This is a genomic window from Pseudomonas sp. ZY71, assembly GCF_036542145.1.
GTDB classification, from domain to species: Bacteria; Pseudomonadota; Gammaproteobacteria; order Pseudomonadales; family Pseudomonadaceae; genus Aquipseudomonas; species Aquipseudomonas koreensis_A.
In genome coordinates this window covers 342,659-458,001 of sequence record NZ_CP144274.1, presented here as the reverse complement: position 1 = coordinate 458,001, position 115,343 = coordinate 342,659, and the positions used below count along the sequence as shown (strand labels likewise).

The following is a 115,343-nucleotide window of genomic DNA, read 5'->3' as shown; positions in this document are numbered from 1 at the left end:
TACCAGCTGCCACCAGCAGCCTTGGCGACGGTCACCGGCTTCTCGGCCGGTTTGGCAGCCGCGGCTGGCTTGGCTGGCGCTGGAGCTGGTTTGGCGACTGGCGCCGGAGCAGGCTTGGCGGTGGCAACTTGCGTCGGCGCCGGCGTCGGCTTGGCCGCTGGCAACGGAACCGGTGTCGGCGCAGGGCCGGCCGGAACGCCCGCAGGTGGCGCGGAAGTAGTAACGGTCGGTGGGGTGTCGCTGGAACCTTCCAGCGGCACCCCATCGTCGCCTTCGGTAATGCCACCGGCCGCTTCGGCCAACGGACCGCGCATTACCGGTTGCGAGTTGCCGACCAGCGGCAGCGGCATCGGCTGTGTATTACCGGCGAACTCGACGTTCGGCGCGCCGCCATTGGCTGCGCCCTGGCCCAATGGCAACTGTGCCTGCTCATTGGCCGGTGCACCGGTGGTCGGCGCCTTGTTGCGACCCGGCATCAGCCAGGCGGCAGCGACCGCGACCACAACGACGGCGGAAATCGCCAATACGTGTTTCTTCGGCATGTTGAACCCCATACTTGGACGCTTGACCGCTGAGCGGCTGGCAATCATGACTTCGATCAGAGCATCGCGAGCGACCTGGTTGATGTTGCCCGGCCAACCCTCGGCACTTTCGTGAATATCAGAGATCTGATCTGCGCTGAAAAGTTCGACACCCCGGCCGGCGCCTTCGAGCCGTTGGTCGAGATATTCGCGCGTTTCTTCTTCGGTGTAAGGCTGTAATTCGATGACGTGAAAACGCTCTTCCTCAAGGTGCAAAGCCTCGAGCTGAGCGATCAGCGACGATTCACCGAACAGGAACACGTGCGGGCGACCTTCCGGTGCGCCGGCACCCAGTGCCATCAGCGCTTCGAGGGCGGATTCATCGAGCTGCTCGGCGTCATCCACCAACAGATAGACTTCCTGGCCGGTCAGCGCGAGTTGCACCACTTGATCCAGAATCGCGCCAACTTCGGCCTGAGCGACGTTCAGTGCCTGCGCAACCTGGCGCAGCACGCCAGCGGCATCACCGGCACCACGGGCGGAAACCACCACGCTCTGCACCGACTGTTTGTTGGTGCTGGCGACCAGCGCCTGACGCAACAACGTCTTGCCACTGCCCTGCGGCCCGGTGACCACCAGCAGCAACTGGCTGTAACGCGCCAGATGGTGCAGTTGACCCAGTACCGGTTTGCGCTGGGCCGGGAAGAACTTGAAGCCCGGCACGCGTGGCGCGAACGGGTCGTGACTTAACTGGAAATGGCCGAGGAACGCCTCGTCGGCATGCAAACTAGTCATCGGAATCTTATTAACCTTTAAGCTGAGCCAGGGCGCGGTAATCCGCTCCCAGCGTGGCCTGTAGAACCTCTTTCGGATAATCGTCGGTCACTACCGCTTCGCCCATCCGGCGCAGCAGCACCAGGCGCAGACGACCGTCGATCACTTTTTTATCAATTGCCATGTGTTCCAGGAAATCGGCTTCGGTCATTTCCGTCGGCGGGATCACCGGCAGACCGGCGCGCTGGAACAGACGAATGCCGCGATCACGCTCCTGCTCGCTGATCCAGCCCAGACGCGCAGACATCTCCAGCGCCATCACGGTGCCAGCCGCCACCGCCTCCCCGTGCAACCAGACACCATAGCCCATGTGGGTCTCGATGGCGTGGCCGAAGGTGTGGCCAAGGTTGAGCGTGGCACGTACGCCGGTTTCCTTCTCATCGGCGCCGACCACCGCAGCCTTGGCTGCGCAGGAGCGCTCGATCGCGTAAGTCAGGGCTTTCTGATCCAGCCCACGCAGGGCATCGACGTTTTCTTCGAGCCAGGTCAGGAACGGCTCGTCACAGATCAGACCGTACTTGATGACTTCGGCCAGACCGGCGGACAGCTCGCGCTCTGGCAGGGTTTTCAGGGACGCCGTATCGATCAGCACCACGTTCGGCTGATAGAACGCGCCGACCATGTTCTTGCCCAACGGATGGTTGATGCCGGTCTTGCCGCCCACCGACGAATCGACCTGGGACAGCAACGTCGTAGGGATCTGGATAAAGTCGACACCGCGCTGGTAGCAGGCAGCGGCGAAGCCGGCCATGTCGCCGATCACCCCGCCGCCGAGGGCGATCACGGTGGTGCGGCGGTCATGACGGGCGGTCAGCAGACCGTCGAAGATCAGTTGCAGGGTTTCCCAGTTCTTGAAGGCCTCGCCGTCCGGCAGCACCACGGAGATCACCGAGAACTGCGCCAGGCTGCGAGTCAGACGCTCAAGATAGAGCGGCGCAACGGTCTCGTTGGAGATGATTGCCACCTGCCGCCCATGGATATGCGGTGCCAGCAACTCGGGCTGATCCAACAAACCTTCGCCAATATGAATCGGGTAGCTGCGCTCGCCTAGATCGACCTTGAGTGTCTGCATGTGTCCCCACAGTGAAGATGGAAGCAGGCGTCCTGCCCTGAATTATTGGTTATCTGCGGCCTATAGCGGGTATGACGCCGCTCGTACGCCATCCGCCACAACCTCGACGGGCTGTGACAGGACGCCGAGGATAGCGCATTTCGAGCGCTGCTTTAACGGGGAGGAAGTTGCGCCAGACGATCGAGAATGTCGAGCACCACCATGCGTGGCGGCCGTTCGTCGGTTTCCACCACCAGATCGGCGATTTCCCGATACAGCGGATCACGGATCGCCAGCAGGTCACGCAGGGTTTTCTCCGGATTGGCAGTGCGCAGCAACGGTCGATTGCGGTCACGCGAAGTGCGGCCGACCTGCTGTTCGACGGAGGCGTGCAGATACACCACTCGCCCACCCTCATGCAGGGCCTTGCGATTGGCATCGCGCATGACTGCACCACCGCCGGTCGCCAACACCACGCCATCGAACGCGCACAGCTCGGCAATCATCGCCTGCTCACGGTCGCGAAAGCCGGGTTCGCCTTCCTTGTCGAAGATCCACGGGATATTGGCGCCCGTGCGCAGTTCAATTTCCTTGTCGGAATCTTTGAACGGCAGGCGCAGCTCTTTGGCCAGTAACCGGCCGATGGTGCTTTTGCCAGCACCCATCGGTCCTACAAGAATCAAATTTCGCACAGAATCAACGACTCACAGCAATCGCCTGGTTATTCATGATACGTGGTGTGAGAAATACCAGCAGCTCGGATTTTTTCTCCGAAACCACATCACGCCGGAAAAGGCGGCCAAGATACGGCACATCGCCAAGAAATGGCACCTTATCTACGACCTTGCTTTGAGTATTTGAGAAAACACCGCCAATCACGATGGTTTCGCCGTCGTTGACCAGCACCTTGGCGTTGACCTCGTTTTTCTTGATCGGCGGCACATCCTGCACTTTGTTCAGGTAATCCGGTTCGTCCTTGGTGACCTTGACCTCCATGATGATGCGGTTGTCCGGGGTGATCTGCGGGGTGACTTCCAGCGATAGCGAAGCCTCCTTGAACGACACCGAGGTTGCACCGCTGGAGCTGGCTTCCTGATACGGAATTTCGGTGCCTTTGAGGATTTTTGCGGTTTCCTTGTCGGAGGTGACCACCTTCGGCTGCGAGACGATTTCGCCGTTACCGGTCTTCTCCATCGCGGTCAGTTCGAGATCGAGCAGCACGTTGTCGGTGATGAAGGCGATGCCGATCCCTGAAGTATTGCCCACTGTGCCCATGTCGACGAACGGTGAGTTGGTACTGGTGCTGCCTGGCGTACCGATGGTCGTCGATGAACCGTTGACCCCGGAAGCGTTCCAGTTGCCCTTGTTCTGGATCGAACCGCCCCAGCGCACGCCGAGGCTTTTGTCATAATCGACGTTGGCTTCGACAATTCGCGCCTCGATCATCACCTGACGCACCGGAATATCCAGTTGCGCCACGATCCGCCGCAGTTCGTCGAGACGATCCTGAGTCTGGTAGGCAATGATGTTGTTGGTTCGCTCATCCACTGTAATCGAACCGCGTTCGTCGATTTTCGCCTCGGCACTGGTCACCGACTGAAACAGCTTGGCAATGTCCGCGGCTTTGGCGTAGTTCACCTGCAACAGCTCGCGGCGCAACGGCGCCAGTTCGGCGATCTGCTTCTGCGACTCCAGTTCCTGGCGCTCGCGGGCAGCGATTTCATCGGCGGGAGCCACCAGCAGCACGTTGCCGATCTTGCGTTTATCCAGGCCTTTGGTTTTCAACACCAGATCCAGCGCCTGATCCCACGGCACGTTTTGCAGACGCAAAGTGATGCCACCCTGCACCGTGTCGCTGGCGACCAGGTTGAGGTTGGTGAAATCGGCGATGAGTTGCAGCACCGAGCGCACATCAATGTCCTGGAAATTCAGCGAGAGCTTTTCGCCGACGTAAGCCTGACGGTCAGCGTTACGCTTTTGCAGGTCATCGACGGTCATCGGGCGGATGCTGACAGTCAGCTTGTTGTCGGTCTGGAAGGTCGAGTATTCGTAAGTACCACTGGGCTCAACGGTAATAACCGTGCGATCAGCGGTCACTCCGGCATTGACGAACTGCACCGGGGTGGCGAAATCCTTGACGTCGAGGCGTACCCGCAGCTTGTCCGGCAGCTGCGTGCGGGCAAAGCTGAGGATGATCTTGCCGTCATGTTCCTGAATATCCGGGGCAATGGTCGGGTCGGACAGATCGATGACGACATTGCCTTCACCTGCCGTACCGCGCTGGAAGTCCACACCGCGAATCGCCCGGTTTTTCGGCACAAAGGCCTTGGCGGGTGCAGGCGCTTTAGCGGTAGCACGAGGTGCGACGGCAGCAGGACGCGGCGCCGCTGCCGGTGCGCCCTGACCAACCACCACGAACAGGTTATTGCCTTCGACCCGCGTGGTGTAAGGCGCCAGTTGCGTGAGACTGACAATCAGCCGAGTCCGCTCCTTGGCCTCGACCACCGTGGCCGTGCGCGCATTACCACTGCCCAGATCAAGATTCTTGCTGGCCAACTGACTGGCGACACCGGGCAGATCCAGCGCAATCCGCGCCGGTGATTCAGTGGTGTAGCCCTTGGGTTGCGGCGGCGGGCCGTCGAACGACAACTTCAGTTCAACGCGATCACCCGGCAACGCTGCCACATCCAGCATCTTCAGATTGGCCGCGAGTACCATCGGCGACATCAGCGCTATCCATAGCGAAAAACCGAGGGTGGAGAAAATCCTGTTCATTGTTCGACTTCCACTATGAGTGCTCTTTCAAAGGAATGGTGCGCGGACGCTCCAGCCAGGCGCCTTCGCCGTCGGGAACGATCTCGACCACATCGACCTGGGTGGCACTGATGGCGACGATGCGACCGTCGTTGCGCCCCAGGTAATCGCCGACTTTCAACCGATGCACGCCGCCAGCACCGCGCAGCAGCGCGAAGGAGCCGGAAGCATTGGCAATCGTGCCGACCATCTCGAACTGCTCGATGTTGAAACCTTCGAGGTATTGCTTGACCCGGTTGGGGTCGGGCTTGACGTTGCGTGAGCCATGTTTCTGCCCGGCCAGATCAACGCGCACCTGGCGCGAGAACGGACTGCGCAGGTTGGCCGCGCTGTAAGTGAATGTTGGGTAAGACCGGAATGTCGGGGTTGGTTCAATCTTGCCTGCCGGGCGCAGGCGCACTTCATTCAGGTAGGCGTCGAGATCGCTGAAGTCGTCATTGCCACCACAACCGTTCAACGCGAGCAGCGTCATCGCCAACGCGATACAACGAATCGGGGTCATTTCTGCAGCCCCTTGTCGTTATAGCGGTAGGTCTTGGCAAGGATGCCCATGCGCAGCTTCGGCCCGCCTTCTTTATCGGCAGGAGCGAGTTCGAAATCATGCAGGGTGACGATGCGCGGCAGCCCAGCCACGCCGCTGACGAAGGTCGCGAGATCGTGATAAGCGCCGGTGACGGTGATCTGAATCGGCAGCTCTATGTAGAACTGCTGGGTGACCTCCGGCAGCAGTTTGATCTCTTCAAACTCCAGGCCGCTGCCCAGACCGGTACGCGTGATGTCCTCGAGCAGCCCCGGCACTTCGGTGTCACTGGGCAATTGCCGTAAAAGCACGCCGAAGGTGTTTTCCATCTCCTTCATTTGCTGGGTGTACAACTCAAGGTTGGCTGACAGACGCGCCTTGCTGGCGAACTGTTCTTTGAGGGTGATCTCTTCCTCTCGTTTGAGGTCGAGCTGATTTTCCATATCACTGATGAAAAAGTTATAGCCAAGCGCCAACACCAGCACCGTCAACAGCGCTCCGGCGATAAATTTCACCGCCGCCGGCCAGGAACCGATGTTACTGGTGTCGAGATCGTTGAAGTCGATGTCGCGCAAGCTTTCCAGCCATTCGGACGGTTTCATTGGTCGTCCTCCACGGCTTGCGGCTGGGTCTGCCGTACGGTCAGTTCAAACGTGTTGGTCTGGTCCACTTGGCCGGCGGTCGTCGCCTTGACTTCGTTGAGACTCGGCGCATCGAACCAGTCCGATGCCTCGAGATTGCGCATCAGGTCCGAAACGCGGTTGTTGGATTCTGCGGCGCCACTGATCGACAGGGTTTTGCCGGTCATTTTCACTTCTGTGAAATACACGCCGTCCGGCAGCGTACGCGCCAGCTGATCAAAGATTCGCCCGCTGACCTGCCGGTTGCCCTGCAGGTCCTGGATGATGCGCATGCGCTCGACCAGTTGCTGGCGGTGCGCTTTGAGTTCGCTGATCTGCTTGATCCGCTCGTCGACCACGGCGATCTGCTTGCCGATGTAGTCGTTGCGCGCCACTTGCCGCTCAATGGCCGCGCTGATGACCTGATCAGCAATCAGCACCGCGCCCACCGAGCCGACCACCACGCCGATCAAGGCCAGCAGAAAGCGTTTGCGCCGCTCTTCGCGGCGCTCTTCGCGCCAGGGCAGGAGGTTGATCCGCGCCATCAGTCGAAACTCCTGAGCGCGAGCCCGCAGGCGATCATCAGCGCCGGCGCATCGCTGGCCAGCGCTCCAGCGTTGACTTTGCTGCTCAAGGCCATGTTGGCAAACGGGTTGGCCACTTGCGTTGGCGTCTTCAGGCGTTGCTCGATCAAGCGGTCCAGCCCTGGCACCGACGCCGTGCCGCCGGCCAGCAGAATGTGATCGACCGCGTTGTATTGCCCGGAGGCGAAGAAGAACTGCAATGAGCGCGACACCTGCTGTACCAGCGCCTCGCGAAACGGCTGCAAGACCTCGCTGATGTAATCATCGGGCAGACCACCCTGCTTTTTCGCCAGCCCGGCCTGCTCGAGGGTCAGGCCATAACGCCGCTGGATTTCTTCGGTCAATTGCCGACCGCCGAACAATTGTTCGCGGGTGTAGATGATCTTGCCGTTGTGCAGGACGCTGAGAGTGGTCATGGTCGCGCCGATGTCGACCACCGCGACGGTCAGGCGCTCCTGCGAGGCGGCCAGTTGCGTCGCGAGCAAACCGAATGAGCGCTCCAGTGCATAGGCCTCGACATCGACTACCCGCGCGGTCAGCCCGGCCAGAGCCAACGCCGCTTCACGGACTTCGACGTTTTCCTTGCGACAGGCGGCGAGCAACACGTTGACCCGCTCGGGATTGCGCGGTGATATGCCCTGGACTTCGAAGTCGATGGCGACTTCGTCCAGCGGATAGGGAATGTATTGGTCGGCTTCGATCTTGAGCTGGTTTTCCAGTTCGTCGTCGGACAGCCCGGCGTCCATTTCGATGACTTTGGTGATCACGGCGGAACCGGCCACCGCCACTGCCACGCTCTTGAGCCCGGTGCGCGCCTTGACCAGCACGCGGCTCAGGGCCTGACCGACGCCTTCAAGCTCGGCGATGTTCTTTTCGACCACGGCGTTGACCGGCAATGGCTCTACCGCGTATGCCTCGACCCGGTAGCGATCACCCTGACGGCTCAGTTCCAGCAGCTTCACTGACGTGGAGCTGATGTCGATCCCCAGTAACGGTTTGGCTTTTTTATTGAAGAGTCCCAGCACTACCAATTCCCTATGACTTTCCGTGAGTTACGGACTCTGTAATACGCATTGCGTTCCTTCACCCCGTCTTGACAGAAGCGCAAATGACGCCCCCAACAGAAAAGTGCTTATAATGCCCAGCGTTTTTTTCTGCTTTTTACTGCAAGCGCGGATGGTTCTGTGTGTAGCCGGAGCCCCGTCGCCAAATTCATTCTTTGCCCTGGATGTCCAAACGCCTTGATTCGTCTGCTGAAATTTTTCGGTTGGTCCATCGTCGCCGTTTTCTGCGGACTGCTTTTAGGTCTCAGCGGCGCGTTTCTTTACCTTAGTCCGGGTTTGCCGTCTGTGGAGGCTCTGCGAAGCATTCAGTTGCAGATTCCCCTGCGGGTCTACTCCAGCGACAACAAGTTGATCGCAGAATTTGGCGAAATGCGCCGTACACCGATCCGTTTCGCCGACATTCCGCCCAATTTCATTAATGCGTTACTAAGTGCTGAAGACGACAATTTCGCCAACCACTATGGCGTCGACCCAAGCAGCCTGATGCGCGCCGCGACCCAACTGGTCAAAAGCGGACACATTCAGTCCGGCGGCAGCACCATCACCATGCAGGTGGCGAAGAATTTCTTCCTGACCAGCGAACGCAGCTTCTCGCGCAAAACCACCGAAATTCTGCTGGCCCTGCAGATCGAACGACAGCTGACCAAGGACGAGATCCTTGAGCTGTACGTGAACAAAATCTACCTGGGTAACCGTGCCTACGGCATCGAAGCGGCGGCGCAGGTGTATTACGGCAAGTCGATCCGTGACGTCAGCCTGGCGCAAATGGCGATGATCGCCGGCCTGCCGAAAGCGCCGTCGCGCTTCAACCCGCTGGCCAACCCCGCACGCAGCAAAGAACGCCGCGACTGGATCCTCGGGCGCATGTACAAGCTCGGCAAGATCAGCGAGGCGGATTACACCGCCGCCATCAATGAGCCACTGAACGCCAGCTATCACGTGCCGACCCCGGAAGTGAATGCACCGTACATCGCCGAAATGGCCCGGGCCGAAATGGTCGGCCGTTATGGCAGCGATGCCTACACCGAAGGCTTCCGCGTCACCACCACGGTGCCGAGCAACCTGCAGGAGATGGCCAACACCGCGCTGCACGAAGGTTTGATGACCTACGACCAGCGTCACGGCTACCGCGGCCCCGAGTCGCGCCTGCCAGGCAAGACGCGCGAAGCGTGGGCCAGTGAGCTGACCAAACAACGCACCATCAGCAGCCTCGAACCGGCCATCGTCACTCAGGTCGACAAGAACGGCCTGCAAGTGCTGACCCGCACCGGCGAAGAGCACGTCGCCTGGGACACCATGAAATGGGCGCGTCCGTTCCTCAACACCAACAGCATGGGCGCCAATCCGCGTCAGCCGTCGGATGTCGCGGCGGTAGGCGACTTGGTGCGCGTGCAGCGTCAGAAAGACAACTCGCTGAAGTTCAGCCAGATCCCGCAGGCACAAGGTGCACTGGTATCGCTGGATCCGCAGAACGGTGCGATTCGCTCGCTGGTCGGCGGTTTCGCCTTTGAGCAGAGCAACTACAACCGCGCCATGCAGGCCAAGCGTCAGCCGGGTTCGAGCTTCAAACCGTTTGTCTACAGCGCTGCGCTGGACAGCGGCTACACCGCTGCGACGCTGGTCAACGATGCGCCAATCGTGTTCGTCGACGAATACCTGGACAAGGTCTGGCGCCCGAAGAACGACACCAACACCTTCCTCGGCCCGATCCGCTTGCGTGAGGCGCTGTACAAGTCGCGCAACCTGGTGTCGATCCGCTTGCTGCAGGCGATGGGCGTGGGCAAGACCATCGACTACATCACTCGCTTCGGCTTCAACAAGCAGGATCTGCCGCCAAACCTGTCGCTGGCGCTGGGCACCGCAACGCTGACGCCGATGGAGATTGCCACCGGCTGGAGTACGTTCGCCAACGGCGGCTACAAGATCACCCCGTACATCATCGACAAGATCGAAAGCCGTAATGGCGACACGTTGTTCGTCGCCAATCCACCGACCGTGCCGCAGGGTGGTTCGGCGACGGATGGTATCGCCGCGCCGCACACCGATTCGTTTACGGTCAACGCCACACCGGTTGCAGGTGAAGTACCGGGCAACGCAGCCGTGCCACAAACGCCGGCAGTGGCTGAGCGGATTGTCGATGGTCGCACCACGTACATCCTCAACAGCATGTTGCAGGACGTGATCAAGCTTGGTACTGGCCGTCGCGCGCTGGCCATGGGTCGTAGCGATATCGCCGGTAAAACCGGTACCACCAACGAATCGAAAGATGCCTGGTTCTCCGGTTACAACGCCGACTACGTGACCACGGTGTGGACTGGCTTCGACCAGCCGGAAAGCCTTGGTCGTCGTGAATTCGGCGGTACTGTGGCGCTGCCGATCTGGATGAACTACATGTCGGCTGCGCTGAAGGACAAGCCGCCACATGTTCAGCCTGAGCCGGAAGGCCTGCTGAGCCTGCGTGTGGATCCGGTCAGTGGCCGTGCGGCGACACCGAGCACGCCGGGCGCGTACTTCGAGCTGTTCAAGTCTGAGGACACACCGCCGTCGGTGAATGAGCTGGGCAATGGCACGGCGCCGGGCAGCCCGCTGCCGGCGGATGAACAGGCGCCGATCGATTTGTTCTGATCCAGCGGTATTGAAAAGCCCCGCCTTCGATTGAAGTGCGGGGCTTTTTTATGGCTGAAGATCAAGAGCCCCTCACCCTAACCCTCTCCCGGAGGGAGAGGGGACTGACCGTGGGAAATTCGCGAGATACGTCGACCTGAAAGCGCATCAGCGCCTATAGATTCAACACAACACTTTCAGGTCGGCGTCACTCTCCAGCATCCCCCAATCAGTCCCCTCTCCCCCTGGGAGAGGGGACCGACCGCGGGAGATTCGCGAGTTACACCGACCTGAAAGCGCATCAGCGCCTATGGATTCAACACAACACTTTCAGGTCGGCGTCACTCTCCAGCATCCCCCAATCAGTCCCCTCTCCCCCTGGGAGAGGGTTAGGGTGAGGGCCCTCGTCGAAATGAAATGCGATCCTGAGAATTCCCGAAAACAAAAAAGCCCCGACTCTCACGAGCCGGGGCTTCTGTTTGAAGCGCTACAACGACTTAGCCGTTGAACACGTCATCCACGCTTTTCAGCGGGTAGTTCTTCGGATACGGCAGGGTCGCCACACCGGTCTCGATTGCGGCTTTGGCCACAGCGTCGGAGATCAGGGTGATCAGGCGCTTGTCCATTGGCTTCGGAATGATGTACTCACGGCCGAATTCCAGCGGCGCACCGCCGTAGGCATCGCACACGTCCTGTGGAACAGGCAGCTTGGCCAGTTCACGCAGGGCGTTGGCGGCAGCCACTTTCATTTCTTCGTTGATGCGCTTGGCGCGAACGTCCAGGGCGCCACGGAAGATGAAAGGGAAGCCCAGTACGTTGTTGACCTGGTTCGGGTAGTCCGAACGGCCGGTGGCCATGATCACGTCGCTACGGGTAGCGTGCGCCAGTTCCGGGGAGATTTCCGGATCCGGGTTCGAGCAGGCGAACACGATCGGGTTCGGTGCCATCGACAGCAGGCCTTCAGCGCTCAGCAGGTTCGGGCCGGACAGACCGACGAACACGTCAGCGCCCGCCAGTGCGTCAGCCAGGCTGCGCTTGTCGGTAGCGTGAGCGAATACTGCTTTGTACTGGTTCAGGTCGTCACGGCCGGAGTGGATCACGCCGGTACGGTCAACCATGAAGATGTTTTCGATGCGTGCGCCCATGCTCACCAGCAATTTCATGCAGGAGATGGCAGCAGCGCCGGCGCCCAGGCAGACGATCTTGGCGTCCGGCAGGGTTTTGCCAGCGATTTCCAGAGCGTTGATCATGCCCGCAGCGGTCACGATCGCGGTGCCGTGCTGGTCATCGTGGAACACCGGAATGTCGCACTGCTCGATCAGAGCGCGCTCGATCTCAAAGCACTCTGGCGCCTTGATGTCTTCCAGGTTGATGCCACCGAAGGTGATGGAGATGCGTTTTACGGTGTCGATGAAGGCTTGCGGGCTTTCGGAGTCGACTTCGATGTCGAAAACGTCGATGCCGGCGAAGCGCTTGAACAGTACGCCTTTACCTTCCATCACTGGCTTGGAGGCCAATGGGCCGAGGTTGCCCAGACCGAGAATCGCGGTGCCATCGGAAATGACTGCAACCAGGTTGCCCTTGCCGGTGTATTTGTAGGCCAGTTCAGGATCGCGAGCGATCTCACGCACTGGTTCAGCTACGCCGGGGCTGTAGGCCAGCGACAAGTCGCGAGCGGTAGCAGTGGCCTTGGTGAGCTCGACACTCAGCTTCCCTGGACGAGGATTGGCATGATATTCGAGAGCGGCAGTTTTCAGATCAGACATTTTGGCATTCCGCTTTTTACTGTTGGACAGACTGGTCAGCGAGGATACGCGCCTCGCAAAGTCCCCACAAGACTGAGCGGTCACCCCTGTCAAGCGCCCTGCCCTACGACTTTGGGCCAAGAGCCACGGCGCACAAGGGCTGGACTGTTCACAATCGACAGAAAAAATGTCTACAATTTTTTCTTCAGCGCGGCGTTTGCAACATCGATGGATCGGTCAGCGGAAGTAGCCAGCGTGACTGTCCGGATTGCAATCCACCGCGCCGCGAACGATCAACGATCCAGCCGCGAGCCTCGATCTGCTTGCCTTTCAGCGCCTGCAACCGTGCATTGTCAAATTGTCCGACCAGATTGGGTGCAACGCGCAATACAAGTGCGTCCTTTAACTCGATCCAGATTCCGCCGCGATTGCGCTGAACCTTGCTCACACGGCCACTGATCACGGCGAAACCCGAGCGTTGGATCTGCTCCGCTTTCAGTACAGGCGACTGCCGCCAGAGGCCCAGCCCGGCCAATCGCGCACTGCGTTCGGCGGCTTGCTGACAGGCAACAAGATCGACATTCGGCGCGACCGCGACCTGGAAACCGAGGCCATCGGCGAGCATTTGCGCTTCGAGATTGGCGCCGCTGGCGCTGTAAATATGCGCGAGCGTACGCCCGTAATGGTCTTTGGCTTGCTTGCCGGGACGTAATCCGACACGGCCGCCGCTGGCATCGACCAGCGCTTGCAGGCGTTGGCGTGCCGCCACGGAGAAGGGTTCGTCGCTGCGGCCCTGCCTGCCCAGTTCAGGTGTGTTGAGGCCAATCATCCGTACGCTGCGCCCATCGCTCAGGCGCAGCGTGTCGCCATCGACCACGCGCTGCACCGTGACGCTGGCCAGTCCCGCAGGCGCCGGGCAGAAGGCCTGCGCGCCGGACAGCCAAATCGCAGACACAAAAAAGGCGCCCGCGAGGGACGCCTTTTTCAGCAACGAGGAAAAGCCCACCGGGCCCTTCAACCTTACTCTGCAGCAGCAGGTTTCTTGCCGAAAGCACCGAAACGGTCTGCGAAGCGCTGAACGCGGCCGCCAGTGTCCAGAGTCTTCTGCTTACCGGTGTAGAACGGGTGGCATTCGTTGCAAACGTCGATTGGCAGAGCTTTGCCGAAAGTCGAACGAGTTTCGAACTTGTTGCCACAGCTGCAGGTAACAGCGATGACTGGGTAATTCGGGTGAATATCAGCTTTCATGGTGTCTTCCTCAGCTAGCGTGCCGCCACCCAACACTATTGTTGAATACCGCACGTAATTAGGCCGCGGATTCTACCAGACCTTTTCAAACACGCAAGCTGTCACCGAGACCGACCGTCTGCTAGGCTCCCGGCCCATTGCGCGATTCCCTTGTAGGAGTGAGCCTGATCGCGATAGCGGTGTGTCAGAAGAAATAAATGCTGAATGACACACCGCTATCGCGAGCAGGCTCACTCCTACATTGGATATGTGTCATGTCCTTGTTCTGTTTATAGAGATCCCCCCGCGTGCCCGACGCCATTCTGCGCCTAGCCCTGCCTTCACCCTTGCGCCGCCTGTTCGACTACCGAGCGCCGGCCGGCGTGCTGCGCGAGCAATTGCAGCCGGGTATGCGTTTGCGCGTACCGTTTGGCAGACGCGAGATGATCGGCATTCTGGTCGAGGTCACCGACACCAGCGAAGTGCCGGTGGAGAAACTCAAACCGGCGCTGGCGCTGCTCGACACTACGCCGCCGCTGCCGCCAGCGCTGTTCAAGTTGTGCCTGTGGACGTCGCAGTATTATCAGCACAGCCTCGGCGACACCCTGAGCTGGGCGCTGCCAGTACTGCTGCGCCAAGGCGAACTGGCCGAGGCCCGGCAGGAGCGTTTCTGGTCAGCCACGCCCGGCGCCAGCCTTGAAGACCCGCGCATTGCTCGAGCGCCGCGTCAGCGTGAAGCACTCGCCACGCTGGCCCAGCATCCGCACGGCGTCGCCCATCAGTTGCTGAGCAAACTGATGCTGAGCAAAGACAGCCTTGATCTGCTGCTGGCGAAAAATCTGGTGCAGATGGAAATCCGCCGTCACGCACCCGGTGCGCGCCACGAACATTGGCTGGCGCAACCGGAATTACCGCTCAACACCGAACAACGCGCCGCATACGAGGCGATCCGCGCCGGTTTCGACAGTTATCACGCGTTCCTGCTGGCCGGCGTCACCGGCAGCGGCAAGACCGAAGTCTATTTGCAACTGATCCGCGAAACCCTCGAAGCCGGCAAGCAGGCGCTGGTGCTGATCCCGGAGATCAACCTCGGCCCGCAGACCCTGGCGCGCTTCGAGCAGCGCTTCAACGCGCGGATCGCCCTGCTGCACTCGGCAGTCAATGACCGCGAGCGTCTCGACGCCTGGCTCGCCGCCCGTGATGGCGAGGCCGACATTATTATCGGTACCCGCTCGGCGCTGTTTACGCCGATGAAGAATCCCGGGCTGATCATCATCGATGAAGAGCACGACGGCTCTTATAAACAGCAAGAAGGTTTGCGCTACCACGCCCGCGATCTGGCGTTGGTCCGTGCCCGCCAGGAAAACATCCCGATCGTGCTCGGTTCTGCCACGCCATCGCTGGAAAGCCTGCACAACGCCTACACCGGTCGTTACGGCCTCCTGCGCCTGAACGAGCGCGCCGGTGGCGCCAAGCAACCGCGCTTCCTGCGCCTGGATGTAAAAAGCCGTCCACTGGACAGCGGGATTTCCGGGCCGATGCAGCAAGCCATCGGTCAGACACTGGCGAATGGGCAACAGGTGTTGGTGTTCCTCAATCGTCGCGGTTTTGCGCCGACGCTGCTGTGCCACGATTGCGGCTGGATGTCCGAATGCTCACGCTGCGACGCGCGGATGACCGTGCACCAGCGTTACGGTGAACTGCGCTGCCACCACTGTGGCTACGTCGAGCGCACGCCGCGCCAGTGCCCGAAGTGCAACAAGGTCGATCTGCGCCCGGTCGGCGCGGGTACTGAACGTGCCGAAGAACGGCTGGCGATTCTATTCCCCGATTACCCGGTGCTGCGCGTCGACCGTGACAGCACCTCGCGCAAGGACGCGATGAATCAGCTGTTCGCGACGATTCAGAAAGGTCAGCCGTGCATTCTGGTCGGCACACAGATGTTGGCCAAAGGGCACCACTTTCCGCGGGTGACGCTGGTGTCGATCCTCGATGCCGACGGCGGGTTGTTCTCCGGTGACTTCCGCGCCAGCGAGCGCATGGCCCAATTGATCGTGCAGGTGGCCGGGCGTGCCGGGCGTGCCGAGGAGCCGGGCAAGGTGATCATTCAGACCCACCTCGCCGACCATCCTTTATTGGTGCAGCTCACCGAACAGGGGTATTTCGCCTTTGCCGAACAGGCCTTGAGCGAACGACGGGCTGCCGGACTGCCACCGTTTGCGCATCTGGCGCTGCTGCGTGCCGAAGCGCACAAGCCGGGGCAGGCGGAAGGCTTTCTCGATGAGGCGTGCAGCGAAGCTGAGCGCTTGCTGACCGAGCAGAATCTGAGCGGGATTGAACTGCTTGGGCCAGTGCCGGCGCCGATGGAGCGACGGGCCGGACGCTATCGCGCGCAACTGTTGTTGCAAGCGTCGGCACGGGCGCCATTGCACCGGCTGTTGACCAGTTGGTTGTTGGCGCTGGAGCAGATGCCGAGCGGGCGGGCGGTGCGCTGGTCGCTGGATGTCGACCCTGTAGATTTGTATTGATAGAAAGATCGCCTTCGCGAGCAGGCTCGCTCCCACAAGGACTGCGCAGCACCTGTGGGAGCGAGCCTGCTCGCGAAAATGATCTATTTGTCACCACATATCCATAAGCTGCCTGCTAAGGTTGGCAAGCCCGTCTTCGCAACGGATAATGCCCAGTTTTTCCACCCGCGCATCGATGCGCCCGCCGCGCTTGCGGTCGAAAGAGAAGACCATGAAAGACACCATTCGCCAGCTGATCCAACAAGCCCTCACCCAACTCGTCAACGAAGGTGTGTTGCCTGAAGGCCTGTCGCCGGCGATTCAGGTGGAGAACGCCCGTGACAAGACCCACGGCGATTTCGCCAGCAACATCGCCATGATGCTGGCCAAGCCTGCGGGCATGAAACCGCGCGATCTGGCGGAAAAAATCATTGCCGCACTGCCTGCCGACGAGAACGTCACCAAGGCCGAAATCGCCGGCCCGGGCTTCATCAACTTCTTCCAGAACACCCAGGCACTGGCTTCGCGCCTCGACGCTGCGCTGGCCGACGCTCACATTGGCGTACGCAAGGCTGGCCCGGCGCAGCGCACCGTGGTCGACCTGTCGGCGCCGAACCTGGCCAAAGAGATGCACGTCGGCCACTTGCGCTCGACCATCATTGGCGACGGCGTGGCCCGCGTACTGGAATTCCTCGGCGACGAAGTGATCCGTCAGAACCATGTCGGCGACTGGGGCACCCAGTTCGGCATGCTGATGGCTTATCTGCAGGAAAATCCGATCACCAGCGACGAGCTGTCCGACCTGGAAAACTTCTACCGCGCCGCCAAACAGCGCTTCGACGAATCCGCAGAATTCGCCGACCGCGCCCGTGGTCTGGTGGTCAAGTTGCAGGCCGGCGATGCCGAGTGCCTGGCGCTGTGGACCAAGTTCAAGGACATCTCGCTGTCGCACTGCCAGAAGATCTACGAACTGCTCAACGTCAAACTGACCATGGCCGACGTGATGGGCGAAAGCGCCTACAACGACGACCTGATCAACGTGGTCAACGACTTGAAAGCCGCTGGCATGCTGGTCGAGAGCAACGGCGCACAATGCGTATTCCTCGACGAGTTCAAGAATGCCGACGGCGACCCGTTGCCGGTGATTATCGTCAAGGCTGACGGCGGCTACCTCTATGCCACCACTGACCTGGCGGCCGTGCGCTACCGCAGCGGCAAGCTGAAAGCCGATCGCGCGCTGTACTTTGTCGATCAGCGTCAGGCCCTGCACTTCCAGCAAGTGTTCGCCGTGGCGCGCAAGGCCGGTTTCGTCACCCATCCGATGGAGATGGAACACATGGGCTTCGGCACCATGAACGGCGCCGACGGTCGTCCGTTCAAGACCCGTGACGGCGGCACCGTGAAGCTGATCGATCTGCTGACCGAAGCGCAGGAACGCGCCTACAGCCTGGTGAAAGAGAAGAACCCGGAGCTGGCCGAAGACGAACTGCGCAACATCGCCAAAGTCGTCGGCATCGGCGCGGTGAAATACGCCGACCTGTCGAAGCACCGCACCAGCGACTACAGCTTCAACTTCGACCTGATGCTGAATTTCGAAGGCAACACTGCGCCGTACCTGCTTTACGCTTACACCCGCGTCGCCGGTGTGTTCCGCAAACTGGGCAAGGACTTCAGCGAAGTCGATGGCCAGATCGTGCTGGAAGCCGCACATGAGCAAGAGCTGGCGGCGAAACTGGCGCAGTTCGGCGAAGTGCTGAACAACGTCTCCGACAAAGGCACGCCGCACATTCTCTGCACTTATCTGTACGACGTTGCCGGTCTGTTCTCCAGCTTCTACGAGAACTGCCCGATCCTCGCCGCCGAAACCCCGGCCCAGATGCAGAGCCGTCTGCGCCTGGCCGCGCTGACCGGTCGCACCCTCAAGCAAGGCCTGGAGCTGTTGGGTCTGGAAACTCTGGAGCGTATGTAAGTTGGCTGCCAAGAAAAAACCTGCACCCAAGCGTGGCGCCAGCCGTTACCAAGCTCCTGCGAAGCAACCGATTCCGGGTTGGCTGTGGATGGCCATCGGCCTGACGGTCGGCGCGTTCATCGTGTTTCTGATGAAGCTGGAGCCGGGCAAGGGCAGCGACACGGTCAAGCGTGAGAAGGTCGAACAGGCGCAACAGCAGAAAGCGTCGAAGATCGCCGAGGCCAACAAGACCCCGCCGAGCCCGACGCAACCGGTGAAGCCGAAGTACGACTTCTACACCCTGCTGCCGGAATCGGAAGTGATCGTGCCGCCGGACGCGGTACCGGAGAAGACGTTGCCGACGCCACAAGTGCCGGCCATCCCGACCACGCCGGTGACCCCGGCAGAAGCGGCGAAGATCGACACCGCGCGCGCGCAGGCAGCCTTGGCCGGGATTACCCCGCCGCCAGCGCCACCGGTGAGCAAAGCGGCGCCGGTGACCAAGTTCTTCTTGCAGGCGGGTTCGTTCCGCAAGGAAACCGATGCCGACAAGGTCCGCGCGCAGATCATTCTGCTCGGTCAGGCGGTGGCGGTTGAATCCGGCACGGTGAAGGATGAAACCTGGTACCGCGTACTGGTCGGCCCGTTCAGCAACCGCGAACAACTGACCACCGCACAGAAACAACTGGCCGGCGCCGGCTTCAGCAACCTGTTGTTACAACAACGCCAGAGCCGCTGACTTCGTCAGAGTCACCGCGTCATCGTTCTTCGCGAGCAGGCTCGCTCCCACAGGAATTACGCGGTCCCTGTGGGAGCGAGCCTGCTCGCGAAGGCATTGTTTGCAACACCACATACCCCTGATCAGTCCCCGCCGTTCGTCCCTCCGCACCCTCCCCGGTTGAAATCCTCTCCAGCACCCCCATATGAATGGGCATAAGGCACTTTCGCCCCGCTGTGTGGAGACTCTTCCCTTGACCACCATCGTTTCAGTCCGCCGTCACGGCAAAGTCGTCATGGGCGGCGACGGCCAGGTTTCTCTCGGCAATACCGTGATGAAAGGCAACGCGAAAAAAGTCCGTCGCCTGTACCACGGCCAGGTCATCGCCGGTTTTGCCGGTGCCACCGCTGACGCCTTTACCCTCTTCGAACGTTTCGAAGGCCAGCTGGAAAAACATCAGGGCCACCTGGTGCGCGCCGCTGTCGAACTCGCCAAAGAATGGCGCACCGACCGCTCCCTGAGCCGCCTCGAAGCCATGCTCGCGGTGGCCAACAAAGACGCCTCGCTGATCATCACCGGCAACGGTGACGTGGTCGAACCCGAAGATGGCCTGATTGCCATGGGTTCCGGCGGCGGCTATGCGCAAGCCGCGGCCAGCGCGCTGCTGAAAAAGACCGACCTGTCGGCCCGCGAAATCGTCGAAACCGCCCTTGGCATCGCCGGCGACATCTGTGTATTCACCAACCACACTCAGACCATTGAGGAGCAGGATCTCGCTGAATAAGCCTGACGCGGCCCTGTGCCACGGCTTGTTTCTGCTTGAGGACCGTCAATTACTATGTCCATGACTCCCCGCGAAATCGTCCACGAACTCAACCGCCACATCATCGGCCAGGACGATGCCAAGCGCGCCGTCGCGATTGCCCTGCGCAACCGCTGGCGCCGCATGCAGCTGCCTGAAGAGCTGCGCGTTGAAGTGACCCCGAAAAACATCCTGATGATCGGCCCGACCGGTGTCGGTAAAACCGAGATCGCCCGTCGTCTGGCGAAACTGGCCAACGCGCCGTTCATCAAAGTCGAAGCGACCAAGTTCACCGAAGTCGGCTACGTTGGCCGTGACGTTGAATCGATCATCCGTGATCTGGCCGACGCTGCGATCAAGATGCTCCGCGAGCAGGAAATGACCCGCGTGCGCCACCGCGCCGAAGACGCTGCCGAGGATCGTATCCTCGACGCATTGCTGCCGCCGGCGCGCATGGGCTTCAGCAATGAAGAAACCCCAAGCAGCGATTCCAACACCCGCCAGCTGTTCCGCAAGCGTCTGCGCGAAGGTCAGCTGGACGACAAGGAAATCGAGATCGAAGTCGCTGAAGTCGCCGGCATCGAAATCGCCACGCCGCCCGGCATGGAAGAAATGACCAACCAGTTGCAGTCGCTGTTCGCCAACATGGGCAAGGGCAAGAAGAAGGCGCGCAAGCTCAAGGTCAAAGAAGCGCTGAAGCTGGTGCGCGACGAAGAAGCCGGGCGTCTGGTCAATGAAGAAGAGCTGAAAGCCAAAGCGCTGGAAGCGGTTGAGCAGCACGGTATCGTGTTCATCGACGAGATCGACAAAGTTGCCAAGCGTGGCAATGTCGGCGGCGCCGATGTCTCCCGTGAAGGTGTACAGCGCGACCTGCTACCGCTGATCGAAGGCTGCACCGTCAACACCAAACTGGGCATGGTCAAGACTGACCACATTCTGTTCATCGCATCCGGTGCTTTCCACCTGAGCAAGCCGAGCGATCTGGTGCCGGAGCTGCAAGGTCGTCTGCCGATTCGCGTTGAACTCAAGGCCCTGAGCCCGTCGGACTTCGAGCGCATCCTCAGCGAACCGGACGCTTCGCTCACCGAACAATACTGCGCGCTGCTGAAAACCGAAGGCCTGAACATCCAGTTCCAGCCGGAAGGTATCAAGCGTCTGGCGGAGATCGCCTGGCAGGTCAACGAGAAGACCGAGAACATCGGTGCCCGTCGTCTGCACACGCTGCTTGAGCGCTTGCTCGAAGAGGTGTCGTTCAGTGCCGGCGATCTGGCCAGCACCCACGATGAGCAGCCGATTCTGATCGACGCCGAATACGTCAACAGCCACCTCGGCGAATTGGCGCAGAACGAAGACCTGTCCCGTTATATCCTGTAAGCCATACTTACAGATGTAATGGAACGGTGGGAGCGAGCCTGCTCGCGAAGACGGCAGTACATTCAACCCTTGTGTTGACTGAACCACCGCTTTCGCGAGCAGGCTCGCTCCCACAAGGTTCCGCACCAGACGGATACCTGCTCATGATCCCCACCGACATCAAACTGCACAAAGCCTCGAAAACCCTGACGCTCACCTACGCGTCCGGAGAGGAATACACCCTGCCCGCCGAATTTCTGCGCGTGCACTCCCCCTCCGCCGAGGTCCAGGGCCACGGCAAACCGATCCTGCAATTCGGCAAGATCAACGTCGGTCTGAGCAAGCTGGAACCGGCCGGTCACTACGCACTGAAACTGACCTTCGACGACGGTCACGACAGTGGCTTGTTTACCTGGGATTATCTCTACGAGCTGGGGCGACGTTATGACGCACTCTGGGCCGATTATCTGGCCGAGCTCAAAGCGGCGGGCAAGACCCGCGATCCGAACGAGTCAGTCGTCAAGCTGATGCTCTAGCCCGTGCCTTGCGCTCATTAGAGGGCATTTTCTAAATTCATCTGTTTGAATGCTCCGCTGTGTGGCCGAGGATCGGCCCGCTTGCGAAAAAAATTAAACTCGGGTAACCAATGGAGCTGGCAAGTTCCCTGCAGTGCTCTACGACTGTAAAGCAGCTATGCAGAATTAACGGTCACCCGAGCAGTAGTACCTGGCATTGGCTGTGGAACTGCACAGCAGAAAACCGGGTACTCGTCTCAGGACAATGGAGCGTCGTAGATGAGTAACAAGAATAACGATGACCTGAAGTACCAAGCCTCGGAAAACACCCTGGGGCTTAATCCCGTCGTTGGGCTACGCGGAAAGGATCTGCTGGCCTCTGCTCGTATGGTGCTGAAACAGGCCATCAGACAACCGATCCATAGCGTCAAGCACGTCACCCATTTCGGCCTCGAACTGAAGAACGTGCTGTTCGGCAAATCAGAACTGCAACCGGCTGGCGATGACCGTCGCTTCGCCGATCCTGCGTGGAGCCAGAACCCGCTCTACAAACGCTATCTGCAAACCTACCTGGCGTGGCGCAAGGAACTCCATGCCTGGATCGATGACAGCAGCCTGTCACCCAAGGACATTGCACGCGGCCATTTCGTCATCAACCTGATGACCGAAGCCATGGCCCCGACCAACACTGCTGCCAACCCGGCCGCGGTAAAACGCTTTTTCGAAACCGGCGGAAAAAGCCTGCTCGACGGTCTCTCGCATCTGGCCAAGGATCTGGTACACAACGGCGGCATGCCGAGCCAGGTCAACATGGGCGCGTTCGAGGTCGGCAAGAGCCTCGGTGTCACCGAAGGCGCGGTGGTGTTTCGCAACGACGTGCTGGAGCTGATCCAGTACAAGCCGATCACCGAGCAAGTCCACGAGCGCCCTTTGCTGGTGGTGCCGCCGCAGATCAACAAGTTCTACGTATTCGATTTGAGCCCGGACAAGAGTCTGGCGCGCTTCTGCCTGCGCAATAACGTGCAGACGTTTATCGTCAGCTGGCGCAACCCGACCAAGGCCCAGCGCGAGTGGGGTCTATCGACATACATCGACGCGCTGAAAGAAGCGGTCGACGTGGTCACCGCAATCACCGGCAGCAAAGATGTGAACATGCTCGGTGCCTGCTCCGGTGGCATCACCTGCACCGCCCTTCTCGGCCACTACGCGGCGATCGGCGAGAAGAAGGTCAATGCCCTCACGCTGCTGGTCAGCGTGCTCGACACCACGCTGGACAGCGACGTCGCGCTATTCGTCGACGAGCAGACTCTGGAGACCGCCAAGCGTCATTCGTATCAGGCCGGCGTGCTCCAAGGCAAAGACATGGCCAAGGTCTTTGCCTGGATGCGCCCGAACGACCTGATCTGGAACTACTGGGTCAACAACTACCTGCTCGGCAACGAGCCGCCGGTGTTCGACATCCTGTTCTGGAACAACGACACCACACGGTTGCCAGCGGCGTTCCACGGTGACCTGATCGAGATGTTCAAAAACAACCCACTGATTCGCCCGAATGCACTGGAAGTGTGCGGCACGCCGATCGACCTCAAGCAGGTCACGGCCGACATCTTCTCGCTGGCGGGCACCAACGACCACATCACCCCGTGGAAGTCCTGCTACAAGTCGGCGCAGTTGTTTGGTGGCAAGGTCGAGTTCGTGCTGTCGAGCAGCGGGCATATCCAGAGCATCCTGAACCCGCCGGGCAACCCGAAATCGCGTTACATGACCAGCGAGGAAGTGGCGGCCAATGCCGATGAATGGCAAGAGAACTCGACCAAGCATACCGATTCCTGGTGGCTGTACTGGCAAACGTGGCAGGCCGAGCGCTCGGGCAACCTGAAAAAGGCCCCGCTGAAACTGGGCAACAAGGCGTATCCGGCGGGTGAAGCATCGCCGGGCACTTACGTACATGAGCGGTAACTGACACCCACCTTGTCATTGTGGGAGCGAGCCTGCTCGCGAAAGCGCTCATTCAATCAACATCGATGTTGGCTGACACGACGCCTTCGCGAGCAGGCTCGCTCCCACAGGGGGCGGGGTGTACTTGAAATCCACAGGGCCTGAAGCATGCCGCAACCGTTCATATTCCGTACCGTCGATCTGGATGGCCAGACCCTCCGCACGGCGGTACGCCCCGGCAAGCCTCACTTGACGCCCTTGCTGATTTTCAACGGCATCGGCGCCAACCTGGAGCTGGTGTTTCCGTTTGTCGCGGCGCTGGACCCGGATCTGGAAGTGATCGCCTTCGACGTGCCTGGTGTCGGCGGCTCGTCCACGCCGAACCGGCCATATCGCTTTCCCGGTCTGGCCAAGCTGACCTCGCGCATGCTCGATTACCTCGACTACGGTCAGGTCAACGTCATTGGCGTGTCGTGGGGCGGCGCGCTCGCGCAGCAGTTCGCCTACGACTACCCCGAGCGCTGCAAGAAACTGGTGCTGGCGGCGACCGCGGCCGGTGCGGTGATGGTGCCGGGCAAACCGAAAGTGCTGTGGATGATGGCCAGTCCGCGGCGCTACATTCAGCCTTCCCATGTGATCCGCATCGCGCCGCTGATCTACGGCGGCTCGTTCCGACGCGATCCGACCCTGGCCGCCAGCCACGCCGCGAAAGTGCGTTCGGCCGGCAAGCTCGGTTACTACTGGCAACTGTTCGCCGGCCTCGGCTGGACCAGCATTCACTGGCTACACAAGATCCATCAGCCGACGCTGGTGCTGGCCGGTGACGACGACCCGCTGATCCCGCTGATCAACATGCGCATGCTCGCCTGGCGCATTCCCAACGCCCAACTGCACATCATCGACGACGGTCATCTGTTCCTGATTACCCGCGCTGAAGCGGTGGCGCCGATCATCATGAAATTTCTCCAGGAGGAACGGCAGCGCGCGGTGATGCACCCGCATCCGACACCGCTCGGCGGTTAACCCCAGCGGCAGGCTTTATGCAGGCCTTTGGCAAAGAGTGCGCGGCAGGACGCCGCGCAGGCAGCAACCCGCAACAGCGTCTATGGTGTTCTGGTTCGGTGAGTTTGTTTTTGGCCTGAAGACGAAGGAGTGTTGAGTCATGCGCGACAAACCAGCGACGGGCGTTGTGCCCAGCCCCGCCGTGTTCATCAACGCACAAAGTGCGATCACCGGCCTGCGTGGGCGGGATTTGATTTCGACCTTGCGCAGCGTCGCCGCCCATGGCCTGCGCAACCCAATCCACAGTGCGAAGCACGCGTTGAAACTTGGTGGCCAACTGGGCCGCGTGCTGCTCGGCGAAACCCTGCACCCGACCAACCCGAACGACAACCGCTTCGCCGATCCGGCGTGGAGCCTCAACCCGTTCTACCGGCGTAGCCTGCAGGCCTATCTGGCCTGGCAAAAACAGGTCAAAAGCTGGATCGATGAAAGCAACATGAGCCCGGACGATCGCGCCCGTGCGCACTTCGCCTTCACCCTGCTCAACGACGCCGTGGCGCCGTCCAACACCCTGCTCAACCCGCTGGCAGTCAAGGAGCTGTTCAACTCCGGTGGGCACAGTCTGGTGCGCGGCCTCAGCCATTTGTTCGATGATTTGCTGCACAACGACGGCCTGCCGCGCCAGGTGACCAAACAGGCTTTCGAGGTCGGCAAGACCGTCGCCACCACCACCGGCTCGGTGGTGTTCCGCAACGATCTGCTGGAGTTGATCCAGTACAAGCCGATGAGCGAAAAGCAGTACGCCAAGCCGCTGCTGGTAGTGCCGCCGCAAATCAACAAGTACTACATTTTCGACCTCAGCCCACATAACAGCTTCGTCCAGTACGCCCTGAAGAACGGCTTGCAGACGTTCATGATCAGTTGGCGCAACCCGGATGTACGCCATCGCGAATGGGGCCTGTCGACCTACGTCGAAGCGGTGGAAGAAGCGATGAACATCTGCCGGGCGATCACCGGCGCCCGCGAGGTCAACCTGATGGGCGCCTGCGCTGGCGGGCTGACCATCGCCGCGCTGCAAGGGCATTTGCAGGCCAAACGACAACTGCGGCGGGTTTCCAGCGCAACCTATCTGGTCAGCCTGCTCGACAGTGAAATCGAAACCTCGGCGACGCTGTTCGCCGACGAACAAACCCTCGAAGCCGCCAAGCGCCGCTCGTATCAAAAGGGCGTGCTCGACGGTCGCGACATGGCCAAAGTGTTCGCCTGGATGCGTCCCAACGATCTGATCTGGAGTTACTTCGTCAACAACTACCTGTTGGGCAAAGAGCCGCCGGCCTTCGACATCCTCTACTGGAACAACGACAACACCCGACTGCCGGCGGCATTTCACGGTGACCTGCTGGACTTCTTCAAGCACAACCCGCTGACCCATCCGGGTGGACTGGAAGTTTGTGGCACGCCGATCGATCTGCAGAAAGTCACCGTCGACAGCTTCAGCGTCGCCGGCATGAACGACCACATCACCCCGTGGGATGCGGTGTATCGCTCGACCCTGCTGCTCGGTGGCGAGCGCCGTTTCGTGCTGTCCAACAGCGGCCATGTGCAGAGCATCCTCAACCCGCCGAGCAACCCTAAAGCCGCGTACGTCGAGAACGCCAAGATGAGCAGCGACCCGCGCGCCTGGTACTACGACGGCAAGCACGTTGACGGCAGCTGGTGGCCGCAGTGGCTGGAGTGGATTCAGCAACGCTCGGGGGCGCAGCACGAAACCTCGTTCACCCTCGGCAACCCGAACTATCCACCGATGGAGGCAGCGCCCGGTACTTACGTGCGTGTGCGCTGACGCTTAACCGAACTTTTCTAAGAAGACTGGATGAAAACCCGCGACCGGATTCTCGAATGTGCTTTGCAACTGTTCAACGAAAAGGGCGAGCCGAACGTCTCCACCATGGAGGTGGCCAACGAAATGGGGATCAGCCCCGGCAACCTCTACTACCACTTTCACGGCAAGGAACCGCTGATTCTCGGGTTGTTCGAACGCTTCCAGAATGAACTGGCGCCACTGCTCGATCCGCCCTCGGATGTGGAATTGGCACCGGAGGATTACTGGCTGTTTTTGCATTTGATCGTCGAGCGGCTGGCGCAGTATCGCTTTCTGTTTCAGGACCTGTCGAACCTCGCCGGACGCTTGCCGAAGCTGGCCAAGGGCATTCGACAACTGCTCAATGCGCTGAAGCGCACGCTGGCGTCGTTGCTGGCGCGGTTGAAGGCTTCGGGGCAGTTGGTCAGTGATACGCAGGCGCTGGGGCAGTTGGTGGAGCAGATCACCATGACGTTGCTGTTTTCGCTGGATTATCAGCGGATTCTGGATCGTGAGGGGGAAGTGAGACTGGTTGTTTACCAAATCATGATGCTAGTGGCGCCGCATTTGTTGCCGCCGGTTAAAGTCGCCACGGAGCGGATGGCCCTGCAATACCTTGAAGATCACGACTGAATGAAAAGCCCCTCACCCTAGCCCTCTCCCGGAGGGAGAGGGGACTGATTGGGGGATGCTGTAGAAGTACGCCGACCTGACAGTGCGTTACCGAATCCATAATCGATAAGGCCTTTCAGGTCGGCGTATAGCGTGAGACACCTCGGTCGGCCCCCTCTCCCTCCGGGAGAGGGCTGGGGTGAGGGTAAGCTTTTTAAAAGCACAAACAAAAACGCCCGACCTTTCACAGGCCGGGCGCTTTATTTTGCCCTGAAAAATCAGGACTGACTGGTTGGCGTCGATGGCGTCGATGCAACAGTCGGGGTAGCCACCGGAGTCGGTGCCGCGGCGGAGTTCGACGCGCTCACCGGGGCTGCCGGAGTGACCGGCTTGGCTGCAGCAGGTGCTGCTGGCTTCGGCGCAGCGGCTTTCGGCGCGGCCGGTTTTTTCACCGCTGGTTTCTTCGCTGCTGCCGGCTTGGCCGCAGGCTTGGCAGCCGGTTTGGCGGCAGCGGTTTTCGCGGCTGGCTTGGCAGCAGGTTTTGCTGCGGTTTTGGCCGTTGGTTTAGCTGCCGGTTTGGCAGCGGCTTTGGCGGCAACCGGTTTGGCTGCAGCTTTTGCTGCCGGCTTGGCGGCGGCGGTTTTCGCAGCAGGTTTAGCCGCGGCTTTTGCAGCAGGTTTAGCTGCCGCTTTGGCCAGTGGCTTGGCAGCAGACTTGGCCGCTGGTTTGGCCGCAGCCGTTTTCGCTGCCGGTTTTGCCGCAGCGGTTTTGGCCGCCACAGGCTGGGTTTTCAGACCGGTGAGTTTTTCGATCTGCTTGGTCAAGGTTTCCACCTTGCTATGCAGTGCTTTGACCTCATTGCGGCTCGGTACACCCAGGCGCGAAATCGCGCTGTTCAGGCGCTTGTCGAAAGCACCTTCCAGCTCGTCCCACTTGCCCAGGGCGCGATCTTTCACGCCGCTGATGCGCGACTTGGCCGAAGAAGCAGAGTCCTTGGCGGCATCGACTTTTTTGCCGACTGCGGACTTGGTGAGCTTCTCGGCTTTCTCGCCGTCTTTGACCAATGTATCGAAGAGCTTGCTGCCGTCAGTGTCGATCTTCGAGTACACGCCTAAACCAGCCAGCCAGATTTTGCGGGAGTAGTCTTCGACTTTCCCGATCCACGAGCTGCCTTCTTTATCGGTGTTCTTTTTACCAGCCATCCCGTTCTCCTTAAGATTTACGCGCGACGCGTTCGAGCAATGCCGTCAGCTCATCGAGCTTAGCAGAGAGTGTCTCAACGTCATGTTTAGACGGAATGCCGATACGATTCAAGGCGCTTGCTACGCGGGAGTCGAACGCCTTCTCGACCTTGTCGAGTTGAACTTCGACGCGACCTTTGAAAGAACTCACTTCGCCCTTCGCTTCATCGATCTCGGCGTTGGCCGCTTCGAGTTTTTCGGTGACGGCTTTTTTGCCTTTCTTTTCAACAGTTTGACCAGCCTTGATCAACTCTTGAAAGTACTCGCTGCCCTCTTGGCCGACCTTGGCGTAGGCACCCAGGCCTGCCAGCCAGATCTTGCGGGCATAGGATTTGACGTCGCTCAGAGCAGAAGTCGAAGCGTCGATTTTTTTCTTCAAAATTACTTTGGCCATGGTGCACCTCACGCGCAGAAGGTTTGAGGAACTGCCCGCGAAAGTGTCGGGCTCTGGCACAAAGTAGGCAGAAAAATTAGAAACGGCACCCTAACAACTGACATGAACCTCTGGCCGAACACAAAACAAATGTAGGAGTGAGCCTGCTCGCGATAGCGGTGTATCAGTCAAAAATGATGTCGACTGACAGACCGCTATCGCGAGCAGGCTCACTCCTACAGGGGATCGTATTTCAGGCGGAAATCAGACCAGGGCTTTATCGAGGGCTTTTTCGATCTCGGCTTTGATCATGCCGCTCATGGCCGACATCATGATGCCCAGTTCCACGTCGACCTTGATCGAATCGTCCGCCACATGCACCGCGCCTTTCACGCCCGAGCGCTTGAGGTTCAGAGTGTCGCCGGACCATTGCGGCTCCAGGCCATATTGTTCGGAGAGTTTTTGCGCCAGCTTGTCGGCCTTCTCGCGGGCGGCTTCCTTACCCAGATTGTGGGCACGCTCAACAGTGATTTTGGCCATTGATTGACTCCTGCTTTTTGAATGGGGCGATAAATAGGTATCGGTAAATCTTGACCGCCGCTGCGGCAAATCGTCCCGAGGGTTGCCCATCTTACCTTTAGCCATTCCAAGACAAAGCATGGCTTGGGGATTAGAATGTCGCGCATTCTCTTTTGGTGACAGCGATATGACTGATCAGCGCAAAGGCAGCGATGCCGAACCCACCACTCACTTCGGCTTCAAAAACGTTCCGGAAAGCCAGAAAGCGGAAAAAGTCGCTGAGGTGTTCCACTCGGTAGCCGCCAAGTACGACCTGATGAACGACCTTCTGTCGGGCGGCATGCACCGTTTGTGGAAGCGTTTCGCGATCGAACTGTCGGGCGTGCGCAGCGGTAACCGCGTGCTCGACATCGCCGGCGGTACCGGTGACCTGACCAAAAAATTCTCGCACCTGGTCGGCCCGACCGGTCAGGTGGTGTTGGCCGACATCAACGAATCGATGCTCAAGGTCGGCCGTGATCGCCTGCTCGATCTGGGTGTCGCCGGCAACGTCGAGTTCGTTCAGGCGGACGCGGAAAAACTGCCGTTCCCGGACAACCATTTCGATTGCGTGACCATCGCCTTCGGCCTGCGCAACGTGACGCACAAAGAAGACGCTCTGCGCTCGATGCTGCGCGTGCTCAAGCCTGGCGGTCGTCTGCTGGTGCTGGAATTTTCCAAGCCAACCAACGCGCTGATGTCGAAAGCCTACGACGCCTATTCGTTCGCCTTCATGCCGCTGATGGGCAAGTTGATCACCAACGACTCGGAAAGCTATCGCTATCTGGCCGAATCGATCCGCATGCACCCGAATCAGGAAACCCTGAAGTCGATGATGGTCGACGCCGGTTTCGACCGCGTGACCTATCACAACATGACCGCAGGCATCGTCGCCCTGCACCGCGGCATCAAGCCCTGATGTTGCTCACCGGGCTGCTCGCCAGCGTTGAACTCGGCCTCAACCGGGTGCTGCGTCTCGACAGCACGGCGCTGCCGCGGCTGGCGCATTTGACCGGCAAGGTGATTGCCGTCGACTGCCGCAGCCCGGCGCTGCAACTGTTCATCCTGCCGAGCGACGAAGGTCTGATGCTAGCCTCGCACTGGGAAACCGCAGTCGACTGCACCCTGCGTGCGCCGGCCTCGAGCCTGATCAAACTGGCCGTGAGCAAAGACAAGACCGCGGTGCTGCACGCCCCGGAAGTCGAGCTCGATGGCGACAGCGGCGTGCTGCTGGAGCTGGCCGGCGTGCTGCAGGACCTTGAGCTGGACTGGGAGTACGAACTCTCGCGCTGGCTCGGCCCGGTTGCCACGCAACTGGTCGGTGGCCACCTGCGCAGCCGCGCACGCTGGTATCAACAAGGATTTGCCAGCCTCAACCAGAACCTCGCCGAATACCTCGCCGAAGAATCGCGCACCCTCGTCGGGCAGCGCGAAGCCGAAGCGCGGTTCAGCGAACTGGACCGGATCAAACTTGATCTGGAACGTCTCGAGGCGCGTTTCGAGCGCCTCTCCCGATCCCTCGACCCAAGCGATAACGCATGAAGCTGCTCGCCGTCCGCCGTCTGCTGCGCATCCAGTCTGTCGTGATCCGCTACCGCCTCGATGACCTGCTGTTCGATCTGCCGCTGCCCTGGTTTCTCCTGGCGCTGCGCTATGTGCTGCCATGGCGCTGGTTCCCGCGCAAGCCGCTGGACCTGAGCCGGGGCGCACGTTTGCGTCTGGCGTTGCAGGATCTCGGGCCGATTTTCATCAAGTTCGGGCAGATTCTTTCGACCCGCCGCGACCTGCTGCCGGAAGACATCGCCGATGAGCTGATGCTGCTGCAGGACCGCGTGCCGCCGTTCGATTCGCAGCTGTCGATCAAGCTGATCGAAGAACAGCTGGGCAAGAAAATCAGCGACGTGTTCAGCCGTTTCGACGTCGAACCGCTGGCTTCGGCCTCGGTGGCGCAGGTGCATGCCGCGCAACTGAAAACCGGCGAGGAAGTCGTGGTCAAAGTGATCCGGCCGGGCCTGAAGCCGATCATCGCGCAGGATCTGGCGTGGCTGTTCATCCTTGCTCGCTCCGCCGAAAAACTCTCCGCCGACGCGCGGCTGCTGCACCCGGTCGACGTGGTCCAGGACTACGAAAAAACCATCTACGACGAATTGGATCTGCTGCGCGAAGCGGCCAACGCCAGCCAGTTGAAGCGCAACTTCGAAGGTTCGCCGCTGCTCTACGTGCCGCAGGTCTACTGGGACTGGTGCCGGCCGAAAGTACTGGTGATGGAACGTATCTACGGCATTCAGGTGACCGATCTGGCGACCCTCGCCGACCAGCGCACCGACATGAAAATGCTTGCCGAACGCGGTGTGGAGATCTTCTTCACCCAAGTATTCCGCGACAGTTTCTTCCACGCCGACATGCACCCGGGCAACATCTTCGTCAGCACCGTCAATCCGTGGAGCCCGCAGTACATTGCGATCGATTGCGGCATCGTCGGCAGCCTGACCCCGGAAGATCAGGATTATCTGGCGCGCAACCTGTTCGCCTTCTTCAAGCGTGACTACCGTCGCGTGGCACAACTGCACATTGATTCGGGCTGGGTGCCGGCGGAAACCAAACTCAACGAATTCGAAGCGGCGATCCGTACCGTGTGCGAACCGATCTTCGAAAAACCGTTAAAAGATATTTCATTTGGCCAGGTGCTGATGCGCCTGTTCCAGACTGCGCGGCGCTTCAACATGGAAGTGCAGCCGCAGCTCGTTCTGCTGCAAAAAACCTTGCTGAACATCGAAGGCCTCGGCCGTCAGCTGTACCCGGATCTGGATCTGTGGAACACCGCGCAGCCGTTCCTCGAACGCTGGATGCGCGAGCGCGTCAGCCCGAAAGCCTTGCTCGGCAACGTGCAGAGCCAGTTTGAACAGTTGCCGCATCTGGCGAATATGGCCCGCGATCTGCTCGAACGCATGTCCCAGCCGCACGCCTACGACCCGCCGCCACCGTGGCATAAACGCAAGGACGACTGGTTCCTGCGCCTGCTCGGTTGCGCGCATCTGGCCGGCGGGGTGATCCTCGCCCTCGGTGGCCCGCTGCACGAATTGGGGCATTGGCCGGCGGGAATCATGGTGGCAGTCGGCTTGTATCTGGTCGTTCGCCGATAGCCAGTTTCGTGATCGGCTGGCACACTGTTTCAATGCCTGAACCCGACTATTGAAGTGTGGGGTTCGCTGTCGGAGTCGAAGATGAAAAACTGGCTGGACGAGATCAAATGGGACGCTGATGGCCTGGTGCCGGCGATTGCCCAGGATCACAAGACCGGACGCGTGCTGATGATGGCCTGGATGAACCGCGAGGCGCTCGAACTGACCGCTGCGGAAAACCGTGCAATCTACTGGTCACGTTCCCGTGGCAAGCTGTGGCGCAAGGGCGAAGAGTCCGGCCATGTGCAGACGCTGCATGAAATGCGTCTGGACTGTGACGCCGACGTGATCATCCTGATGGTTGAACAGATCGGCGACATCGCTTGCCATACCGGCCGTCAAAGCTGCTTTTACCGTGTCTTCGAAAACGGCGACTGGAAGACAGTCGACCCGGTTCTGAAAGACCCGCACGCCATTTATTCCGCAGGACACAAACATGAGTGACACCCTGACCCGCCTCGCTCAGGTGCTTGAAGAGCGCAAGGGCGCAGCCGCCGACAGCTCGTATGTGGCTAGTCTGTATCACAAGGGTTTGAACAAGATTCTGGAGAAAGTCGGCGAAGAGTCGGTCGAAACCATTATTGCCGCCAAGGACGCCGCCATCAGCGGTGACTGCAGCGATGTGATCTACGAGACCGCCGACCTGTGGTTCCACAGCATGGTCATGCTCGCCCAACTGGGGCAGCATCCGCAGGCCGTGCTGGATGAACTGGATCGCCGCTTCGGCCTGTCCGGACACGTCGAGAAAGCCTCGCGTCCGTCCGCCTGAACAATTTCTAGAGAGGAACAGCAACATGGGCATTTTTGACTGGAAACACTGGATCGTCATTCTGGTTGTCGTGGTGCTGGTGTTCGGCACCAAGAAACTGAAAAACCTCGGCACCGACGTCGGCGAGTCGATCAAGGGCTTCCGCAAAGCCATGAACGACGATGAAAAACCGGCTGCCGATCCAACCGTGACGCCTGCGCAGCCGGTGCCACCGGTGCAGCCGCAAGCCACCGCTCAGGCCAACCCGCCGCACACCATCGACGTGCAGGCGCAGAAAGTCGAAGAGCCGATCCGCAAAGACGTGTGAGCACTGACTAATGTTTGGTATCAGCTTCTCTGAACTGCTGCTCGTCGGCCTCGTGGCCCTGCTGGTGCTGGGCCCCGAGCGTCTGCCGGGCGCTGCGCGCACTGCCGGCCTGTGGGTCGGACGGTTGAAGCGCAGCTTCAACGCGATCAAACAGGAAGTTGAACGTGAAATCGGTGCCGACGAGATCCGTCGGCAACTGCACAACGAGCACATTCTGTCGCTGGAACAGGAGGCGCGGAAGATTTTCAGCCCGGTTCAGCAAGAGCCGACGCCGGTTGAAGTTGAACATGTCGGGCAGCAGACGATTCATACGCCAGCTGCACCCGTTGCACCTGCACCTGCACCTGCACCTACTGCCGTTGTAGCGCCGACAGAACCGGTGGCCGCAGAAACTTCGGTTGAACACGTGTCCCCAACCGCCGCGCCGATTACACCCGCGCCTCACGACTCCACTCTGCCGCCGCGAGCCCCATGACAAGGGCCTGTCATCGGTCATTTCCTGTGTCGCGTTGTCGCCTGAAAGCGGGCCAGGCAAGGCGTAGTCCGAAGGGAATGTGTTTTACCTTTCCGAGGACTACAACGCAGTCTGGCCCGCTTTCAGGCACAACCCGAAGGGCCGGCCCGTATTTGCGCAGGGCTGCGTTACTCGTTGCTAATTTGAAACGCCAAACTACGCGCCTCGCGCCTTGCCCTGCGCAAATACGGGCTCGGCGCGACACAGGAAATGACCGATGACAGGCCCTAGCCTCCCCGAAAACGACCAGCACATGCCGCTGGTTTCGCACCTCACCGAGTTGCGCACCCGCCTGCTGCGTTGTGTGGCGGCGATCTTCATCATCTTCGCCGGGCTGTTTGCGTTCACCCAGCAGATCTACACCTTCGTCTCGACGCCGCTGCGCCAGTACCTGCCAGTCGGCGCGACGATGATCGCCACCGACGTATCGTCGCCGTTCCTGACGCCGCTGAAGCTGACGATGATGGTTTCGCTGTTCCTCGCGATCCCGGTGATCCTGCATCAGATCTGGGGCTTTATCGCGCCGGGCCTGTACAAGCATGAGAAGCGCATCGCGGTGCCATTGTTGGTGTCGAGCATTCTGCTGTTCTACACCGGCATGGCGTTCGCCTATTACTTCGTGTTCCCGCTGATCTTCAAGTTCTTCGCCGCGGCCACCCCGGCCGGCGTGGAAATGATGACCGACATCGCCAGTTACCTCGATTTCGTCATGACGCTGTTCTTCGCCTTCGGCGTGGCCTTCGAGATCCCGGTGGCCGTGGTACTGCTGGTGTGGATCGGCGTGGTCGACGTCAAATACCTGAAGAAAATCCGCCCGTACGTGATCATCGGCTGCTTCGTGGTCGGCATGATCCTGACGCCGCCGGACATCTTCTCGCAGACCCTGCTGGCCGTGCCGATGTGGATGTTGTTTGAAATCGGCATTCTGTTCGGTGGTTTGATCAGTAAGCGCGAACGCCCGGAAGAAACCCCGGCCGACGACCACAACGACCAGCCGCCAGCGACCCAGGCATGAACCTGCTGCTGCTCGAAGAGGCCGATTTCATTGCGGCCGACCGCGTGGTGCTGCGTGATCGGCGCCTGACGCACATGCAGGAGGTTCACCGCTCGGAAGTCGGTGACAGCCTGCGCGTCGGGCGCATCGATGGGTTGATGGGTTCGGCCGAGTTGCTGCGCCTGGAAGCGGGTGAAGCCGAACTGCGCGTCAGCCTCGATCAGCCGCCACCGGCCAAATTACCGTTGACTCTGGTACTCGCCCTACCGCGTCCGAAAATGCTCCGCCGGGTGTTTCAGACCGTGGCGACCATGGGCGTGTCGAAGGTGATTCTGGTCAACAGCTATCGGGTCGAGAAGAGTTTCTGGCAGACGCCGTTTCTTGAGCCCGAGGCGATTCGCGAAAACTTGATCCTCGGCCTCGAACAGGCGCGCGACACCGTCCTGCCAGAGATCATCATCGAGAAGCGCTTCAAGCCGTTCGTTGAAGATCGGCTGCCGGCGATTACCGAAGGCACCCTCGGTTTGGTCGGCCATCCCGGTAACTATCCACCGTGCCCACGCGCGCTCAGCGAACCAGTGACGCTGGCCATCGGCCCTGAAGGCGGCTGGATTCCCTACGAAATCGATCTGCTGGCCAAGTCCGGCCTGCAACCGGTGCAACTGGGCGAACGCATCCTGCGCGTCGAAACCGCCGTCACCGCCCTGCTCGCCCGGCTCTTCTAACCAAACACCGCTCCCCTGTAGGAGCTGCCGCAGGCTGCGATCTTTTGATGTTGTTTTAGAAGCAAGATCAAAAGATCGCAGCCTTCGGCAGCTCCTACATTGATACCGTGCGGTCCGGCGGATAAATGGTGTTACAGATTGCCATCATTCGGCCGATACCCTCTCCATAAGTCCAATTAGTGGTCGGGGAGTCGTCGCATGTACCGTTGGTTAGCCGAGAATCTTGGAAACGTCAGCGTCAAACGCAAGCTGGGAATCGGTTTCGGCCTGGTGCTGTTGCTGACACTGTTGATCACCTTCACCGGCTGGACCGGCATGAGCGGCATCATCAGCCGCGGTGACAAACTCGGGTTTATCTCCAGCCTTAACGAACTGACCAAGGACCTGCGCCTGGCGCGTCTGGACTACGAAGCACGCCGAGGCGAACAAGGCCCGGGCGCGGTCACCGATCTGCTGAACAAACTCGACAGCGGCCTGCAAACCGCACGCAGCCTGATTGAACAGCCGTCCGACGCGGCGATGGTCGATCAACAACTGGCCGCCGTTGCCGAATACAAGCGCGCTTTTGCCGACATGACCCAGGCCACCGTGCAGCGCGAAGACGCCCGCAGCAAGCTTGGCGCGAGTGCCGACAACGCCGTGGCCAAAGTCGCCGAAGTGGAAAAATCCATGCTGGCGGGTGATAGCGTCGCGCAATTCAACAGCGTGATCGATCTGAGCAAACTGCTGCAGCAAGCACGCTACCAAGTGCGCGGCTACACCTACAGCGGTAAGGCCGAAGCCGAGCAACCGGCGCTCGATGCCATCGACAACGCCCTGAAAAACCTCGACAGCCTGCCGGCCAAATTGCCGGAACAACACATTGCCAACCTGCAACAGGCCACTGATTCGATCAAAGCCTATCGTGCCGCCGTTGCACAGTTCCGCGACTCGCAGGTCAACAACGCCAAGGCCGCCGCGCGCATGTCGACGCAGGGCGACATCCTCATCGACGTCAGCAAGAAACTTACTGAATCGCAAACCGTGGTGCGCGACACCGATGCCGCTCACGCCAAGAACATGCTGATCATCGCCACTCTGCTGGCCGTGGCGTTCGGTCTGCTGGCCGCTTGGGCGATCACCCGCCAGATCATCATCCCGCTGAACCAGACCCTGAAAGTCGCCGAGCGCGTGGCCGCTGGTGACCTGACCCACAATCTGGTGTCCCTGCGTCGTGACGAATTGGGCCAACTGCAACGCTCGATGCAGAGCATGACCCAGGGTCTGCGCGAACTGGTGGGCGGCATCAGCGATGGTGTCACCCAGATCGCCAGCGCCGCCGAAGAGCTATCAGCCGTGACCGAGCAGACCAGCGCCGGGGTCAACAATCAGAAAATCGAGACCGATCAGGTCGCCACCGCCATGAACGAAATGGCCGCCACCGTGCAGGAAGTTGCGCGTAACGCCGAAGAAGCTTCCGAAGCCGCCGTCGCCGCCGACCAGCAAGCACGCGAAGGTGACAAAGTGGTGGGCGAAGCGATCGCGCAGATCGAGCGTCTGGCGCTTGAAGTCGGCCACTCCACCGAGGCCATGGGCGAGCTGAAGCGCGAAAGCGACAAGATCGGCAGCGTACTCGACGTGATCAAATCCGTGGCCCAGCAAACCAACCTACTGGCCCTCAACGCGGCCATCGAGGCTGCGCGTGCCGGTGAAGCCGGACGTGGTTTTGCCGTGGTGGCCGATGAAGTACGCAGCCTCGCGCAGCGCACGCAGAAGTCCACCGAAGAGATCGAAGAGCTGATCGTCGGCCTGCAAAACGGCACTCAACAAGTGGCGACGATCATGGACAACAGCCGCACCCTGACTGACAGCAGCGTTGAGCTGACCCGTCGCGCCGGTGGCTCGCTGGAAAGCATCACCCGCACGGTTTCGGCGATCCAGGCGATGAACCAGCAGATTGCGGCAGCGGCCGAGCAGCAAAGCGCGGTGGCTGAAGAGATCAACCGTAGCGTGCTGAATGTGCGGGATGTCTCGGATCAGACATCGGCGGCGAGTGAAGAGACGGCGGCGTCCAGCGTTGAGCTGGCGCGGTTGGGCACGCATCTGCAAATGCTGGTGGGGCGCTTCAAGGTTTGAGGTGATTCATCCACCTCGGTTCGCTCTGAACCGGGGTGATGCCTTCGCGAGCAAGCTCGCTCCCACATTGGACAACTCGGTCAACTGTGGGAGCGAGCCTGCTCGCGAAGGGTTACTGACAGGCGCTGAGATTACAGAACCTGACGCAGGAAGGCTTGGGCGCGCGGGTCCTTCGGTGCATCGAAGAACTCTGCCGGCGCGGCATCTTCAAGCAATTTGCCGTGATCGAAAAACAACACCCGATCCGCCACTTCCCGGGCAAAACCCATCTCGTGGGTCACGCAGACCATGGTCATGCCTTCCACGGCCAGGTTCTTCATCACGTCCAGCACCTCACCGACCATTTCCGGGTCGAGGGCCGAGGTCGGCTCATCGAACAGCATGACCTTCGGCTCCATCGCCAACGCCCGGGCAATCGCCACGCGCTGTTGCTGACCGCCGGACAGGCGTGATGGAAACTCGTTGGCCTTCTGTGCAATCCCGACCTTTTTCAGCAACTCCATCGCCTTGGCCTCGCGCTCTTTCTTGCCGCGCTTGCGCACGACTTTCTGCGCCAGACAGAGGTTTTCCAGCACGGTCATGTGCGGGAACAGGTTGAAATGCTGAAACACCATGCCGACTTCGCGGCGGTAGGCGTTGACGTCGGTTTTCGGGTCGGCCAGTTGCAGGCCGTCGATACTCACCGAACCGGAATCGAATTCTTCCAGGCCATTGAGGCAACGCAGGAAGGTCGACTTGCCGGAACCCGACGGGCCGATCACCACCAGCACTTCGCCCTTGGATACCGTGGTGCTGACGTTATCCACCGCGCGCACCACTTGACCACGGGTGTCGAAGACTTTTACCAGATCGCGGACTTCAATCACTTTGCGCGAGCCTCCGCTCAAGCCGACTGGCGATTTTCGACAGCGGCAGGTTGATCAACAGGTACAGGCCGGCGACGCAGAACAGAATCTCGAACGGCGAGAACGACGTAGTGATGACTTCACGGCCGCTTTTCAGCAGCTCGGTGATGGCGATCACCGACACCAGCGAGGTGTCCTTGACCAGACTGATGAACTGCCCGGCCAGTGGCGGCAAAACGCGTTTCAGCGCTTGCGGCAACACCACGTGACGCATCGACTGGCCGGCACTCAGACCGAGCGAACGCGCCGCTTCGTTCTGGCCACGGGCAATCGATTGCACGCCGGAACGGATGATCTCCGCTACGTAGGCACCGGTGAACAGCGACAGCGCGGCGATCCCGGCGAATTCGCGGGACAGGTTCATCACCGTGCCGATGAAGAAATAGAAAATGAAGATCTGCACCAGCAGCGGCGTGCCGCGCACCAGTTCGACGTAGATCGTCGAGAGGTCGCGCAGGGTCGGGTTGTTCGACAGACGGCACAGGCCAGTGACCAGGCCGATCAGCAAACCCAGGACACCGGAAACAACTGACAGCCAAAGCGTCGTCCACAGGCCCCACAACAACGGTCCTGCCGCCCAATGCCGAGTGACGCCCACGACGTCACCTTCGGCGACATCGTCGCCCTGAGCGAATTGCAGGCTGTTTTCGTCGACGGTCAGGTGCTGCTCGTCACCGGCGTCGTTGCGCAAAGTGACTTGCGCGCTGCTGCCCTTGCGCACCAGTTCAGTGACGGTGGAAATGTCCGTGGCACGCTGGGTTTCTTCAGCCTGATAGGCGAAGTACTGCGGCACGCGGTTCCAGCGCCATTCGTAAGACATCAGCGACGTCGCGTAATACAACGCGCCCGCGAGGCCGACCAGCACCAGCACGGTGAGGACGTGCCAGGGCCATTGGGCTTTTTTATGTTTCATTGCAGGTTCCGGATTTTGTGTTGCTCTGGAGGGCCTCTTCGCGAGCAGGCTCACTCCCACAGGGGAATGCATTCCAATGTGGGAGCGAGCCTGCTCGCGAATGGGGCGACTCGGTCTATGCGACCGGGCTTATTCCATGTCCTTGAGCCACTCGGTGCTCTTGAACCACTTGTCATGGATGCGATCGTAGGTGCCGTCTTCGTGGATCTGGTGCAGGAAGTTGTTTATGAAGTTGAGGCTGTCGTAATCACCCTTCTTCAGACCAAACGCCAAAGGCTCGTAGGTGAACGGCTTGTCGAGGAACACCAGTTTGCCGGCGCCGACCTTGTTCACCGCAACCACGTTGTAAGGCGCGTCGTAGATGAAGGCGTCAGCCTTGCCGTTGACCACGTCGAGCACGGCTTCCTGCTCGTTGTCGTAGCCGTGGTACTTGGCTTTGGAGATCAGCTTCTTGGCGACCATTTCGCCGGTAGTGCCGAGCTTGGAGGTGATGCGGTAGTCGGCGGTGTTCAGGTCTTTGTAGGACTTGATGGTGCCTTCCAGCTCCTTACGGATCAGCAGGGTCTGGCCGACCACGATGAACGGTTCGCTGAAGTTCAGGCGCAGGTTGCGTTCCTGAGTCAGGGTCATGCCGCTGCCGATCATGTCGAACTTGTCGGTCATCAGCGCCGGGATGATGCCGTCGTAGCCGGTCGAAACCAGTTCCAGTTTGACGCCCATGGCCTTGGACATGGCTTTGAGGATGTCGACTTCGAAACCGATGATTTCGCCGCGCTTGTTGGTCATTTCGAACGGCATGTAGGTCGGATCCATACCGACCTTCAACGTGCCGCGCTTGACCGCGTCATCGATTGCGCCAGCCTGCGCCGCATTGACTGCAACCAGTGCCGTGACGCCGACCAGCAGCATCGACAGATACTTCTTCATCTTCAAGTCCCCAAAACCATTGCGTGTGCGGCGCGAAAACCAACAGAGACAGGCAAAAAAGCCCGGGTGCGCCAATTCGGGGACGGATGCTAACGCACTCGTTTTTTTGCACAAGGTTTAATGGACGATTTGTTTAACAATCAAGAGCTCCCCCCTCACCCCAGCCCTCTCCCCCCAAGGGGGCGAGGGGGAAAGGGAGCAGATCGGGGAATATTCAAAACTTGAGTTCGACTCGATATCTCAGGTCGGCGTATCTCGAATATTCAACGCGGTCGGTCCCCTCTCCCTCTGGGAGAGGGTTAGGGTGAGGGGCTTTTCAGCAGGTCAAAAAAAACCCCGCAACATCGCGGGGTTTCTTTATCAGGCCGGCTGAGCCTGCAAGCTCACCGGTCGCAACGGCAACAGCGGCGCATGCGGATCGGCTTTCACCGAAGCCCGCCAGGCATCCAGCCACTCAGCGAGACCTTCAGCCCAAACCTGCTCATGCAGACGCGCCAGCGCCACAGGGTCGCTCAACAGCTGCAAGCGATCATGGTTGTTCAGCCCGGCCGGGCCAACCTTGATCGCGTGACGCACACGTTCCTGACGCAACCACTCGATCGGCTCGGCCTGACCGTGACGCGAGGTCGCCAGCGAGCACGCCAGAGCATTCTGCTGCGGATCGACCACCGCGCGGACGAAGCCGTCGTTAAGGGCGTGGTAACGATTTTCGTGGGTGTACTGATCAGTCGCCAGCAGCGCCTGTGGCGGATTGTATTCCTCAGGGATGAGGAACAGGCTCTCGTCACGGGACTTCAGGCCCAGACCGACACGGCTGGAGATCACCGATACCGGGATCGACAGCATCAGCGAACCGACGATTGGCACCAGCCACCAGAGGAAGCTCGGGTTCAGCCAGATCACCAGCAGCGCCCAGCAGAAACCCAGCAGGGTCTGCGGGCCGTGGCGTTTGACCGCTTCGCTCCAAGGCGTCGAGTCGTCGTCACGCTGCGGCGAATTCCAGGTCGCGGCCCAGCCGAGGAACGCGGCCAGAACGAAACGGGTGTGGAAAATCATCCGCACCGGCGCCAGCAGCATGGAGAACAACATCTCCAGCAGCATCGACAGGGTCACCTTGAACTTGCCGCCGAACTCTTTCGCGCCCTTGGCCCAGATCAGGATGATGCTCAACAGTTTCGGCAGGAACAGCAGCACGATGGTCGTCGAGAACAGCGCGATCGCCTTGTCCGGGTGCCATTGTGGCCACAGCGGATAGAGCTGACGCGGTTCGAGGAAGTACTGCGGCTCCATCAGCGTGTTCACCGCCAGCAGCGCGGTCGACAGCACCAGAAAGAAGAACCACAACGGCGCCGACAGGTACGACATCACGCCGGTGAGGAACACCGCACGGTGCACCGGGTGCATGCCCTTCACCAGGAACAGGCGGAAGTTCATCAGGTTACCGTGGCACCAGCGACGGTCACGCTTGAGTTCGTCGAGCAGGTTCGGCGGCAGTTCTTCGTAGCTGCCCGGCAAGTCATAGGCAATCCACACGCCCCAACCGGCACGGCGCATCAACGCGGCTTCCACGAAGTCGTGGGACAGAATCGCACCCGAGAACGCGCCTTTACCCGGCAACGGCGCCAAGGCGCAGTGGTCGATGAACGGCTTCATGCGGATGATCGCGTTGTGACCCCAGTAGTGGGATTCACCCAACTGCCAGAAGTGCAGACCGGCGGTAAACAACGGGCCGTATACGCGAGTGGCAAACTGCTGCATACGCGCATACAGCGTGTCCATGCCCGACGCACGCGGCGCGGTCTGGATGATCCCGGCGTCCGGCGTGGCTTCCATCAAGCGCACCAGACTGGTCAGGCACTCGCCGCTCATCACTGAGTCGGCGTCGAGCACGACCATGTACTTGTAGTCACCGCCCCAACGACGGCAGAAGTCGTCGAGGTTGCCGCTTTTGCGTTTCACACGACGGCGACGGCGGCGATAGAAGATCTTGCCGAAACCTTTGGCTTCGCGGCAGACGTCCAGCCAGGCCTGCTGCTCGGCCACGCAGATATCGGTGTCGTTACTGTCGCTGAGAACGAAGAAGTCGAAACGATCCAGATCACCAGTGGCGGCGACCGATTCGAACGTCGCGCGCAGACCGGCGAACACGCGCGGTACGTCTTCGTTGCAGATCGGCATGACCAACGCGGTACGCGCGTCTTTGGCAATCGGCTCGTTGCCGGCGCTTTTGCCGGAGATACGGTATTTATCGTGACCGGTGAGCAACTCGAGGAAGCCCATCAGCGCGGTCCAGAAACCGGCCGATACCCAGCAGAACAGAATCCCGAACAGAATCAGGATGCTGGTTTGCAGCGCGTACGGCAGCACTTGCGTGGCGGTTTGCAGCAGCGGCTGATGCAGGACTTCATCAAGATCAACGAACGACCAGCCTTGGTACGGCATGATGCCTTTCATGTACCAGCCGGCAACGATGGTCTGGCCAAGCATCAGCAGCAACAGAATGTAGCGACGGATCGAACCTACGGTGCGCCAGCGCGCGGCCGGCAGGACGTTTTCGTCCTTTGGCGGCTGCGGCGGGTTGGTACGACCGGTCATACGGCGCCAGCCGCGCACCAGAATATTGGTGCGCCACGGCTCCGGCACGACCTTGGTCCGACGGATCGGCGGCGTCGCCTTCATGCTGACGCGGCCACTGGCGTCGAGCACCAGCATCTCCGCGTCTTCCAGCTCTTCGGCGGTGCTCAGGGTCAGGCGCTTGCCCACCGAAGCCTGGGCGGCTTCGGCAGGGGCGTCGAACGTCGAGGACGACAGGCGTTCATGCAACTCGCTGAACGACTGGCAGCCCGCGAGTTCCGCGCGCTGCTCGTCGGTCATCGGCAGATGCGCCAGATACTCGGACAGAGTCTCTGGCTGTACTTGAGAGTTACTCATCGGCAGGCAACTGATAGCTCCAGGTCTCGGTCAGGACTTCTTCAGTCGGTGCCGATTCCGGTGTGGCTGGGGCCGCGTCGGCAGCCGCTGGCTGCTTGGCGTCTTTGTTGGCCTTGTCCTTGGCATCTGCGGCTGGCTTGGCGTCGGCCTGTTTGGCTTCGGCGGCCTTGGCTTCCTTGTCGAGCTTCTCTTGCTGCTTGGCGGCAACCTTGTCGGCCTTGGCAACGGACGAGTTGGACGCCGGTACCGATTTCGCCAGATCAGCGGTCACGACTGGCTGAACCAGAGCGGCACGCATCTCGGTCGACTTGCTCGCGTCCTTGATCTTCATGCGCAGGGTCAAGCGCCAGCCCTTGGTTTCCGGGTTGTAACGCACGCTGTTCTCGACCAGTTCGGCGTTGTCGCCAACACTGACCTGGCTGCGTACGTCGGCATCCGGGGTCAGCGCGGCGAGCGATGGACCTTCGAAGTCGACCAAGTAGGCAACGCTGCCGTCCGGCTGACGAATCAGGTTCGATTGCTTGACGTCACCGGTCGAACGCAGAGTCTGCGAAACCCAAGCGCTGTCCGGCGCATGAATCGCCGCTTCGTCCATGGTCCAGTGCATGCGGTAAGCGAAGTCCAGCGGCTGACCCGGCTCCGGCATTTTTTCCGGGCTCCAGAACGCAACGATGTTGTCGTTGGTTTCGTCGGCGGTTGGAATCTCTACCAGATCAACGGTGCCCTTGCCCCACTCGCCCTTCGGCTCGATCCAGGCGCTTGGACGCTTGTCGTAACGGTCGTCGAGGTCTTCGTAGTGGCTGAAGTCACGGCCACGTTGCAGCAGACCGAAACCACGCGGGTTCTCGATGCTGAAGTTGCTCACGGCCAGGTGTTTCGGGTTGTTCAACGGGCGCCAGATCCACTCGCCGTTACCGGCATGGATCGACAGACCGCTGGAGTCGTGCAGTTCACGACGGTAGTTGAGGACTTTCGACGGCTGGTTGGCGCCGAACAGGAACATGCTGGTCAGCGGTGCGATGCCCAGTTTGCCGACCTTGTCACGCAGGAACATCTGCGCTTTGACGTCGACAATGGTGTCGCTGCCCGGACGCAGGATCAGGCGGTAGGCACCGGTGGCGCGCGGCGAATCGAGCAGCGCGAAGATCACCAGGTGCTTGTCGCCCGGCTTCGGCTGTTGAATCCAGAACTCGCGGAAACGCGGGAATTCTTCGCCCGACGGCAGCGCGGTATCAATCGCCAGACCACGCGCCGAGAGGCCGTAGGTGTGGCCCTTGCCGACAACGCGGAAGTAACTCGCGCCGAGCATGGTCATGATTTCGTCTTGTTTGTCGGCCTTGTTGATCGGGTACAGCACACGGAAACCGGCATAGCCCAGTTGTTCGGTGGCTTTCGGATCGAATTTCAGGTCGCCGAAATCGAAGCGCGTCGGATCGTATTTGATCTCTTCGACGGTGTTCGCTGTGATTTCGTTGATTTTCACCGGCGTATCGAAGTGCATACCCTGGTGATAGAAGGACAGTTTGAACGGGGTCTTCTGATCAGCCCACTCAGCCTTTTCGGTGAGGAAGCGGATTTTCTGATAGTCCGCGAATTTCATGTCGCGGAATTCGTTCGGCAGGTTGCTGCGCGGGGCTTCGAACTTCTGCCCGGCCAGTTCTTTAGCCTTCGCCGATACATCGTCAAGATTGAACGCCCAAAGCTGGCCGGCGCTGAGCAGGCACAGGAGCGCCGAACCCGCTACCAGGGCACTTCGCATGCGTTTGGCAGACATTTTTGCTGCATTACAGGGACTAACAATCACGAGCAACCCTCGCCGAAAACAGATCAAAAAACCAACGGCCAGCTATCTATATGCCAGGTTGGCGAGCATTGTTCCGACTCCGCTGGGGCAAAATGATTCCCCAATCGGATCCGGACAAGTCTCTACCTAAGTGAAAATGGATCAGCGAACGCTGATCCCAGTGCGCGCGATTATCTAGTAGCCCGCATGACAACGCATCAGGGGTAACAAAGTATTTATCGCGAAAACACCCTAAAAACAGTCGAAATTTCCCAAAAAGGTGTTTCAAGCGCTTTCAAGTCTGTAACAAAAAGGTAACCGGGCCATCGTTGACCAAATGCACCTGCATATCGGCGCCGAATCTACCTGATGCCACAGTGCCATGCACCTGTTTCGCACTGCTTAATAGATAGTCGAACAATTCCTCGCCCAAGGCTGGAGGCGCTGCCGTCGAAAAGCTCGGGCGCAACCCGCTTTTGGTGTCGGCCGCGAGGGTGAACTGCGAGACCAGCAGCAACCCGCCACCGACATCGGCGAGGGACAAGTTCATCTTGCCCTCCGCATCACTGAATACCCGATAGTTAAGCAGTTTATGCAGAAGTTTGTCGGCGCTGGTACGCGTGTCGTCGGGTTCGACCGCCACCAGCACCAGCAAACCGTGATCAACGGCGCCCACTACCTCTCCATCTACCTCGACGCGCGCACCGCGAACGCGCTGTAAAAGCCCTTTCATGCTTCTTCGGGCGGCAGGTCGAGCAGGCGCCGCGCCATGTTGCCCGCCGCACGCACAAGTGCATCGGTGATGCCCGGTTCCGAGGCCGCGTGGCCGGCATCGCGAATCACCTGCAGTTCGCTGTTCGGCCACGCTTGATGCAGTTCCCAGGCGTTGTCGAGCGGGCAGATCACGTCATAACGGCCGTGAATGATCACGCCCGGCAGATGAGCGATTTTGCCCATGTCGCGAATCAGCTGGTTCGGCTCAAGGAAGGCGTTGTTGGTGAAGTAATGGCATTCGATCCGCGCAATCGACAGCGCGCGTTGCGGCTCGGAGAACCTATCGACCACCAGCGGGTTCGGCCGCAGGGTCGCGGTGCGCCCTTCCCAGGTCGACCAGGCTTTGGCCGCGTGCATCTGGGCGATCTGGTCGTTGCCGGTCAGGCGTTTGTGGAAAGCGCTGAGCAGGTCGTCGCGTTCGTCCAGCGGAATCGGCGCGATGTAGTCCTGCCAGTAATCAGGGAACAGACGGCTGGCACCGGCCTGATAGAACCACTCGATTTCCTGCGGACGGCAGAGAAAGATCCCGCGCAGGATCAGACCGTGAACACGCTCCGGGTGGGTTTGTGCGTAAGCCAGCGCCAGGGTCGAACCCCACGAGCCGCCGAACAGCACCCATTTATCAATGCCCAGATGTTTGCGGATGCGCTCAAGGTCGGCGACCAGATCCCAGGTGGTGTTGTTTTCCAGGCTCGCGTGCGGTGTGGAGCGTCCGCAGCCGCGCTGGTCGAAGGTAACAATGCGATACAGGTTCGGATCGAAATAGCGACGGCTCTGCGCGTCGCAACCGGCGCCGGGGCCGCCGTGGATGAACACAACCGGCAAACCCTCCGGCGAACCGCTTTCGTCGACGTATAGCGTATGGGTGTCATCGACAGCCAGATCGTGCCGGGCGTGAGGTTTGATCTGCGGAAACAAAGTCTGCATTGCGCGCTCCGTAAGGGGTCGAGGTCATCCCTGGGGGGACTTCTATTATTCTGCCGTTGGGCATCATAAACCCGATTTACGTCAATGAGCATGCCTCTGCGATGTCACCGCTTGTCAGCCATTTACCAGAGCGAGTGGGTCCGCATACAAAACCTGTAGGAGTGAGCCTGCTCGCGATAGCGTTGGGTCAGGTAACACTTCAGTAACTGACACACCGCTATCGCGAGCAGGCTCACTCCTACAGGGGTTAGGTGTATGGCGTTATTGCGCGTGGTGCTTTTGGCCCCAGGAGAGGAAACCCTGCAGCAATTCTTTGAGCACCACCCGCGTCGGCTCGGCCAGATCGGCGCGATAGCGGAACGGTTCGAACTCTTCCATGTAGGTGCTCTGGCACAACTCCAGCTGCACCGCGTGGATGTTCTCGGCCGGGTTGCCGTAATGGCGGGTGATGTGGCCGCCCTTGAAGCGGCCGTTGAGCACGTGGCTGTAATTGCCGTGGCGTGCGCAAATCGCTTCCAGTTGCGTCGCCAACTGCGAATCACAACTGGCGCCGTTGAAGGTGCCGAGGTTGAAGTCCGGCAGCTTGCCGTCGAACAGGTGCGGGATGATCGAACGGATCGAGTGCGCATCGAACAATAGCGCGTAACCGAATTCGGCTTTCAACCGCGCCAGCTCTTCCTGAAGCGTGCGGTGATATGGCGTCCAGATCTGCTCCAGATAAGTCGCGCGCTCTTCTTTCGACGGCTCGTGCCCTTCGCGGAACAACGGAATGCCATCGAACAACGTCGCCGGGTACAGCCCGGTGGTCGCCCCGGCGTATAGCGGTTTGTCGTCGGAGGGACGATTCAGGTCGATGACGAACCGCGAGTACTCGGCAGCCAGAGTGCTCGCGCCCAGTTCTTCGGCGAAGTCGTACAACTGCGGAATGTGCCAGTCGGTGTCCGGCAGGCTTTTCGCGTCCGGGATTAAACCGGCTTCCACCGCAGGTGTCAGGCGCACGCCGGCATGCGGCATGCTGATCAACAACGGCACGCACCCTTGTTTGAAGTTCAGAACCTTATCCACAACCGCCCTCCTACAGATTTGATTCGACGCCGTGACGCACGACGCGTTTGTCCAGATCACCGCCGAGCCAATAGGCCAGATCCGCCGGACGATCGATGTGCCAGGCAACGAAATCCGCGACCTTGCCGACTTCCAGCGAACCGTGGGTGTCGGCCATGCCCAACGCCTGCGCGGCGTGGATGGTGGCGCCGGCCAAGGCTTCTTCCGGGGTCATGCGCAAACAGGTGCAGGCCATGTTCAGCATCAGCCGCAACGACAGCGCCGGCGAGGTGCCGGGGTTGAGGTCGCTGGCGATGGCGATCTTCACCTTGTGCTTGCGCAGGGCGTCCATCGGCGGCAATTGGGTTTCACGCAGAAAATAGAACGCACCCGGCAGCAGCACCGCGACGGTGTCGGCTTCGGCCATGGCGATGGCGTCGGCTTCGTCCATGAATTCCAGGTGATCCGCAGACAGCGCCTTATAGCGCGCGGCGAGGCTGGAGCCATGCAGCGACGACAATTGTTCGGCATGCAGTTTCACTGGCAGGCCGAGTTTTTGTGCGGCGATGAACACGCGTTCGACTTGCTCAGGGGAGAACGCCAGGTATTCGCAGAACGCATCCACGGCATCGACCAGACCTTCGGCAGCCAGTGCTGGCAGCATTTCGCTGCAGATCAGATCGATGTAGTCGTCGGCGCGATCTTTGTATTCCGGTGGCAACGCGTGGGCGGCCAGGCAGGTGCTGCGTACGCTGATCGGTAGCTCTTTGGCCAAGCGCCGGATGACCCGGAGGATCTTGCGTTCATTGGCCAGATCGAGGCCATAGCCGGATTTCATCTCGACTGTGGTCACGCCGTCGCGCATCAGGCTTTTCAGACGCTTGGCGGCGCTGGCGAACAGCTCGTCTTCAGTGGCTTCGCGAGTCGCGCGCACGGTGCTGGCGATGCCGCCACCGGACGCTGCGATTTCCGCATAGCTGACGCCTTGCAGGCGCTTTTCGAATTCGCCGCTGCGGTTACCGCCGAACACCGTGTGGGTGTGGCAATCGATCAGGCCGGGCGTGACCCATGCACCTTGCAGGTCGTTGACCGCCGGGTATTCGCCGGACGGTAATTGATTGCGCGGGCCGATCCACTCGATGTGCGCACCGGACGTCACGATGGCCGCATCTTCGATGATCGAGTAGACGCCCTGCGCCATGGTTGCGACGTGGCAGTGTTGCCAGAGGGTTTTCACTGTTGGCCTCCGTTGGGGTTGGTTTGGTGGGCGGCCCTGAAAAGCCCCTCACCCTAGCCCTCTCCCGGAGGGAGAGGGGACTGACCGGGTTGTTCTGTCGAGTTACACCGACCTGAAATTTTTGTGTCGAACTCAGGCCTTGAAGCTCACCGAGATCGGCTCCCTTTCCCTCTCTCTCACACGGAAGAAAAAGAACTGACCGTTGTTCTGTCGAGGTACATCGACCTGAAAGCTCTGAGTCGAACTCAGGCTTTGAAAACCATGAAGATCGGCTCCCTTCCCCCTCTCCCACAGGGGAGAAAAAGGACTGACCGTGTTGCTCTGTCGAGGTACACCGACCTGAAAATTCTGAGCCGAACTCAGGCTCTGAAAACCACGAAGATCGGCTCCCTTCCCCCTCTCCCCCCTGGGGGAGAGGGCTGGGGTGAGGGGGATCGATTTCACTAACAACAAAACTCCCCCTGAAAACACACTTACAAACTAGGCAGCAATTTCGCCGAAACCAACCCAGTCAAACACCGCGACGCCAACAGCTCAGTCGCCGCGTTAATGTCCGGCGCAAAGAACCGATCCTTCTCATAAAACGGCACTTCCTTACGTAAAATCGCCCGCGCCTGTTCCAGCTTCGCCGAAGTCTTCAGACCGTTACGCAGATCCAGACCCTGCACCGCCGCCAGCCATTCCACCGCGAGAATGCCGCGCGTGTTTTCGGCCATTTCCCACAGACGCTTGCCCGCAGCAGGCGCCATCGACACGTGGTCTTCCTGGTTGGCCGAAGTAGGCAGGCTGTCCACCGAATGCGGATGCGACAACGCCTTGTTCTCGCTAGCCAATGCCGCTGCAGTAACCTGAGCGATCATGAAGCCGGAGTTCACCCCACCATTGGCGACGAGGAACGGCGGCAGCTGCGACATGTGCTTGTCCATCATCAGCGAAATACGGCGCTCGCTCAGCGAGCCGATTTCGGCGATGGCCAGCGCCATGTTGTCAGCGGCCATGGCCACCGGCTCGGCGTGGAAGTTGCCGCCGGAAATCACGTCGCCTTCAGCGGCAAACACCAGCGGGTTATCGGAAACGGCGTTGGCCTCAACTGCGAGCACTTCAGCAGCCTGACGGAACTGGGTCAGGCAAGCGCCCATGACTTGCGGCTGGCAACGCAGCGAGTACGGATCCTGGACCTTCTCGCAGTTCTGGTGCGAGTCGGAGACTTCGCTGCGCTCACCAAGCAGATCACGATAAGCGGCAGCCGCGTCGATCTGACCTTTCTGGCCGCGCGCGGCGTGAATGCGTGCATCGAACGGCGAACGCGAGCCCAATACCGCTTCAACCGTCAGACCACCCAGCGCCAGTGCGCCCGCGAACAAGTCCTCACCTTCAAACAGACCGCGCAGCGCGAACGCGGTGGAAACCTGAGTACCGTTGAGCAGCGCCAGACCTTCTTTCGCCGCCAGCGTCAGCGGCGTCAGGCCGGCCACTTTCAGCGCTTCAGTGGCTTCCATCCACTCGCCCTTGTAACGCGCCTTGCCCTCGCCCAGCAGTACCAGCGACATGTGCGCCAACGGCGCCAAGTCGCCCGATGCACCCACCGAACCTTTCAGTGGAATGTGCGGATACACCTCGGCATTGATCAGCGCGATCAGCGCATCGATCACTACGCGGCGAATGCCGGAGAAACCACGACTGAGGCTATTGACCTTGAGCACCATGATCAGCCGCACCAGCTCATCGCTGATCGGCTGGCCGACACCGGCGGCGTGGGACAACACCAGCGAGCGCTGCAGGTTTTCCAGGTCTTCGCTGGCGATGCGCGTCGAGGCCAGCAGGCCGAAACCGGTGTTGATGCCGTAGGCGGTGCGGTTCTCGGCGAGGATCTGCTCGACGCAGGCGACGCTGGCTTCGATCTGCTGCGATGCGCTGTTGTCGAGCGTCAGCTTGACCGGGTTCTGGTAGACGTCACGCAGTTGGGCCAGGCTCAGTTGGCCGGGAATCAGGTTCAGCGCAGTCATTTTGTGCTCCTTTTGAGAGTTTGTTATTAACTCGCCAGACGCTCCGGAGATGTCCGTTGTCCGTCGCGTCTCGCCTTTTGGGGAGTCGCGCCTTGGCACGCTGGCGTGGGTATTTTTCAGTGCAAATTCGGTAAAGCGTTGCGCAGCAGATTTGGGGCTTTCAACACGCTCGCGGCAGCAGCGATATCCGGCGCCAGCCAGCGATCCTGATCGTAGGCCGGGACTTTTTCGCGCAGCAGTCGCCAAGCGATATCGGTGCCCACGCCAAAGCGCTGTTCCTTGAGGAATTCAAACGCCTGCGCCGCCAGCAGATATTCGATAGCGAGGATCTGCGTGCAGTTTTCCAGCGCGCGGTGCAGCTTCAGCGCGGCGTTGGTGCCCATGCTCAAGTGGTCTTCCTGCAGGCCCGAGGTAATGTAGTTATCGAGCACCGCCGGTTGCGCCAATTGACGGTTTTCCGCACACAGTGACGCGGCGACGTATTGCACGATCATCATCCCGGAATTAACCCCAGGATTGGCCACCAGAAATGCCGGCAAACCGCTAACGTGCGGGTTCACCAGACGATCGAGGCGACGCTCGGCAATCGAGCCGATTTCGGCCATGGCAATCGCCAACAAATCCGCCGCCATCGCCACCGATTGGCCGTGCGGGTTGGCTTGCGACATCACCCGGAAGTTGTCCGGCGTACCCAGCAACAGCGGGTTATCGGTGCAGCCATTGAGTTCGGCTTCGACCTGTTTGATCGCATGATCGAGTTGATCGCGCGCGGCACCGTGTACCTGCGGGATCGAGCGGATACTCAGCGCATCCTGAGTGCGAATGCCTTTGCTCGACGCAATCACTTCACTGCCATCGAGCAAGGCGCGCAGATTGATGCCGACCTGCTGCATGCCCGGGTGCGGTTTCAGCGCGATGATCTCGGCATCGAACGCATCGATCTGACCGCGCTGGGCTTCGAAACTCATTGCGCCGATCACATCGGCCCACTGCACCAATCGTGTCGCGTCGGCAATCGCCAGACAGCTGAGGCCGGTCATGCACGGCGTGCCGTTGACCAGGCACAAACCGTCCTTCGCACCGAGTTGCACTGGTTGCAGGCCTTCTTCGGCCAGCGCCTGTTGCGCCGAAGTGATCTGCCCGCGATAGCTGACATTGCCGACGCCGAGCAACGCGATGCCGATGTGCGCCATGTGGGTCAGGTAACCGACCGAGCCTTGCGACGGAACCTGCGGGGTGATCCCGCGATTGAGCAGCGCCAGCAGCGCTTCGACGACCCGACGATGAATGCCGGATTTGCCGTGGCTGTAGTTGTGGATTGCCGCGCAGATGATCGCGCGAGTCTGCTCGTCGGCGAGTACCGGGCCGACGCCGCAGGCATGGCTGAGCAAGGTGTTGCGCGAGAGCTGGCTGAGCTGCTCGTCTTTCAGGGAAACGTTGGACAAACCGCCCAGGCCGGTGTTGACGCCATAGGCGCGCTCACCGCTTTCGACGATGCGCTGGACGATGCCTTGGGCGTTTTCGATGCGCGCCCAGGTGTCGCTGGACAGCTCGAGTTGAGCGCCGTGACGGGCGACAGCGACCACGTCCTGCCAACGCAGAGGGGCGCCGGTGATAACGACTTTTTCAGCCTGGGACATCATTAACCTCATCCGAACATTGATGCAGCTTCACCGACGCTATCGCGAGCAGGCTCACTCCTACAGGGGTACGCATTCCAACTGTAGGAGTGAGCCTGCTCGCGATGAGGCCCGCCCAGCCAACAAAAATCTACCTAAACCACCGCAGCCCGCCGCTGCACAAACCGGTCAACATACTCATCCGCTGGCGAATGCAGGATCTCTCTCGGCGTACCAACCTGAATCAACTTCCCATCCTTGAGAATTGCAATGCGGTTACCAATACGCACCGCCTCGTCGAGATCGTGAGTGATGAAGACGATGGTCTTGTGCAAGGTCTTTTGCAGCTCCAGCAACTGGTCCTGCATCTCGGCGCGGATCAGCGGATCCAGGGCACTGAACGCCTCATCCATGAGGATGATGTCGGTGTCCGCCGCCAGCGCACGAGCCAGACCGACGCGCTGGCGCATGCCGCCGGAGAGCTGGTGCGGGTATTTGTTTTCGTAGCCTTTGAGGCCCACGGTGTTGATCCAGTGCAGCGCGCGTTCCGCGCACATTTGCTTGCTCTCGCCACGGACTTTCAAGCCGTAAGCGACGTTCTCCAGCACGGTCTTGTGCGGCAGCAGGCCGAAGCTCTGGAACACCATGCTGATCTTGTGCCGGCGAAATTCGCGCAGGGCATCCATGTCGTATTGCAGGATGTCCACGCCATCGACCAGAATCGCGCCGCTGGTCGGGTCGATCAGCCGGTTGAAGTGGCGCACCAGCGTCGATTTGCCCGAGCCGGACAGGCCCATGATCACGAAGATCTCGCCGGTGCCGATGCTCAGCGACAGGTCGTTAACGCCGACCACGCAACCGGTTTCGCTCAGCACCTGATCCTTGGTCTTGCCCTGACCGACCATGGCCAGTGCATCCTTGGCGCGGTTGCCGAAAATCTTGAAGACGTTTTTGACTTCGATCTTGCTCACGGTTGCGTTGCTCATTTGCTCACCTCATGCCGTGGCCGACCGTACGCCTGAGTAATGCGGTCGATGACCACTGCGAGAATCACGATCGCCAGACCGGCCTCAAGACCACGTCCGACGTTGAGGGTCTGAATCCCCACCAGCACATCTTCACCCAAGCCACGGGCACCGATCATCGAGGCGATCACCACCATCGACAGGGCCATCATCGTGGTCTGGTTGATCCCGGCCATGATGCTCGGCAGGGCCAGTGGCAGTTGCACGCCGAACAGTTGCTGCCAGCGGTTGGCGCCGAAAGCATTGATCGCTTCCATCACCTCGCCGTCGACTTGGCGGATGCCCAGATCAGTGAGGCGAATCAGCGGCGGTGCGGCGTAGATCACCGTGGCGAAAATCGCCGGGACCTTGCCCAGACCGAACAGCATCAGCACCGGAATCAAGTACACGAAACTTGGCATGGTCTGCATGATGTCGAGCAGCGGCATCAGCACCGAACGCAGGCGATTGCTGCGCGCCGAGAGAATCCCCAGCGGAATGCCGATCAGCACCGAAATGATCGTCGCGACCATCATCAGCGCCAGCGTCTGCATAAGCTTGTCCCACAAGCCAACGGCGCCGACGAGGAACAGCAGACCGACGATGACCGCCGTGGTCACGACTTTGCGCGTGGCGTGCCAGGCGACGACACCGACGATCGCCAGCATCAACCACCACGGTGCCGCACGCAGCAGGCCTTCAAGATTGACGATGGCCCACAGCAGCGTGTCGGAGATGTGGCGGAACACATCACCGTAGTTGGTCACCAGCGAATCGACCCAACCGTTGACCCAGTCGGCGATGGAAAAGGTAAAGCTTTCGGGAAACATAAGCGGCTCTCAATCAGAAATCTCAATCAAGCGTTTACGGCATATCTCCCGGCCAGCCTCACGGTTGACCGGGAGGTATCGACCTACAGCGCCGCGTCGATTTTCCTGGCTGCGTCTGCACTGACCCACGCATGCCAGACCTCAGGATGTTCCTTGAGGAAGATTTTCGCCAGTTTTGGCGACTCGATACGTTCCTTGGCCATGCGGCCCAGGTTCTGGTTCAACAGGTCGATCGGCAGGTTGACCTTTTCCAGCACGGCAACCAGTTCCGGGGCTTCGTCGTGGAAGGTTTTCGACAGGCCGACCTTGATGCTTACGGTCTTGTCGACGCCCGGTTTTTCTTCGAGTTTGACCAGATCCACCTGGCCCATCAGCGGGGTTGGCGACCAGTAGTAGAACAGGATCGGCTCGCCACGCTTGTAGCTCGACAACACCGCCGCATCCAGCGCCGGGCCGGTGCCCGGGCGGAAATTGGTGTAGCTGCTTTCGAGGCCATAGCTTTTCAGCATTTCGCTGTTATCGAGTTCGCAGGTCCAGCCGGCCGGGCAGTTGTAGAAACGGCCCTTGGACGGCTCTTCGGCGTCCTTGAACACGGCGGCGTATTTGCCCAGATCCGCGATGTTTTTCAGGTCCGGCGCTTTCGGTTCAAGCTTGCGCTTGGCGTCGCCTTCGATCACGTAACGCGGCACGTACCAGCCTTCGACAGCGCCTACGACAGGAGCGCCGACACCGACGACCTTGCCGGCCTTCTCGGCCTTGTTCCAGACCTCGCTGCGGCCGACCCACTCTTCGGCGAACACTTGAATATCGTTGCTGCTCAGGGCGTTTTCCATGGTGATGGAGTTGCCCGGCAAACTGTCGGTCTTGCAGTCGTAGCCTTTCTCCAGCACCACTTGCAGGACGTCGGTCAGCAGCATGCCGCTTTCCCAGTTCAGCCCGGCGAATTTCACCGGTTTACCCGATTCGCACCAGCCGGCGGCTTGCGTCGCACCGGCACTGACCAACAGGCCCATGGACAGCAATGTGGTCAGCAGGGTCTTGTTCGATTTCATTGTTGTGACGCTCCTAATCATGAATTGGCTTACGGCAGTCAAGAGGCATCCAGCCCTGTCCACGTCCAAATCAGGCCTGCGCCGCAGCGCGACCGGCCCCGCTTGTTTTAGGTTGTACAACGCTGTTCTGCTCGACCGGCAGAATCAGTTGATCGGGTACCGCGCTGTGCCATTTTTTTGCGCACACGTAGTAGACGACGGCCGGCAGCACGAGGCCGATGATCCAGGAAATATCCACATCACCGAGGGCGGCCACCAGCGGACCGGTATAGAACTTGGTGGAGATGAACGGCAGCTGCACCAGCACACCGAACACATACACGCTGATGCCGAGCAGGTTCCAGCGACCGTAGCGACCGTTCGGATTGGCCAGAGCTGGCACGTCATAGCGCTCGCGGGTGATGCAGTAGTAATCCACCAGGTTGATCGCGCTCCACGGTGTGAAGAACGCCAGCAGGAAGAGGATGAAAGACTTGAACGCACCGAGGAACGAGTGCTGACCGAGCAGCGCGATCAGGGTCGCCGCGCCGACGATCACCAACACAAACACCAGACGCTGCATACGCGTAACGGTCAGGTGACCTTTGAAACCACTGATGATGGTCGCGATGCACATGAAGCTGCCGTAGGAGTTCAGCGTCGAGATGGTCACCTTGCCGAACGCGATGCTGAAATACAGCAGCGCAGCGGTGGCACCGGTGCCGCCCAGACCGACGATGTAGGCAACTTCGTGACCGGCGAATTGGCCGTTGGCGGAAGCCGCGGCGAACACACCGAGGATCATCGCCACTTGTGCGCCGACCACTGAACCGGCACCGGCGGCGAAGAAGGTTTTCACCGCCGAGGTGTTGCTCGGCAGGTAGCGGGAATAGTCAGCCACGTACGGGCCGAAAGCGATCTGCCAGGAGGCCGCGAGCGACACTGCGAGGAGGAAGCTGCTCCAGCTGAAGTGACGGATCTGCAGAAGTGCGCCGACGTCGGTCTGGCTCATCAGGCGCCAGAACAGGAAGACGAAAGCGATCACGCCAATCACGCTGGCAACACGGCCGATCCAGTGGATCACCCGATAACCGAGCACCGTGACCAGCACGATAACGCTGGCGAAAATCAGGATGCCGACGCTGTCGCTGACATTGAATAGCTGGCCTAACGCCTGACCGGAAAGCACCGTGCCTGTCGCGGTGAAACCCAGGTACATCAGGCACACCAAGACGATAGGGATTGCCGCACCATAGACGCCAAACTGCACGCGGCTGGAGATCATCTGCGGCAGACCGAGTTTCGGCCCTTGCGCCGCGTGCAGCGCCATCACCCCGCCGCCGAGCAGTTGACCGATCAACAGACCGATCAGCGACCAGAACACATCACCGCCCAACACCACGGCCAAGGCCCCGGTGACAATCGCGGTGATTTGCAGGTTGGCACCCATCCACAGGGTGAACTGGCTAAACAGACGACCGTGTCTTTCCGCTTCCGGGATGTAGTCGATCGAACGCCTTTCGATCAACGGTTTGTTGCCTGCACGATCGGTGTTGACAGCCATGATTCAACCTCTGTGGATTGTTCCGGGTGTTGTTCTTGTTTTGGCTTTTGTAGGAGTGAGCCTGCTCGCGATTGCGGTGGTTCAGTCAGCACATTTGCTGAATGTGTCGGCCTTATCGCGAGCAGGCTCACTCCTACAGGGGAAAGAATTACTTTCCGGTAATCATCGGCAGGTTCAGGCCCTGTTCCTTGGCGCAGTCGATGGCGATCTGGTAACCGGCATCGGCATGACGCATGACGCCAGTGGCCGGGTCGTTGTGCAGCACGCGCGCAATGCGCTCGGCCGCTTCGTCAGTACCATCGCAAACAATCACCATGCCCGAGTGCTGCGAGAAGCCCATGCCGACGCCGCCGCCGTGGTGCAGGGAAACCCAGGTCGCGCCGCTCGCGGTATTCAGCAGCGCGTTGAGCAGTGGCCAGTCAGACACAGCGTCGGAACCGTCCTGCATCGATTCGGTTTCGCGGTTAGGGCTGGCGACCGAGCCGGAGTCGAGGTGGTCGCGACCGATCACGATAGGTGCGGACAATTCGCCGCTGCGGACCATTTCGTTGAAGGCCAGACCGAGCTTGGCGCGCAAACCCAGACCGACCCAGCAGATACGTGCCGGCAGACCCTGGAAGCTGATGCGCTCGCGAGCCATGTCCAGCCAGTTGTGCAGGTGCGCGTCGTCCGGGATCAGCTCTTTGACCTTGGCGTCGGTTTTGTAGATGTCTTGCGGATCGCCCGACAGCGCCGCCCAACGGAACGGGCCGATGCCACGGCAGAACAGCGGACGAATGTAAGCCGGTACGAAACCGGGGAAGTCGAAGGCGTTTTCGACGCCTTCTTCTTGCGCCATCTGACGGATGTTGTTGCCGTAGTCGAAGGTCGGAATGCCTTGCTTCTGGAATTCCAGCATGGCTTTGACGTGTACGGCCATCGACTGTTTGGCGGCTTTGATTACAGCGGCCGGTTCGGTCTTGGCGCGGGCGCGGTATTCGTCCCAGGTCCAGCCGGCTGGCAGGTAACCGTTGAGCGGATCGTGGGCGCTGGTCTGGTCGGTGACCATGTCCGGGCGTACGCCGCGCTTGACCAGTTCCGGCAGAATTTCTGCGGCGTTACCCAGCAGGGCGATGGAGATCGCTTTGCCTTCTTTGGTGTATTTGTCGATGCGCGCCAAGGCATCGTCGAGGTCTTTGGCCTGCTCGTCGACGTACCGACTTTTCAGGCGGAAATCGATGCTGACCTGTTGGCATTCGATGTTCAGCGAGCATGCGCCAGCGAGGGTTGCGGCCAGAGGCTGTGCGCCGCCCATGCCACCGAGGCCGGCGGTCAATACCCATTTGCCGGTGAGGTTGTCGTTGTAGTGCTGGCGACCGGCCTCAACGAAGGTTTCGTAGGTGCCTTGAACGATGCCCTGGCTGCCGATGTAGATCCAGCTGCCGGCGGTCATCTGGCCGTACATGGCCAGGCCTTTGGCGTCGAGTTCGTTGAAGTGCTCCCAGCTCGCCCAGTGCGGGACGAGGTTGGAGTTGGCGATCAGTACACGCGGGGCGTTGCTGTGAGTCTTGAACACGCCGACCGGCTTGCCGGATTGCACCAGCAGGGTCTCGTCGTCGTTCAGGTTGGTCAGGCTCTCGACGATCTTGTCGTAGCACTCCCAGTTGCGCGCGGCGCGACCGATACCGCCGTAGACCACCAGCTCTTTCGGGTTCTCGGCGACTTCCGGGTCGAGGTTGTTCATCAGCATGCGCAGCGGCGCTTCGGTCAGCCAGCTCTTGGCGGTCAGCTTGTTGCCGCGGGCGGCACGGATTTCGACGTCGCGAAACTTAGTCATTTTGTTATCAGTCACGAAAGAGACTCCTCAGCGATCAATTCAAACCAACCCTGGCAGTGGGCAAGCAGCCTGTGCGCTTCGCTGCGCGACAAGCGAATCAGTGGACGCTGCGGAGAGTCTCGAGCGACTCATACGCATACGTCTTTACTTGTACATACAAGCATATGCAATCAAGCGGCCAACTTGTTGGAGGGGTATTCAAGAAAAATTACGGGCACGGCTGGAGAGCGCCTGAATCAAGGGTTCGGGCGTGGATGAATTTTTTCGTGGGGATGATTTAGGGCGACGGGACTTTGTTACGTGAGCGTGGTTTTGCGCCACGCTGGGGCGTTCGGTAACAAGTTGGTGCGTGGGTTGGGAACACCCCAAAAGCAAAAGATCGCAGCCTTCGGCAGCTCCTACAGGGTGTACATCAATCCCAATGTAGGAGCTGCCGAAGGCTGCGATCTCTTAAGGCTTTTCAATCAGCGGGCAGTCAGCTCAATGACACAGCAACCCGCATCAACGGACACTTCAACCAAGCCATTGTTGCCGTCCAGTTGCAGGCAATCATGGCGACCGAGTTGCGAAACATTGTCAGCGACCTTCACCTGCAGCAACTCGCTGACACTGAACACCAGCACCGTCCCGGCCGAGCTGAAGAACCGCTGCTCGCCGTCCAGCCACTGCAAACGCGCGCTGTAACGCTGTGGCGCGTAAATCAGGTTGAAGTCGCGAATCGCGCCACCGAGCAGCGTGCACGAAACCTGGCTTTCACCACTGAAGGCAAACGGGTCGAGCGGTAACAGCGCGCGCGTGTCGTCGCCGTCAACGCACAGGGTCATGCCATCCCCCTGCAACACGGTGATCACCCGCTGGTAACCGGCGAAGGTCGAAAAGCCGCCCGACTCGGCGATATCGGCAATCGACAGACGCCAGCCAAAACCGTCCAGCCCTGCGCCGGCATCACGGGTGATTTCCTCGGTGCTGCCGCCGCCGTTTTTCCACGGCATGCGCGGGTAGCCTTCAGCGCGTAAAACCTTAAGTGCACTCATTTATGCTCTCTATTTATGGAATCGACCTTCCAGACGATGACGAGAACCCGGATGAATCAAACGTGCAGCCGTCACCGGCTGACGCCCCGACCACGTGCGCCGACGAATCAACAGGCACGGCTCGCCTTTTTCAATCTGCAGCAACTTGCATTCGGACGACTCAGCAAGGATAGCTTCAACCACATGCTCGCCTTCGGTCAGCGGCGCCACCTGATTGAGATACGCGTACGGCGTTTGCAGAGTGAAGTCCTGCTTGAGGTATTCCGGGGCGACCAATGCGTTGACGAAACGGTCTTCGATTTGCACCGGGATATCGTTTTCGAAATGCACGATCAGCGAGTGAAATACTTTCTGCCCTTCGCGCATGTCCAGCGCCAGCGCGCGTTCGGAACCGGCGGCCTCTTCTTCGAGGGTGATGACCTGGCAGGTGTGGCGATGACCACGGGAAGCGATTTCGTCGGCGATGTTGTGCACTTCGAACAGCGCAGACTGGCTCTTCGGTTCGGCGACGAACGTGCCGACGCCTTGCATACGCACCAACAGGCCGTCGGCGGTCATCTCACGCAGTGCGCGGTTGATGGTCATGCGGCTGAAGCCGAGTTGATTGACCAGCTCGCTCTCGGACGGCACGCGGTAGTGCGGCGGCCAGTTTCCGCTGTCGATCTGCTGGGTGATCATCTGTTTGACGCGGGCGTACAAGGGCGCCGGACTGTCGCCCATGTTCGCGGCCAACGGGGAGACTGGAGGCGGAGTCGGCACGGTTGATCCCTGTTCATTGGATGAAAGTGGCTAGCTTGCCGGAGTTTACCGGGCAGGCAAACGTCTGTATATGTATATACAAATAACACACGATGGGGTGCTGAACCATGTCCGCCTTCTTTGCCGAACGCGCGCTGCTGCCTAACGGATGGGCCAACAATGTACGTCTTGAAGTCAGTGCCGATGGCCTGCTGACCCAAATCCAGGCCGATTCCACCGCAGATGGCGCCGAACGGCTGAGCGGCCCGCTGCTGCCGGGCATGCCGAATCTGCACTCCCACGCGTTCCAGCGGGCGATGGCGGGACTGGCCGAAGTGGCCGGTAATCCGAATGACAGTTTCTGGACGTGGCGTGATCTGATGTATCGGCTCGTCGGAAAAATCAGCCCCGATCAGCTCGGCGTGATTGCCCGTCAGCTGTACATCGAAATGCTCAAGGCCGGTTACACATCGGTGGCCGAATTTCATTACGTGCACCACGACAGCAATGGCCAGCCTTATGCCGATCCGGCTGAACTGGCGTTGCGCATCAGTCAGGCGGCGAGTGAAAGCGGCATCGGTCTGACCCTGTTGCCGGTGCTCTACAGCCACTCCGGTTTTGGCGGCCAGACGCCGAATGACGGCCAGCGCCGCTTCATCAACAGCACCGAAAATTACCTGAATCTGCAATCGCGTTTGCAGCCGTTACTGGCGCAGCAAAAGGCGCAGTCGTTGGGTCTGTGCTTCCACTCGTTGCGCGCGGTGACCCCGCAGCAGATCAACGAAGTCTTGGCGGCCAGCGACAAGCAATGCCCGATTCACATCCACATCGCCGAACAGCAGAAAGAAGTCGATGACTGCCTGAGCTGGAGCGGTCGGCGTCCGCTGCAATGGCTGTACGAAAACACCGAAGTCGATCAGCGCTGGTGCCTGGTGCACGCCACCCACGCCAATCCGGAAGAAGTCACGCTGATGGCCAAGAGTCGCGCCATTGCCGGCCTGTGCCTGACCACTGAAGCGAATCTGGGCGACGGGATTTTCCCGGCGGTGGATTTCCTCGCCCAGGGCGGACGCATGGGCATCGGTTCCGACAGCCATGTCTCGCTCAGCGTGGTCGAGGAATTGCGTTGGCTGGAATACGGCCAGCGCCTACGTGATCAGCGACGTAACCGTTTGTATGGTGCGGATCAACCGATGGTCGGGCGTACGTTGTATGACGCAGCGCTGGATGGCGGTGCGCAGGCGATGGGGCAGCCGGTTGGCGCGCTGGAAGTTGGCAAACGTGCGGACTGGATTGTGCTCGATGGCAACGATCCGTATCTGGCGACGGCGAGCGGTGACGGGATTTTGAATCGCTGGTTGTTTGCCGGCGGCGATCGTCAGGTGCGTGATGTGCTGGTCAATGGCCAGTGGGTTGTGCGCGATGGTCGACATGCCGGGGAAGAGGACAGTGCTCGCGCGTTCACCCAAGTCCTGCGCGACCTCCTGGGCGACGCATAACCAAATGTAGGAGTGAGCCTGCTCGCGATAGCAGTGTGTCAGTCACTTATTTGTGCTCTGACACAACGCTATCGCGAGCAGGCTCACTCCTACATTGGTTTTGTGGTGTTCTTTAGTTCGAGGTCTTGGCCATCTGCCGATCCGACGCGCGCCAGATCAGTCGCGTGGTGTCATAGCCCTGCTGACGCGCCTTGCTCAACAGTTCTTCACGCACCACCCCGTTGACGGTCGGCGTGCGTGACAGCAACCACATGTACTTGCGGCTCGGGTCGCCGACGATGGCGGTCTTGTAGTCATCGCTGACGTACAGCACCCAATATTCGCCTTTCGCCACACCCGGAATCAGCCGCGAGAACCAGGTGTCGAACTCCACCCAAAGCTTGTCAGTCTTGCCCGGCACCTGTGGATAGGCCGTGCCCTTGGCCTCTTCCCACTGCCAGTCCGGCGTCAGGCAGCGATTGAGCACTGCGACATTGCCGTCAGGCTTGAGGGTGTAATGCGCTTCGGACTGCGCGCAATTGCGCTGGAAGTACATCGGCAAGCGCGCCAGCTCGTACCAGGTGCCCTGATAGCGCTTGAGATTGACGCTGTTGACGGTTTTCGGCGCCAACGGGTCGACGCCGGAACTGGCGCAGCCGGCCAGTACCAGGCCGGCAAAAAGGATCAGCAATAACCGCTTCATTTTTCTTCTCCGTGGGCGCGAAGCCCCGGTTTACTTCAGGCCTTGGCCGGAAAACATCAGCACTTTGTCACCGGCGTACTGCACGCTGATAAAGCTGTTCTTGTCGCCCCAGGTGCAACTGGACATGCCGAGCGCGCCCGAACAATCGGTGGGCTTGCCGAGCAGAGTCTCGACTTCGGCCTTGGCCATACCGGCCGAGAGCTTCGAGTAGTTTTCCTGATTGACCTTGCTGCATGCGGCCAACAGCACGCAAAACGTCAGAAGGGCGATAGATCGCAGCGACATGGTGTAACTCCTGGAACGAGGGGGGATGGCATGGTGCCAACCAGAAGCTTAGAAGAGAAAACCCTCATCTGGTTCCGTGGAGGAACGGCTATTTATTAGCCCGCCCGTCTGGCATTTGCCGATAAATCAGACACTTTGTAGGGCTATTGAGCATTTCGTCGCCTTTCACCAAAGACGCCTAATCTTTGGCGCGCCGCGGTCGAAATAAGAGCAGCGCAAAGCCCCCGAGTGTGGCAAATTGCCGCCCTTTCTTGACCAGCCCCTTCGCGGTAGTTCATTCGATGACCAGAAACATGAAATTCAGCCACAAGATCTTGTTGGCTGCCGCCCTTGTGGTGGCCGTTGCGTTCGCCTGTTTCATTTTCTTCAACGACTATCGACAGCGCGAAGCCCTGAGCACGAGCACCGAAGCCTCGATGCAGGAACTGGGCAGCCTGACCACCAGCAACATCCAGACCTGGCTGGAAAGCCGCATTCAGTTGCTGCAATCGTTGTCGCAGCAAGTCGCGGTCGACGGCAACGCCCCCGCCAGCCTGAAACGCATCATCGACCTGCCCGCCTATACCGGTAATTTCCAGCTCAGTTATTTCGGCGGCGCTGACGGCGTGATGTTCTCGGTACCGGCCGGCAACCGCGCACCGGACTACGATCCACGTGCACGCGGCTGGTACAAAGCAGCGAACAGCGCGCAGCAGACCATCGTCACTGAACCGTACATCGCCGCCTCCTCGGGCAAACTGGTGATCACCGTTGCCACCCCGGTGCAGCGCCAGGGCCAGATGCTCGGCGTCGCCGGCGCGGACATTGACCTGACCAGTGTCAGCGCGATCATCAACTCGCTGAACTTCGGCGGCCACGGTCACGCGTTCATCGTCAGCAGCGAGGGCAAGATCCTGATCCACCCGGACAGCAAACTGGTACTCAAGACCCTCGCCGAGGCCTACCCGAACGGTGCACCTAAAGTCAGCCCGGGCCTGAAAGAAGTCGAGTTCGACGGCAAGACCCAACTGATCTCCTTCACCCACATCAACGGCGTGCCGTCGGCCGACTGGTACGTAGCGCTGGTGCTGGATAAGGACACCGCGTTCTCGATGCTCAGCGAATTCCGCACCTCGGCACTGATCGCCATGGTTATTGCCGTGGTGATCATCATCGCCCTGCTCGGCATGCTCATCCGCGTGCTGATGCAACCGCTGCTGACCATGGGCCGCGCGATGCACGACATCGCCGAAGGTGAAGGCGACCTGACCAAACGCTTGGTGATTCACGGCAACGACGAGTTCGGCGCACTGGGCACTTCGTTCAACCGTTTTGTTGAGCGCATCCACACCTCGATCCGCGAAGTATCCTCGGCCACCGGCCAGGTCAACGAAGTCGCCCTGCGCGTGGTCGCGGCGTCAAACTCGTCGATGTACAACTCCGATCAGCAAGCCTCGCGCACCAACAGCGTGGCCGCGGCGATCAACCAACTCGGCGCCGCCGCACAGGAAATCGCCCAGAACGCCGCCCTCGCGTCGCAGCATTCCAGCGACGCGCGCAGCCTCGCGGTCGACGGTCAGCAGGTTGTGGATAAAACCATCCACGCGATGCAGCAGTTGTCGGCGAAGATCAGTGATTCGTGCGGCAACATCGAAACCTTGAACAGCAACACGGTGAACATCGGTCAGATTCTTGAAGTGATCACCAGCATTTCCCAGCAGACCAACTTGCTCGCACTCAACGCCGCGATCGAAGCGGCGCGTGCCGGTGAAGCCGGTCGTGGTTTCGCCGTGGTTGCCGATGAAGTGCGCAACCTCGCCCACCGCACTCAGGATTCGGCGCAGCAGGTGCAGAAGATGATCGAAGAGCTGCAGGTCGGTGCGCGTCAGGCGGTGAGCATCATGACCGAGAGCCAGCGCGAGAGCGAAAGCAGCGTCGGCATCGCCAATCAGGCCGGCGAGCGATTGGGCAGCGTGACTCAGCGTATCGGCGAGATCGACGGGATGAACCAGTCGGTGGCCACGGCGACCGAAGAGCAGACCGCTGTGGTCGAGTCGATCAACTTGGATATCAATGAGATCAACACGCTGAATCAGGAAGGTGTGGAGAACTTGCAGGCGACGTTGCGGGCTTGTTCGGATCTTGAGCAGCAGGCGGCGCGGTTGAAGCAATTGGTGGGTAGTTTCAGGATTTAAAGATCAAGATCTTTACCCCCTCACCCCAACCCTCTCCCCCAGGGGGGCGAGGGGGAAAGGGAGCCGATCTTCATGCTGTTCAAACCTGAGTTCGACTCGATATCTCAGGTCGATGTATCAAGACCAGACACCTCGGTCAGTCCCCTCTCCCTTTGGGAGAGGGCTAGGGTGAGGGTAAGCCCTTAAAACCGCGACCCCGGCTCAGAAAGAAACACCAACTCCTCAGCCGTAGACTCCCGCCCCAACACCGCATTGCGATGCGGAAACCGGCCAAACCGCGCAATCACTTTCTGATGTCGCTCGGCATAATCCAGATTGTCGGCAAACACCGCTCGCTCCCCTTCCGGCTGTTCAGCCACCAGTTCGATAAACCTGGAAACCGCCTCGTTCTGCACCGCGAGATTCTCGCAGTGCTCAAACACCAGATAAATAAACACCCGCTGGATCGGTTTCAACTGCCGATCGAAATCCGCCGCAATGCCTTGGGCGACGAGTTTCTGCGCGCGCAGATCACCGGAAAACGCTTTGGGAGTATCGCGAAAGATCATTCGCGGCAGTTGATCGAGCAGTAGCACTACCGCCAGCCAACCTTCGGGACGTTGCGTCCACGCGGTCAATTCGCCGGCCAGGGCCTGATCGACAAAGACCCCGAAACGCTCACGCGCTTCGAGGTCTTGGCTGTCTCGCTTACCGAACCACAACTTGCCCTTGTCAGCCGATATCTCGTCGGGGGATTCGGCTTGTCCGAACCACCAATCGAGCAACGGCTGCCAGAGCGCGGTCATGGTTTATTCCTTGTGGTAGGCCGTAGCGCGTGCGACTTCTTCTTTCGAACCGAGGAACACCGCTACACGCTGGTGCAGGCCTTCAGGCTGAATGTCGAGAATGCGCTGGTGACCGTCGGTGGACGCGCCGCCCGCTTGTTCCACCAGGAACGACATCGGGTTGGCTTCGTACATCAGACGCAGTTTGCCTGGCTTGGAAGGCTCACGGCTGTCGCGCGGGTACATGAACAGACCGCCACGGGTCAGGATGCGGTGTACATCGGCAACCATCGCCGCGACCCAACGCATGTTGTAGTTCTTTTTCAGCGGACCTTCTTCACCGGCCAGCAGCTCGCCCACGTAGCGTTGTACCGGGGCTTCCCAGTGACGCTGGTTGGACATGTTGATGGCGAATTCCTGGGTCGACTCAGGAATGGTGATGTCTTCGTGGGTCAGCACGAAGCTGCCCATTTCGCGGTCGAGGGTGAAGCCTTTGACGCCGTCGCCCAGGGTCAGTACCAGCATGGTTTGCGGGCCGTAGATCGCGTAACCGGCGGCAACCTGCTGAGTGCCTGGCTGCAGGAACGCTTTCTCGTTCAGCGGCTCGTTCTGGCTCAGGTATTCGTTCGGGCAACGCAGTACCGAGAAGATGGTGCCGACCGGGGCGTTGATGTCGATGTTCGACGAGCCGTCCAGTGGGTCGAATACCAGCAGGTACGCGCCTTTCGGGTATTTGCCCGGGATCTGGTAGGCATTGTCCATTTCTTCGGACGCCATGCCAGCCAGGTGACCGCCCCATTCGTTGGCTTCGAGAAGGATCTCGTTGGAGATCACGTCGAGCTTCTTCTGCACTTCGCCTTGGACGTTTTCAGTGCCCATGCTGCCCAGAACACCACCCAGGGCGCCTTTGGACACGGCGTGGCTGATTTCTTTGCAAGCACGCGCCACCACTTCGATCAGGAAACGCAGATCGGCAGGAGTGTTATTGCTGCGGGTCTGCTCAATCAAATAGCGACTCAGGGTAACGCGGGACATGGACGGCTCCGGTGGAATGGGGGGCTAAAAACCCGCGCAGTTTACAGGGAGTCTGAAAACGTAGCGAGCGAAGACGCCCGGTAACGTGCGTTGGGGTGTAATTGCCTGCATGAGACGTGAATGTGGGTGGAGAGTTCAGGTAGCGGGGTTAGCGTAGTTGGAAATCGGACGGGTGTGGCTGGGGGTTAATTGATCAGTTCGGAATATGTATTGGCTGGCACGCCGCTTTCGCGAGCAGGCTCGCTCCCACAGGGAATCGGGGGTGACCGCTGAATTGGCGTCCATTGAAGATCCACTGTGGGAGCGAGCCTGCTCGCGAATGGCGCGCAGCGCCAGCCATTCTCAGGTGTTGGTTGGCGGCTTGCGCAACAAGCTGAACGCCATCGCCCCGAGAAAAACCACGCTGAGCAACAACACCGCCCACAAGCCGATCTTCTTCCAGTTGGTCTCAGCCACCGCCGCCGTAGTCGCGGTAGAAGTCTGCGTAGCCACCGCCTCACCCTGAACCACAGCCTTACCCAACGCCGCCAGTTTCTCCGGTTTGAAATCCGGAATCAGCGTCGCCAACGGCAGATTCGCTGTCTTCACACTCGGGTTGCCCAACGCCAGACTGTACGGCCCCTCCCCGCGCGCAAGGAAAATCACCTGCGTCGCTCGCACCGCGTACTTCACGCTTGGCGCCTGCTCACCCAGACCACCGCCACGCTCATCCACCGTCAGCTTCAACTGCTGCACAGTCTGCCCGTAGAGCTGCAATTCGTTCTGCACCACGTCCTGACCATTCTGGGTCAGGCGATAGAGCAAACCGCTGCTCAGCGCCTGCCACGGCAAGCTGCTCTCACGTCGGCCCGCCAATGTCACCGGTGCCAGACTGTTCGGTTGTTTGATTTCGACCTGCACCCGCTCGATATTCAGCCCCATCGGCAATTGCCAGGTGTACTCCCCGGCCTTGGCGCTGCCGCCGGCCAACTCTTGCGACCAGACCAACGGCAGCGGAACGTTGCGCGGATCACTGCTTTTCAATTGGGCCGCCGTCAGGATCGGCGCCGAGTTCGGCGACTCCCACAGCAACCGCACGTAGCGCGCCGATTGTCCCGGCAACGTCACCTCGTGCTGCTCAATGCGCTCATCGGAAAAAGTCAGTCGTGCCACCTGACCTTCGCCCCACGGCTGCCAGTGCTGCAAGTCATCGCTGGCCTCGATACTGAAACGCTGAAAACCGTCGCGCTCGCTGGTCCAATCGAGGATCAACTGCTGCAATGGCGCCTTGATCGCGCTCGCATCCAACAACCAGCCGCGCAGAACCTCTTCACCCGCCTCCAACTGGCTGGACGGCTGCACCTCGACCAGCGTGCCGTTGGTGGTCGATTGCACGCGCACGTTCGGCGCGCGTTCACTGGCGTCGGCGGCGTTGTACAGCGGGAACCACTTCACCTCGTGCAACTGACCGTCGTCGCGGGTCTGTGCCGATTCGCGTGCCAAGGCGTAAGCCTGCGCTTCGCCGGCGGCGTTGAACACACGCAGATCACTGAGATCGGTCTGGCGCGCCTGCAATTGCACGCTCAGCGGCAATTCGAGGCGGTACCACGGACCGTTGCCGCTGACCGACAACGGCACCTGCGTGGCAAAGTCCGCCGGTTTGTCCTGTGCGCCGGCCACCATCACCACGCCCAACGCCAACCAACCCAGATTTCGCATGCGACTCAAGATGAAACTCCTTCGGTGTCCGGGGCCGGTTTGTCCGCCGCCGGCTCAGCTTCAACGCGTTTGGGCGGCAGCGGCGCGAAATAGCCGACCACCAGCAGTAACACGCCAACGCCGATAAACGAGACGATCCGGGCGAGGCCACCACGGTTGCTCAGTTCGACAAAAATCAGTTTGGCCACCACCAGCGCAATCAGCGCCGCACCGATCAGCCAGACCTCGCGGCGATGGCGCAGGTGGCCGCCGATCATCAGCCCGAGCGCCATCAGCGTCCAGACGATCGACAAGCCAGCCTGCACCAGCATCGAGGCGAGCAGCGTGTCCAGTTCGAACGGGATCCCCGCCCAATGGTGCGCGGCGCGGGTGACCAACGCGGTGCAGAAGGCGAACAGCGATATCCCGGCGATCAGCTGTGTGCCGTAATCGGCGTAGTCCTGACGGATCGACAACTGCGAAATCGCACTGCGCGACCATACGTAAACGCCGAACAACGCGAACAGCAGGCCCAATTCCAAAGGGTTGAGTAAAGGCACATACGGCAGCGGTTCGGCATTGCCATCGCTGACACCATTCGCCAGCCAGAACCACGCCAGCATCAACACCGCCAACGGCGCGGCGGCATATAAGCGGTATTCGCGGGCAAACGTGGCAACCGGCCATGGCCAAGTGCGCGGTGCCGCTGCCAGCAACAGATAAACGCTCGGCAGAATCGCCCAGCCCAGCCAGCGCCAGGCGTTGTATTGCTCGGACAACAGCAGCAGACCGTAGCGCAACTCCAGCGCCAGCACGCCGATCAGCAGCCAGCAGCCGAGCACATGCGCCGTGCTCAAGACGCGCGCCGGCAGCATCGGCGCCAAACGTCGCAGGCTGAAGAAATGCACGGCGAACACGGCTGCCCACGCCAGCCAACCGAAATCGGCCGCCGGGTGATAACGCGAGTGCCACGCGGCGATCAGGACAAGTCCGGCAGCCGGAATCAGCAAAGTGCAGAGCAAGCCCAGCGCCGGCCATTTCAAACGTAGCGACAACACAGTCCACAACGCCACGCTGACGGCGGCGACCAACAGCAATAAGGTGCCTTGCAGAGTCGGCGATGCGAAGCGCAGCACCTCGCTGACCCACGCCAACGCCCACCAACCGGCGCCCCACACCAGCAACACTTCTGACAAACGCTGCAAACTCAACGCATCGAATGCCGAGGCATGATTGCCCAGTTGCAGGCGCCACGCACCGATCATCGCCGCCAGCCCCAACACCAGCGGCGTCCAGAATCCGCCATGGGCCAAAGGCTTCAGACCTTCGCTGGACAGCGGCCCAAGCAACTCGGGGCCGGCCAGCAAAAACGCCGCGCCACCAATCACCTGCAATAGCAGACCGAAAACAAAGCTCACGCGCTGCTTGAGGTACAGGCTCAGCCAGATGATCAGCAAACCACTCGCCGCCCACACAGCGCTCGCCGTTTGCCACGGCAGCACAAACAGCACCGCCAGATTGATCAGCACCAGACCGGCCAACAGCACCACCGACAAACCGCGCAGCAGACGCACATCGCCACGCACCATCTCATCGCGAGCCGCCAGCAGCATGCCGGCGATCAATGCCAGACCGATCAACGACGCGCTGAGCAAACCGCTCCAGCCAGCACTGAACACTGCGGCGGAATCTTCCCCCGCACCTTGCAGACGTAGCAGGAACAACGCGCCACCCAGCAATTGCACGGCAAATGCGCTGAACAGGAACGTACGCGATTGAATCCGCAGACCGACAAACAGAGTCGCCAGCCCGGCCAGCGCCCAACTGATTGCCGTGGCCTGAACGAAGAAAAATAGCGGTGCCAGCAGATAGAGGAAGGTCAGGCCCAGAGACGCCAACACCGGCAGACCTTGTCGCTCCCAAGGCGATGCCTGTTCCGGCGCGGCCTTGCGCAATTGATCGAAACTGAACAGCAGGGCAATACCCAGCATCAGCGCGCCCAGCGGAGCACCGTCGAGCAGACTGCTCTCGCCAACCCGCAACTGACTGAGGAACGCCAGCGCGGAACCGAGTTGTAGCAGCAAGGCAAAGGCCCGGGCAAACGGTCGATGCTGACGCAACCCCAGCCAGAAAATCCCCGCACCTTCCACCGCCCACGCCGCCGACGTCCAGCGCGCATCCAGTCCCAGCGGAATCGCCAGGCTGGCAAAAATCACCCCGAGCGCCAGACAGGTTTCGCCCAGCAACATCGCGCGCCCGCCCATCAACACCTTGGCCAGCGCCATGTAAATCATGCCGAGTGCCAGCGCGCTGAACGCGGCGGCAAACTCCAGATGCTGGACCAGCGCAAACTGCAAACCGAAGCCAATGATCGGCGGGCCGAACAGCATCGTCCCATCGACGTAATCGCCCTTGCGCGCTGACCAGTGCAGCAAGGCATCACGGTCGCTGTCTGCCGGCGCGTCAGACATATCGAGCAATTTGCGCCGGGCAAACAGCAGGCCGATAGCGAGGTACATCAGGAAGAACAGAATCAGGAACGGCTCGGTGCTCCACAACAGCTCCGGCGCATACGAACGCAGGCCCCAGGCGAAACCGATGCCGAAGGTGCCGACGAAGCCGATCAGGTTGAGCAGACGCCAGGCCTTGAACCAGGCGATGGCGAGAATGCCGGCGTTGAGCAGCGCGAAATAGCTAAACAGCGCGACATGGTTACCGGCGCCGGTCGAGGTCAGGATCGGCGCGGCGAAACCGCCCAATGCCGCTGCAGCCGCCAGCCCTAAAGCATCCTGAGTGATGGCGAGGATCGCCGAGAAAACGGTGACCGCCACCAGCAGGCCGAGCGCGGCCGATGGATCAAGCAACGGGTGCAGACGCATCGCCGCAAACACCGTCAGGTACAGCACCGCGATCCCGGTGCCTTGCAGCATCAACGCGTAATTGCTGTTGCGCCGACGCAGCCACCAACCCAGCGCGAGCAGGCCCAACGCGGCCGCCGCGACACCGGCGTAACGCAATTCGATCGGCACGACCATGCCTTCGGTGGCATAGCGCAACAGGAACGCCAAGCCGAAGAACAACAACACCACGCCAACGCGCAGCACGGTGTTGCCGCCAAACAACCAGTTGCGCGCAGCACTGATGCCGCGTTCGATCAGATTCGGGCCACGGGGTTCGGCGGGTTTTGATGGTTCGGGCGTGACGGCGTCGAGGCGCCAGACATCAGCGGGCAGCGGTTGACTGGTTTCACTGGCGACGGCGGAAATCGGTTCGAGTTCGGGCGGCAGTTCCCAGACCAGTTCGGGGGCCGGGGCTGCTTCGGCGGCTTTGATAGATTCGACGACAGGCTCGGTAACCGGCACCGCACTCGGTGGTGGCGCGGCATGAATGGGCGCGCCTTCCAGTAAAAACAGACGTTGCTCGACGCCCTGCAAAGCGACCTTCGCCTGCTCAAGTTGACGTTGCTGCTCCATCGCCTGCGAGCCAAGTCGCGCGATGCGGATCGTCTGCCCGATCACCAGCCCCAGCAACGCGCCTAATAACGCATCACTGAACGACTCGTCGAGCAGCCAGCCGAGCACCAGCCCGATCAACATGAACATCCATTGCATGGTCGATATCCCTAAGCAGCCCCAAGACGGGGCGAGTCCGGCGATTGCTTCAGTCTAGGCACAAACCCTGTGGGAGCGAGCCTGCTCGCGAAAGCGGTTTGTCAGGCAACATTTCTGTTTAACATGACAACCGCTTCGCGAGCAGGCTCGCTCCCACTTTGGATTGGTGGTGACTGGAGCAGCCGGTAACCGGCGCTCAGTATATCGATGCGGCCCAACAAACGTTGGGCCTTGCGCACATTTGTTGCGGAAAGTTACTCCAGCGCTTTCCAGATATCCGTGGCGTACTCGCGAATCGTCCGGTCCGAGGAGAACCAGCCCATCCGCGCCGTATTGAGCACTGCCGAACGCCACCAGTTGTTGGAATCATGCCAGTGCGCTTCAACACGCTTCTGCGCTTCCCAGTAGGAGTCGAAATCGGCGCAGACCAGGAAGCGGTCGTAATCCACCAGCGAGTCGATCAGCCCGGTATAGCGCGAGGTGTCATCCGGCGAGAACACCCCGCCGCGAATCGCTTGCAGCACATCGTTCAAACGATGCGACGCAGCAATGTCCGGCAACGCACTGAACTCGTGGTTTTGTTTACGCGCTTCCACCTGCTGGGCGCTGAGACCGAAGATAAACATGTGTTCGGCCCCGATGCGTTCGCACATCTCGACGTTGGCGCCGTCCAGCGTGCCGATGGTCAGCGCGCCGTTGAGGCCGAATTTCATGTTACTGGTGCCCGAGGCCTCGAAACCGGCGGTGGATATCTGCTCGGACAAGTCCGCCGCCGGAATGATGCTCTCCGCCAGGCTGACGTTGTAGTTGGGCAGGAACACCACTTTCAGCAGACCACGCACCGTCGGGTCGTTGTTGACCACCCGAGCGATGTCGTTGGTCAGCTTGATGATCAGTTTGGCCTGGTGATAACTCGCCGCGGCTTTACCGGCGAAGATCTTCACGCGTGGCACCCAATCGACTTCCGGCTCGGCGCGGATCGCCTGATACAGCGCCACGGTGTGCATCAGGTTGAGCAACTGGCGTTTGTATTCGTGGATCCGTTTGACCTGCACATCGAACATGGCCGCCGGGTTGACCGCGATACCCAGCCGTTCGTGAATCAGATAGGCCAAAGCCTTTTTACTGTGCAGACGTTGCTCGGCGAAGGCTTTGCGGAACGCGGTTTTTTCGGCGAACGGCTCGAGATCGAGCAGACGCTCTTCGGGGTTATCCAATAGATCCGGGCCGAGCGCGTCGACCAGCATCGAAGTCAGTTCGGAGTTGGCCTGATACAGCCAGCGGCGGAAGGTAATGCCGTTGGTTTTGTTGTTGATCCGCTCCGGGTAGAGCTTGTGCAGTTCGGCGAACACGGTTTTGCGCATCAACTGCGTGTGTAAGCCAGACACACCGTTGACGCTGTGCGAACCGAGGAACGCGAGGTTGCCCATGCGCACCCGGCGACCGTTGTCTTCTTCGATCAGCGACACCGCACGCAGCACGTCGAAATCGTGAATGCCTTTGGCCCGCAGCGAATCAATGTGCTGAGCGTTGATCAGGTAAATGATCTGCATGTGTCGCGGCAGCATGCGTTCCATCAAACCCACCGGCCAGGTCTCCAGCGCTTCTGGCAGCAGCGTGTGGTTGGTGTATGACAGCGTGTCGACGGTGACTTGCCACGCCGCATCCCACGCCACATCGTAGACGTCGACCAATTGCCGCATCAGTTCAGCGACGGCAATCGAAGGGTGGGTGTCGTTGAGCTGGATGGCTGCGTGATCGCCAAGGGTCAGCACCGAGGTGTGCATGTTGCGATGGCGGCGCAGCAGATCCTGCAAGGAAGCAGCGACGAAGAAGTATTCCTGGCGCAGGCGCAGCTCTTGCCCTGCTTCGGTGCTGTCCGCCGGGTAAAGCACGCGGGAGATACTTTCGGCGCGGGCCACTTCAGCAACCGCGCCCAAGTGGTCACCGGCGTTGAAGCGCTCTAGGTGCAAATCTTCCATGGCGCGAGCACGCCACAGGCGCAACGTGTTCACGCTCGCCCCGCGCCAGCCGACCACCGGCGTATCGTAGGCAATCGCGCGGACGGTCTCTGCCGGCGACCAGACTTGTTTGGATTTGCCGCTGACATCGGTGACGGTTTCGACACTGCCGCCGAAGCCGATGGAGTAGACGACTTCCGGCCGTTCAAACTCCCACGGGTTGCCGAAATCCAGCCAGTGCTCGGTCTGCTCCTGCTGCCAGCCATCGACAATGGCCTGGCGGAACAAACCGTGCTCATAGCGGATGCCGTATCCGTGTCCAGCGATGCCGAGGGTCGACATGCTTTCCATGAAGCATGCGGCCAGACGACCGAGGCCGCCGTTGCCAAGCGCAGCATCGGGCTCCAGTAAACGAATACGCTCCAGGTCGACACCGAGTTCGGTCAACGCTTCACGGGCGACGTCGAGCAGACCGAGGTTGCTGAGGCTGTCGTAGAGCAAACGGCCGATGAGGAATTCCAGCGAAAGGTAATACACCCGCTTCTGGCCTTTACGGTAGATCTGCCGGGTGTGGTCCATCCAGTGCTCGACCATGTGATCACGCGCAGCCAAAGCGATGGCTTCGAACCAGTCATGGTCGAAGGCGTGATCGGGGTCTTTGCCCACCGCATAGGTGAGTTTGGTCAGGACGGCGTCGCGGAATGCGGCCACCTCTGCTTCGCGAACTAGTGGTTCTTGAGTCATCGATAGGACCTCGAGCGAGCGGGGAATTGTCTGAGCCTAGACGGTCTGACCGACGGTAGCGGCTCCGGTTCGGCAGTATTTCCTGAGACTGTGAGATAGCCCGGCATTACCTTGGCGAGTGAGCTAATGAATGCAGGGGCCGTGCCGAATTGTCCGGCAATGTGCCTGCACGCAGAAAAAATCTGGCGAAAGGTTGTTCAAAAATCCACCAGTCCCGGTATGATCGCGCGCCCTGATGCATACACACCTGGTAACTCCCGATGATGAAGCCCAACCTGATTGCCGCCGCCGAGATCGATCGTCTCGATACGTGGGCGAAATACTCAGCCCCGATGTGCGGTTCCTGCGTGTCCAGCTGCTGCACGCTGCCGGTTGAGGTGAAGATCAAGGATCTGGTGCGTATCGGCGTGGTCGACGAGTTCGAACTGGGCGATCCGCCAAAGAACATCGCCAAGCGTCTGCAAAAGGAAGGTCTGGTTGAACGCTTCAATCAGAAGTCCGGCATCTTTACCCTGCAGCGCATGAGCAACAACGATTGCTACTACCTGGATCGTAAGAGCCGCTTGTGCACCATTTATGACAAACGCCCGGATACCTGCCGCAATCACCCGAAGATCGGCCCGCGGCCGGGGTATTGCGCGTACAAGCCGAAGGAAGTCGTGCGCGAGCAGAATTTCCGCGCGATCGAGAAGTTCTAAAAGCCAACCCTCATCGGAACGCCGCCCGCCCAGCCCTCTCCCGGAGGGAGAGGGCTGGGGTGAGGTGTCTGGCGCCATACATCGACCTGAAACACCCAGTCGATTATGGATTCGGTACAGCCCCACCAAATCGATATGGATTCAGCAGAATTCTTGCAAGTCGGTGCATCTCACGAATATCCCCCATTCAGTCCCCTCTCCCTCCGGGAGAGGGCTAGGGTGAGGGGCTCTTGATCTTGAAGGCCCAACCTGCACATCCCCCAGACAAACAAAAACGCCCCCGGTCTCGCGACCGGGGGCGTTTTTTCAAGCTCGGGCTAAATTACGCCTTGGCTTTCTTGGCAGCGCGGGTACGCTCGCTTTCGTCCAGGATCTTCTTGCGAAGACGGATGGACTTAGGAGTAACTTCGCACAGCTCGTCTTCCTGGATGTATTCCAGAGCCTGTTCCAGGGTGAAGCGAACAGGTGGAACCAGAGCGATGGTTTCGTCTTTACCCGAAGCACGCATGTTGTCGAGCTTCTTGCCTTTGGTTGGGTTTACACCCAGGTCGTTGTCGCGGCTGTTCTGACCAACGATTTGACCGTTGTAGATCTCCTGGCCGTGTTCTACGAACAGCTTGCCACGAGCCTGCAGGGTTTCCAGCGAGTAGGTCAGTGCCTTGCCGGTTTCAACCGAAACCAGAACGCCGTTCTGACGGCCGGACATGTGGCCCGACTTGACGGTGTCGTAGCGATCGAAGATCGAGGTCAGGATGCCAGCACCGTTGGTCAGGGTCAGGAACTGGTTACGGAAACCGATCAGACCGCGAGCAGGGATGTTGTATTCCAGACGAACACGGCCCTTGCCATCAGGAACCATGTTGCTCAGGTCGCCTTTACGCAGACCCATCTCTTCCATGACCTTGCCCTGAGCTTCTTCAGGGATGTCGATGGTCACGTTTTCGAACGGCTCTTGCTTGACGCCGTCAACTTCACGAATGATCACTTCCGGACGACCCAGAGCGATTTCGAAGCCTTCGCGACGCATGGTTTCGATCAGTACCGAGAGGTGCAGCTCACCACGGCCGGAAACCTTGAACTTGTCAGCGGTGTCGCCTTCTTCAACGCGCAGTGCAACGTTGTACAGCAGCTCTTTGTCCAGACGGTCCTTGATGTTACGGGACGTCACGAACTTGCCTTCTTTACCGCAGAATGGCGAGTCGTTTACCTGGAAGGTCATCGAAACGGTTGGCTCGTCAACGGTCAGAGGCTTCATCGCCTCGACAGTGTCCGGGTGGCACAGGGTGTCGGAGATGAACAGCGAGTCCATACCGCTGATGCAAACGATATCGCCTGCTGCAGCTTCTTCAACGTCGATGCGGTGCAGACCGTGGTGACCCATCAGTTTCAGGATACGGCCGTTACGGCGCTTGCCGTCGGCACCGATCGCCACAACCGGGGTGTTCGGCTTGACGCGGCCACGAGCGATACGGCCAACGCCGATAACACCCAGGAAGCTGTTGTAGTCCAGAGCGGAGATCTGCATCTGGAACGCGCCATCACGGTCAACAGCCGGAGGCGGAACGTGGTCGACTACCGCTTGGTACAGCGGAGTCATGTCTTCCGCCATGGCGGTGTGATCCAGACCGGCAATACCGTTCAGGGCCGAGGCGTAAACAACCTGGAAGTCCAGTTGTTCTTCGGTAGCACCGAGGTTGTCGAACAGGTCGAAGATCTGGTCCAGAACCCAGTCCGGACGCGCGCCTGGACGGTCAACCTTGTTGATTACCACGATTGGACGCAGGCCGGCTTCGAAAGCCTTCTTGGTCACGAAACGGGTTTGCGGCATAGGGCCGTCTTGAGCGTCAACCAGCAGCAGAACGGAGTCAACCATCGACATTACACGTTCAACTTCGCCGCCGAAGTCGGCGTGGCCCGGGGTGTCCACGATGTTGATGTGGTAGCCGTTCCAGTTGATGGCGGTGTTTTTCGCCAGAATGGTAATACCGCGCTCTTTTTCCTGGTCGTTGGAGTCCATCACGCGCTCGTCGTTGAGCTCGTTGCGCTCCAGAGTGCCGGATTGACGCAGGAGTTTGTCTACCAGGGTGGTTTTACCATGGTCAACGTGGGCAATGATGGCGATGTTGCGTAGATTTTCGATCACTTGTGTATCTCGATCAGAGGATTCGGTTTGCTGACAAGTCTTGGCAGCGATTAGCAGTAGTGTCCGGCATGGCCGTTACAGCTTGACGGCGGTGTCGGGGGGCCGGTGACGCAGGCCACAGGCAAACAGCCCCGGGCACTTAGCTCGGTCGATAAACGCGCACATTGGCATGCCCCTCACTGAGCAAATGGTGAGCATGCAGGCGACTCATCACGCCTTTGTCGCAATACAGCAGGTACTGGCGAGTCGGATCCAGCTCCTTGAAACGAGCGTTCACTGCGTAGAACGGCATCGTCTGTACTTCTACGCCAGCGAGTTCCAGCGGCTCATCCTCGGCGGCATCCGGGTGACGGATGTCGATCACGATCTGGCCGGCCAGTGCTTCGCTGACTTCTTCAATCTGTACGTCCTGGCCCAATTCGTCGATCACCCGATCGATCGGCACCAGTTTGGCGTTTTCGAGCGCACGCTCGAGGACTGCCATGTCGAATTCTTTCTCTTCGTGCTCAACGCGACCGCGTTTGGCGGCAGTTTTCGGGTTGACCGAAATGACCCCGCAGTATTCCGGCATGTGCCGGGCGAAATCGGCGGTGCCAATCTCGTTGGCCGTGTCGATGATGTCCTGCTTGTGCGCCACGATCAGCGGACGCAGGACCAGCTTGTCGGTCACACAGTCGATCACCGACAGGTTCGGCAGTGTCTGGCTCGACACCTGGGAGATCGCCTCGCCGGTGACCAGCGCCTCGATGTGCAGACGGTCGGCGATGTTGGAGGCCGCGCGCAACATCATACGCTTCAATACGACGCCCATATGACTGTTATCGACTTTGCCGAGAATTTCGCCCAACACTTCTTCGAACGGAACACTGACAAATAGCACGCGTTGCGAGCTGCCGTACTTCTTCCAGATGAAATGCGCGACTTCCATTACGCCCAATTCGTGGGCACGACCGCCCAGATTGAAGAAGCAGAAGTGCGTCATCAGGCCGCGACGAATGATCTGGTAGGCCGCAACGGTCGAGTCAAAGCCGCCGGACATCAATACCAGCGTCTGCTCCAGGGCGCCGAGCGGGTAGCCGCCGATGCCGTTGTGCTGGCTGTGAATGACGAACAACCGTTTGTCGCGAACTTCGATACGGACTTCGATTTCCGGCGCTTTCAGGTCGATACCGGCAGCACCGCACTCACGGCGCAGCTTGCTGCCGACGTATTTTTCGACGTCCATCGAGCTGAACGTGTGCTTGCCGGCACGCTTGCAGCGCACCGAGAAAATCTTCCCGGCCAGCGCAGCGCCGTAGTGCTCTTTGCACTTCTCGGTGATGTCGTCGAAGTCGCCCAGCGGGTACTCGTCGATCTGCAGAAAGTGCGCGATGCCCGGCATGCAGGTCAGGCGCTCACCCATCTCTTTCAAGGCTTTGGCGTCGGTAACGCGGGTTTCCAGCTCGAGATTGTCCCACACACCGTTCACCACCACGGCCGGGTCCAGGTCACGGAGCACGGTGCGGATGTTCTTGGCCAACTGGCGGATGAATTTCGTCCGGACGGGTCGGCTTTTGATGGTGATCTCGGGGAAGACTTTTACGATTAGTTTCATGAAAACAGCGCGCGAACGGCCAGCCGAAAAAGGGGGGCGCGGATTATAGCGGAAATTGCTCAAGGTTTAACCAGTTAATGTGCAGAAGGTTTTGCGTGCACCAAAACAGGTCATTTTCGAATCAAGACGCTACATTAGAGGGCGAGATTTTCAGCATTCAGGCGTTTGAAGCCTTAATAAGCGTGAATTTGGGGCAAAAAACCCATGCTGGGGCACTGGCATGCAATTTGCTCCCTTGTGAGGCAGGTTGCCTTGGCAGAGTATTCGCGCCGGCATCACCCAAATTCAAGGGCATCCACTACCAAGCCCGAAGCCACCCGGAGGACATATGTCGAAGACGGTTCAACTCATCAAAGATCATGACGTCAAGTGGATTGATCTGCGCTTCACGGACACCAAAGGCACTCAGCACCACGTGACCATGCCGGCTCGCGATGCGCTGGATGAAGACTTCTTCGAAGTCGGCAAGATGTTCGACGGTTCCTCCATCGCTGGCTGGAAAGGCATCGAAGCCTCCGACATGATCCTGATGCCGGTTGACGAAACTGCCGTTCTCGACCCGTTCACCGAAGACGCCACCCTGATCCTGGTGTGCGACATCATCGAACCTTCGAGCATGCAAGGCTACGACCGCGACCCACGTGCGATCGCCAAGCGCGCCGAAGAACACCTGAAAGCCACCGGTATCGGTGACACCGTGTTCGCTGGTCCAGAGCCTGAGTTCTTCATCTTTGACTCGGTGAAATTCAAGTCGGACATCTCCGGCTCGATGTTCAAGATCTACTCCGAGCAAGGTTCGTGGATGTCCGACCAGGACATCGAAGGCGGCAACAAAGGTCACCGTCCAGGCGTCAAAGGCGGCTACTTCCCGGTGCCACCGTTCGACCACGACCACGAAATCCGTACCTCCATGTGCAACGCACTGGAAGAAATGGGCCTGACCGTTGAAGTTCACCACCACGAAGTGGCGACTGCCGGCCAGAACGAAATCGGCGTCAAGTTCAACACCCTGGTGAAGAAAGCCGACGAAACCCAAACCCTGAAGTACGTTGTGCACAACGTTGCTGACGCTTACGGCCGCACCGCGACCTTCATGCCGAAGCCACTGTACGGCGACAACGGTTCGGGCATGCACGTACACATGTCGATCTGGAAAGACGGCAAGAACACCTTCGCAGGTGAAGGTTATGCCGGCCTGTCCGATACCGCTCTGTACTTCATCGGCGGCATCATCAAACACGGTAAGGCCCTGAACGGCTTCACCAACCCGGCGACCAACTCCTACAAGCGTCTGGTGCCAGGCTTCGAAGCTCCGGTAATGCTGGCCTACTCGGCTCGCAACCGTTCCGCTTCGATCCGTATTCCTTACGTATCGAGCCCGAAAGCCCGCCGTATCGAAGCACGCTTCCCGGATCCGGCTGCCAACCCGTACCTGGCCTTCGCAGCACTGCTGATGGCTGGTCTGGACGGCATCCAGAACAAGATCCACCCAGGCGACGCTGCCGACAAAAACCTGTACGACCTGCCGCCTGAAGAGGCGAAAGAGATCCCGCAAGTTTGCGGCAGCCTGAAAGAAGCCCTGGAAGAGCTGGACAAGGGCCGCGCGTTCCTGACCAAGGGCGGCGTGTTCTCCGACGACTTCATCGACGCTTACATCGCGCTGAAATCGGAAGAAGAAATCAAGGTTCGCACCTTCGTACACCCTCTGGAATATGAGCTGTACTACAGCTGCTGATCCGGTAGCGCCGCGTTCCGTGGCGTGAGTGAAAGAGGCCTCCTTCGGGAGGCCTTTTTTATTGCGATTTATGGCTCGACGCAAATCCCTGTAGGAGTGAGCCTGCTCGCGATAGCGGTGGATCATTGAAGGTGATGCTGACTGACACTACGCCATCGCGAGCAGGCTCACTCCTACAGGGGATTTGTGGTGTCTGAATGATCTCTGAATGTTTACCGAGTTGGGCCAACCGCCGCGTCTGGCCTATGCTGCACCCCATCGCTTTCAATCCCGGTCGATTTCATGGGTCGCACCTTTCTCTACATTCTGCTGCTGATCGCCCTGCCCGCCGCCGCGCAGATCTACAAGTACACCGACGCCAACGGCAACACGGTCTACAGCGATCACTCGCCCGACGGCGTGCAGGCGCAGCCGGTGGAGTTACCGCCGCTCAATCGTGTCGAGCCGCAGGCACCCAGCGCATCACCCGCGCCCGAAACCGCCAACCGTGAGCCTGCGCGCAACGCCTACGACATTCTTGAACTGGCCGGCCTGCCAACCGAAGAAGCCCTGCGCGCCAATAACGGCACCTTCACCGTCAACGTACTGATCAAGCCGCGCCTGCAACCGCCGCATCAATTAAGGCTGGTATTGGACGATGTGCCCTACGGTCAGCCGAGCAACGTGCCGATCCTGCAACTGGTGAACGTCGATCGCGGCGAACACCGGCTCGTGGTGCAGGTGATTGATGGGCAGACGATCATCCAGCAGAGTCAGCCAGTGGCCCTCAGCGTGCAGCGAGTGCACAAGCCATGATCCGCGCATGGCTGATCGTCGTGTTGGCGCTGATAAACCTTCAAGCCTCAGCCGAGGTCTTCACCTATACCGACGCACAAGGCAATCGCGTCTACACCGACCAGCCCCGAAGCAACGCCAAGCGAGTGCCCATCGCGACCAGCAATCGCATGTCCGCCAACCCCGCCGCCGCGCCGATCACCACCGCGAAAAAATCCACGGAACAACCGCTGTTCCACTACGACATGCTGCGCATTCTGGTGCCCGAACCCGATGCAACCATTCGCAGCAGCGCCGGCGAAATCATCGTCAGCGTCACCAGCGAACCCGGTCTGCAACGCGGTCACCGCTATCGCCTGCTGCTGGATGGCCAAGCCACCGGCGAACCCGGGCTAAGTCCGGTGTTCCCGCTGAGCAACATCGACCGTGGCAGTCACAACCTGTCCGTGGAAATTCTCGATGCCGAAGGTCGCACCGTCGAACGCACCGCCAACCAGCCTTTCCACATGCTGCGCATATCCCTCGCGCAGAAACGCCAGGTCAAACCTTGCACCAAGGACGATTACGGCGTGCGCCCGGAACGCCCTTTGAAAGACAAACCTGAAGAACCGAAAAACCCCTTCCTGCGTTTCTTCTAACGCCGCTCAGCGTTGCGCACTATATTGGTGCAACAGGCTGCACCGTACCCACAATCCAACCCATTTTGGTTCGAAACTACCCGCGAGAGCTGGCCCTGTGCCACGCAAACGAGCGTCAAACGCCTGTTTCACGGGTTAAGCGCTTCTTTTCGGAGCCTTGGTTTGGTTTTTGCATTTTCCCGATACCGACGCTTGCTTGTTGCGCACGCTCCGCCCCCAAAAGAGGCTCCGATGACCATTAGCGACGCAATCCACCGTTTGCTGCTCGACAACCTGACCACCGCCACCATCCTGCTCGACGCCGAACTGCGCCTTGAGTACATGAACCCGGCGGCGGAGATGCTGCTCGCCATCAGCGGGCAGCGCAGCCATGGGCAATTCATCAGTGAGCTGTTCACCGAATCCACCGAGGCGCTCAACTCCCTGCGCCAGGCGGTGGAACAGGCGCATCCGTTTACCAAACGCGAAGCCATGCTCACCGCACTGACCGGCCAGACCCTGACCGTGGATTACGCGGTGACGCCGATTCTCAGTAACGGCGCGACAATGTTGCTGCTCGAGGTTCATCCACGTGACCGCTTGCTGCGGATTACCAAGGAAGAAGCGCAGCTGTCCAAACAGGAAACCAGCAAGATGCTGGTGCGCGGTCTCGCTCACGAAATCAAGAATCCGCTCGGCGGCATCCGCGGCGCAGCACAATTGCTGGCCCGCGAACTGCCAGAAGACAGTCTGCGCGATTACACCAACGTGATCATTGAAGAAGCCGACCGCCTGCGCAATCTGGTCGACCGCATGCTCGGCTCGAACAAACTGCCGTCGCTGGCCATGTGCAACGTTCACGAAGTGCTCGAGCGCGTTTGCCAACTGGTCGAAGCCGAAAGCCAGGGCTGCATCACCCTGGTGCGCGATTACGACCCAAGCATTCCCGACGTGCTGATCGACCGCGAGCAAATGATTCAAGCGGTGTTGAACATCGTGCGCAACGCGATGCAGGCGATCAGCAGCCAGAACGAGCTGCGCCTGGGCCGCATCAGCCTGCGCACCCGAACCATGCGCCAGTTCACCATCGGCCACGTCCGCCATCGCCTGGTGACCAAGATCGAGATCATCGACAACGGCCCCGGGATCCCGGCGGAACTTCAGGAAACCATTTTCTTTCCCATGGTCAGCGGTCGTCCGGACGGTACCGGGCTGGGCCTGGCCATTACCCAGAACATCATCAGCCAGCACCAGGGTCTGATCGAGTGTGACAGCCATCCAGGCCACACCACCTTCTCGATCTTTCTGCCACTGGAACAAGGAGCCACATCGACATGAGCCGTAGTGAAACCGTATGGATCGTCGATGACGACCGTTCTATCCGTTGGGTTCTGGAAAAGGCCTTGCAGCAGGAAGGCATGACCACCCAGAGCTTCGACAGCGCTGATGGCGTGATGAGTCGTCTGGCCCGTCAGCAGCCTGACGTGATCATTTCCGACATTCGCATGCCGGGCGCTAGCGGTCTGGATTTGTTGGCGCGGATTCGCGAGCAGCACCCAAGGTTGCCGGTCATCATCATGACCGCTCACTCCGATCTGGACAGCGCTGTCGCCTCCTATCAGGGCGGCGCGTTCGAGTATCTGCCGAAGCCGTTCGACGTCGACGAGGCCGTTTCGCTGGTCAAGCGCGCCAACCAGCACGCGCAAGAACAGCAAGGCCTGGAAGTCGTGCCGGCGCTGACCCGCACCCCGGAAATCATCGGCGAAGCGCCGGCGATGCAGGAAGTGTTTCGCGCCATCGGCCGCTTGAGCCACTCCAATATCACCGTGCTGATCAACGGCGAGTCCGGCACCGGTAAAGAGCTGGTCGCCCACGCCCTGCACCGCCACAGCCCGCGCGCGGCCTCGCCGTTCATTGCACTGAACATGGCGGCGATCCCCAAGGATCTGATGGAGTCCGAACTGTTCGGCCATGAGAAAGGCGCGTTCACCGGTGCGGCGAACCTGCGTCGCGGGCGTTTTGAACAGGCTGACGGCGGCACGCTGTTCCTCGATGAAATCGGCGATATGCCGGCCGACACCCAGACACGCCTGCTGCGGGTATTGGCCGATGGCGAGTTCTATCGCGTGGGCGGTCATGTACCGGTGAAGGTCGATGTACGCATCATCGCCGCGACGCACCAGAATCTGGAAACCCTGGTACACGCCGGTAAATTCCGTGAGGACTTGTTCCATCGCCTCAACGTAATCCGCATCCACATCCCGCGCCTGTCGGACCGTCGCGAAGACATCCCGACCCTGGCCAAGCACTTCCTCAGCCGCGCCGCGCAGGAACTGGCGGTGGAGCCGAAACTACTGAAAAGCGAGACCGAGGAATACCTGAAGAACCTGCCGTGGGGCGGCAACGTGCGTCAGTTGGAGAACACCTGCCGCTGGATCACCGTGATGGCGTCCGGGCGCGAAGTGCACATCAGTGACCTGCCACCGGAGCTGTTGAACCTGCCGCAGGATTCGGCACCGGTGACCAACTGGGAGCAGGCGTTGCGTCAATGGGCCGATCAGGCCTTGGCGCGTGGCCAGTCGAGTTTGCTCGACAGTGCGGTGCCGGCATTTGAGCGGATCATGATCGAAACGGCGCTGAAGCATACGGCCGGACGTCGGCGTGATGCCGCAGTATTGCTGGGTTGGGGGCGTAATACCCTGACGCGCAAGATCAAGGAATTGGGAATGAAGGTGGATGGTGGCGATGATGATGAGGGGGATGAGGGTTAAACCTTGTTCGCTTGAGAGTGGTTGTGTACTCAGGATCCATCCCCCTCACCCCAGCCCTCTCCCCCATGGGGGAGAGGGGGAAAGGGAGCCGATTTGTATGATTTTCAAGACCTGAGTTCGGCGGGGTATTCAGGTCGATGTAATTTTGACCAGGCAACTCGCTCAGTCCCCCCTCCCAATGGGAGAGGGGGAAGGGAGCCGGTTTGTGTGATGTTAAAGGCCTGAGTTCGGCTCGGTATCTCAGGTCGGCGTAATTTGACCAGGCAACTCGGTCAGTCCCCTCTCCCAATGGGAGAGGGGGAAGGGAGCCGGTTTGTGTGATGTTAAAGGCCTGAGTTTGGCTCGGTATTTCAGGTCGGCGTAATTTGACCGGGCAACTCGGTCAGTCCCCTCTCCCTCAGGGAGAGGGTTAGGGTGAGGGGCCGCCGTGCACCGCATCAATGCACAATGACCCGTGATCGCGCACAGCCGCATCGCCACAACCACTCCTGAAAACACTGAAGAATCCTTTATTCAGAAACACGAAAGCCCCGAATTCCGGGGCTTTCGTGTTTCTGATCACCTTTTTTGTTTCAGCAGATTAAAACCTGGCACGCCCCCTGCAACAATCTTTACAGGTGATTCGATTCACCACCCGTTTCGGGGACCTTGGTACAGGCAGGCCGGGGATTCCCCTCTTTACATCGGGCTCACACCGCAACGCGACGAGCCCATCCTTTTGGGATCCTTGGTACAGGCAGGCCGGGGGTTCCCTCTTTACACCGGACCGACGCCAACAGCGAAGTCCACCCTTTTGGGAACCCTGATACAGGCAGGTCAGGGATTCCCGCTTTTATTACTCGCGGAGATGGATTTCCAGCCGCCAGCGGTCATCGACCTCACTGCCGACCCAATCGCCCTGCAGCGGCCGCGCCGCCAGCACCGTCAGCAACAACCCTCCGTCACTCGCTCGCGTCCGCCAGTTCACATCTTTGCCGTTGAGTTTGAACTGGCCCTTCTGCGCGGGGCCTTCAGCCTGGAACAACAGCGCCACCGTGCCGTCGATGATCTCGCCGTGCAGCTTGGGCTCATTGTTGAACCACACCACCAGCCCGCCATCGGTCACTTCGACCTGCTGCAGCAAGCTCGGGTCCGGCGTGGTCAGGCGCCCGATCATCAAGCCGATCATCATGCCGACAATCGCCAGCGAACCTATGACTCGCGGCAATAGTTTCGAACGGTTGTCCACAGGCGGCGTAGAATGCCGCTCATCTTTACCTTCGGAGCCGTGCATGTTTCACGTCATCCTTTTTCAACCAGAAATTCCGCCGAATACCGGCAACGTTATCAGGCTGTGCGCCAACAGCGGCTGCCACCTGCATTTGATCGAACCGCTGGGTTTCGAGATGGACGACAAGCGCTTGCGCCGTGCCGGTCTCGATTACCACGAATATGCCACGCTGCAGCGTCACGCGGACCTGGCCAGTTGCCTGGAAAGCCTGGGCAACCCGCGATTGTTTGCGTTCACCACCAAGGGCTCACGGCCGTTTCATGATGCCGCGTTTGTTCCTGGCGATGCGTTCATCTTCGGCCCGGAAAGCCGTGGCCTGCCGCCGGAAGTGCTCGACGCGCTGCCGCCGGAACAGCGCCTGCGCCTGCCGATGCGCGAAGGCTGCCGCAGCCTGAACCTGTCCAACACCGTGGCCGTCGCTGTATACGAAGCCTGGCGCCAGAACGACTTCAAGTAACACCATAAAACAAATGTGGGAGCGAGCCTGCTCGCGAAAGCGGTGTATCAGTCGACAAAAACGTCATCTGACACGCCCTCTTCGCGAGCAGGCTCGCTCCCACATGGGGTGTTGCTAAACCGTCTTACTGAACGGTTGGCGTCTCGCCGCTTTCCTGCATGCGCTGCAATTCTTGCGCGTACAGAGCGTCGAAGTTCACCGGAGCCAGCATCAGCGCCGGGAACGAACCACGGGTCACCAGGCTGTCCAGGGTTTCGCGCGCGTACGGGAACAGAATGTTCGGGCAGAACGCACCCAGGGTGTGGCTCATCGAAGCCGCGTCCAGGTTCTTGATCAGGAAGATACCGGCCTGTTGCACTTCAGCAATGAAGGCCACTTCTTCACCGTTTTTCACGGTGACCGACAGGGTCAGCACAACTTCGTAGAAATCGCCTTCCAGCGCTTTCTGGCGAGTGTTCAGATCCAGCGCGACCGCCGGATCCCACTGCTGGCGGAAGATCGCCGGGCTTTTCGGGGCTTCGAAGGACAGGTCGCGTACGTAGATGCGCTGCAAGGAGAATTGCGGTGCGGTTTCTTCTTCGCTGGCTGCAGTGTTCTGTTGGTCAGTCATCTCAGATCCTTATCGATCTTGGGTCTTTTAGGGAGTGCTGTACGTGGGTGCAGCCGTTCAGGCCTTGAGCAGCGCGTCGAGCTTGCCGGCGCGCTCCAGGGCATACAAATCATCACAACCGCCGATGTGCTTGCTGCCGATCCAGATCTGCGGCACGGACGTGCGCCCGGCTTTCTGGGTCATTTCGGCACGCACCTGCGGCTTGCCATCGACCTTGATCTCTTTGAAGGCCACGCCTTTGTTCTCGAGCAGGTACTTGGCTCGCGAGCAATAAGGGCAGTAATCGCTGGAGTAGACGATGACTTCGCTCATATCACTTCACCAGCGGCAGGTTGTCGCCTTTCCAGCTGGAGATCCCGCCGGACAGCTTGGCGGCGGTGAAGCCGGATTTCATCAGTTCGCGGGCGTGGGTGCCGGCGGTCTGGCCCAGGGCGTCGACCAGAATGATGGTCTTGGCCTTGTGTTTTTCCAGCTCGGCGACGCGCGCAGCCAGTTTGTCCTGGGGAATGTTGATCGCGCCAACGATGTGGCCGGCAGCGAAATCCTTGGCCGGACGGATGTCCACCACCACGCCTGCGTCTTTATTGACCAGCGCAGTCAGTTCGCCGGTGCTCAGGCTTTTACCGCCGCCCTGCATCGTGTGCGCCAGCAGCAGAGCCAGCAGTACGACGAAGATACCGACAAGAATGTAGTGGTTAGTGGCAAATTCAATCAGGTGAGCAACCATCGAAGGAGGTTCCAGGGCGTTAAAATGTCGGCCAGTATACACAGCCACTATGGTCGGCCAAACCCCGTCCGGCGGTGACGCGGTCGGAACTTAGCTTTAAACTCCAACTCCCTTTTCCATCGCCCTCTTCTTTATTAGCCACGAGTGGATTCCATGACTACCACGCCTAAACCTTTGGTCCTGATGATTCTCGACGGCTTCGGTCACAGCGACAGCCCCGAATCCAACGCCGTTTTTGCGGCGAAGAAGCCTGTTCTCGATCGCCTCTGGGCCACCGTGCCGAACGGCTTGATCTCGGGCAGCGGCATGGACGTCGGCCTGCCGGACGGCCAGATGGGCAACTCCGAGGTCGGCCACATGAACCTCGGCGCCGGCCGCGTGGTGTATCAGGACTTCACCCGCGTGACCAAGTCGATCCGCGACGGCGAATTCTTCGAAAACCCGACCATTTGCGCCGCTGTGGATAAAGCCGTGGCTGCCGGCAAAGCCGTGCACTTCATGGGCCTGCTGTCCGATGGTGGCGTGCACAGCCACCAGGATCACCTGATCGCCATGGCCGAACTGGCCTTCAAGCGTGGCGCCGAAAAAATCTACCTGCACGCTTTCCTGGACGGCCGCGACACCCCACCGAAAAGCGCTACTTCGTCGATCGAACTGCTCGACGCGACCTTCCAGGCACTGGGCAAGGGCCGCATCGCCAGCATCATCGGCCGCTACTTCGCCATGGACCGTGACAACCGCTGGGATCGCGTCGCTCAGGCCTACAACCTGATCGTCGACGGCAACAGCGAGTTCAACGCCGCCACCGCACAGGAAGGTCTGGACGCTGCTTACGCGCGTGGCGAAAGCGACGAATTCGTTAAAGCCACCTCCATCGGCGAGCCAGTGAAAGTTGAAGATGGCGACGCCGTGGTGTTCATGAACTTCCGCGCCGACCGTGCCCGCGAGCTGACTCGCGTGTTCGTCGAAGATGACTTCAAGGACTTCGAACGCGCACGCCAGCCGAAACTGGCCGGTTTTGTCATGCTGACCCAATACGCGGCCAGCATTCCGGCACCGTCGGCATTCGCTCCCGGCAGCCTGGAAAACGTGCTGGGCGACTATCTGGCGAAGAACGGCAAAACCCAACTGCGCATCGCTGAAACCGAGAAATACGCGCACGTGACGTTCTTCTTCTCCGGCGGTCGTGAAGAACCGTTCCCGGGCGAAGAACGCATCCTGATCCCGTCGCCAAAAGTCGCCACTTACGACTTGCAGCCGGAAATGAGCGCACCCGAAGTTACCGACCGCATCGTCGAAGCCATCGAAAACCAGCGTTACGACGTGATCGTGGTCAACTACGCCAACGGTGACATGGTTGGCCACAGCGGCGTGTTCGATGCGGCGGTGAAAGCCGTTGAATGCCTCGACACCTGCGTCGGTCGCATCGTTGATGCACTGGAAAAGGTTGGCGGCGAAGCGCTGATCACCGCTGACCACGGCAACGTCGAGCAGATGGCCGATGAATCCACCGGGCAAGCGCACACCGCGCACACCACCGAGCCGGTGCCGTTCATTTATATCGGCAAGCGTGATTTGAAAGTCCGTGAAGGCGGCGTGCTGGCGGATGTGGCCCCGACCATGCTCAAGCTGTTGGGCCTGGAAAAACCGGCGGAAATGACCGGCACCTCGATTCTGGTCTGACCCGAGTCCAGAAAACACCGCAAAACCCTGTAGGAGTGAGCCTGCTCGCGATAGCCATCTGACAGTCGACTACTCTGTTGAATGTGAGTACGCCATCGCGAGCAGGCTCACTCCTACATTGGTTTGTGGTGTTTTTCAGGCCAGTTATCACACAGCCCCAATTGGGCGTTTTTTTTGCAGCCTCGGGCGGGCATACTAGGCCGTCCATTACCCTGGTGCCGCCCGCCCCTATGCTTCGCGTCCTGATCGCCCTTGCTCTGACCTGCCTGCTCCAACCGGCCTTCGCTGACGAGCGCGCGCAAACCCAACAGCAGTTGGACGCCACGCGTCAGGACATTGCCGAGCTGAAAAAGCTGCTGAGCAAAGTCCAGGAAGAAAAATCCGGCGTACAGAAAGAGCTCAAGGGCACTGAAACCGAGCTGGGCAAGTTGCAGAAGCAGGTCGACGCACTGCAGAAAGAACTGCAGAAAAGCGAATCCGAGCTGCAGCGACTCGATGCAGAGAAAAAAAAACTCCAGAGCGCGCGCACTGAACAGCAGCGACTGATCGCCATTCAGGCCCGTGCGGCTTATCAGAACGGTCGCCAGGAATACCTCAAGCTGCTGCTCAACCAGCAGAACCCCGAGAAATTCGCCCGCACCCTCACCTATTACGATTACCTGAGCCAGGCCCGCCTGGAGCAGTTGAAGAACTTCAACGAAACCCTGCGCCAACTGGCCAATGTCGAAAAAGACATTGCCGCCCAGCAGGCGCAATTGCTGGTGCAGAAAAGCAGCCTCGATACCCAGCGCGATGAACTGGAAAATGTCCGCAAGGAACGTCAGCAGGTCCTCGCCAAGCTCAACGATGACGTGAAAGCCCGCGACCAGAAACTGGCCGCCCGCGAGCAGGATCAGGCAGACCTGTCTAAAGTCCTTAAAACCATTGAAGAAACCCTGGCCCGCCAGGCCCGTGAGGCAGAAGAAGCGCGGCAGAAAGCGCTGATCGCCCAGCAGGAAGCGGAAAAAAAGCGTTTGCGTGAGGCGCAGGCTGAAAACAGCGACGCCCCACGGAAACCGGTCAAATCCACTCCCGGCGCGCTGGTCTCCAGCAGCGGGGAGACCTTCGGTGGCCCTTTTGCTGCAACCCGGGGAAAACTTCCTTGGCCGGTTGATGGTCGACTGCTGGCACGCTTCGGCGAAAGCCGTGGCGACGATGCCCGGACCAAGTGGGACGGCGTGATGATCAGCGCCTCTGCCGGCAGCCAGGTGCATGCCGTACACGGTGGTCGCGTGGTGTTCGCCGACTGGCTGCGCGGTGCCGGGTTGCTGGTGATCCTTGATCACGGCAACGGTTTTCTGAGTCTTTACGGTCACAACCAGACGCTGCTCAAGTCGGCCGGTGATGTGGTTAAAGCCGGTGAGTCCATTTCCACTGTCGGTAACAGTGGCGGTCAGGACACATCAGCGCTGTATTTCGCAATTCGTCAGCAGGGTCACCCGAGTGATCCGGCGCAATGGTGCCGCGCGCAAGGATAAGCGTGCCGCCTAATTCAGGAGTTCGTTCGACATGCTGCATTTGTCCCGCCTTACCTCGCTGGCCCTGACGATCGCCCTGGTGATCGGCGCGCCTCTGGCGTTCGCCGCGCAACCGGCCCCGGCCGTCGCTCCGGCAGGCACAGCCGCAACCTCCAAGGCACCGTTGCCGCTGGAAGAGTTGCGCACCTTTGCCGAGGTCATGGACCGGATCAAAGCCGCTTACGTCGAGCCGGTGGACGACAAGACCCTGCTGGAAAACGCGATCAAGGGCATGCTCAGCAACCTTGATCCGCACTCGGCCTACCTTGGCCCTGAAGACTTCACCGAGCTGCAGGAAAGCACCAGCGGTGAATTTGGCGGCCTGGGCATCGAAGTCGGCGCCGAAGACGGCTTCATCAAAGTCGTCTCGCCAATCGATGACACCCCGGCGTCGAAGGCCGGTATTCAGGCCGGCGACTTCATCGTCAAGATCAACGGCGCACCGACGCGCGGCCAGACCATGACCGAAGCCGTAGACAAGATGCGCGGCAAGATTGGCCAGAAAATCACCCTGACCCTGGTGCGCGATGGCGGCACGCCATTCGACGTGACCCTGGCCCGTGCGGTGATTCAGGTGAAGAGCGTCAAGGCGCAGCTGCTGGAAACCGGCTACGCGTACATCCGCATCACCCAGTTCCAGGTCAAGACCGGCGAAGAGGTCTCCAAGGCCCTGGCCAAGCTGCGCAAGGACAACGGCAAGAAGCTCAACGGCATCATTCTCGACCTGCGCAACAACCCGGGCGGCGTGTTGCAGGCGGCGGTGGAAGTGGTCGACCACTTCATCACCAAAGGTCTGATCGTCTACACCAAAGGCCGGATCGCCAACTCCGAACTGCGCTTCTCTGCCACCGGCAAAGACGAAAGCGAAGCGGTGCCAATGGTGGTGCTGATCAACGGTGGCAGCGCCTCGGCCTCGGAAATCGTTGCCGGCGCCCTGCAGGATCAGAAACGCGCCGTGGTCATGGGCACCACCAGTTTCGGCAAAGGCTCGGTGCAAACCGTGCTGCCGCTGAACAACGACCGCGCACTGAAGATCACCACAGCGCTGTACTTCACACCGAACGGCCGCTCGATTCAGGCACAGGGCATCGTTCCGGATATCGAAGTACGCAAGGCCAAGATCACCAACGAGGCCGATGGCGATTACTTCAAGGAAGCCGACCTGCAAGGTCACTTGGGCAACGGCAACGGCGGCGCGGACAAACCGACCGGCTCCGGCGCCAAGCCCAAAGCCATGCCGCAGGATGACGATTACCAATTGGCCCAGGCCCTGAGCCTGCTCAAAGGGCTGAGCATTACGTCCGGCCGCTGAGGATGTCTCTGCGTTTCGTCTTCGTTCTGCTGTGCTGCCTGGCGGGTGCTGCTCATGCGGAGCCCGCCAGCTCAACGCCGCACAAAGCCTACCTGACACTAATCATCGATGACCTGGGGCAGAACCTGCCCCGGGATCGCCGCGTGCTGGCCCTGCCCGGCCCGGTGACAACGGCGATCATGCCCGACACCCCGCACGCCACTGAATTTGCCCGCGAGGCTCACCGCGCCGGCAAAATCGTCATCCTGCACATGCCAATGGATCCGGCCACCGGGCCCTACGCCTGGCACCCCGAACTGCCTATCGAAGAACTGGAAAAACGCCTGAACGCCGCGTTCAAAATGGTCCCGTACACCGCCGGCATCAATAACCACATGGGCAGCCGCATGACCGCGCAGCCAGTGGCGATGGCATGGTTGATGGGCGAATTGCAGCGCCGGCACAAGTTCTTCATCGACAGCCGCACCAGCGCCCAGACCGTCGCCGCGCAGCAGGCGCAGAAGATCGATCTGGCGAGTGTGTCACGCGATGTATTTCTGGATGACGAACGCACTGAAGCCGCGATCTACACGCAACTGCAGACTGCGATCAACCTGGCGCGCAAACAGGGTTCGGCGGTGATGATCGGCCATCCGTATCCGCAAACGCTGGCGGTGCTGGAGCGCGAATTGCCGAAGTTGAAAGCTCAGGGCATCGAGTGGATCGATATCAAACAGATGATCAGCGTACGCAGCAATCGCGCCATGGCTGGCCATGGCAAGGACGGCGTGTACCGGTAGCACTTTGTGACACTGACACATACATAGTTACCACCCGATAACCATCTGCGTTCCCGATAGTGCGACCTGCAACAGGTCGTGACGCCCTCGCGTCGCTTTCAACTATCAGGAATCATCATGACTATCGAAGACAACACCGCAGCCCACCCCAAACAGATGGAACCGATCACGCAGGACAATCTGCTGATCAACTTCACCACGGAGTTTCACCGGGTCTGGAGCACCAACGGTTCCAAAGCAAAACCCGCCACGTTCTGGCGCCCCACCCCTGCTCCGGATGCATTGCCGGGCTACTTTCCGCTGGGCGACGTGCTCATTCCCGGCGGCACCAATATCAATGGCGAAATGGTCGCAGCCGTGGTCTGCGAGAAAGATATGGAAGGGGCCCAGAGCACTAAAGGAAAGGCACTGGCTCGCCCTGTCGACTTTGAACTTGTCTGGAAAGAAACCGGGGCGCCCAGTGTCACGCCCATGTCGATCTGGCGACCTTTGGCCCCTGTCGGTTACGTCGCTCTGGGGCTCGTGTGCTCCAACGATCACTGCAAACCTTCGTTGAACTCGGTGCGCTGCGTCAGGCTCGACCTGGTGATCGCAGCGAACATCGGCGAGTTGATCTGGAATGACAAGGGCAGCGGCGCCAAACTCAGTTTCAGCGCCTTTGGCATCGAACCGCCGACTGCCGCTGCAGGCGACATCCATTTTGCGCCCTGCACCTTCGTGGGCATCCAGGGTTATAGCAAGCCTGTAGCACCCTCGACGGCGTACAGCCTGCGCATGCAAATCCCGCTACAAGTCAGCGCACCGCCGCCAATTCCGATTCTGACCGGGTACGCGAAGCCCGCAGTAAACGAACCTGCCACCGTCACCCAGATTGCCCGCCTGCCTTGGTTTGTAGTGCGAGACCATGCTCATCCCGGCGAACAATTTCGCAATTCGCCCTACTACGAACTGAAAAGAACTGACGAATACTTGCTCATTGGTCACGAGCATAATGAATCGGACAAGTATCGGGCCGTTAAATGGACGGCGCCGCGTGCGCAAAACGCGCTGACGATGCGCATGTTCCAGGGTTTTACCGCCATGGAAATCGTCAAAGCCTGGCCGACCATGCCTCTCAGCGATATCCGCCTGACAAAGTTCTCAGCCTGCCTGCCGAAGAATTTGACCCACACCGAAACATCTTCCAGCGGCTGGAACGAGCTACGACCTCAAGTGGTGATTGGCATGGCGCCGAAGCAAACAGCCGTCGCGGTTTATCAGCTGCAAAGCCATTACGAGTTGGTACGGGAAGACGGCACTCAAGTAGCGGTCGACTTTGGTTATACCGACGATTCAAGCGTGCTGTTGACGCAATATCCGCCGGAGTCCGTCGAGGTCGTCAGCGCATGCCCGCCACTGACGACAGACACCCCGGCAGAACCGGACATCGATGGCGCCAACGTTAGCGCACAGCCAGCCCCGGACCTGCCGGTTGCTATAGATAGCGCGCCATGATTTCGTCGACCACCCCTTCCTTGCGCAGCTGATCCAGCGCAGCCTGAAGCCTAGCGACGACTTCATCGGAGACGTCCTTGTTCAGCGCCAGGTACAACTCGGCACTGTTGAAGCGCAGCACGGTTTTCAGGCCGGTGACCCCATCCTGCCGCGCCAGATAGCGCCCGGCAGGATCACCGGTGGCCCACAGATCAATCTGACCATTGACCAGTTTCTTCGCGTTGTCCTGATCGCGCAGCACCACAATCGGCTTCAGGCCTTGTTTGGCCAACGTCTCGGCAATCGCATCGCCCTTGTAGGCACCAACCTTGTACTTGCGTGCGTCGTTGACAGTCTCGAGGGTGATCTTGCTGTCAGCCTTGGCCAGCATGATCCAGTCATCAGGGCCGATGGGACCAACCCATTTGAAGAGTTTTTCGCGGTCCGGCAGGCGCGCCATCACAAAAGCGCCATAACCGGGATTTTCCAGCGCGAGTTTATAGACTCGCTCCCATGGAAAACGCAGGGTCAGGCTATAAGTGACGCCGGCACGCTTGAACATTTCGCGCACGATATCGGCGGCGATGCCATTGATGTTCTCGCCTTTGGCGAAGTTCTTGCCATCTTTCGCCATGTTGTACGGCGGAAAGTTTTCGGTGAGGAGCACCAGATCGGTGTCGGGACTGGTTTCGGCGCGGGCCGTGTTGATGAGCAACATCGATGCACTGGCGAAAACAAGAAGCAGGCGTTTGATCATGTCGGGCTACCGGAATCCATGGCGTGCCCAAGAGTGCCTTGGGTGCGCCATGCTGTCCACTGGCCTGTACGGAGTCAATGCACTGCGCTCGAGTGACAAGCGTCAGCAGGACGATTTTTTCAGTTGTTTTTCCACCAATAAAGCCAGTTTTGAAGAGCCTGCAACTCACATTTTGCTACAGCGCCAACAACACCAAAAAAACGAATTAAATTAAAGTTTCAATAACAACCAACATAACTTTCAGCCTAGACCAAGGATCGGTCATGAATTACAGATCAAAACTGACAACAACTCTCGCACTGCTAACAATTACGTTCACGTTGACGTCTTGCGCATACAGTATTCCGGAATCCGCTGAGCCTGTTCTTTTGAATAATGCTGACGGCCAGAACAATCATTTAAATGGCATTGGGCAGATCATCAAAGGAGACCGTCGCTATTGCACCGCTTTTCTTATCGACACCCGCGACTCTGACAATAACTCGAACGGCCCGGCGTATATCCTGACCAACGGACATTGCGCCTCAATCTGGATTGGAACAGCCGCTGATATGGCCTATCAGGGCCAAATGCAATTCAACTATTTTCAAGACACTCTGCTCGATGCCAGGCTTTACGACATTCAACAGGTCAAGTGGGCAAGCCTCGCCGGCACCGATGTCGCGGTCATGGAATTGAACACTTCGCTGCAAGCGGTGATCGACGACGGCATCAATCCACTCAAGCTGGGACGCAACGCGCCTGAAAAACCCGGGCCGGTCAATGTCATCGGCGCACCCTTGAGCGCCCCGGGCCTCAGGCTTTCGTCCTGCACACAAGAGCCGGCAAACACCACGCTGATCAAGTACCTGACCGTCCATACCGATTATCAGAAGCAGGATTGCAAAGGCATCGAACCGGGCTCGTCCGGCTCCCCGGTCATGGACATCGCAACACGGGAAGTCACCGGTGTGATATCGGGAACCACCTACGGCATCACAGCAGACGATTTGTGCTTCTGGCATGGACTCTGTGCAAACCCTCCCCGTCAATCCATATTGCCTGACCAGGCCAGTCAAAGTTTCCCCATCGATTACCTGATGTCCTGCTTCTCGGCGGGTCGCTTCAACAGGGACGCAACTGCCTGTACGCTAAAACCCGACTTTAACTTCAGAGCCAGAAACAACGCAGACGTTACTCTTTATAAAACCCCGGACAAAGGCCATGAAAATGGGCCAATCTGGGACGTCAGGTTTTCAATGAACACCGACTTCTTTCGTTTTAAAAATGTGCGCGATGCACATGCCTGCTACTTACCAGAACACTACAGCGACCCGATTAATATCAGTGCTGGCCTTATTAATAAAACGATCGGCAGCGAAGCGGGTTTATATTATCTGTGCCTGATGGGTGTCGACTCAGTCGATCAAGAAATTATCGAGGGAAAACTGCGCAATGCACAAATTCTGCCGGCACGATTGGTCAATCCGGGAGGAATTCGACTGCCTGAACCAACCCCGCACATTAAACCTGGTACTGAAGATCTGTTGATCGAATACCGTGGAACCACAGATCGCAATATCTGGACTCAGATATACGTTGGGGCTGTGAACTCAACGGACTGTGCCGCCATCGATTCCAGAAGTTACAGCAAGATAGACGACAGTTTTCTGGTACCCAACGATGCCCTGCCACTGACTTTGTGCAGCTACACCATGGATCGCGATTTCAATACGTCAACTGTGCGTACAGATACACTGCAAAAACCTTGAGCCGTCGTGCGTCAACAAGCCGGGCGGTGAATAACCCTCATGGAGTTCCGCCCGGTAGTACGCAAGCTCAGCCTGATCAGCGCATGACGATGCCGCGTTTGGCCATGTAAGCCTTGGCTTCCTGCACGGTGTATTCGCCGAAGTGGAAAATACTCGCCGCCAGCACCGCACTGGCATGGCCCTCGAGGATACCGTCAGCCAGATGCTGCAGGTTGCCGACACCGCCGGAAGCAATCACCGGAATGCCCAGCGCATCGCTGATCGCGCGCGTCACGCCGAGGTCGAAACCGTTTTTCATGCCGTCCTGATCCATGCTGGTCAGCAGGATCTCGCCGGCACCGAGGCCTTCCATTTTCTTCGCCCACTCGACCGCGTCGAGGCCGGTCGGCTTGCGCCCGCCGTGGGTGAAGATTTCCCATCGCGGGGTTTCGCCAGGGCCGGAGACCTTCTTCGCGTCGATGGCGACGACGATGCACTGCGAGCCAAAATGCTGCGCGGCTTCGCCAACGAATTCCGGGTTGAACACGGCCGCAGTGTTGATCGACACCTTGTCCGCACCGGCATTCAGCAGGTTACGAATGTCCTGCACGGTACGCACGCCACCGCCGACGGTCAGCGGAATGAACACCTGACTGGCCATGCGCTCGACGGTATGCAGCGTGGTGTCGCGGCCATCTACGCTGGCGGTGATGTCGAGAAAGGTAATCTCGTCGGCACCCTGCTCGTCGTAGCGACGGGCGATTTCCACCGGGTCACCGGCGTCGCGGATGTTTTCGAACTTCACACCTTTGACGACCCGGCCGTTGTCCACGTCCAGGCAAGGGATGATGCGTTTGGCTAACGCCATGGTCAGTCCTCAGCCTTTGTACGAATCGCAGAAAGCTTGCGCTTCGGCGACGTCGAGGGTGCCTTCGTAAATCGCCCGGCCCGTGATGGCGCCGATGATGCCCGGCGCCTTGGCGTCGAGCAGCGACTTGATGTCACCCAGATTGTGGATGCCGCCAGACGCGATCACCGGGATCTTGGTGGCTGCGGCCAGGGCAGCGGTGAACGGTACGTTGCAGCCCTGCATCATGCCGTCTTTGGCGATGTCGGTATAAACGATCGAGGAGACGCCGTCGGCTTCAAACTGCCGGGCCAGATCGATGACCTGCACGGTGCTGATTTCAGCCCAGCCATCGGTGGCGACGAAACCGTCTTTGGCATCCAGACCGACGATGATCTTGCCCGGGAACGCGCGGCAGGCTTCAGCGACGAACGCCGGATCTTTCACCGCTTTGGTGCCGATGATCACGTAGCTCACGCCAGCCTTGACGTAGTGCTCGATGGTTTCCAGCGAACGGATACCGCCGCCGATCTGGATCGGCAGGGTCGGGTAGCGCTTGGCGATCGCGGTAACCACTTCGCCGTTGACTGGCTGGCCTTCAAAAGCGCCGTTCAGATCGACCAGATGCAGACGGCGGCAACCACCCTCCACCCACTTGGCAGCCATGCTCACCGGGTCATCGGAGAACACTGTGGAATCTTCCATGCGGCCCTGGCGCAGACGTACGCAGGCACCGTCTTTAAGATCGATAGCGGGAATAATCAGCATGCTTTTTCCTTCGTCAAAAGAGCGGCAAGCTGCAAGCGACTAGCTGCGAGCATGCGGTGTACCAGTTCTTGCAGCTTGAAGCTTGCGGCTTACAGCTGCTCCTAATTTTTTTCGAGCGCCCACAGGTCGCTTTCGATGCTTTCAAACCGCTCTTTGAGGTGGGTCTGCACATCGAAAATCGCCCTGTTGTAATAGTGCGGAGCAATTTCGCGGGTAAACAGCTCAAGAATTTCCGCCGCTTCGAACGAACCCAGGTCCAGTTCGAAACGGTCTTCCATGAACCGCTGAATCTTGCGATTGGCGTCACTCTCCTGCTCGGCAGTGAGGGTCAGGATCGGCGGTTTGGATTTCTTGGCAGCCATTTACCAGCGACCGTCCCACGCGGCGAAGTTCTGCAGCAATTGCAGGCCATGGGTATGGCTCTTCTCCGGGTGGAACTGCACAGCGAAACGCGAACCATCGGCCAGCGCTGCAGCGAAATCGACGCCGTAATGACCGCCACCGACCACCTGCCGCGCGTTGGCGGCAGCGATGTAGTAGCTGTGCACGAAGTAAAAACGCGCCATGTCCGGAATGTCGTGCCACAACGGGTGGCTGACCTTCTGCTTCACCTCGTTCCAGCCCATGTGCGGGACTTTCAGGTGTTCGCCGTCTTCATGCAGGTCTTTGCCGAAGAACTTCACCGCGCCCGGGAACAGGCCGATGCAGTCGACGCCGTCGTTCTCTTCGCTGGTGTCGAGCAATGCCTGCATGCCGACACAGATGCCGAGAAACGGACGATCCTGGCTGACTTCGCGCACCAGTGAGTCGAAACCGAGGCGACGGATCTCCGCCATGCAGTCACGAATCGCGCCAACACCGGGGAACACCACGCGGTCAGCTTCGCGAATCACCGCAGCATCGCTGGTGATCAGCACTTTACCGGCGCCGACGTGCTCGAGGGCCTTGGCCACCGAGTGCAGGTTGCCCATGCCGTAATCGATAACTGCAACCGTCTGCATTACAGAACGCCTTTGGTCGATGGCATTTGCCCGGCCATGCGCTCATCCAGCTCGACGGCCATGCGCAGGGCGCGGCCGAAAGCCTTGAACACGGTTTCGATCTGGTGGTGGGTGTTGGTGCCACGCAGGTTGTCGATGTGCAGGCTGACCAGCGCGTGATTGACGAAGCCCTGGAAGAATTCCTGGAACAGGTCAACGTCGAAGCCGCCGACGGTGGCGCGGGTGTACGGCACGTGCATCTGCAGGCCTGGACGACCGGAGAAATCGATGACGACGCGCGACAGCGCTTCATCGAGCGGCACATAGGCGTGGCCGTAGCGACGGATGCCTTTTTTGTCGCCAATGGCTTTGGCAAATGCCTGGCCGAGGGTGATACCGACGTCTTCCACCGTATGGTGGTCGTCGATATGCAGATCGCCCTTGCATTCAATATCCAGGTCGATCAACCCGTGACGGGCGATCTGATCCAGCATGTGCTCAAGAAAAGGAACACCGATATCGAATCGGGCCTTTCCGGTGCCATCAAGGTTGATCGAGGCTTTGATCTGGGTTTCCAGAGTGTCGCGCTCGACAGAAGCCTTACGTTCGGCCATCACCAGCTCCGCAAAATCATTGGGCGAAAAAGGCAGCCATTATAGGCACGCGGGGCCGAAACAGAAACACGAGAGGTGAGATGGCTGACGGATAGAACGCCCGGCTGTCGCGGGTAGACATGTCCATACAAGCCATTACAGGCAGCGCAAAAACAAATGTGGGAGCGAGCCTGCTCGCGAATGCGGTGGGTCAGCCAACAATTAAGTTGACTGACATTCCGTCTTCGCGAACAGGCTCGCTCCCACAGGTTCGGTGTTTATTCAGCTAACACCTTAGTGAAACAGTACCGCCGTCTTCTGCAGGGTCACCCACACACCCCACGCCAACGGAATACCCACTGCCAACCACGCGGCGATTGCCAGCGGCTTGCTGCCCGGCGCGGCTTTCCACTCCAGAACGGTGCTGGCATCAGCACCCTTGTCGTGACCCAGCGCCTGTTCGGCAGCCAGTTCCGCGTCGGTCATGAAGTACTTGTCGGCCACCGGACGCACCAGCAGATTGCACAGGAAGCCCAGCACCAGCAGGCCGGCGAGGATGTACAAGGTGATGTCGTAAGCGGCAGCGCGTTCAACGCCGATGCTCAGTTGATATTCACGCAGGTAGTTCACCAGCACCGGACCGAGCACGCCAGCCGCAGCCCACGCCGTCAGCAGACGACCGTGGATCGCGCCAACCATCTGCGTACCAAACAGGTCGGCCAGATAAGCCGGAACAGTGGCAAAACCGCCGCCGTACATCGACAGAATGATGCAGAACGCCGCCACGAACAGCGCAACGTTGCCCAGATGGCCCATGTTCGGAATCAGCGCGTACAGGGCAAAACCCAGGGCGAAGAATACGAAGTAGGTGTTTTTGCGACCCAGGTAGTCCGAGAACGAGGCCCAGAAGAAGCGGCCACCAATGTTGAACAGGCTCAGCAGACCGGTGAAGCCGGCAGCGATCGCGGCGATCGAGGCCAGTTGCCCGGCATCGAGTTGGCCAAACGGCACATCAACACCCAGCAGCTTGCCGCCAAACACCTCCTGCAGCAGTGGCGAAGCCATGCCGAGGATGCCGATACCGGCGGAGACGTTCAGGCACAGCACCAGCCAGACCAGACGGAACTGCGGGGTTTTCCACGCCACATTCACGTGCACGTGGCGATGAGTGATCATCGAATTGGAAGCTTTTTTCGCCGGAGCGGTCCAGCCTTCAGGTTTCCAGCCGGTTGGCGGCACGCGGTAAGCCAGAGCGCCGCCGATCATGAACACAAAGTAGATAGCAGCCATGGCCACGAAGCTCTGCCAGACGCCAACACCTTCAGCCGAGCCAAAGTGGCTCATCAGCGCGGTTGCCAGCGGTGCACCGACCATCGCGCCGCCACCGAAGCCCATGATCGCCATGCCGGTGGCCATGCCGCGCTTGTCCGGGAACCACTTGATCAGGGTCGAAACCGGCGAGATATAGCCCAGACCCAGACCGATACCACCGATCACGCCGGAGCCGATCCACATCAGCCAGATCTGGTGGGTATAAATACCCAGCGCCGAAATCAGCAGACCGCCGCACCAGCACAGTGCCGATACCACACCGGCCTTGCGTGGCCCTGCGTGTTCCAGCCAGCCACCCCAGATCGCTGCCGAGCAGCCGAGGAAGATGAAGAACAGCGTGTAGATCCAGCCGAGCATCGAGATCGGCCAGTCGCATTGCGACGAGAACACTTGTGCGATGAAGCTCATGTCCGGTGCGCAAGCCACCGGAGCAGTAACGCCCAGCGCCTTGGACAGCGGCAACCAGAACACCGAGAAGCCGTAGGCCATGCCGATGCACAGGTGGATGGCCAGAGCGGCCGGTGGGACTAGCCAACGGTTGAAACCGGGCTTGGCGATGATGCGTTCCTTGGACAGGAACGCGGGCTGATCGGCTTTGAGGCCGTCCGCCGTGATGCTCGTGCTCATTGTGTATCCCCCAATTATTAGTATGGTTCGCCAGCCACTGTTCACCCCCGGCCTTTATGCACGCAGGCATGACCGTTTTTTTGGGTGAAGCTCCTTGAAGGCGCGACGTTAAGTCGCAGAAGGACGGACGAACGGGCGAAGGTTACCATTTGCACGTGACAGAAAAACCAAACTGATATCACCTTTTTTATGTCATCTGTTCTCGTACCACTCAGGAAGACGCCATGCCGATCGTTGTCCAAGCCCTGAAAGACGCCAGTTATCAGGATCAGCAGGATTTGCAGAAGATTTATCGCGATGCCCCGGAATGGCTGCTCGCGCCGTTTTCCGGGGAGGCTGAACTGATCGAAAGCGCCCTCGCAGACGGGACTTTGATTGCCGGACGCTTCAACGATCGCCTGCTTGGCGCAGCGCGTCTGCAAAAGCACCACGACGTTTGGTACTTGTCCCATTTATGCGTACGAAAAGTTACCCGCCGCCGTGGGGTAGCCGAGCGGCTGGTGAACCAAGCGCGGAAAATGGCGTCGCAATCGGGGGCCGAACTGCGTTTGCTGGCTCCTATTGGACAATTTGAGGCTCAGGCACTCGCCGCCAAATTGCAGGTGCCGCTGGAGGTCCTGGCAACATGACGTCACAGCGAACCGGGTGCTTGCAGCGCTATACTCCCCGGCTAAATTACGAATTCGACTAACTACAAGGACTCGCCCATGAAAGCGTTCGGCAAAATCCTGGGTCTGGTACTTCTCGGGCTGTTGCTGATCATTGTGGCGGCAGGCTTTGCCCTGACCCACCTCTTCGATCCCAACGACTACAAAGACGAGATCCGCCAGATAGCCCGCGACAAGGCCCACATCGAGCTGACGCTCAATGGCGATATCGGCTGGAGCCTGTTCCCATGGCTTGGCCTGGAATTGCACGAGGCCAGCGTCGCCACCCTGGTCAAACCTGCCGAACCGTTTGCCGATTTGCAGATGCTCGGTCTGTCCGTGCGCGTGCTGCCGCTGCTGCGCCGCGAAGTGCAGATGAGCGACGTGCGCGTCGAAGGCCTGAACCTGCGCCTGAACCGCGACAAGGACGGCCACGGCAACTGGGAAGACATCGGCAAGGTGCCCGCACCCGCCGGTGCGACGCCGCCAGCTGCTACTCCAGGCCAACCGCCCAGCGAAACCACAGCAGCCGTGGAAAAACCACCACAGCCGATCCGCCTCGACATCGACAGCCTGACCGTCAACAACGCCCGTGTTGAGTACAACGACGAGAAGACCGGCAAGCAATTCAGTGCCGAAAGTATCCAGCTGAGCACCGGCCCGGTACACGATTCGACGAATATCCCGGTGAAAGCCACTGCCTTCCTCGGTACCAATCAGCCGGTTCTGCGCGTGCGTACCGAACTCACCGGCGAGCTGCGTATCGAACGCGCCCTGCAACGCTACAAGTTTGAAGACCTGAAGCTTTCCGGCGAACTGGCTGGCGATCCGTTGCAAGGCAAGACCATGACCTTCGCCGCTCAAGGGCAGTTGTTGCTCGATAAAGCTGCGAACGTCGCCGAATGGACTGGCATCAAGATCTCCGCCAACCAGTTGCGCGCATTGGGCGAGCTGAAAGCCAACGACCTCGACAAGACCCCGCAGATCACCGGCGGCATCTCCATCGCCCAGTTCGATCTGGCGAAGTTCGTCGACAGCGTTGGCCAGAAGCTCCCGGCCATGGCCGAAGGCAGTCTGAGCAAGGTCGAACTGGTCAGCCGCGTAGCGGCCACGCCAACCAGCATCGCCTTCGACAACATCAACCTGAAACTCGACGACAGCAGCTTCAGCGGCCGCATCGCCGTCGAAGACTTCGCCAAGCAATCGTTGCGGGCGATCCTCAAGGCTGACACGTTCAACGCTGACCGTTACCTGCCACCAAAATCGGAAAAAGCCGCCAACGCCACACAAACGCGCCAGGCCGAAGTCGCCAGCACCGAAGCCGATGCCATGGCCGGCGCGGGCTCCACGCCTCTGCCGGACAAACCAAGCAAAACCGCCTGGAGTACCGAGCGCCTGTTGCCGGTTGAACGCCTGGCCAAACTCGACGTCGATGCCGATCTGACCTTTGGCCAGCTGACCCTCGACAAACTGCCAATCCAGAACGCAGCGCTCAAGGCTACCGGCCAGGGCGGCTTGCTGACCCTGACCAACCTGAGCGGCGAGTTGTACAACGGTGGTTTTGCAGCCAACGGCACCCTCGATGTGCGCCCAAGCGCTCCGGTACTGAACCTGCAGACCAGGCTCAATCGTGTGCCTGTAGAGAAAATCCTCGAAAGCCAAGGCAAGAACCCTCCCGTCAAAGGTCTGGTGACCCTCACCAGCAACGTGACCGGCAGCGGAAATAGTCAGCAGGCATTGATCGACACGCTGAACGGCAACGCCGGTTTCGTGATCAACAACGGCGTGCTGCTCAACGCCAATCTTGAACAGCAACTGTGCAAAGGCATCGCCACGCTCAACCGCAAAACCCTCAGCGGCGAGCCACGCGGCAAAGACACGCCGTTCCAGGAACTCAAGGGCAACCTGACCTTCCGCAACGGCATTGCCAGCAACCCTGACCTGAAAGTGCGCATCCCCGGCATGACTGTCAACGGTGACGGCGACATCGACCTGCGCGTGCTCGGCATGGACTACCGCGTCGGCATCATCGTCGAGGGCGACACCAGCGCCATACCGGATCCGGCGTGTCAGGTCGGCGAAAAATTCGTCGGTGTCGAATGGCCGCTGCGCTGCCGCGGCCCGCTGGAGCTGGGCGCCAAGGCCTGCCGCGTCGACAACGATCGCCTCGGTCAGGTCGCAACCAAACTGGCCGGCGACAAGCTCAGTGAAAAAATCGACGAGAAACTCGGTGACAAGGTCAGCCCGGAATTGAAAAACGCATTGAAGGGGCTGTTCAAGCGATGAGAGCGGAGCAATTTTCCACGGCGGTGCTGGATTGGTTCGACCGCCACGGCCGCCACGATCTGCCTTGGCAGCAGGACATCAACCCGTACCGGGTGTGGGTGTCGGAGATCATGTTGCAGCAGACCCAGGTCAGCACCGTGCTCAACTATTTCGACCGTTTCATGGCCGCACTGCCGACGGTCGAAGCGCTGGCCGAAGCCCCCGAAGACGAAGTGTTGCATCTGTGGACCGGGCTCGGTTACTACACCCGCGCACGCAATTTGCAGAAGACCGCAAAGATCGTCGTCAGCCAGTACGCTGGCGAGTTTCCGCGTGACGTTGAAAAGCTTACCGATCTGCCGGGCATTGGCCTGTCCACCGCTGGCGCCATCGCCAGCATCAGCATGGGCCTGCGCGCGCCGATTCTCGACGGCAACGTCAAACGCGTGCTGGCGCGTTTTACTGCGCAAGAGGGTTACCCCGGCGAGCCGAAGGTCGCCAAACAGCTGTGGGCCAACGCTGAGCGCTTTACGCCGCACGATCGGGTCAATGCCTATACCCAGGCGATGATGGATCTTGGCGCAACACTCTGCACCCGCAGCAAGCCGAGCTGTCTGCTGTGTCCGCTGGAGCGTGGCTGCGAAGCGCACATGCTCGGCCTCGAAACTCGCTACCCGATTCCCAAGCCGCGCAAAGCCATCCCGCAGAAGCGCACGCTGATGCCGATGCTCGCCAACGGCGACGGCGCGATTCTGCTTTACCGCCGACCCTCAACAGGTTTGTGGGGCGGCCTGTGGAGCCTGCCGGAACTCGACGACCTCGACGACCTGCAACATCTCGCCGATCAGCACTCGCTGACCATGGGCGAGCAGCAGGCGCTGCCGAGCCTTGTCCACACCTTCAGCCATTTCCAGCTGTCCATCGAACCCTGGCTGGTTCAGGTGCAGGAGGCCGCCCATCACGTGGCCGAGGCCGACTGGCTCTGGTATAACCTCGCCACCCCGCCGCGCCTGGGCCTCGCCGCCCCGGTCAAAACCTTGCTCGAACGCGCGGCCGCCGTCTTGAATGCAGGAGTGTCGCCATGACCCGCACCGTAATGTGCCGTAAGTACAAAGAAGAACTGCCCGCGCTGGACCGCGCTCCTTTCCCGGGCGCCAAAGGTCAGGATATTTTCGACCACGTCTCGGCCAAGGCCTGGGCTGACTGGCAGAAACACCAGACCCTGCTGATCAACGAAAAGCGTCTGAACATGATGAACGCCGAAGACCGCAAATATCTTCAGGGCGAAATGGACAAGTACTTCTCCGGCGAGGAATACGCCAAGGCCGAAGGCTACGTTCCGCCTGCAGAGTAAACCCCGCAAAATCGGGGGTCGGATCGTAAGCGACGGAATTAATTTAAGAAATTTTAAAAAAGTCGTTGACGTAAATCCGAAAAACCCTTTTAATGCGCCCCGTTGCCCAGATAGCTCAGTCGGTAGAGCAGGGGATTGAAAATCCCCGTGTCGGCGGTTCGATTCCGTCTCTGGGCACCAAATACCGAAAACCCTGAATCGCAAGATTCAGGGTTTTTTTATGCCTGCGATTTGATAAGCCACACCTCACCCTCTTCCAGTGCTTTTGCTGGCCATTATTTTGATGTTAGGCTCCGTCAGCTTTTTCCGGCAGGTCATTGCTGACTGTCGAAAATAATCGCCGAGTACTTCAGTCCTGACGACCGGCATTTAACGCATTACCCGAATAACGCACTCCGCGCCCGGAACCCTCGGAACCTACCGAGGTTATTGCAGGCAGCAGGAGAGTTGCGTCTGCGAGCAGGATCGCTCGCAGAACCAAGCCCCCTCATCAAGTTGTCATGGAGGACAAGACCTCAGCGCAGGTCATCTGCTGTTGTTTCAACTGTCAGGCAAGCGACAGCAAACATTGACCCGGCATTCAACACTTGTGTGAACTGTCGCGTCACAGCGCCCTGTGCCCTCCCGAAAAAACCAGACCTGTATCAACTCGCCCACGTCCGGATCTGTGCGTGCGCTCGGCACGCATTGCATCATCGAAACAGCCAACAGCTCCCACAAAAAATATAACGGGAGCCGATACGACAGGGATGTAACCAATGACCGAAGTCCTACAACAAACCAATAAAACCGTTGAGTCTTTAGTTGAACAGGAAGTCAGAACTTTCAGTTTTGACACGCAACAAGCAAAGCTGCTGCACACCTTCTCTGAAGAACTGGCAGCCATGGGCGGGCCACAAGCCGCAGGCGCAAAATCCAAAGCCTCGCTGGCAGCGACCGAGTTGAAGTTTTCGTTTTCCAAAGGTCAATGTGAACTGCTTGGCGCTTATTCCGACGGCTTGGTTTCCCTGCTGATTTTTGAGGGGATGCAAACATTCACCGAGACCAGCCCACCGGATGAACTTCCCGAGCTGGTCGCTCTGGAGAATCGTCACGACGTACTGTGTCTGGCGGCACGTAATCAGATTCTGTTGAAACTGGTGGATAACAGCTCCTTTGCCTACGACATGGACAACGAAGGCAAACTGGTCCGACTCGTCGCTAACTTCAAGGGCGGCGGACTGACCAAAATCAATGACGAACCGGAAATCAAAGAGCTGAGTTCCCACTCCGGTCTCGCCCTCGGCCCGCACACCGAAGCGCCGTACTGGTGCGCTGTGAACGCGCAGGACGGGCATTCGCCCTCGCCCTCGTCGTTGATCCTGTCGGCGCTATGGAATCCAAGCCTGGAGCCCACCTCGGTGATTCCATTGCCACCCCTGCTGGATGAAATCGGCGTCACCGGATGCCTCGCACTCACAACGGGCAGCTTCCAGTTCACCCGCAGCGACTCTTTCGTCAGTGGCAAGGGCGAGGATGGCCGTAATGTTTCGATTCTGGAGTTCGATGACAACGTCGGATTCGCCGCGCGATTCAACTCGTACCGTTTTTCGGTCAACGACAACGCCTCGGACTTTGTCAAAGAGGCGTACTCCGCGCTTTGCCAAAGCGTGGGTAAAGCAACACCGGTGCAATACACACTGACGCAAGAGTCGGCCATGGTGATCAATAACGTCCGGGCGCTGCACTGTCGCGATGTCATCAAAGACAACCGACGTGTATTGGTGCGCATCTTCGGCCTGTCGAAGTTCTCATCCCCCATTGTCATCTCAGACGATCCGCTGCTGATTCAGGGCTGATACTTAGCGCACGTCGAAGCTGCAGCATGGCCAGTCATGTGGATGTCTGGCCAATAACTATAAAAGGGAAAATGTAATGGCTTGGGATGTAATTGGCATGTTGGCGCTTGTGGCTTTTTGCGCCGGTTTTTTTGATGCGATTGCCGGGGGTGGTGGATTGATTACTTTGCCTGCCTTGTTTCTGGCCGGTGTCGACCCGATCAGTGCGATTGCCACAAACAAGTTTCAGGCCGCGTCGGCGACTATTTCAGCCACGGTCACGTTCGCTCGCAAAGGCATGATTGAGTGGCGCGAGGGGCGCTTCCTGGTTATCTGCGCGTTCCTGGGTGGCGCCAGCGGGGCACTCTTGGTCAGTTCTATTGATAAGCGCTATCTGGAAGTGTGCGTACCCGTGATGCTTATTCTGGTGGCGATCTACTTTGCGCTCTCGCCGAAACTGGCCAATGAGGATCGACGCAAGAGAATCGGCATTCTGCTCTTCTCGTTCACCGTGGCGCCGATCCTGGGCTTCTACGACGGTATCTTCGGCCCGGGTGTAGGCTCGTTCTTTATCGTTGGTTTCGTGCTGCTCTGCGGGCTTGGCATGATGCGGGCCATGAGTTTCACCAAACTGGCCAATGCCTCCTGCAATCTGGGTTCGCTGTCTGTCTTCATCACCAAAGGCGTGATCATCTGGCCGATCGCAATTGCCATGGCTCTGGCAGCTTTCCTCGGTGCACAACTGGGCGCAAGAGCGGCCGTCCGCGTCGGCCCACGCTTGATCAAACCCATGTTGATCGTGGTCTGCTGCGCCCTGGCGATCAAGCTGCTGAGCGTGGAGACCAATCCATTGCGGGTTGCGGTCCTGCACACCCTGGCAGCCCTGTGATCAATCGGTTGGCGCTGACCGGCGCGTCGCGACTTCGCTCTCGGTTGCAGTTCGACGAGGCGCCAACCGGCCCTGAGTTCTTCTTTGCGCAAACCTTCGCCGGCTACCAACTGGAAGGTCGCGTATTAGCCGGTTCCGCCGCAGAAACGTCTACGCCGAAGGTGCTGGCCATTCACGGTGCCCGCTCTGACTATTCGCGACTCAACGCCATCCTGTATCCCTTGCAGGCGCAGGGAATTGCCAGCCTGAGCTTCAATCTTTCCGGCCACGGTCCAAGCGCTGACCTCGCCCTGGAGGAGACTTCACTGACGCACAACCTTCAGGAGGCTTTGCAGTTTGCCGGTCATCTTGGCGGCGAACTCAGCACGGTGATCGGCCATAGTCTGGGGGGCGCACTCGCGCTCAAGGTGGCGCAAGCGCATCGCGCTTCAGTCAGGCGCATCGTGCTGGTCTGTCCGGCCCTGTACGCGGAGGCGGCCTGGCAGCAACCGTTTGGTCCACCGTTCAAACGTGCCATTTCTGTGCCTTACGGTTTTCTCGACTCGACATCGCTGGAGTTCCTGCGCACGTTCGACGGCGAGGTCTTGCTGATGATCGGCGAGTATGACGGTCTTCAGGCAACTGCTTTTGGCGGGATCGCCGGGACGTCTGCCGGGGCGCAGCAAATGGGCGCGCGCGCGATCAACAGCGCGATTCCGTATGAAGTCATCCAGGCCATTGAAAAGAGCCTGGCCCCCCACCAGCTCAGAAAAATCGTGCTGCCGGGGTGTGACCACGCTGTATCGACGTGGCTCAGGGAAAACCCGCCACGCGCAATGGAATTGGCGAGCCAGATAGCGCAGTTCATCAATACCGGAAACAGGTCCCAAGCGTCATGAACCAAAGAAAAACCCGCGTCCCTCTGCCCCATCCGCCACCCTATCGCCCAAGTCGCGTGACTTACTGGCTGACTGTTCTCGTTGCTTTGCTGATTACTGTCGCCATTGGGTTGTCGATCTGGATGCTGATCGACAGCTGGATCACCGGCTCTATCACCACCAACAATCGCGGCCCGCGCAGCACTTACACCCTGGCCCTGCAGCCTCGGCGGTTCTGGTTCGAGTTTTTCTGGCAGAGCGTTGGCACAGTGTTTCTGCTGGCAGTGGGAGTGTTCGGCGTGTGGATCTATCGCAAAGTGCAAGAGCCCGTGCACACGCCGAAGAGCAAGCGCCGCGCAAAGAAAACCTAAAGCGTATTGATGTAATCCACCGGCAGCAAAACCGTGTCCAGAGCGGCATCCACTGGCAGGGATACGACGGTGATAACCGGACAGACAATCATCATGTAACAGACGATCGCCGCCGGCATGCCATCGCTACCACCACCACGCACACCCAGCAGGTGAAGGCTGCCATCAACCCCTCGGTAATACTGGGCATCGGACAGGCCGTCATTCAAGCGCCCGATAAACGTTCCGCAGCCGCTCAACTGCAATACCAGGCCGATGACACAAACCGCACGCAAAATCCCTTTCAAACCAGCGTTTCCTTACGTCACAAAGATGAGGCGCGGGATTGTACTCGCGCCTCGGCTTCGCCATCACATCCATCGCTATCCAGCGTCATTCCAGTGGAACACCAGATTGCGCGGAACGCCTGCACCAACGTCTGTCACGTCGCGCCGCGTTTCGCCTTTACGCGTGGCCACCACCGTGTACTTGCCGGGCGGTAGTTGCACGTATACCAACGGGCCCGTCTGGTTAAGCGTCAGTAGGGTTTGCCCTGGCGACTTTTCAATCATCACATCGACATCAGCGGTGTACTCGTCTTGCGCGCCCACAGCGAACGTCATGTGCAGGTTGTAACCGCCGGTTTGTTGAATGGCCTTCGCCTCATCCTCACCGATCCCGCCGGCCAGATAAGTGACGCCGTTCTGTTGTTGCTGCTGAACTTGCACCCCGGCACTGTCGACAGGGTCAAGACTGGCTGCCTGCAACATCACCGGAAACAGCAATGCAGCGACGGCGGCGATGGGCAGCATGAATGAAAGAACGCGTTTCATGATCACGACTCCCGGGTTCTTGCAGAACCCAACCGTTACTCCTTTTAGATTTTTCGTATCGGGGCGGGTTTTAGATTGTTTGGAACTTGGCACGTGTACGAAATGGACTACAGGCCATTACTCTCTGACGCCTCTTTCAGCGGCAACGTCCTGCAACATCAATCCCTTCTTCCGTCCCATTTAACCGGCTCGCCCGACATACCCACGCGGCGACTCTTGGCATGCTTTGACGCCTGTATCCAACGATGTGGAAGAGCCGATGAGCCCGCTAAAACCTGCTGACACGCAAGACCCGAAAATCGATTCGTTGCTGGGGGAGCTGGGCGAACTGATTCGCCAGGCGCGGCAAAAAGTGCTGCGTGCGGTGGATACGATTCAAGTGCAGACCTGCTGGCAGATCGGCAGGCATATTGTCGAGTTTGAACAAGAGGGAGCCCAGCGTGCGGGCTATGGAAAACAGTTGCTCGTGTTGTTGGCGAAAGATCTGACGGCGCAATTCGGAAAGGGTTTTGACGCTTCCAACCTGCGTTATATGCGCCTCTTTTATCAGGCGTTTCCAATTCGTGACGCACTGCGTCACGAATTGAGTTGGACCCACTATCGTCGGCTTCTGGGCGTGACCAATGAAAAAGCACGCCATTGGTACATGGATGAATGCGCCAACCTGAACTGGTCGAGCCGCGCCCTCGACCGCCAGATCCTCACGCTCTACTACGAGCGGCTTCTCATGAGTCGCGACAAAGCCGATGTGATCGAAGAAGCCACCACCAATATCGAAGCGCTGAAATGCAACCCGCGTGAATTCATTCGCGATCCCGTCATGCTCGAATTTCTCGGTCTGCCCTCGGCAGGCAAGGTCAGGGAAAGCGGTCTCGAACAAGCTCTTATCGACCATTTGCAGGGCTTTCTGCTTGAGCTGGGCAAAGGCTTTTCCTTTGTCGCCCGCCAACAACGCATCAGTACCGACGGCGTCGATCTGTACATCGATCTGGTGTTCTACAACTACCTGCTCAAATGCTTTGTGATCATTGATCTCAAACGCGGCAAGCTCAGCGCCCGCGATGTCGGGCAGATGGACATGTATGTGCGCATGTATGACGAGCTCATGCGCAGCGAGGGCGACAAGCCGACAGTCGGGATTATTCTGTCTGCCGAGAGCAACGACTCGGTGGCGCGCTACTCAATGCTCAAGGGCAATGAGCAACTGTTTGCCAGCAGTTACAAGACGATCCTGCCGAGTGAAGAAGAGCTGCGTGCAGAACTCAATCGCGAACAGGCGTTGATCGAGGAGCGCAGGCTCACTCAATCCACCGAGTAAAACTTGCGGATTGTTGCCGGGCGGCGCTGAGACTATCGTTGTCAGCTTACTCTTCAAGGTCGAGCGTCATGAGCTGTCAGGACACGCCCACAAGGCAAGACATGCAGTCAGGGTCGCCAACCTTGACTGCCGAGCAAGGTGAGCCTTTCAAAGAAGCTGCGGCCGACGGTTTTGCACTTGGCGGTTTCACTTGGCGTCAGTTCTTGCCTGATAGCCAACGCCCAGTAGTGATCATCAGCGCCGCCACGTCGGTACGTTGCCGCCACTACTCGCGTTTCGCGGCTTATCTGTTCGCAAACGGCTTCGACGTGATGACCTACGACTACCGCGGCATCGGCGAATCACGATCCGCGTCGATCAAAGGCTTGAACGCCTCGTGGACAGATTGGGGCGCACTGGATTTCGAAGCGATGCTCAAACGCGCACAACGGGAGTTTCCCGGTCAGCCAATTGACGTCGTCGGCCACAGTTTTGGCGGTTGCGCGGCAGGGCTCGGCGAATCCGGGCGGGTTATCCGACGGCTGGTCACCGTTGGCGCGCAGTTCGCCTTCTGGCGCGATTACGCCCCCGACCAGCGCTGGCGCATGTTCGGCAAATGGCATGTGCTGATGCCGTTGCTGACGCTGTTCTGCGGCTTTTTCCCCGGCAAGCGACTCGGCTGGCTGGAAGATACGCCGAAAGGCGTTGTGCACGATTGGAGCACGCCTGCTGCACGTTACGAACTGCGCCCCAGTGGTCGCGCACTGATGAACAAGATCGGCGCCCTGCCCTTCGCCAACGTCCGCGCACAGACACTGGCGATCAGCATCAGCGACGATCCCTACGGCACGATTCCGGCCATCGAACGCCTGCTCGACTACTTCAATAACGCTGCAAAAACCCACCTGCGCATCGAGCCGCAGGACATCGGCGAACAACAAGTCGGACATTTCGCCTTTTTTCGCAGCGCATACCAAGCCACACTATGGCCCATCGCTCTGACCTGGCTGCAAACCGGCGCACTGGCACCCGACACACCGGGGCGGCAAGTCCCGCGCAGCTGAGCCCTCTCAACGTACGACGGAACACATCATGGCCTCCGCCAACAAGCAGCAAAAACGCGCCACCCGGGCCAAAGCCAAGGCCAAGCAGAACCGCACCAAACGCGCCGAAGCGCCGGTCGAGCTGGACCCGAACGATGATCGCATCGACTTCGAATCGGTGGATCTGACCGAACTGTTCAAGAAAATGATCGACGCGGAGAAGATCAGCCAGCAGGCCCTGTGCAGCGCGTTCCTCGAAGACCCGCTGCTGGAACTGGTTTACGAACAGGAAGGCGAAGAAGGCGCGATGGATTTCATCCTCGCCGCGCTGATCGAGTATCGCCAGTGGTCGCAGGAAACCGACGAGGCCGGCGCGCTGGCGTGGATCGAATCCCCGGCCTTCCAGGCCGACTATGTAGCGGCGTCCGACGCGATTGCCGCACAAACCCAGCAGAAGAACTGAGTTCCCATGGCATCCCTGAACAAGCAACAGAAACGCGCCAAACGCGCCAAGGCCAAAGCCAAGCAAATCCGTATGGTCGGCCGCAAGCCACTGGAGCAGGACGAAGACATCGACCACCTCGCCGAGCCGATCCCGGAATACACCCTGGCGATGTTCAGCAAAATGCGCGACGCCGAAGCCATCAGCCGCAACGAAATGCTGCTGACCCTGCTGCGCGAACTGGCGTTCGTCATCGTTGACCATCCAGAGCTGCTGGACATGGAAAACGCCGACAACGAAGGCATGGCCGCCACCCACCTGGCCGCCGACATGTTGATCGACTACCGCATGTGGGCCGAAGGCGCAACGATCGAAGAGGCCCAGGCCTGGCTGAGCGAGCCACAGTTCATCACCGATTTCGGGGTTGCGCTGGATGCTTATGGCAAGTCGGTGGAAGCGCAGGAAGACAAGAGCGAATAAATTACGCTCAGAAACAAAAACGGCCGCTCGTCATCACTGACAGCGGCCGTTTTGCATTACGCGTTACGGATCAGTTCAACACCACCGCGCCACGTTTTTCCAG

General features: G+C 59.7%; 104 protein-coding genes, 1 tRNA gene and 3 pseudogenes (2 of these 108 running past the window's edge). 52 read left to right on the top strand and 56 right to left on the bottom strand.

Features of this window, described 5'->3' with window-relative positions; genetic code table 11:
* From VY732_RS02015 to VY732_RS01980, 8 genes are all read right to left on the bottom strand, one after another.
* Positions 1-1,316: the 5' portion of an AAA family ATPase gene (locus VY732_RS02015; protein WP_331693650.1), read on the bottom strand. 274 nt of this gene lie to the left of the window's left edge; only the first 1,316 of its 1,590 coding nucleotides appear in the window; its start codon is at positions 1,314-1,316; its stop codon lies off the left edge, out of view.
* A gap of 10 nt (positions 1,317-1,326) precedes the next feature.
* The gene (gene aroB, locus VY732_RS02010) at positions 1,327-2,427 is read right to left on the bottom strand and encodes a 3-dehydroquinate synthase (RefSeq protein ID WP_077570426.1); all 1,101 of its coding nucleotides are present in this window, start codon (positions 2,425-2,427) and stop codon (positions 1,327-1,329) included.
* Positions 2,428-2,579: 152 nt separating this feature from the next.
* Positions 2,580-3,098 carry a shikimate kinase AroK gene (gene aroK, locus VY732_RS02005; protein ID WP_011332081.1) on the bottom strand — a complete coding sequence of 173 codons (519 nt, stop codon included), beginning with the start codon at positions 3,096-3,098 and terminating at the stop codon, positions 2,580-2,582.
* A gap of 4 nt (positions 3,099-3,102) precedes the next feature.
* Entirely contained in the window at positions 3,103-5,181 is a 2,079-nt protein-coding gene (gene pilQ, locus VY732_RS02000; RefSeq protein WP_331693648.1) for a type IV pilus secretin PilQ family protein, read from the bottom strand.
* 13 nt (positions 5,182-5,194) lie between these two features.
* Entirely contained in the window at positions 5,195-5,722 is a 528-nt protein-coding gene (locus tag VY732_RS01995; RefSeq protein WP_137218565.1) for a pilus assembly protein PilP, read from the bottom strand.
* On the bottom strand, positions 5,719-6,342 hold the full coding sequence (gene pilO, locus VY732_RS01990; RefSeq protein ID WP_331693645.1) for a type 4a pilus biogenesis protein PilO: 624 nt from the start codon (positions 6,340-6,342) through the stop codon (positions 5,719-5,721). Before pilO ends, VY732_RS01995 begins: the two co-directional genes overlap by 4 nt.
* Positions 6,339-6,905 carry a PilN domain-containing protein gene (locus VY732_RS01985; RefSeq protein WP_137218567.1) on the bottom strand — a complete coding sequence of 189 codons (567 nt, stop codon included), beginning with the start codon at positions 6,903-6,905 and terminating at the stop codon, positions 6,339-6,341. The genes pilO and VY732_RS01985 overlap by 4 nt, the downstream gene beginning before the upstream one ends.
* Complete coding sequence (locus tag VY732_RS01980) at positions 6,905-7,969, bottom strand: pilus assembly protein PilM (RefSeq protein WP_077570415.1); 1,065 nt, start codon at positions 7,967-7,969, stop codon at positions 6,905-6,907. Before VY732_RS01980 ends, VY732_RS01985 begins: the two co-directional genes overlap by 1 nt.
* A 219-nt stretch (positions 7,970-8,188) precedes the next feature.
* On the opposite strand from VY732_RS01980, the gene VY732_RS01975 reads away from it, so the two are divergent.
* The gene (locus VY732_RS01975; RefSeq protein ID WP_371042267.1) at positions 8,189-10,633 is read left to right on the top strand and encodes a penicillin-binding protein 1A; all 2,445 of its coding nucleotides are present in this window, start codon (positions 8,189-8,191) and stop codon (positions 10,631-10,633) included.
* Between the two features lie 476 nt (positions 10,634-11,109).
* Here VY732_RS01975 and VY732_RS01970 read toward each other — a convergent pair whose 3' ends face one another.
* The 3 genes from VY732_RS01970 to rpmE all read right to left on the bottom strand — a co-directional run bounded on the left by VY732_RS01970 (position 11,110) and on the right by rpmE (position 13,605).
* Positions 11,110-12,378: a malic enzyme-like NAD(P)-binding protein gene (locus VY732_RS01970; protein ID WP_102899524.1), complete on the bottom strand. Its 1,269-nt coding sequence runs from the start codon at positions 12,376-12,378 to the stop codon at positions 11,110-11,112.
* A gap of 184 nt (positions 12,379-12,562) precedes the next feature.
* Positions 12,563-13,363, bottom strand: coding sequence for a thermonuclease family protein (locus tag VY732_RS01965; protein ID WP_331693642.1), 801 nt, complete (start codon positions 13,361-13,363; stop codon positions 12,563-12,565).
* 14 nt (positions 13,364-13,377) lie between these two features.
* Positions 13,378-13,605, bottom strand: a complete 228-nt coding sequence (gene rpmE, locus VY732_RS01960) for a 50S ribosomal protein L31 (RefSeq protein ID WP_016984589.1) — start codon at positions 13,603-13,605, stop codon at positions 13,378-13,380.
* 287 nt (positions 13,606-13,892) lie between these two features.
* Here rpmE and VY732_RS01955 point away from each other — a divergent pair, with 287 nt between their 5' ends.
* Positions 13,893-16,112 (top strand): primosomal protein N', encoded by a 2,220-nt coding sequence (locus tag VY732_RS01955; RefSeq protein ID WP_331693641.1) that lies wholly within the window; start codon positions 13,893-13,895, stop codon positions 16,110-16,112.
* Positions 16,113-16,202: 90 nt separating this feature from the next.
* On the opposite strand, the gene VY732_RS01950 is transcribed toward VY732_RS01955, so the two are convergent.
* Positions 16,203-16,325, bottom strand: a complete 123-nt coding sequence (locus VY732_RS01950) for a hypothetical protein (RefSeq protein WP_256579857.1) — start codon at positions 16,323-16,325, stop codon at positions 16,203-16,205.
* On the opposite strand from VY732_RS01950, the gene argS reads away from it, so the two are divergent.
* The 9 genes from argS (at position 16,324) to VY732_RS01905 (ending at position 26,861) form a co-directional block, all read left to right on the top strand.
* Positions 16,324-18,060 carry an arginine--tRNA ligase gene (gene argS / locus VY732_RS01945; RefSeq protein ID WP_331693638.1) on the top strand — a complete coding sequence of 579 codons (1,737 nt, stop codon included), beginning with the start codon at positions 16,324-16,326 and terminating at the stop codon, positions 18,058-18,060. The two genes, VY732_RS01950 and argS, sit on opposite strands and share 2 nt — an antisense overlap.
* 1 nt (position 18,061) lies before the next feature.
* Complete coding sequence (locus tag VY732_RS01940; protein ID WP_007909385.1) at positions 18,062-18,778, top strand: SPOR domain-containing protein; 717 nt, start codon at positions 18,062-18,064, stop codon at positions 18,776-18,778.
* Positions 18,779-19,010: 232 nt separating this feature from the next.
* The gene (hslV, locus tag VY732_RS01935) at positions 19,011-19,541 is read left to right on the top strand and encodes an ATP-dependent protease subunit HslV (protein ID WP_016984593.1); all 531 of its coding nucleotides are present in this window, start codon (positions 19,011-19,013) and stop codon (positions 19,539-19,541) included.
* A gap of 54 nt (positions 19,542-19,595) precedes the next feature.
* A complete protein-coding gene (gene hslU / locus VY732_RS01930) occupies positions 19,596-20,933 on the top strand; it encodes an ATP-dependent protease ATPase subunit HslU (protein ID WP_331693635.1) in 1,338 nt (445 codons plus the stop codon).
* 143 nt (positions 20,934-21,076) lie between these two features.
* Positions 21,077-21,448, top strand: a complete 372-nt coding sequence (locus VY732_RS01925) for a DUF971 domain-containing protein (RefSeq protein ID WP_331693634.1) — start codon at positions 21,077-21,079, stop codon at positions 21,446-21,448.
* Between the two features lie 258 nt (positions 21,449-21,706).
* Positions 21,707-23,386: a class II poly(R)-hydroxyalkanoic acid synthase gene (phaC, locus tag VY732_RS01920; protein ID WP_331693632.1), complete on the top strand. Its 1,680-nt coding sequence runs from the start codon at positions 21,707-21,709 to the stop codon at positions 23,384-23,386.
* A 147-nt stretch (positions 23,387-23,533) separates the two neighbouring features.
* Positions 23,534-24,388 (top strand): poly(3-hydroxyalkanoate) depolymerase, encoded by an 855-nt coding sequence (gene phaZ, locus VY732_RS01915; protein ID WP_034152967.1) that lies wholly within the window; start codon positions 23,534-23,536, stop codon positions 24,386-24,388.
* Positions 24,389-24,527: 139 nt separating this feature from the next.
* The gene (phaC, locus tag VY732_RS01910) at positions 24,528-26,210 is read left to right on the top strand and encodes a class II poly(R)-hydroxyalkanoic acid synthase (protein ID WP_077570401.1); all 1,683 of its coding nucleotides are present in this window, start codon (positions 24,528-24,530) and stop codon (positions 26,208-26,210) included.
* A gap of 30 nt (positions 26,211-26,240) precedes the next feature.
* Positions 26,241-26,861, top strand: coding sequence for a TetR/AcrR family transcriptional regulator (locus tag VY732_RS01905; RefSeq protein WP_331693630.1), 621 nt, complete (start codon positions 26,241-26,243; stop codon positions 26,859-26,861).
* Between the two features lie 257 nt (positions 26,862-27,118).
* Here the strand turns inward: VY732_RS01905 and VY732_RS01900 are convergent, their stop codons facing one another.
* The 3 genes from VY732_RS01900 to VY732_RS01890 form a co-directional block, all read right to left on the bottom strand.
* Positions 27,119-28,042, bottom strand: coding sequence for a phasin family protein (locus VY732_RS01900; protein WP_331693628.1), 924 nt, complete (start codon positions 28,040-28,042; stop codon positions 27,119-27,121).
* A 10-nt stretch (positions 28,043-28,052) separates the two neighbouring features.
* On the bottom strand, positions 28,053-28,475 hold the full coding sequence (locus VY732_RS01895) for a phasin family protein (RefSeq protein ID WP_116029249.1): 423 nt from the start codon (positions 28,473-28,475) through the stop codon (positions 28,053-28,055).
* 243 nt (positions 28,476-28,718) lie between these two features.
* Complete coding sequence (locus VY732_RS01890; RefSeq protein WP_077570393.1) at positions 28,719-28,994, bottom strand: polyhydroxyalkanoic acid system family protein; 276 nt, start codon at positions 28,992-28,994, stop codon at positions 28,719-28,721.
* 166 nt (positions 28,995-29,160) lie between these two features.
* Between VY732_RS01890 and ubiE the strand changes: the two genes are divergently transcribed.
* The 11 genes and pseudogenes from ubiE (at position 29,161) to VY732_RS29885 (ending at position 37,618) form a co-directional block, all read left to right on the top strand.
* Positions 29,161-29,931, top strand: coding sequence for a bifunctional demethylmenaquinone methyltransferase/2-methoxy-6-polyprenyl-1,4-benzoquinol methylase UbiE (gene ubiE / locus VY732_RS01885; protein WP_008080626.1), 771 nt, complete (start codon positions 29,161-29,163; stop codon positions 29,929-29,931).
* Positions 29,931-30,554, top strand: a complete 624-nt coding sequence (locus VY732_RS01880) for a ubiquinone biosynthesis accessory factor UbiJ (RefSeq protein WP_034152973.1) — start codon at positions 29,931-29,933, stop codon at positions 30,552-30,554. The genes ubiE and VY732_RS01880 overlap by 1 nt, the downstream gene beginning before the upstream one ends.
* Complete coding sequence (ubiB, locus tag VY732_RS01875; protein ID WP_331693624.1) at positions 30,551-32,155, top strand: ubiquinone biosynthesis regulatory protein kinase UbiB; 1,605 nt, start codon at positions 30,551-30,553, stop codon at positions 32,153-32,155. The genes VY732_RS01880 and ubiB overlap by 4 nt, the downstream gene beginning before the upstream one ends.
* Positions 32,156-32,236: 81 nt before the next feature.
* Entirely contained in the window at positions 32,237-32,638 is a 402-nt protein-coding gene (hisI, locus tag VY732_RS01870) for a phosphoribosyl-AMP cyclohydrolase (protein ID WP_007909357.1), read from the top strand.
* The gene (locus tag VY732_RS01865) at positions 32,631-32,963 is read left to right on the top strand and encodes a phosphoribosyl-ATP diphosphatase (RefSeq protein ID WP_003220849.1); all 333 of its coding nucleotides are present in this window, start codon (positions 32,631-32,633) and stop codon (positions 32,961-32,963) included. Before hisI ends, VY732_RS01865 begins: the two co-directional genes overlap by 8 nt.
* Positions 32,964-32,988: 25 nt before the next feature.
* The gene (locus VY732_RS01860) at positions 32,989-33,270 is read left to right on the top strand and encodes a twin-arginine translocase TatA/TatE family subunit (protein WP_003220847.1); all 282 of its coding nucleotides are present in this window, start codon (positions 32,989-32,991) and stop codon (positions 33,268-33,270) included.
* Positions 33,271-33,280: 10 nt separating this feature from the next.
* The gene (tatB, locus tag VY732_RS01855) at positions 33,281-33,745 is read left to right on the top strand and encodes a Sec-independent protein translocase protein TatB (protein WP_331693606.1); all 465 of its coding nucleotides are present in this window, start codon (positions 33,281-33,283) and stop codon (positions 33,743-33,745) included.
* A gap of 256 nt (positions 33,746-34,001) precedes the next feature.
* Positions 34,002-34,799, top strand: coding sequence for a twin-arginine translocase subunit TatC (gene tatC, locus VY732_RS01850; protein ID WP_331693604.1), 798 nt, complete (start codon positions 34,002-34,004; stop codon positions 34,797-34,799).
* Positions 34,796-35,503, top strand: a complete 708-nt coding sequence (locus VY732_RS01845) for a 16S rRNA (uracil(1498)-N(3))-methyltransferase (protein ID WP_331693603.1) — start codon at positions 34,796-34,798, stop codon at positions 35,501-35,503. Before tatC ends, VY732_RS01845 begins: the two co-directional genes overlap by 4 nt.
* A 198-nt stretch (positions 35,504-35,701) precedes the next feature.
* Positions 35,702-36,715 (top strand): annotated as a pseudogene (locus tag VY732_RS29890) (methyl-accepting chemotaxis protein); the annotation flags it as partial.
* 30 nt (positions 36,716-36,745) lie between these two features.
* Positions 36,746-37,618, top strand: coding sequence for a methyl-accepting chemotaxis protein (locus VY732_RS29885; protein ID WP_371042266.1), 873 nt, complete (start codon positions 36,746-36,748; stop codon positions 37,616-37,618).
* A 131-nt stretch (positions 37,619-37,749) separates the two neighbouring features.
* Here VY732_RS29885 and VY732_RS01835 read toward each other — a convergent pair whose 3' ends face one another.
* The 18 genes and pseudogenes from VY732_RS01835 to hutC all read right to left on the bottom strand — a co-directional run bounded on the left by VY732_RS01835 (position 37,750) and on the right by hutC (position 60,683).
* Entirely contained in the window at positions 37,750-38,484 is a 735-nt protein-coding gene (locus VY732_RS01835) for an amino acid ABC transporter ATP-binding protein (protein WP_331693600.1), read from the bottom strand.
* Positions 38,477-39,436: an amino acid ABC transporter permease gene (locus VY732_RS01830; protein WP_077570383.1), complete on the bottom strand. Its 960-nt coding sequence runs from the start codon at positions 39,434-39,436 to the stop codon at positions 38,477-38,479. Before VY732_RS01830 ends, VY732_RS01835 begins: the two co-directional genes overlap by 8 nt.
* A gap of 129 nt (positions 39,437-39,565) precedes the next feature.
* Positions 39,566-40,363, bottom strand: coding sequence for a transporter substrate-binding domain-containing protein (locus VY732_RS01825; protein WP_331693599.1), 798 nt, complete (start codon positions 40,361-40,363; stop codon positions 39,566-39,568).
* 316 nt (positions 40,364-40,679) lie between these two features.
* A pseudogene (mdoH, locus tag VY732_RS01820) lies at positions 40,680-43,294 on the bottom strand (glucans biosynthesis glucosyltransferase MdoH).
* Positions 43,287-45,068: a glucan biosynthesis protein G gene (locus tag VY732_RS01815; RefSeq protein WP_371042206.1), complete on the bottom strand. Its 1,782-nt coding sequence runs from the start codon at positions 45,066-45,068 to the stop codon at positions 43,287-43,289. The pseudogene mdoH and the gene VY732_RS01815 overlap by 8 nt, the downstream one beginning before the upstream one ends.
* 304 nt (positions 45,069-45,372) lie before the next feature.
* Positions 45,373-45,810: a D-aminoacyl-tRNA deacylase gene (gene dtd / locus VY732_RS01810; protein WP_077570377.1), complete on the bottom strand. Its 438-nt coding sequence runs from the start codon at positions 45,808-45,810 to the stop codon at positions 45,373-45,375.
* Positions 45,807-46,778: a prolyl aminopeptidase gene (gene pip / locus VY732_RS01805; protein WP_008080611.1), complete on the bottom strand. Its 972-nt coding sequence runs from the start codon at positions 46,776-46,778 to the stop codon at positions 45,807-45,809. The genes dtd and pip overlap by 4 nt, the downstream gene beginning before the upstream one ends.
* Before the next feature lie 261 nt (positions 46,779-47,039).
* Positions 47,040-47,843 carry an N-formylglutamate deformylase gene (gene hutG, locus VY732_RS01800; protein WP_331693597.1) on the bottom strand — a complete coding sequence of 268 codons (804 nt, stop codon included), beginning with the start codon at positions 47,841-47,843 and terminating at the stop codon, positions 47,040-47,042.
* 10 nt (positions 47,844-47,853) lie between these two features.
* Positions 47,854-49,059, bottom strand: coding sequence for an imidazolonepropionase (gene hutI / locus VY732_RS01795; RefSeq protein WP_137218593.1), 1,206 nt, complete (start codon positions 49,057-49,059; stop codon positions 47,854-47,856).
* 473 nt (positions 49,060-49,532) lie between these two features.
* Positions 49,533-51,065, bottom strand: a complete 1,533-nt coding sequence (gene hutH / locus VY732_RS01790; protein WP_093430057.1) for a histidine ammonia-lyase — start codon at positions 51,063-51,065, stop codon at positions 49,533-49,535.
* Between the two features lie 116 nt (positions 51,066-51,181).
* Positions 51,182-52,705, bottom strand: a complete 1,524-nt coding sequence (hutH, locus tag VY732_RS01785; RefSeq protein ID WP_331693595.1) for a histidine ammonia-lyase — start codon at positions 52,703-52,705, stop codon at positions 51,182-51,184.
* Positions 52,706-52,839: 134 nt separating this feature from the next.
* The gene (locus VY732_RS01780) at positions 52,840-53,670 is read right to left on the bottom strand and encodes a quaternary amine ABC transporter ATP-binding protein (protein ID WP_123592971.1); all 831 of its coding nucleotides are present in this window, start codon (positions 53,668-53,670) and stop codon (positions 52,840-52,842) included.
* A complete protein-coding gene (locus VY732_RS01775) occupies positions 53,667-54,518 on the bottom strand; it encodes an ABC transporter permease (protein ID WP_007949591.1) in 852 nt (283 codons plus the stop codon). The genes VY732_RS01780 and VY732_RS01775 overlap by 4 nt, the downstream gene beginning before the upstream one ends.
* Positions 54,519-54,601: 83 nt before the next feature.
* Positions 54,602-55,570, bottom strand: a complete 969-nt coding sequence (locus VY732_RS01770) for an ABC transporter substrate-binding protein (protein WP_331693592.1) — start codon at positions 55,568-55,570, stop codon at positions 54,602-54,604.
* A 70-nt stretch (positions 55,571-55,640) separates the two neighbouring features.
* On the bottom strand, positions 55,641-57,113 hold the full coding sequence (locus VY732_RS01765; RefSeq protein WP_034152989.1) for a purine-cytosine permease family protein: 1,473 nt from the start codon (positions 57,111-57,113) through the stop codon (positions 55,641-55,643).
* Positions 57,114-57,261: 148 nt separating this feature from the next.
* Entirely contained in the window at positions 57,262-58,929 is a 1,668-nt protein-coding gene (gene hutU / locus VY732_RS01760; RefSeq protein WP_162130775.1) for a urocanate hydratase, read from the bottom strand.
* Positions 58,930-59,393: 464 nt separating this feature from the next.
* Positions 59,394-59,963, bottom strand: coding sequence for a HutD/Ves family protein (locus VY732_RS01755; protein WP_331693591.1), 570 nt, complete (start codon positions 59,961-59,963; stop codon positions 59,394-59,396).
* A 9-nt stretch (positions 59,964-59,972) separates the two neighbouring features.
* Entirely contained in the window at positions 59,973-60,683 is a 711-nt protein-coding gene (gene hutC / locus VY732_RS01750) for a histidine utilization repressor (RefSeq protein ID WP_331695835.1), read from the bottom strand.
* A 146-nt stretch (positions 60,684-60,829) separates the two neighbouring features.
* Between hutC and VY732_RS01745 the strand changes: the two genes are divergently transcribed.
* A complete protein-coding gene (locus VY732_RS01745; RefSeq protein ID WP_137218599.1) occupies positions 60,830-62,200 on the top strand; it encodes a formimidoylglutamate deiminase in 1,371 nt (456 codons plus the stop codon).
* Between the two features lie 112 nt (positions 62,201-62,312).
* Here VY732_RS01745 and VY732_RS01740 read toward each other — a convergent pair whose 3' ends face one another.
* Together VY732_RS01740 and VY732_RS01735 are read right to left on the bottom strand one after the other, a co-directional pair.
* A complete protein-coding gene (locus VY732_RS01740) occupies positions 62,313-62,882 on the bottom strand; it encodes a lipocalin family protein (protein ID WP_116029265.1) in 570 nt (189 codons plus the stop codon).
* 30 nt (positions 62,883-62,912) lie between these two features.
* A complete protein-coding gene (locus VY732_RS01735) occupies positions 62,913-63,167 on the bottom strand; it encodes a hypothetical protein (RefSeq protein WP_003220802.1) in 255 nt (84 codons plus the stop codon).
* A 281-nt stretch (positions 63,168-63,448) separates the two neighbouring features.
* Here VY732_RS01735 and VY732_RS29880 point away from each other — a divergent pair.
* Both VY732_RS29880 and VY732_RS29875 read left to right on the top strand, forming a co-directional pair.
* Positions 63,449-64,435 (top strand): annotated as a pseudogene (locus VY732_RS29880) (cache domain-containing protein); the annotation flags it as partial.
* A 141-nt stretch (positions 64,436-64,576) separates the two neighbouring features.
* A complete protein-coding gene (locus tag VY732_RS29875; protein WP_442968568.1) occupies positions 64,577-65,341 on the top strand; it encodes a methyl-accepting chemotaxis protein in 765 nt (254 codons plus the stop codon).
* A 182-nt stretch (positions 65,342-65,523) separates the two neighbouring features.
* On the opposite strand, the gene VY732_RS01725 is transcribed toward VY732_RS29875, so the two are convergent.
* The 5 genes from VY732_RS01725 to VY732_RS01705 all read right to left on the bottom strand — a co-directional run bounded on the left by VY732_RS01725 (position 65,524) and on the right by VY732_RS01705 (position 75,133).
* On the bottom strand, positions 65,524-66,126 hold the full coding sequence (locus VY732_RS01725; RefSeq protein ID WP_331693585.1) for a DUF924 family protein: 603 nt from the start codon (positions 66,124-66,126) through the stop codon (positions 65,524-65,526).
* A 3-nt stretch (positions 66,127-66,129) separates the two neighbouring features.
* On the bottom strand, positions 66,130-67,140 hold the full coding sequence (locus VY732_RS01720; RefSeq protein ID WP_007909265.1) for a class 1 fructose-bisphosphatase: 1,011 nt from the start codon (positions 67,138-67,140) through the stop codon (positions 66,130-66,132).
* A 342-nt stretch (positions 67,141-67,482) separates the two neighbouring features.
* A complete protein-coding gene (locus tag VY732_RS01715; protein ID WP_331693582.1) occupies positions 67,483-68,847 on the bottom strand; it encodes a DUF3999 domain-containing protein in 1,365 nt (454 codons plus the stop codon).
* A complete protein-coding gene (locus tag VY732_RS01710; protein WP_331693581.1) occupies positions 68,844-72,428 on the bottom strand; it encodes a DUF2339 domain-containing protein in 3,585 nt (1,194 codons plus the stop codon). Before VY732_RS01710 ends, VY732_RS01715 begins: the two co-directional genes overlap by 4 nt.
* Before the next feature lie 254 nt (positions 72,429-72,682).
* A complete protein-coding gene (locus VY732_RS01705) occupies positions 72,683-75,133 on the bottom strand; it encodes a glycogen/starch/alpha-glucan phosphorylase (protein WP_331693580.1) in 2,451 nt (816 codons plus the stop codon).
* A gap of 260 nt (positions 75,134-75,393) precedes the next feature.
* Between VY732_RS01705 and VY732_RS01700 the strand changes: the two genes are divergently transcribed.
* On the top strand, positions 75,394-75,831 hold the full coding sequence (locus tag VY732_RS01700; RefSeq protein ID WP_038359983.1) for a YkgJ family cysteine cluster protein: 438 nt from the start codon (positions 75,394-75,396) through the stop codon (positions 75,829-75,831).
* Between the two features lie 322 nt (positions 75,832-76,153).
* On the opposite strand, the gene typA is transcribed toward VY732_RS01700, so the two are convergent.
* Positions 76,154-77,974 (bottom strand): translational GTPase TypA, encoded by a 1,821-nt coding sequence (typA, locus tag VY732_RS01695; protein WP_077570343.1) that lies wholly within the window; start codon positions 77,972-77,974, stop codon positions 76,154-76,156.
* Positions 77,975-78,113: 139 nt separating this feature from the next.
* Positions 78,114-79,568, bottom strand: coding sequence for a tRNA uracil 4-sulfurtransferase ThiI (gene thiI / locus VY732_RS01690; RefSeq protein WP_110720649.1), 1,455 nt, complete (start codon positions 79,566-79,568; stop codon positions 78,114-78,116).
* A 328-nt stretch (positions 79,569-79,896) separates the two neighbouring features.
* Here thiI and glnA point away from each other — a divergent pair, with 328 nt between their 5' ends.
* The 5 genes from glnA (at position 79,897) to ntrC (ending at position 85,465) form a co-directional block, all read left to right on the top strand.
* Positions 79,897-81,303, top strand: a complete 1,407-nt coding sequence (gene glnA / locus VY732_RS01685) for a type I glutamate--ammonia ligase (protein ID WP_007909254.1) — start codon at positions 79,897-79,899, stop codon at positions 81,301-81,303.
* 282 nt (positions 81,304-81,585) lie between these two features.
* A complete protein-coding gene (locus VY732_RS01680) occupies positions 81,586-82,098 on the top strand; it encodes a DUF4124 domain-containing protein (protein ID WP_331693577.1) in 513 nt (170 codons plus the stop codon).
* Complete coding sequence (locus tag VY732_RS01675; protein ID WP_331693576.1) at positions 82,095-82,715, top strand: DUF4124 domain-containing protein; 621 nt, start codon at positions 82,095-82,097, stop codon at positions 82,713-82,715. Before VY732_RS01680 ends, VY732_RS01675 begins: the two co-directional genes overlap by 4 nt.
* 231 nt (positions 82,716-82,946) lie before the next feature.
* Entirely contained in the window at positions 82,947-84,032 is a 1,086-nt protein-coding gene (gene glnL / locus VY732_RS01670) for a nitrogen regulation protein NR(II) (RefSeq protein WP_007909240.1), read from the top strand.
* Positions 84,029-85,465 carry a nitrogen regulation protein NR(I) gene (gene ntrC / locus VY732_RS01665; RefSeq protein WP_007909238.1) on the top strand — a complete coding sequence of 479 codons (1,437 nt, stop codon included), beginning with the start codon at positions 84,029-84,031 and terminating at the stop codon, positions 85,463-85,465. The genes glnL and ntrC overlap by 4 nt, the downstream gene beginning before the upstream one ends.
* Positions 85,466-86,300: 835 nt before the next feature.
* Here ntrC and VY732_RS01660 read toward each other — a convergent pair.
* The gene (locus tag VY732_RS01660) at positions 86,301-86,738 is read right to left on the bottom strand and encodes a hypothetical protein (protein ID WP_331693574.1); all 438 of its coding nucleotides are present in this window, start codon (positions 86,736-86,738) and stop codon (positions 86,301-86,303) included.
* On the opposite strand from VY732_RS01660, the gene VY732_RS01655 reads away from it, so the two are divergent.
* Complete coding sequence (locus tag VY732_RS01655; RefSeq protein ID WP_007909235.1) at positions 86,737-87,192, top strand: tRNA (cytidine(34)-2'-O)-methyltransferase; 456 nt, start codon at positions 86,737-86,739, stop codon at positions 87,190-87,192. The genes VY732_RS01660 and VY732_RS01655 overlap by 2 nt on opposite strands.
* Positions 87,193-87,316: 124 nt before the next feature.
* Here VY732_RS01655 and secB read toward each other — a convergent pair whose 3' ends face one another.
* The 3 genes from secB to VY732_RS01640 are packed head-to-tail and all read right to left on the bottom strand — an operon-like array spanning position 87,317 to position 88,529.
* Positions 87,317-87,802 carry a protein-export chaperone SecB gene (gene secB, locus VY732_RS01650; protein ID WP_007909233.1) on the bottom strand — a complete coding sequence of 162 codons (486 nt, stop codon included), beginning with the start codon at positions 87,800-87,802 and terminating at the stop codon, positions 87,317-87,319.
* 57 nt (positions 87,803-87,859) lie between these two features.
* The gene (gene grxC / locus VY732_RS01645; RefSeq protein ID WP_038359971.1) at positions 87,860-88,114 is read right to left on the bottom strand and encodes a glutaredoxin 3; all 255 of its coding nucleotides are present in this window, start codon (positions 88,112-88,114) and stop codon (positions 87,860-87,862) included.
* A gap of 1 nt (position 88,115) precedes the next feature.
* On the bottom strand, positions 88,116-88,529 hold the full coding sequence (locus VY732_RS01640) for a rhodanese-like domain-containing protein (RefSeq protein WP_077570333.1): 414 nt from the start codon (positions 88,527-88,529) through the stop codon (positions 88,116-88,118).
* Between the two features lie 153 nt (positions 88,530-88,682).
* Between VY732_RS01640 and gpmI the strand changes: the two genes are divergently transcribed.
* From gpmI to VY732_RS01615, 5 genes are all read left to right on the top strand, one after another.
* Positions 88,683-90,212, top strand: coding sequence for a 2,3-bisphosphoglycerate-independent phosphoglycerate mutase (gene gpmI, locus VY732_RS01635; protein WP_331693573.1), 1,530 nt, complete (start codon positions 88,683-88,685; stop codon positions 90,210-90,212).
* A gap of 230 nt (positions 90,213-90,442) precedes the next feature.
* Positions 90,443-91,729, top strand: a complete 1,287-nt coding sequence (locus VY732_RS01630) for a murein hydrolase activator EnvC family protein (protein ID WP_077570329.1) — start codon at positions 90,443-90,445, stop codon at positions 91,727-91,729.
* Positions 91,730-91,760: 31 nt separating this feature from the next.
* Positions 91,761-93,080 (top strand): S41 family peptidase, encoded by a 1,320-nt coding sequence (locus VY732_RS01625; RefSeq protein WP_016986344.1) that lies wholly within the window; start codon positions 91,761-91,763, stop codon positions 93,078-93,080.
* A 2-nt stretch (positions 93,081-93,082) separates the two neighbouring features.
* On the top strand, positions 93,083-93,859 hold the full coding sequence (locus tag VY732_RS01620; RefSeq protein WP_331693572.1) for a divergent polysaccharide deacetylase family protein: 777 nt from the start codon (positions 93,083-93,085) through the stop codon (positions 93,857-93,859).
* Between the two features lie 117 nt (positions 93,860-93,976).
* A complete protein-coding gene (locus VY732_RS01615; protein ID WP_331693571.1) occupies positions 93,977-95,353 on the top strand; it encodes a Vps62-related protein in 1,377 nt (458 codons plus the stop codon).
* Here VY732_RS01615 and VY732_RS01610 read toward each other — a convergent pair.
* Complete coding sequence (locus VY732_RS01610; RefSeq protein ID WP_077570321.1) at positions 95,334-96,089, bottom strand: substrate-binding periplasmic protein; 756 nt, start codon at positions 96,087-96,089, stop codon at positions 95,334-95,336. The two genes, VY732_RS01615 and VY732_RS01610, sit on opposite strands and share 20 nt — an antisense overlap.
* Here VY732_RS01610 and VY732_RS01605 point away from each other — a divergent pair.
* Both VY732_RS01605 and VY732_RS01600 read left to right on the top strand, forming a co-directional pair.
* The gene (locus VY732_RS01605) at positions 96,040-96,303 is read left to right on the top strand and encodes a hypothetical protein (protein ID WP_212623180.1); all 264 of its coding nucleotides are present in this window, start codon (positions 96,040-96,042) and stop codon (positions 96,301-96,303) included. The two genes, VY732_RS01610 and VY732_RS01605, sit on opposite strands and share 50 nt — an antisense overlap.
* Before the next feature lie 49 nt (positions 96,304-96,352).
* Positions 96,353-97,840, top strand: a complete 1,488-nt coding sequence (locus VY732_RS01600) for a trypsin-like serine peptidase (protein ID WP_331693570.1) — start codon at positions 96,353-96,355, stop codon at positions 97,838-97,840.
* A gap of 76 nt (positions 97,841-97,916) precedes the next feature.
* Here VY732_RS01600 and hisF read toward each other — a convergent pair whose 3' ends face one another.
* The 6 genes from hisF to VY732_RS01570 form a co-directional block, all read right to left on the bottom strand.
* Positions 97,917-98,687, bottom strand: coding sequence for an imidazole glycerol phosphate synthase subunit HisF (gene hisF, locus VY732_RS01595; RefSeq protein ID WP_007909211.1), 771 nt, complete (start codon positions 98,685-98,687; stop codon positions 97,917-97,919).
* Between the two features lie 9 nt (positions 98,688-98,696).
* Positions 98,697-99,434 carry a 1-(5-phosphoribosyl)-5-[(5-phosphoribosylamino)methylideneamino]imidazole-4-carboxamide isomerase gene (gene hisA, locus VY732_RS01590; RefSeq protein ID WP_331693569.1) on the bottom strand — a complete coding sequence of 246 codons (738 nt, stop codon included), beginning with the start codon at positions 99,432-99,434 and terminating at the stop codon, positions 98,697-98,699.
* Positions 99,435-99,535: 101 nt separating this feature from the next.
* Positions 99,536-99,796 (bottom strand): DUF2164 domain-containing protein, encoded by a 261-nt coding sequence (locus tag VY732_RS01585; protein WP_064117035.1) that lies wholly within the window; start codon positions 99,794-99,796, stop codon positions 99,536-99,538.
* A complete protein-coding gene (gene hisH, locus VY732_RS01580) occupies positions 99,797-100,435 on the bottom strand; it encodes an imidazole glycerol phosphate synthase subunit HisH (RefSeq protein WP_007909206.1) in 639 nt (212 codons plus the stop codon).
* Positions 100,435-101,028: an imidazoleglycerol-phosphate dehydratase HisB gene (gene hisB, locus VY732_RS01575; RefSeq protein ID WP_007909204.1), complete on the bottom strand. Its 594-nt coding sequence runs from the start codon at positions 101,026-101,028 to the stop codon at positions 100,435-100,437. Before hisB ends, hisH begins: the two co-directional genes overlap by 1 nt.
* 273 nt (positions 101,029-101,301) lie before the next feature.
* Positions 101,302-102,966, bottom strand: a complete 1,665-nt coding sequence (locus tag VY732_RS01570) for an OFA family MFS transporter (RefSeq protein ID WP_077570317.1) — start codon at positions 102,964-102,966, stop codon at positions 101,302-101,304.
* Positions 102,967-103,190: 224 nt separating this feature from the next.
* On the opposite strand from VY732_RS01570, the gene VY732_RS01565 reads away from it, so the two are divergent.
* The 9 genes from VY732_RS01565 (at position 103,191) to VY732_RS01525 (ending at position 111,166) form a co-directional block, all read left to right on the top strand.
* The gene (locus VY732_RS01565; protein WP_077570315.1) at positions 103,191-103,595 is read left to right on the top strand and encodes an acetyl-CoA sensor PanZ family protein; all 405 of its coding nucleotides are present in this window, start codon (positions 103,191-103,193) and stop codon (positions 103,593-103,595) included.
* Positions 103,596-103,673: 78 nt separating this feature from the next.
* A complete protein-coding gene (locus tag VY732_RS01560) occupies positions 103,674-105,899 on the top strand; it encodes an AsmA family protein (protein WP_331693566.1) in 2,226 nt (741 codons plus the stop codon).
* Complete coding sequence (mutY, locus tag VY732_RS01555) at positions 105,896-106,963, top strand: A/G-specific adenine glycosylase (protein ID WP_077570311.1); 1,068 nt, start codon at positions 105,896-105,898, stop codon at positions 106,961-106,963. Before VY732_RS01560 ends, mutY begins: the two co-directional genes overlap by 4 nt.
* On the top strand, positions 106,960-107,232 hold the full coding sequence (locus tag VY732_RS01550; RefSeq protein WP_016986336.1) for an oxidative damage protection protein: 273 nt from the start codon (positions 106,960-106,962) through the stop codon (positions 107,230-107,232). Before mutY ends, VY732_RS01550 begins: the two co-directional genes overlap by 4 nt.
* 104 nt (positions 107,233-107,336) lie before the next feature.
* Positions 107,337-107,412: transfer RNA gene (locus tag VY732_RS01545), tRNA-Phe, on the top strand.
* Positions 107,413-107,990: 578 nt separating this feature from the next.
* Positions 107,991-109,070 carry a hypothetical protein gene (locus VY732_RS01540; protein ID WP_331693563.1) on the top strand — a complete coding sequence of 360 codons (1,080 nt, stop codon included), beginning with the start codon at positions 107,991-107,993 and terminating at the stop codon, positions 109,068-109,070.
* A gap of 76 nt (positions 109,071-109,146) precedes the next feature.
* Complete coding sequence (locus VY732_RS01535; RefSeq protein ID WP_007909181.1) at positions 109,147-109,938, top strand: TSUP family transporter; 792 nt, start codon at positions 109,147-109,149, stop codon at positions 109,936-109,938.
* Positions 109,935-110,816, top strand: coding sequence for an alpha/beta hydrolase (locus VY732_RS01530; RefSeq protein WP_331693562.1), 882 nt, complete (start codon positions 109,935-109,937; stop codon positions 110,814-110,816). Before VY732_RS01535 ends, VY732_RS01530 begins: the two co-directional genes overlap by 4 nt.
* Positions 110,813-111,166, top strand: a complete 354-nt coding sequence (locus tag VY732_RS01525) for a hypothetical protein (protein ID WP_212620595.1) — start codon at positions 110,813-110,815, stop codon at positions 111,164-111,166. The genes VY732_RS01530 and VY732_RS01525 overlap by 4 nt, the downstream gene beginning before the upstream one ends.
* Here VY732_RS01525 and VY732_RS01520 read toward each other — a convergent pair.
* A complete protein-coding gene (locus VY732_RS01520) occupies positions 111,163-111,453 on the bottom strand; it encodes a YceK/YidQ family lipoprotein (RefSeq protein ID WP_077570303.1) in 291 nt (96 codons plus the stop codon). The genes VY732_RS01525 and VY732_RS01520 overlap by 4 nt on opposite strands.
* 75 nt (positions 111,454-111,528) lie before the next feature.
* Positions 111,529-111,978, bottom strand: a complete 450-nt coding sequence (locus VY732_RS01515; RefSeq protein ID WP_116029284.1) for a carboxypeptidase regulatory-like domain-containing protein — start codon at positions 111,976-111,978, stop codon at positions 111,529-111,531.
* Between the two features lie 259 nt (positions 111,979-112,237).
* On the opposite strand from VY732_RS01515, the gene VY732_RS01510 reads away from it, so the two are divergent.
* The 4 genes from VY732_RS01510 to VY732_RS01495 all read left to right on the top strand — a co-directional run bounded on the left by VY732_RS01510 (position 112,238) and on the right by VY732_RS01495 (position 115,240).
* Positions 112,238-113,296 carry a PDDEXK nuclease domain-containing protein gene (locus VY732_RS01510; RefSeq protein ID WP_331693560.1) on the top strand — a complete coding sequence of 353 codons (1,059 nt, stop codon included), beginning with the start codon at positions 112,238-112,240 and terminating at the stop codon, positions 113,294-113,296.
* A 68-nt stretch (positions 113,297-113,364) separates the two neighbouring features.
* A complete protein-coding gene (locus VY732_RS01505) occupies positions 113,365-114,339 on the top strand; it encodes an alpha/beta hydrolase family protein (RefSeq protein WP_077570297.1) in 975 nt (324 codons plus the stop codon).
* Between the two features lie 28 nt (positions 114,340-114,367).
* A complete protein-coding gene (locus VY732_RS01500) occupies positions 114,368-114,781 on the top strand; it encodes a hypothetical protein (RefSeq protein WP_016986326.1) in 414 nt (137 codons plus the stop codon).
* Positions 114,782-114,787: 6 nt separating this feature from the next.
* Positions 114,788-115,240 (top strand): hypothetical protein, encoded by a 453-nt coding sequence (locus VY732_RS01495; protein ID WP_331693559.1) that lies wholly within the window; start codon positions 114,788-114,790, stop codon positions 115,238-115,240.
* 70 nt (positions 115,241-115,310) lie between these two features.
* Here VY732_RS01495 and gabP read toward each other — a convergent pair whose 3' ends face one another.
* On the bottom strand, positions 115,311-115,343 hold the end of the coding sequence (gene gabP, locus VY732_RS01490; RefSeq protein ID WP_077570293.1) for a GABA permease. The gene runs 1,359 nt beyond the window's last position; 33 of the gene's 1,392 nt are visible here — the last part of the coding sequence; its start codon lies off the right edge, out of view; the stop codon is at positions 115,311-115,313.

Excerpts from the sequence above, each read along its gene's own strand:
- VY732_RS01705 (WP_331693580.1), bottom strand. The coding sequence starts at position 75,133 with ATGACTCAAGAACCACTAGTTCGCGAAGCAGAGGTGGCCGCATTCCGC.
- VY732_RS01845 (WP_331693603.1), top strand. The coding sequence starts at position 34,796 with ATGAACCTGCTGCTGCTCGAAGAGGCCGATTTCATTGCGGCCGACCGC.
- VY732_RS01775 (WP_007949591.1), bottom strand. The coding sequence starts at position 54,518 with ATGTTTCCCGAAAGCTTTACCTTTTCCATCGCCGACTGGGTCAACGGT.
- VY732_RS01755 (WP_331693591.1), bottom strand. The coding sequence starts at position 59,963 with ATGAGTGCACTTAAGGTTTTACGCGCTGAAGGCTACCCGCGCATGCCG.
- VY732_RS01510 (WP_331693560.1), top strand. The coding sequence starts at position 112,238 with ATGAGCCCGCTAAAACCTGCTGACACGCAAGACCCGAAAATCGATTCG.
- VY732_RS01550 (WP_016986336.1), top strand. The coding sequence starts at position 106,960 with ATGACCCGCACCGTAATGTGCCGTAAGTACAAAGAAGAACTGCCCGCG.
- glnL (WP_007909240.1), top strand. The coding sequence starts at position 82,947 with ATGACCATTAGCGACGCAATCCACCGTTTGCTGCTCGACAACCTGACC.
- VY732_RS01500 (WP_016986326.1), top strand. The coding sequence starts at position 114,368 with ATGGCCTCCGCCAACAAGCAGCAAAAACGCGCCACCCGGGCCAAAGCC.
- VY732_RS29885 (WP_371042266.1), top strand. The coding sequence starts at position 36,746 with ATGCAGAGCATGACCCAGGGTCTGCGCGAACTGGTGGGCGGCATCAGC.
- VY732_RS01830 (WP_077570383.1), bottom strand. The coding sequence starts at position 39,436 with ATGAAACATAAAAAAGCCCAATGGCCCTGGCACGTCCTCACCGTGCTG.
- VY732_RS01565 (WP_077570315.1), top strand. The coding sequence starts at position 103,191 with ATGCCGATCGTTGTCCAAGCCCTGAAAGACGCCAGTTATCAGGATCAG.
- VY732_RS01515 (WP_116029284.1), bottom strand. The coding sequence starts at position 111,978 with ATGAAACGCGTTCTTTCATTCATGCTGCCCATCGCCGCCGTCGCTGCA.
- thiI (WP_110720649.1), bottom strand. The coding sequence starts at position 79,568 with ATGAAACTAATCGTAAAAGTCTTCCCCGAGATCACCATCAAAAGCCGA.
- VY732_RS01745 (WP_137218599.1), top strand. The coding sequence starts at position 60,830 with ATGTCCGCCTTCTTTGCCGAACGCGCGCTGCTGCCTAACGGATGGGCC.
- hutH (WP_093430057.1), bottom strand. The coding sequence starts at position 51,065 with ATGACTGCGCTGAACCTGATTCCCGGCCAACTGAGCCTGGCCCAACTG.
- VY732_RS01825 (WP_331693599.1), bottom strand. The coding sequence starts at position 40,363 with ATGAAGAAGTATCTGTCGATGCTGCTGGTCGGCGTCACGGCACTGGTT.
- pip (WP_008080611.1), bottom strand. The coding sequence starts at position 46,778 with ATGCAGACTTTGTTTCCGCAGATCAAACCTCACGCCCGGCACGATCTG.
- phaC (WP_331693632.1), top strand. The coding sequence starts at position 21,707 with ATGAGTAACAAGAATAACGATGACCTGAAGTACCAAGCCTCGGAAAAC.
- mutY (WP_077570311.1), top strand. The coding sequence starts at position 105,896 with ATGAGAGCGGAGCAATTTTCCACGGCGGTGCTGGATTGGTTCGACCGC.
- VY732_RS01660 (WP_331693574.1), bottom strand. The coding sequence starts at position 86,738 with ATGCACGGCTCCGAAGGTAAAGATGAGCGGCATTCTACGCCGCCTGTG.
- rpmE (WP_016984589.1), bottom strand. The coding sequence starts at position 13,605 with ATGAAAGCTGATATTCACCCGAATTACCCAGTCATCGCTGTTACCTGC.
- VY732_RS01720 (WP_007909265.1), bottom strand. The coding sequence starts at position 67,140 with ATGTCCCGCGTTACCCTGAGTCGCTATTTGATTGAGCAGACCCGCAGC.
- VY732_RS01970 (WP_102899524.1), bottom strand. The coding sequence starts at position 12,378 with ATGTCTGATCTGAAAACTGCCGCTCTCGAATATCATGCCAATCCTCGT.
- VY732_RS01995 (WP_137218565.1), bottom strand. The coding sequence starts at position 5,722 with ATGACCCCGATTCGTTGTATCGCGTTGGCGATGACGCTGCTCGCGTTG.
- phaC (WP_077570401.1), top strand. The coding sequence starts at position 24,528 with ATGCGCGACAAACCAGCGACGGGCGTTGTGCCCAGCCCCGCCGTGTTC.
- VY732_RS01905 (WP_331693630.1), top strand. The coding sequence starts at position 26,241 with ATGAAAACCCGCGACCGGATTCTCGAATGTGCTTTGCAACTGTTCAAC.
- VY732_RS01540 (WP_331693563.1), top strand. The coding sequence starts at position 107,991 with ATGACCGAAGTCCTACAACAAACCAATAAAACCGTTGAGTCTTTAGTT.
- pilQ (WP_331693648.1), bottom strand. The coding sequence starts at position 5,181 with ATGAACAGGATTTTCTCCACCCTCGGTTTTTCGCTATGGATAGCGCTG.
- VY732_RS01630 (WP_077570329.1), top strand. The coding sequence starts at position 90,443 with ATGCTTCGCGTCCTGATCGCCCTTGCTCTGACCTGCCTGCTCCAACCG.
- grxC (WP_038359971.1), bottom strand. The coding sequence starts at position 88,114 with ATGAGCGAAGTCATCGTCTACTCCAGCGATTACTGCCCTTATTGCTCG.
- VY732_RS01950 (WP_256579857.1), bottom strand. The coding sequence starts at position 16,325 with ATGGTCTTCTCTTTCGACCGCAAGCGCGGCGGGCGCATCGATGCGCGG.
- ubiE (WP_008080626.1), top strand. The coding sequence starts at position 29,161 with ATGACTGATCAGCGCAAAGGCAGCGATGCCGAACCCACCACTCACTTC.
- VY732_RS01860 (WP_003220847.1), top strand. The coding sequence starts at position 32,989 with ATGGGCATTTTTGACTGGAAACACTGGATCGTCATTCTGGTTGTCGTG.
- VY732_RS01625 (WP_016986344.1), top strand. The coding sequence starts at position 91,761 with ATGCTGCATTTGTCCCGCCTTACCTCGCTGGCCCTGACGATCGCCCTG.
- hisF (WP_007909211.1), bottom strand. The coding sequence starts at position 98,687 with ATGGCGTTAGCCAAACGCATCATCCCTTGCCTGGACGTGGACAACGGC.
- VY732_RS01600 (WP_331693570.1), top strand. The coding sequence starts at position 96,353 with ATGAATTACAGATCAAAACTGACAACAACTCTCGCACTGCTAACAATT.
- VY732_RS01560 (WP_331693566.1), top strand. The coding sequence starts at position 103,674 with ATGAAAGCGTTCGGCAAAATCCTGGGTCTGGTACTTCTCGGGCTGTTG.
- VY732_RS01700 (WP_038359983.1), top strand. The coding sequence starts at position 75,394 with ATGATGAAGCCCAACCTGATTGCCGCCGCCGAGATCGATCGTCTCGAT.
- VY732_RS01615 (WP_331693571.1), top strand. The coding sequence starts at position 93,977 with ATGACTATCGAAGACAACACCGCAGCCCACCCCAAACAGATGGAACCG.
- VY732_RS01605 (WP_212623180.1), top strand. The coding sequence starts at position 96,040 with ATGAGCAACATCGATGCACTGGCGAAAACAAGAAGCAGGCGTTTGATC.
- VY732_RS01740 (WP_116029265.1), bottom strand. The coding sequence starts at position 62,882 with ATGAAGCGGTTATTGCTGATCCTTTTTGCCGGCCTGGTACTGGCCGGC.
- glnA (WP_007909254.1), top strand. The coding sequence starts at position 79,897 with ATGTCGAAGACGGTTCAACTCATCAAAGATCATGACGTCAAGTGGATT.
- VY732_RS01900 (WP_331693628.1), bottom strand. The coding sequence starts at position 28,042 with ATGGCTGGTAAAAAGAACACCGATAAAGAAGGCAGCTCGTGGATCGGG.
- hutC (WP_331695835.1), bottom strand. The coding sequence starts at position 60,683 with ATGGGCGACAGTCCGGCGCCCTTGTACGCCCGCGTCAAACAGATGATC.
- VY732_RS01890 (WP_077570393.1), bottom strand. The coding sequence starts at position 28,994 with ATGGCCAAAATCACTGTTGAGCGTGCCCACAATCTGGGTAAGGAAGCC.
- VY732_RS01735 (WP_003220802.1), bottom strand. The coding sequence starts at position 63,167 with ATGTCGCTGCGATCTATCGCCCTTCTGACGTTTTGCGTGCTGTTGGCC.
- VY732_RS01535 (WP_007909181.1), top strand. The coding sequence starts at position 109,147 with ATGGCTTGGGATGTAATTGGCATGTTGGCGCTTGTGGCTTTTTGCGCC.
- phaZ (WP_034152967.1), top strand. The coding sequence starts at position 23,534 with ATGCCGCAACCGTTCATATTCCGTACCGTCGATCTGGATGGCCAGACC.
- hisI (WP_007909357.1), top strand. The coding sequence starts at position 32,237 with ATGAAAAACTGGCTGGACGAGATCAAATGGGACGCTGATGGCCTGGTG.
- VY732_RS01640 (WP_077570333.1), bottom strand. The coding sequence starts at position 88,529 with ATGGTTGCTCACCTGATTGAATTTGCCACTAACCACTACATTCTTGTC.
- argS (WP_331693638.1), top strand. The coding sequence starts at position 16,324 with ATGAAAGACACCATTCGCCAGCTGATCCAACAAGCCCTCACCCAACTC.
- tatC (WP_331693604.1), top strand. The coding sequence starts at position 34,002 with ATGACAGGCCCTAGCCTCCCCGAAAACGACCAGCACATGCCGCTGGTT.
- VY732_RS01865 (WP_003220849.1), top strand. The coding sequence starts at position 32,631 with ATGAGTGACACCCTGACCCGCCTCGCTCAGGTGCTTGAAGAGCGCAAG.
- VY732_RS01620 (WP_331693572.1), top strand. The coding sequence starts at position 93,083 with ATGTCTCTGCGTTTCGTCTTCGTTCTGCTGTGCTGCCTGGCGGGTGCT.
- secB (WP_007909233.1), bottom strand. The coding sequence starts at position 87,802 with ATGACTGACCAACAGAACACTGCAGCCAGCGAAGAAGAAACCGCACCG.
- ntrC (WP_007909238.1), top strand. The coding sequence starts at position 84,029 with ATGAGCCGTAGTGAAACCGTATGGATCGTCGATGACGACCGTTCTATC.
- VY732_RS01505 (WP_077570297.1), top strand. The coding sequence starts at position 113,365 with ATGAGCTGTCAGGACACGCCCACAAGGCAAGACATGCAGTCAGGGTCG.
- hutH (WP_331693595.1), bottom strand. The coding sequence starts at position 52,705 with ATGTCCCAGGCTGAAAAAGTCGTTATCACCGGCGCCCCTCTGCGTTGG.
- VY732_RS01655 (WP_007909235.1), top strand. The coding sequence starts at position 86,737 with ATGTTTCACGTCATCCTTTTTCAACCAGAAATTCCGCCGAATACCGGC.
- VY732_RS01525 (WP_212620595.1), top strand. The coding sequence starts at position 110,813 with ATGAACCAAAGAAAAACCCGCGTCCCTCTGCCCCATCCGCCACCCTAT.
- hisA (WP_331693569.1), bottom strand. The coding sequence starts at position 99,434 with ATGCTGATTATTCCCGCTATCGATCTTAAAGACGGTGCCTGCGTACGT.
- hisB (WP_007909204.1), bottom strand. The coding sequence starts at position 101,028 with ATGGCCGAACGTAAGGCTTCTGTCGAGCGCGACACTCTGGAAACCCAG.
- VY732_RS01710 (WP_331693581.1), bottom strand. The coding sequence starts at position 72,428 with ATGCAATGGATGTTCATGTTGATCGGGCTGGTGCTCGGCTGGCTGCTC.
- tatB (WP_331693606.1), top strand. The coding sequence starts at position 33,281 with ATGTTTGGTATCAGCTTCTCTGAACTGCTGCTCGTCGGCCTCGTGGCC.
- ubiB (WP_331693624.1), top strand. The coding sequence starts at position 30,551 with ATGAAGCTGCTCGCCGTCCGCCGTCTGCTGCGCATCCAGTCTGTCGTG.
- hslU (WP_331693635.1), top strand. The coding sequence starts at position 19,596 with ATGTCCATGACTCCCCGCGAAATCGTCCACGAACTCAACCGCCACATC.
- hisH (WP_007909206.1), bottom strand. The coding sequence starts at position 100,435 with ATGCAGACGGTTGCAGTTATCGATTACGGCATGGGCAACCTGCACTCG.
- VY732_RS01925 (WP_331693634.1), top strand. The coding sequence starts at position 21,077 with ATGATCCCCACCGACATCAAACTGCACAAAGCCTCGAAAACCCTGACG.
- VY732_RS01815 (WP_371042206.1), bottom strand. The coding sequence starts at position 45,068 with ATGTCTGCCAAACGCATGCGAAGTGCCCTGGTAGCGGGTTCGGCGCTC.
- aroB (WP_077570426.1), bottom strand. The coding sequence starts at position 2,427 with ATGCAGACACTCAAGGTCGATCTAGGCGAGCGCAGCTACCCGATTCAT.
- dtd (WP_077570377.1), bottom strand. The coding sequence starts at position 45,810 with ATGAAAGGGCTTTTACAGCGCGTTCGCGGTGCGCGCGTCGAGGTAGAT.
- VY732_RS01610 (WP_077570321.1), bottom strand. The coding sequence starts at position 96,089 with ATGATCAAACGCCTGCTTCTTGTTTTCGCCAGTGCATCGATGTTGCTC.
- VY732_RS01895 (WP_116029249.1), bottom strand. The coding sequence starts at position 28,475 with ATGGCCAAAGTAATTTTGAAGAAAAAAATCGACGCTTCGACTTCTGCT.
- VY732_RS01880 (WP_034152973.1), top strand. The coding sequence starts at position 29,931 with ATGTTGCTCACCGGGCTGCTCGCCAGCGTTGAACTCGGCCTCAACCGG.
- VY732_RS01570 (WP_077570317.1), bottom strand. The coding sequence starts at position 102,966 with ATGAGCACGAGCATCACGGCGGACGGCCTCAAAGCCGATCAGCCCGCG.
- VY732_RS01680 (WP_331693577.1), top strand. The coding sequence starts at position 81,586 with ATGGGTCGCACCTTTCTCTACATTCTGCTGCTGATCGCCCTGCCCGCC.
- VY732_RS01780 (WP_123592971.1), bottom strand. The coding sequence starts at position 53,670 with ATGAGCAACGCAACCGTGAGCAAGATCGAAGTCAAAAACGTCTTCAAG.
- VY732_RS01675 (WP_331693576.1), top strand. The coding sequence starts at position 82,095 with ATGATCCGCGCATGGCTGATCGTCGTGTTGGCGCTGATAAACCTTCAA.
- VY732_RS01985 (WP_137218567.1), bottom strand. The coding sequence starts at position 6,905 with ATGGCGCGGATCAACCTCCTGCCCTGGCGCGAAGAGCGCCGCGAAGAG.
- VY732_RS01585 (WP_064117035.1), bottom strand. The coding sequence starts at position 99,796 with ATGGCTGCCAAGAAATCCAAACCGCCGATCCTGACCCTCACTGCCGAG.
- VY732_RS29875 (WP_442968568.1), top strand. The coding sequence starts at position 64,577 with ATGTACAACTCCGATCAGCAAGCCTCGCGCACCAACAGCGTGGCCGCG.
- pilO (WP_331693645.1), bottom strand. The coding sequence starts at position 6,342 with ATGAAACCGTCCGAATGGCTGGAAAGCTTGCGCGACATCGACTTCAAC.
- gpmI (WP_331693573.1), top strand. The coding sequence starts at position 88,683 with ATGACTACCACGCCTAAACCTTTGGTCCTGATGATTCTCGACGGCTTC.
- VY732_RS01495 (WP_331693559.1), top strand. The coding sequence starts at position 114,788 with ATGGCATCCCTGAACAAGCAACAGAAACGCGCCAAACGCGCCAAGGCC.
- hutU (WP_162130775.1), bottom strand. The coding sequence starts at position 58,929 with ATGACTAAGTTTCGCGACGTCGAAATCCGTGCCGCCCGCGGCAACAAG.
- VY732_RS01770 (WP_331693592.1), bottom strand. The coding sequence starts at position 55,570 with ATGAAATCGAACAAGACCCTGCTGACCACATTGCTGTCCATGGGCCTG.
- VY732_RS01765 (WP_034152989.1), bottom strand. The coding sequence starts at position 57,113 with ATGGCTGTCAACACCGATCGTGCAGGCAACAAACCGTTGATCGAAAGG.
- VY732_RS01725 (WP_331693585.1), bottom strand. The coding sequence starts at position 66,126 with ATGACCGCGCTCTGGCAGCCGTTGCTCGATTGGTGGTTCGGACAAGCC.